This window comes from Paucibacter sp. B2R-40, assembly GCF_025717555.1.
Taxonomy (GTDB): Bacteria; Pseudomonadota; Gammaproteobacteria; order Burkholderiales; family Burkholderiaceae_C; genus Paucibacter_A.
This window is the reverse complement of record NZ_JAJIRP010000003.1, coordinates 1-113,213: the sequence shown is the minus strand read 5'-3', so window position 1 is coordinate 113,213 and position 113,213 is coordinate 1. Positions and strand designations below refer to the sequence as shown.

Sequence of the window (113,213 nt, the reverse complement as noted above, 5' to 3'; positions counted from 1 at the left end):
GTTCAATCCGCTGGTCGAGCATCGCCAGCAGCGCGTTTTGCGCCGGCATCTTGCCTGGCTGGATTTTGTCTTGCGCGCAGCCGCCGGCATGCAGCGCTGGCTGCCGCAGCCGGAGCGGCGCGCCTGGCATGAGGAGATGGCTTTGAATCGGTGGTACCGGGGGCGGACGCTTCAGGGAACTGCAGGAGCCCAAGCGTGAGTGCTGATGGGTTGATCGGTCAACCGGTGTGGGTCTTGCTGCGAGGTTTGGCGCGCGAGGTGGGCCATTGGGGGGCGTTTCCAGCTGTCTTGCAGCAAGAGATACAGCGCCAACAGCCCGCAGCCCGCTTGCTGATGCTGGATCTGCCCGGCAATGGCGCATTGCACCGCGAATCAAGCCCGACCCAGGTGGCGACCATGGTGGAAAGCTGTCGGGCTCAGTTGCAGCAACATGGTGTTACGGGGCCGGTGCATGTGTTGGCAATGTCCTTGGGCGCGATGGTGGCCAGTGATTGGGCGGCGCGCTACCCTCAAGAGCTCAGTGCGGGCGTTTTGATCAACACCAGTTTGCAGCCCTTCAGTCCCTTTTATCATCGGCTGCGGCCACTCAACTACTTGGCATTTCTGCTCTTGAGTCTGTCCAGCATGGGGCATCGTCGGCGTGAGGCCAAGGTGCTGGCCATGACGTCCAACCTACATGGCAAGCCCGATCAGATTTTGGATCATTGGGTTGAGTTGCAGCGCCTCCATCCGGTTGGCGTGCGCAATAGTCTGCGCCAACTATTGGCTGCGAGTCGCTACCGCGCCAGTCAATTCAGGCCGGCCGTGCCCATGCTTTTGCTTTGCAGCAGTGCAGATCGTTTGGTTGATTGGCGCTGCTCGCAGGCCATCAGCCGGGCTTGGGGGGCGCCGTTGCGCATGCATGTGCGTGCGGGTCACGATCTGCCCTTGGATGATCCACTTTGGGTGGCACAGGCGGTCGGGGAATGGCTGCGTGTGCGCCGCATGCAAGGCTTGCAGGAAGGGCAATGGCATTGACGGGTCAGCATTGGCTTGCCCACGAAAAATGCCCGCCAAGACTTTCATCCATGCGGGCATTTGAGTTCGTTCAAGCCGATTCGCTGTCAAGCAAACAGGCCGGCAATTCAGGGACTTGCTTACAAAATAGAAAAGGCCCGCTTTTCAGCGGGCCTTCAATCTTTGCACCAGAACCGGTTTTTATGCGGCCAAGGCCTTGATTTTTGCCGACAGACGGCTCTTGTGACGAGCTGCCTTGTTCTTGTGAAAGATGCCCTTGTCAGCGACGGAGTCGATGACAGTTTCAGCGATCTTGAACAGCTCTGCCGACTTGACCTTATCGCCGGTCAGGACAGCTTTTTGTACGTTCTTGATGACCGTACGGAATTTGGAACGCAGCGCCGTGTTGGCGGCGTTGAGCTTAGAGTCCTGGCGAACGCGCTTGAGGCCCGACGCCAAACGGACTGTTTTCTTCTTAGCTTTGGAAGAGGTTGCCATGCTGTGATTCTACCCAGTTGGTGCAAAGACCGCGAGTGTAGCACTGAAATGGCTTTGTGACAAAGGCTTGAAAGCAAATGCAGCCGAAAGTTGCGTGATCTGCGGATGATAATGCGCCGCTCATGCTACTTGGGGTTGCTTCGACCCTGGGCTCAAACGGTTTCCAATCCTCAATGAATTTGCTCCGTGCTGCCTCTTTTATTTCGATTCTGACCCTGGTGTCGCGGATTACCGGTCTTGTCCGTGAGCAGATGGTGGCGGCGCTGTTCGGCGCCAGCAGCCTGACCGACGCGTTTCAGGTCGCCTTCCGTATCCCCAATCTCTTGCGACGCTTGTTCGCCGAAGGGGCGTTTTCGCAAGCCTTTGTGCCGGTGTTGGCGGGCACCCGGGCACGCGAAGGCGACGAGGCCACCCATGCCTTGATCAATGCAGTGGCCACCGTTTTGCTGTGGGCCTTGTTGCTCACTTGCGTGGTCGGTGTGATCGGAGCGCCGATCTTGGTCTGGGTCTTGGGCTCGGGCCTGCCGGCGTCCGCGCACGACGCTGCCGTGGTGATGACGCGTTGGATGTTTCCCTATATTGGCTGTATGTCCTTGGTGGCCTTGTCGGCCGGGATTCTGAACACCTGGAAGCGCTTTTTGGTGCCGGCGGCCACACCGGTATTGCTGAATTTGTCCGTCATTGCCGCTGGGTTTTTGTTGGTGCCGCGCTTGGCGGCTTGGGGTTGGCAGCCGATCTACGGCTTGGCCACTGGTGTGATGCTGGGCGGTCTATTGCAACTCGCGGTGCAGGTGCCGGCCTTGCTGCGCATCGGCGCTTTGCCGCGCATGGGTTTGAGTTTTGGGGCCTTGCGTCAGTCCTGGCGGCATGCTGGGGTGCAGCGGGTGCTCGGGCAGATGGCGCCCGCCTTGGTCGGCGTCGGCGTGGCGCAGCTGTCCCTGGTGATCAATTTGCAGATTGCTTTGATGGTGGGTGCTGGCGCCGCCTCTTGGCTGACCTACGCCGATCGGCTGATGGAGTTTCCGACCGCATTGCTCGGTGTGGCCTTGAGCGCGATTTTGACGCCGCAACTGTCGGCCGCGCTGGGCAAGGGCGAACCTCAGGCCTATTCCTCGTTGCTGGACTGGGGCTTGCGGCTGGTGTTTTTGTTGGCGCTGCCATGTTCGGTGGCCTTGTTGGTGTTTGCCGGGCCTATGGTGGCGGTGCTCTATCACCGCGGGGCTTTCCAGGCCAGTGATGTGCTGCACACCACCAGCGCCGTGATGGGCTACGGCGTCGGTCTGATCGGCCTGGTGGCCATCAAGGTGCTGGCACCGGGCTTTTATGCGCAGCAAGACACCCGCACGCCGGTGCGCATCGCGGTGACGGTGTTGGTGCTGACGCAGGTGATGAATCTGGTGTTTGTGCCATGGCTGGGGGTCGCCGGCTTGGCCATGTCGATCGGCTTGGGCGCCTTGATCAATGCCACATGGTTGTTCGTCGGGTTGTGCCGCAAGGGCAGTTACCGGCCCGCGCCGGGTTGGTTGGGTTTTGCCCTCCGAGTCGGCATTGCCAGTGCGGCGATGGGTGGCTTGCAGTTCTACTTGGCGAACAAATTGGATTGGATCGCACTGGGCGCCACCGAATTCACGCGCGCACTGGCGATGGCGGGCAGTTTGGCGGCTTCGGCGCTGCTTTTCTTTGCGGTGTTGCTCATGCTGGGCGTCAATTTGCGGCAGTTTGTACGCCGCGTCTGATGATCATTAAACTCGGGCCATGAGCGATTTTTTGCGTTTGAAGGTGCCCACACCCTTGGAGTATTTTGCAAGCTTGGTGGCCGAGGATGGCGGCTTGAACTTGCTGGAGGCTGCTGCGTCGATTGCTCAGGATGAGTTCCCGGCGCTGGATGTTGAAGCAGTGGTGTCCGAGGTCGAGGCGCTGGCGCAGCGCCTGCGTCAGCGCATGCCTGCCGACGCGAGTGCCAGGCACAAATTGCAAGCACTGACCCGCTATTTCCACGAAGAACTGGGTTTCGCCGGCAATGTCAATAACTATTACGAGAGCGGTAATAGCTTTGTTCACCATGTGATGGTGACGCGGCGGGGCATCCCCATCACACTGGCGGTGATCTTTTTGGAGTTGGCGACGCATTTGGGACTGCGCGCTCAGGGCCTCGCGTTTCCGGGGCATTTCCTGATCAAGGTCAGCATGGGTAATGGGGAGGTCGTGTTGGATCCATTTACCGGGCAGTCCTTGTCGCGCGAGCGCTTGGATGAGTATTTGCAGATATTTCGCCAAGGGGCGAGCTTCAATGGGGCCGTGGAGTTGCCGGTGGAGTTGTTCATGCAAGCCGCCCCGCCGCGCGATATCCTGGCCCGCATGCTGCGCAACTTGAAGGAGATTTACCGCTCGTCGCAGGACTGGACCAGGCTGCTGGCGGTTCAAGAGCGTTTGGTGGTCTTGCTGCCGCGCGACGCGGCGGAACGGCGTGACCGTGGCCTTGTCCTGGAAGCCTTGGGTCAGTGGCGGGCAGCCAGCGAGGACTTGGCCTTCTATGTCGAGCGCTCGCCGCAGGCCGCCGATGGGCAGGACTTGCGCCAGCGCATCGCGCAAATGCGCAAGCACGGCACTCCGCCCTTGCATTGAGGCGCGCATTGTCTCGCCAACTAGAATGCCGGCGGCCCGTGAAGACCCGAGGGATTCCTTTGGCGGACTTGTGAATGTCTTGGATTGTTGGATTTTGAAGCAAATACCGCTCGCGATCGGCCCTGCGCCCATCTTCACCTTTGAGAACTTTCTGCCCGGCGCCAACAGCGCTGCCTTGGCACATTTGCAAGCCTTGCGGTCGGCGGGGGTAGGGGCGCCGCCAGTGTTTTTGTGGGGTGCAGGCGGCAGCGGCAAGACCCATGTCTTGCGCGCATTGGCCGAAGATTGGCAGGCCGCCGGTGCACAAGTCGCTTGGTACGACGCCGATACTCGGCTGCCTTGGGACTTGCCGAGTCAGCCCAGCTTGTTGCTGCTGGATGATTGTGATCGCTTCGACGCTGGCCAGCAGCATGCCGCCTTCGCGCTTTTTGTCGAAGCTGCCACACATGGTTTGGCGGTGGTGGCCAGCGGGCATGCGCCGCCGGTTGACTTGGATCTGCGGGAAGATTTGCGTACCCGACTGGGCTGGGGCCCCACCTTTGCCTTGCAACCTTTGTCCGAAGCGGAAACAAGGGCGGCTTTGCGGATCGAGGCCGACAGACGGGGCATCTTTCTGGCTGACGAGGTGATTGACTATTTGCTCAATCGCTTCGCCCGCGACTTGAAAAACTTGATGCGCCTATTGGACCGTTTGGATCAATTTGCGCTCGCAGCGAAACGTGCGGTGACTGTGCCGCTATTGCGCCAGATGTTGGCAGACGAAGGATTTGTTGGATGAATTTGACGCTTTTCGATCTCGACGGAACGCTGATTCCGAGTGATTCGGACCATGCATTTGGCGCCTTTATGGTGGACATCGGCTGGGCGAATGGCGAGCAATGGCGGGAGCGCAATGATGTGTTCTACGCGCAATATCAAGCTGGCTGTTTGAATTTGGCTGAGTACATTGACTTTGCCACATCGGTTTGGCGCAGCCGGCCGTTGCATGAAGCGCATGCAGCACGGGAGCGCTTCATGGCCGAGGTGATGGCGCCGATGCTGCAACCCCAGGCCCACGCTCTGGTGCGCCAGCATGCCGATGCGGGTGATTTGGTTGCCATCGTGACGGCCACGAACGATTTCGTGACAACGCCGATTGCCGCAGCTTTTGGCGTCGACCACTTGATCGCGGTGCAGTTGCAGCGTGATGCTGCGGGCGCCTACACCGGGGTGATTGAGGGCATTCCTTCCTACCAAGCCGGCAAGATCGACCGCGTGCAATCCTGGTTGGCGGGCTTGGGGCGACAATGGCAGGATTTCGAGCGAATCACCTTCTACAGTGACTCGGTGAATGATTTGCCTCTTCTGGAATTGGTAAGCCATCCGGTGGCCACCAATCCCACCCCGGCGCTGGCGGATATTGCAACTGCCCGCGCTTGGCCCATTCTGAATCTGTTCGCATGATCAAAAAATTCATAGACAAGCTATTGGGCAAGCCCTCGCTGGCCAAAGTGGCCAAGGCCGCCAAAGCGGTGGCACCAGCCAAATCGACCAAGCACGGCCAAAGCCCGCTGGGCAAGCGGGTGGAAGTGCCGGTTGCCGAGCATGGCATCGACCCCAGCTTGCTGGATGAGCGCGCGGTGCGCGTTGTGCAGACCCTGACGGAGGCGGGCTTTGAGGCCTATATCGTCGGCGGTGCGGTGCGCGATCTGCTCTTGGGTATGCGCCCGAAGGATTTTGATGTGGCCACGGACGCCACGCCCGAGGAGGTGAAGGGCTTGTTTCGGCGCGCCTTCATCATCGGACGGCGCTTTCGCATCGTCCATGTCGTGTACGGCCGCGGCCGTGAGCATGAAGTGATCGAGGTCTCGACCTTCCGGGCCTTGTTGGTCAATGAAGGTGCCGAGCAGGTGGCTGGTAACGAAAAGACATCCAAGGCGGAGCTGGCCGGCAAGTCCCATGTGGTTGACGCTGCCGGACGCGTCTTGCGCGACAACGTCTGGGGTCCGCAGATCGAAGACGCGGCGCGCCGCGATTTCACCGTCAATGCGCTGTATTACGACCCGCAGCGCCAGTTGGTGGTGGACTACCACGGTGGTTTGGCGGACGCAAAAAAGCGCGTGCTGCGCATGATCGGGGACCCCGAGACGCGTTACCGTGAAGACCCGGTGCGCATCGTGCGTGCTGTGCGCTTTGCCGCCAAGCTTGGCTTCGAGTTGGAGCCCAAGACGCGCGCGCCGGTCAGGGCGATGGCGGAGTTGTTGGCCAATGTGCCGGCCTCGCGTTTGTTTGACGAGATGATCAAACTCTTGCAGACCGGTCATTCCTTGGCCAGTCTGGAGGAGTTGCGCAAGCAGGGTCTGGCGCGCGGCGTCTTCCCGGTGCTGGATGCGATGCTGGACGAGCACGGCGAAATGGCGGAGGCCGACGGCGTGCGTGGCAAGTTCTTGCGCATGGCGTTTGAGGATACCGATCTGCGCGTGGCCGAAGGGCGCGGCGTGTCAGCTAACTTCATGCTTGCATGCATGTTGTGGTTCGAGGTGCGTGGCCGTTGGGCGGCCAACCGTGAGGCCGGCGAGCCGGTGATTCCTGCCCTGCAGCAAGCCATCGACACGGTCTTTGATGCCCGCATCGGCGACATTTCCGGGCGCGGCAAGTTGGCGACCGAGATGCGCGAGATCTGGATGATGCAGCCGCGCTTTGAGAGGCGTACCGGCAGCGGTGTTTACACCTTGATCGATCAGCCACGCTACCGCGCAGGTTTTGACTTTCTGCGCCTGCGGGCCGATGCCGGCGAGATCGACGCGTCCTTGGCCGACTGGTGGGAAGACTTTGCCCTGGGCACTGACGACGAGCGCGAGGCCTTGCTGGAGGAGGCCCGCGAGGCCGACAAGCAGCAGCGCCGTGGCAGTGGTAGCGGCAGCGGCAAGGTGCATCAGCTGCCGCGCAAAGCCGGCGGCGAAGTGCAAGCCGTTCAGCCAGCCTTGGCTGATGTGGACTTGGAGGCAGCCCCGGCCAAGAAGCGTAGGCGCCGCCGCAAGCCGGGCGGCAAGCCCGCTGACGGCGCGGCCTCCAGCAGTTGATACCGGCAGAGCCCAGGTTGGCCTATATCGGCCTGGGTGCCAACTTGGGCGACCTGGCGCAGACGCTGAGTCTGGCCTTGGCCGCCTTGGCGTCCACGGCGCAAGTCCGCTTGTTGGCGGTTTCAAACGCCTACCGCAGTGCGCCGGTCGAGGCCGGCGGCCCGGACTATTTGAACGCAGTGGCCTGCGTTGAATCGACACTGGCCCCGCAAGATTTGCTTGAGCGCTTGCTGGCCATCGAGCTTGAACATGGACGGCTGCGCCCCTTCGTCAATGCGCCGCGCACCTTGGATCTTGATTTGCTGCTCTATGGCGATCGTCAAATCACCAGCGCGCGATTGACGCTGCCGCACCCGCGCCTGCATCAGCGCGCCTTTGTCTTGCTGCCCTTGCTTGAATTGAATCCGGCGCTGACGGCGCCCGGCCTGGGTGATCTGTCGGCTTATTTGCCCTCAGTGGCGGGGCAGGTCTTGGTGCGGGCGGAGTCGGCTCTGAAGCTGTAGCGTGGCATTGCTGTTGAAGTAGCACCGCATTTGCGACGGATGGGTATGTGCTCTGTTCGATAGCTTGATCACGCCCTTACACTCCTGCCCGTATGGAAGATGACACTTTGATGTCAATTCGGTGACTTTGCGCGGCTTTGCGATATTTCGCGGCCCGCGCCTCAGGAGAATTCATGTTTTTTGGCAAGTTGCTGCCCCGGGAGGGCAATTTTTTCGAGCTTTTCAACGAGCATGGTCACCAGATCTCAGAAGGGGCGCGCTCCTTCATGTTGATGCTGCAGAACTATGACGATGTGGCCTTGCGTGAAAAGTACGCTGCCGAGGTTGATAAAGCTGAGCATCAAGCCGACCGGATCACCGCGGAGGTCAACCGGGCTCTGCATCTGACCTTCATCACGCCGATCGACCGCGAGCAAATTCACGGTTTGATCAATGCGATGGACGATGTGCTTGATCTGCTGCAGGACTCCACCGAAACCCTGTCTTTGTACGATGTGCGCCGCATTCCGGAGGACGTCTTGCGGCTGGGTGACTTGAGCGTGCGCTGTTGTGAGCGGGTTCAGCATGCGGTGTCTTTGTTGCCCAAGCTGAGCGAGCCGAAAACGGCCGAAGCGGCCATCAAGGCCTGCGAGGAGATCGACAAGTTGGAGTCGGATGCTGATCGGGTGATGCGCTCGGCGATGTCAAAGCTGTTTCGTGAAGAGGAAGACGTGCGCGAGTTGATCAAATTGAAGGCGATCTACGAGCAACTGGAGTCGATCTCCGACCGCTGCGAAGACGTGGCCAATTTGATCGAGGGCATCGTCCTCGAGAACTCCTGAGTCGCGCGCAATGCAGTCGGTACAGCTCGCCTTTTGGGTGGTTGCCTTGCTGGTGATCTTGGCCCTGTTGTTCGATTTCATGAACGGCTTTCATGACGCGGCCAATTCGATTGCGACGGTGGTGTCCACCGGCGTCTTGAAACCGCAGCAGGCTGTCCTGTTTGCGGCCTTTTTCAATGTGTTGGCCATCTCGATCTTCCAGTTGAAGGTGGCCAGCACGATTGGCCGGGGCATCGTGGATCCCGGCGCGGTCGACCATCATGTGATCTTCGGCGCCTTGATAGGTGCCATCGCCTGGAACGTCATCACCTGGTGGTACGGCATTCCGTCGAGTTCGTCACATGCCTTGATCGGCGGCATCACCGGCGCGGTGATCTCCAAGGCCGGGCCGGGTGCATTGATAGCGTCAGGCTTGACCAAGACGATTTTGTTCATCTTTGTGTCGCCCTTGCTGGGGTTCTTGTTGGGCTCGATGATGATGGTGATCGTGGCTTGGTTGTTCAGGCGCAGCTCACCGTTGCGCGCCGATGGGTGGTTTCGGCGCTTGCAGCTGGTTTCTGCGGGCCTCTATAGCCTGGGTCACGGCGGCAATGATGCGCAGAAGACGATCGGCTTGATCTGGCTGCTCTTGGTGGCTTCGGGCTATATGTCCGCGCAGGACGAGAGTCCGCCGACCTGGGTGATCGCGAGTTGCTATATTGCCATCGGCATGGGCACGATGTTCGGCGGCTGGCGGATTGTGCGGACCATGGGGCAGAAGATCACCAAACTCAAGCCGGTTGGAGGCTTTTGCGCCGAAACCGGTGGCGCCATCACCCTGTTCTTGGCGACAACGCTGGGCATTCCGGTCTCGACCACACACACCATCACCGGCGCCATCGTCGGTGTTGGTTCGGTGCAGCGTGCATCCGGTGTGCGCTGGGGTGTGGCCGGCTCCATCATCTGGGCCTGGATCTTCACGATTCCTGCGTCGGCCCTGGTAGCGGGGCTGTTTTATTGGGTCAGCTTTGTCTTGTTCTGAGTTGTGGATGCGGGAGCAAGTGGTATCAAAAGGGCCTGCATTTTTCAATGTCCAGGCCTTTTGATTATTCGCCGAGCGGCTTGATCGGCTCCGCTTCGACTTGGCTTTCGAAATAGCGCTGGGCACTGAAGGCAATCGTGGCCATCAAGCAGGTGCCGCCTATCAGCAAACTGGCGATCACCGCCAGGATGGCGCCCCAGCCGTTCGGGCGGCCGGCTTGACCGGGATTGTGTTGCGCGTCCCATTTTTCATCGGGCTTGAGGCCGTAGATGATGGCGCACAGTGTCGCGTTCACCAACATCAAGCCTAATAACGGTATCAGCAGCCAGCTGAGTCTGTCGTCCTGGCCCAATAGCTCCATGCGCTGTACGCCGTAGAGGCCCGCCAGCGTGGGCATAGGGTGCAGCCAAGCCAGGCGGTCGCGCCAACCGTATAGATACAGCCTGTGCAGGCCAAAACTGCCCAGCAACAAGGCCACCCAGGCGGCGATGGTTTTTGATTTGTAGTGCGACTTCGTGGCGCCGCTCATGCTGGGTTGCCTTCTGGGTTGCCTTCTGGGTTGCATTGGGCTCCTTGCCCGAGTTCGCGCTGCATCATCACCACATCCAGCCAGCGGCCAAACTTCCAGCCGGCGCTTTTCAGCACGCCCGTATGCGCGAAGCCCAGCGAGCGGTGGATGCCAATCGAGCCCTGGTTGTCGGCGTCACCAATCACGGCCAGCATCTGTCGCGCACCTTGCTGTTCGCAGCGAGCAATCAGCTCGGCCAACAGCAGCTTGCCCAGACCTTTGCCCTGCGATTGCGGGTGCAGATAGATCGAATCCTCCAGGCAAAAACGGTAGGCCAGGCGAGGGCGGAAGTAGTTGGCATAGGCATAGCCCAGAACTTGGCCGCCGGCCTCGGCCACCAACCAGGGCAAGTTGCGACCCAGCACTTCGGCGCGCCTGCGGGCCATCTCATCGAGCGATGGAGCCTCGGTTTCGAAGGTGCCGGTGCCTTGTTGAACGGCGATCGCATAGATCGCCTGGATGGCGCCGAGGTCGGCCTCCTCGCTGGGTCTGATCGTCAAGGAATCGATGAATTTGAGCTTTTCTGAGTTCATATGTGTCTGAGTTGATTGCGTGAGTTTATAATGCTGGGTTTTGGCGCTGGTTGAATCTTCAGAGACTTACATTCAAAGTAAGCTCAAAGAAGGTTTGGCGTATCTACAGGGCCAACCACGGCGGCTGTGCGGGACGGGACTTGCTTTTTTGCGATTCAATCTTGCGCATCGTCACTCCGATCTACTCGCCCTGAGTGTCTCCTGGTGCGATGGATGCAATAGATTCATAGGAAACATCATGGTTGTAATTCGATTGGCTCGCGGCGGCTCCAAGAAGCGCCCCTTCTATAACATCGTTGTGGCAAACAGCCAGCAGCGCCGTGACGGCCGCTTCATCGAGCGCGTGGGTTTTTACAACCCCGTGGCTTCCGGTGCTGCCGAGCCACTGCGTGTCGCACTTGACCGCGTCAACTACTGGATCGGCGTTGGCGCCCAGTTGTCGCCTACCGTTGAGCGTCTGGTGACCCAGTCCAAGAAGGCTGCAGTCTAAGCTGCCCGCCAAATGACAAGAGCACCTACCGAACTCCAGACTTCTGCTGTTGGCTCCACGGAGCAGGCTTGGCCAGAAGATGCGATCGAGGTCGGGTGCATTCTTGATGCCTGGGGTGTCAAGGGCTGGATCAGGGTGCAAGCCTATTCCAGCGATGCCCAGGCGCTTTTTTCTTCGCGGCGTTGGTTTTTAAGACCGAACGAGACGAGCGAGGGGAAGGGCCCAGCCGTGGTGCGCAGCAAGCCGCTGCCACGACTGTTAAAAATTCTTTCGATTCGCGAGCATGGCGAGGGCATTGTTGCCAGCGTCCAAGATGTCGCGGATCGCAACGCGGCTGAAGCACTGCGCGGAGCGCGCATCTTCATTTCGCGCTCGGCTTTTCCGAGTACCAACCCGGATGAGTATTACTGGGTTGATCTGATTGGCTTGAACGTCGTCAATCGGCAGGGCGAAGCCTTGGGGGAAGTCATCGGTTTGATTGACGCAGGGCCGCACAGTGTGCTGCGCATCATGCCGCCGGGTTTTACTGCGCCCATCAAGCCGGATCAGGAACGCCTGGTGCCGTTTGTGGCGGCCTTTGTTGACGACGTCGATCTTGAGCAGCGCCAGATCACGGTTGACTGGGGCTTGGACTTCTGAGTCCGGGTCGGCGCAATATGCGCTTTGACGTCATCACCTTATTCCCCGAGCTATTCGGGCCGCACCTCAGTCATGGCGTCACCCGACGCGCCTTCGAGAGCGCGCAGGTCGATGTGCGGCTTTGGCAATTGCGCGACTTTGCCGAAGACAACTACCGCCGTGTCGATGACCGGCCTTTCGGCGGCGGCCCCGGCATGGTGATGCTGGCCGAGCCGCTGGAGCGCGCTTTGGCGGCAGTCAAGCTTGAGCGCCAAGTGGCAGCCCAAGACATCACTGGCCCCGCCATCATTCATTTCAGCCCAACCGGCCTGCCTATCACGCAAAGCCTGGTGCGCGACTTGGCCAAAGGGCCGGGTGGCGTCTTGCTTTGCGGTCGCTACGAGGGCATGGATCAGCGTTTTCTAGATCGTCATGTGACGTTGGAATTGAGCTTGGGTGACTTTGTCTTGTCGGGCGGTGAGTTACCTGCCTTGGCGCTGTTGGACGCGATTGCGCGCTTGCAAGACGGTGTTTTGAATGACGCCCAATCGCATCAGCAGGATAGTTTTTCGGATGGCTTGCTGGATTGCCCTCATTACAGCCGGCCCGAGGTCTTGACCGGTCTAGATGGGTCCGACGAGGTCTTGTCAGTGCCGACGATCTTGATGTCGGGGCACCATGCCAATATCGCCAAATGGCGGCGCGAGCGCTCGCTTGAGATCACCCAAAATCGAAGGCCGGAATTGATTGAGCAGGCGCGGCAGGCGGGAGCATTGAGCAAGAACGATGAGCGATTCTTGCGGGAACTCGCAAAAATAGCTTCCAAGGATATGAAAGACTGCTAGCCCGAGAAATCTGGGCTATAATCATCGGCTGTTCGATCCTCTGGTGGGTCGATTTGAGTCTGCGTTGAACTGCTTGCAGTGCTGCGGTGAACTTGAATCAGTAAATTGGCGGCCATGTTGGTCCGTTTAGCTTGATGCCACCATGATCATTAGGAGAACTCTGTGGACTTGATCCAAACCCTTGAGCACGAAGAAGTTGCTCGTCTGAACAAGGCATTCCCTGACTATTGCCCCGGCGATACAGTGATTGTCAGCGTCAACGTCGTTGAAGGTACACGCAAGCGTGTGCAGGCATTCGAAGGCGTCGTGATTGCCAAGCGCAATCGTGGCCTGAACTCCAGCTTCATCGTTCGTAAGATTTCGAATGGCGAAGGCGTCGAGCGTACGTTCCAGCTGTACAGCCCGCTGATCGCTTCGATCGTGGTCAAACGTCGCGGCGCTGTGCGTCGTGCCAAGCTGTACTATTTGCGTGATCGTTCGGGCAAGTCGGCTCGAATCAAGGAAAAATTGGGCTGATTGAATTTCGACGCAAGTCGAGATTCGGGAAACCGGTTGCGGTAATTTTTGCCGCCGCCGCCCAACGACAAAGCCGCCTCAGGGCGGCTTTGTCGTTTCCAGAGCGTGAGCTTCAACACTTCCCCTATGCTCTGAACATGGCTCGCCCTCCTATCTTGAATCCCCAAGCCGTGCCGTACAGCTCGGTCGATCAACATTTGCCGGCTGTCGCCGCGGCTCAAATGACGCCCGCGGCCTTGCGCGAGCGCTTTGCCAATCCACCCAGTTGGCTGCCTGAGCTGGCTGGGGATGGCGGGCTATTGCCCGGCCGTGCGCCGGCCCATGCGGCCGTGCTGCTGCCCTTGGTGGCCTATGCCGACGGCTTGCGCTTGCTACTGACGCGACGCACCGAGCATCTGCGTGATCATGCCGGGCAGATCAGCCTGCCGGGTGGTCGTGTGGAGCCACAAGATGCCTCACTTGAAGCGACCGCTTTGCGCGAAGCCGAAGAGGAGATTGGCCTGCCCAGCACTTTTGTCGAAGTGCTTGGGCGTTTGCCCATCTACACCACGGTCACGGCCTATCAAGTGACGCCGGTGGTGGCCTTGGTCCAGCCCGGCTTTGAATTGAAACTGCATGAAGGTGAAGTGGCCGAGGCCTTCGAGGTGCCTTTGCAGTTTTTGATGACACCGGCACATCATCGCCACCATGTGTTTGAGTTCGCCGGCGACCGGCGGCAGTTCTTGTCGATGCCCTGGCGCAACACAGCGGTGAGCCCGGACTCACCGGAATACTTTATTTGGGGGGCAACCGCTGCAATGCTACGTAACTTCTACCGTTTCCTCAGCGCGTGAGCCCGCGCGCCCGCTATCATCCCCGCCCATGAACTTCTTTGCGGTCCTGCTTGCTTTGCTGTGTGAACAGCTGAAACCTTTGCGCCATGGCAATGGCATCCATCAAGGCGTGATTGGCTGGGTGCGCTGGACGGGGCGGAATTTTGACGCCGGCCGTGAGCATCATGCGACCGTGGTCTGGTGTATTACCGTGCTTGGTCCGGCGCTGTTGACGGTGCTGATCTATTTGACCGTTAGCCACTTCAGCTTGCTGCTGGCTCTGGGTCTGGACATGCTGGTGCTGTATCTGACCTTGGGGTTCAGGCAGTTCAGTCACTACTTCACCGATATCCGCGACGCCTTGGAGCGCGGTGATGATTTGGAGGCTCGCCGCCTGCTGTCGGAGTGGCGACATCTGGATGCCAGCGAATTGCCGCGGACCGAGCTGGTGCGGCATGCGATCGAGCATTCCCTATTGGCCGCACATCGCCATGTGTTCGGCGTGTTCTTCTGGTTCGTCTTGTTGTCAACGCTAGGGCTTGGCCCAGCGGGTGCGGTGCTTTACCGGATGGCCGAGTTTGTCAGCCGCTACTGGGCTTTCAAGAGCCGCACTTTGGATGCGCCGACGAATCTGCGTTTGATGCAGTTGTCGCGGCGCTTGTTTGGCTTGATCGACTATCTGCCGGCCCGCTTCACAGCCGTGGGTTTCACCATTGTCGGCAATTTTGAAGAAGCGGTGAACGGATGGCGGCGCGACGCCGGGCTTTGGCTGCACCCCAACGAGGGCATTATTTTGGCCTCCGCTGCGGGAGCTTTGGGCCTGCAACTGGGCGGTGTGGCCGCACCCGGCATCACGCCGGATCGCAGCAAGACCTTTGATGCGGGCGTGGACGCTGATTCGACCTTGGCCGATGGGTCTACGCCCGGGCAATTGCCGCAGTTGGGTCATTTGCAGAGTGTGGTCGGCTTGATCTGGCGATCGGTCGTGCTGTGGATGCTCTTGCTGGCCTTGTTGACCTTGGCTAATTTGGTCGGCTAAACGGGCTACTCTGTTGCATATAGAGGCTCTACAAGGCCGTTTAGCGCCATTGATGGGTCTTTTTACAGTTAAACAGTGGCGACATCAGCGCACCGCGATTAAAGTCTGTGGTGTGGATGTCGAAATAATGCACATGATCTGCGTCGAGTCGACTTGCTTGCTCTCAAGCGAGCCGTCGAAGCAGCCCAGCAAAGTCTCTCTTGTGGAGGTTTGCCATGATTAATGCTGTATCCGGTGCCGCCGAAAAAATTCCGGCTCCGACCCGTCCGAGTGGCGAAGAGTCACTGAAGCGCCGTGACGCGCCTCAGCCGAGTGCGATTGCTGTGGCCGACAAGGATTCGGTCGTGGTGGAGATCTCGAGCGAAGGTGCGCGGCGTGCGCAATCCAAGGTGCAGCCGCAAGATGGCTCGGCCCCGCAGTCGCAGAATGCCGCCAACGCTGCCAATGCTGCCAATGCCGAGAAGACTGCCGGCACGTCCACCCCGGTGACGCAGCAAGCAACTGCTGCGCCGACTCAACAGGTTGCGGCAGGTGCCGAGCAAGCCAGTGCCCTTGCGAAACAGGGGAGCGCAAACCTTGCCAATGAGTTCGACGAGGCAGATGCGAATCAGGACGGCACGGTGAACGTACTGGAGCGTCGCGCGTTTGACTTCATGCACCCAACCCTGGCGCGCTATCCGGGTTCAGCGGATGAGCAATCCTCTCGCACGGTGGCGGCGGAGCTGAAGGCTTATGAGGCAGTGGCCCGCAGTGGTCGCAATCTGTAGCTTTGCGTGATCGCCATAGAAAAAGGCCCGTGCAAACGGGCCTTTTTTGTTTCATCGACGCAGACGGATCAAGCGCTGGCCTGGATGCCGGCGATCGCCCATTCTTGGCTCTCGTCAACAGGCCGGACCAAATGCCAGATTTCGTCGAAGTTTTCCGCCGCAGCATCGTTTTGTTCGCGAATCAAGCCCCAAAAGCGCACGCTGACGATCTGCTGGCCATGCTCTTGCACGCGTTCAATCACACGGGCATCCAGTTGCAGCACCTCGGTACGCTGGGCGGCTCCCTTGCGGTCCAATAATTCTTGCTGCACGACGCCATACATTTCTGGCGTGGTGAAGCGGCGCAGGTCGGCTTGATCGCCGGCATCATTGGCTGCTTGCAAACGAATAAACACGCGCTTGGCGAGTTGCTCAAAGCCGGCACTGTCAAATCCGTCACTCGCGGCAACCGCCGCAGGCACGACCGCAGCTGCGGCCAATGCAGCCGGCGCAGCAGCGCTGCCACTGGGCAGTACGTCCACTGGTGCAACGGCCTGTGGCTGGGTCTGAAACGGGGCCCCGGCCCCCGCGAACTGCATGCCCTGTGTGCTGGGTTCCTTGCCTGCGCGCATGCGGCGCATCACAAAGCCGATCACAAACATCACAGCCACACCGATCAGCAGCATGGTCATCACATTGGCCAGAGCGCCACCCATGCCGAAATGGCTGGCCAAGGCGGCAATCCCCAAGCCCGCAGCCAGACCGGCCAGTGGGCCCATCCAATTGCGTTTTGGTGCCGCCGCTGCGGCCGGCGCGGCAGGGACGGCGGGTGCCGCTTGCTGAGGCGCTGGGCTGGCTTGCTGGGCGGGCGTGCCCTTGCTGGCGTCATGCGTTTGCTGCGGGACCGCGCGCTTCATGCCGGACGAGCCGCCGCCGCCCAGGCGCTTGGCTTCGGCGTCGAACGACGACAAGCCCAGGGCCAACACCGCGACCACCGCTGAGATCAAAATTCGTTTCACAAAAAATTCCTCCAGGCCTCTATTGGCCATCGCCGCTAGGTGGGGATGGCTTGGCGACTTTCAAGAGCCTTAGCTCGCCTCGAGTTCTCGCACATCGGCCAAAACCGTGCCGCCAAAGTTGGCCCTGGCAAGGTAGCTCAACACCCTGCTGGCTGCATCGCCAGGGCTTAGCAGTTGGCCGCTGGCTTTGAAATTGGCAAAAACAGCTTGGTCGGGAAATTTGCTCGGGTCACCGCCGCGCAGCTGCGCCTGCATCTCGGTATCAATGATGCCGGGAGCCAGCGAGACGATGGTTGCGCCGTTTGCCTTGGAGGCTTCGTCGAGCGCCATGGCGCTCGACAAATTGTCCATGCCGGCTTTCGCCGCGCAATAGGCGGCGCTGCCGGCCATGGCGCGGCGGCCCAGGCCAGACGAGATATTCAGAATCCGCCGCTGATGACCCAGCTCGCTCGTGGCACGCAAGAACGCGCTGCTCAAAAGCAAACACGCTTCCAAGCCAACCCGAATAGCCGCCGAGAGCTCCTCCAAGGATGCGCATTCGACCGGGCCAGGCGTGGGCACCAGGCCGGCGTTGTTGATCAGGGTGGCTCGGCTGAAGCGTCCGCTGGGTTGAGCCTGCAGCCAGTTCTGCAGTGCTTGCGCAGCCTCCAGCGGCTGGCTCAAGTCATATTGCCATTGTTCCAAGGGCGCGCCCAGCGCCGAGGCGGCCGCAGTCAGCGCCGCGCTTTGCCCGCGCGAGATGCCGATGAGCACATGAGAGGGATGGAGCAATTGCTGGGCGATGGCTTCGCCCATGCCGCGTGAGGCACCACTGACGATGTAGAGCTCTTGCTGTTTCATAGGGGATCTTTCACAGGATTGGAGGCGCTTGCATGGCTTGTTTGTTCAAACACCAACAGCAGATTATTGGCGGGCATTTTGATCGCATCACGCAATTGCAGCTGGCAGGCCAAGGCTTGGGCTGCGACATCGTCCAAATGGCGTAAACCCCAGGCCGGGTTGCGTCGGCGCAGGTCGGCGTCAAATGCCTGGTTGCTGGGCGCGGTATCCACCGCGGCCTGGATAAAGGGGCCATAGACCAGCAACAGTCCAGCCGCGTCGAGGTGGTGCGCGGCGCCGCGCATCAATGCCGCGCAAGTCTGCCAGGGCGAGATATGCAGCATATTGGCGCAGTACAGCGCGTCCAAGCTTCGATGGCTGGTCGGCAAGGCCCAGTCGGTTTGCAGCACATCAAGCTGCACGCCAGGAGCGCCAAGTGGGTGCCAGGCGGCGATGGAGGCCAAGGCCTCGGGCGCTGGGTCCGAGGCCAGCCAGTTCCAACCCGGCATATGGGCCGAGAAATGCGCTATATGTTGGCCGCTCCCGCTGGCGATTTCCAGCCCGATACCTTGCTCGGGCAATAGTTGCAACAAGGCCTCCAGAATGACTTCTTTATTGCGCTCGGCGGCGGGTGAGTGCAGGGCGGCCGGGGCTAATTCCATTTTTTCAAAACTCCGCTGAAGATTCAAAACTCAGACCCCAATCGGGCAGTTCGAGCGAGCAGGCGTGCAGGTACAAACGCGCCGCGGCCTGCCCTCCATACAGGGCGTCGCCGATGATGGGGTGGCCAAGCGCCAACATATGCACGCGCAGTTGATGGGTGCGGCCGGTCACCGGCTCCAACTCAAGCCGGGTCTGGCCTGCGCTGCGCGACTGTACGCGGTAGCGCGTCAACGAGGCTTTGCCGATTGCATGGTCAATTTTTTGGCGCGGCCGGTTCGGCCAGTCGGTGATCAAAGGCAAGTCGACTTCGCCCTCATCTGGGCCGGCCAGTTCGCCCGCCAAAATGGCCACATAGCGTTTATGCACACGCCTGGCCTCAAACGCCATACTCAAGGCGCGCTGCATGGCCGCGCCGCGCGCCAGTATCAGCAAGCCCGAGGTGGCCATGTCCAGGCGGTGCACGATCAAAGCGTCCGGGTACAGCTGCTGCACGCGGCGGATCGCGCAATCTTGCTTGTCCTCGCCACGGCCCGGTACAGACAGCAAGCCACTCGGCTTGTTGATGAGCAGCAGCTCATCGTTGGCGAACAGCAATTCGATGGAAGCCGGCGCCTGGTTCAAAACTGATCAATCCAGCCCGATTGCACGGCGGATTGCGGGTTAGAGCCCGCTGCCCGGACATGCGCCAGCGCGGCGTCCCGGCTCAGGCCGGCCTGTTTGAGCACGCAAGCGGCGACTGTGCCGGTGCGGCCCAGGCCGGCGGCGCAATGCAAGAACACTTGCTCGCCGAGTTGCAGACTGTGGGTCAGTTGCTCGACACCAAGTTTGAGCGCAGCCGGATCGGCGCCCAGACCAAAGTCACGCATGGGCAAATGCTGCCAACGAAACGGCAGGCGCCCTTCGGCAATCGCCTTGTGATAGGCGGGCGACAGGCCGGCGATTTCTTCGAGCGGATTCAGGCAGACCACCAAATTGAGATCGCGCAGGCGGGCTTCGTCCAGAAATGCGGGCCAGGACTCGAGGCGGCCGGGCATCGAGCTTAGCCAGAGGCGACCGCTTAAGTTGGTGGGCAGGGTGAGGGGGCGAAATGGCATGACGCTATTTTCGGTCAGCTTTCAAGTCGCCGCCAGCGGCGCAAGCCATAGGCCAGAGCGAAAACGAGCAGCAGGCCAAACAAGCCCAGCCAAAGCCAGTCCCGCCGGCCGGTTTGCTGCAAGGCGAGCAGGATGCGGTCCATGAAGAAGGCCATCGCCAAGGTGCTGGGCGTCATGCCAATCGCGGTGCCCACCAACATATCGCGCAAGCGGATATGGGTGGCACCAGCGACCATATTGACCACCGCAAACGGCGCCAGAGGCAGCAGGCGCAGCGTGATCACGGCCCAGACACCACGGTCGCCAATTTGCTCACTGACTTGGCGCACGCGCGGCCCGGCCAGCCCTTGCAACGCTTGATGGCCCAGGCCGCGGCCGATGGCGTGGCTGGCGGCAGAGGACAACAGTGCCGCGCCCATGCTGCAGGCAAAACCCTGCCAAGGCCCAAGTGCTGCGATCAGCAGCAGGCTGATCGCCGATAGCGGCACCGCCAATGTCAGCCCCAGCGCCGCAGCCAGCATTGCCAAGCCGGGGCCGAGGGCTGCGCCGCTGCTGCGCAACTGAGCGAGCAAGGCGTTGAGGTCGAGCTTGCCGGCACTCCAAAACAGGGCCAGTCCGAGCAAACCCGCAAGCAGCAGCGCCAGCAGCGCCAGTCGGCGCCTGAGTCTGAGTCGGCGCTGTGTGTCGGCGGTAAACGCTGCGCTGTCAGAATTGTTCATGTGTCCTCATGTCCGATTTGGGCCGATGCCAGGAACTGCCGCACGGCCTCGGCCAACTCGTCCACATGCTGAGTCTCGAAGATGGAACCATGCAGACCGCTGACCAATTGAGTCTGTATGCGCTGGGGCATCAAGCGGTGCCAACCCTGAAACAGCAGTCGATTCCAGCTCGCCAAGCCGGTTGATTTGACCAGCAGCACCGGGCCGTCAAAAGCATGGCAGCGATGGCCTCGCAAAGCCAACACCTGGCTGATCAGGCCGGGGTCGCTGAACATGGCGCTCAGACGCCGGCCGTTCATGCTGAGGTCCTGCACATGCAGCTTGCGCACCAACCAGCCCAGCGTGCGCCAAGAAGCGGTGCCGCCAAACACCGCATCCGGGTGGATGGTGTCGAGCAGCATCAAACCCAGCGGCTTGCGGCCGCGCCTTTGCAATTCCAGCGCCGTCTCCAGCGCGGTCACGCCGCCGACCGAAAAGCCCGCCAGCCAAATGGGCCGCTCGCCATGCTGGCCCTGCGATTCGATGCTATCGGCGTACAAGGAGGCAAATTCCTGCATCGTGGTCGGTGCAGGCGTCAGTGGTGCTTGCAGCATGAAGAGCCCTGCGTCGCCCTGAAGCGCTTGCGCCAGGTTCTGCAGCCGCAGCACATCGCCATGGCCCGAGGCTGCCAAATAGATGGCCGGCACTTTGCTATTCGTGTTGCCAGGGCCGGCGCCCACCGGGTCACTGAGGGATCGCAATACATCGGACCTGGTTATTGGCAAGCTCAATGCCCGCGCCAAACGAGCGATGCTTGGATGCTCGCTGATCAGTTGCAAGGGCAAGGGGCGACCCAAGCGATCTTCCATCGCAGCCAGGATGCTCAGCGCGGCCAGAGAGTCCCCACCCAATTCAAAAAAATCATCGTCCATGCCAATGCTGGCCGCGCGCGGACTCAGTGCTTGTTGCCAGAGCGTGAGCAGCGCTTGCTCCATCGCCGTAGCCGGCGGGCGCCGGCTGCTGCTGCGGGCGGCTTGGCCGCTCGGCAGCGGCAGGGCCGCCAAGTCGATCTTGCCGGTGCTTGTCAGGGGTAACTCTTCCAGCCAAGTGAAGCCGCTGGGCCGCATATAGTCGGGCAGCCTCAGGCGCAGCCCGGCTTGCAGTTCCTGCGAATCGGTGCTGCCATTGCCGACCAACCAGGCATGCAGCAGCGCTTGGCCGCCGAGTTCAATTTTTTGCACGATCGCTTGCTCGACACCCGCCAGCGTGCAGCAAGCGGCCTCGATATCGCCGGGTTCGATCCGGTAACCACGCAGCTTGATTTGGCGATCGATGCGGCCGCTGAAGTGCAGTCGTCCCAGAACGTCCAACCAGCCTCGATCGCCGGTGCGATACATGCGCGGAAAAGCGACCACCGACCCGGCCAATGCCGGGGCAGCCAGGAACGGATCGGGACAAAACGCATCTTGATCGAGATCGGGCCGCCCCAGATAGCCGCGAGCCAGCGCACCACCGCCGATATAGATGTCACCAATGGCGCCGAATGGCAGCACCTGTTGTTGCGGCCCTAGGACATAGATGCGGCTGTCATCTATTGGCCGACCCAGTGGCAAGTCGGCGCAGGGCACGCTCGTTGGCCGGTCCGGTGCCTCGGCATGCGAGGGCGTCGATGAAGCGGCCGAGCAGTCCCAGGCTGTGGCAAAGATGGTGGCCTCGGTCGGGCCGTAGACATTGAACAGCTGGGCACCGGTTTCGCGCACAAAGCGCGCCGCCAATTCGGGCGCCAAGACCTCGCCGCCGCAACAGGCTACGCGCAGCTTCAGCCCCGGCTTGCCACGCCAGCCCGCCAAAAGACCGGGGAGGATGGAGGGCACCAAGGCGCTGAAGGTGGCGCCATGCTTGAGGATGAACTCGGCCAAGCGCTGTGGGTGCAGTCGCCCGGGCGGCGGCAAGGCAATGCTGGCACCCTGCGTCAGCGGCAACAAGAGCTCGATCAGCGAAGGGTCAAAGCCAAGTTGAGTGCCTTGGGCGGAGCGATCCTTGGCATCGATCGCCCAGACGCGGGAAAGCCAAGCCAGACGGCGCGACAAGGCGCCATGTTCGACCATCACCCCCTTGGGCCGGCCGCTCGAGCCCGAGGTGAACAGCACATACGCCAAATCATCGGCGCTTGCCCTGGCCCAGGACCAAAGTGCTTGCGGGGGCGGAACTGCAGAGTCAAGGGTCTCATGCTCATTCAGACGAACGTGTAGGCAGCGGCTGTGCAGTGCCGCCAATCCAGCGACAGCGGCGTCATCAACCAGCAAGGCTACCGCGCCACTGTCGGCCAAGATACCGGCCAGGCGAGCGTTGGGGGCTTGCGGGTCCAGTGGTAAAAATGCGGCACCAGCGCGCGAAATGGCCAGCAAGGCGATGACCATGTTTGCCGAGCGTTCGATCGCCATCGCGACGACCTTGTTGCGCGCGGCGCCCAGTGCGCGCAGGCGCTTGGCCAGCCATTCAACCCTTTGCGCCAATTCGCCATAACTGAGGCTGCCGCTGTCCCAGACCAAGGCGCAGCGTTGCGGCCAGAGCGCCGCTTGATGCTCGAACAAATCGATATAGGCTTGCGGTGCATCGAGTTGCGCGAGGTCTTTGTGCAGACCTTCCAGCAAGGCCCAACGCTCCTCGGGTGGCACGATGTCTAACTGCTCAAGCGGGCGGTCTGGCTGCTCGGTCAGGGCCTGAGCCAAGTGCCAAAGCCTGTGGGCTAAGAGTTCCGGCTCTCCTGTTGCGAAGCAGGCTTGGCTGGCTTCGACAATCATCTCGGGGTCGGCATGGGCATCAAACTCGCACACAGTGACAGCCAGTGGATAGCGCGCGACACCATTAAACAATTGGCGAGATTCCACAAACTGAGCTGAGCCGAAATTGACGCCGAAGTCTTGCACCTCAAAAGACAAGAGGACATCGAGCACACTGTCGCGACCTTCGCGCATCAAATGGGCGGATTGACTCAAGGCGCTCAAGGGGTAGCGCGCATGGCGCAATGCGCCTTGCATTTGAAGCCCCGCATGTTGCAGCAGCTTTGCGCCGGTAGTGCCTGGCTTGAGTTCTAGCTGCACCGCCAAGACGCCAACAAACATACCTAGAGTCGAGCGAAATCTTCGGCCCGAGCGATTCAGGCTGGGCACACCGATCAATACCGAGCTTCGCCCGAGCAGCCGCGAAAAATACAAACCTAGTGCAGCCAAAAGGCAACGGAAGATGCTACTGCCCAAGGCCTCGGCCGAGCGTGCTAGAGCATCGTATTCAGACCTGCTCAGCCGATTTTTGAATATATCGGCTGCTGGCAAGTCTTTGCTCTTGGTTTGCTTGTGGCGGGACTCAATCATCGGCGCCGCTAGCCGTTCACTTTGGTGCCCTATCTGATCGCGCCAGTAAATGGCGTCTCGCTCGAACTGCGCCGAACTTCTGTAAGCCAGCGACTCTGCGATGAAATCCTGGTAGCTCGGCGCAGCGATCGTTTCGCAGCCTTTGGCTCGGGCCAGCTGCTGGTAAATCTCGCTCCAAGTCCGTATGACTTGTGTCGTGCCCCAGCCGTCCATCACCAGATGGTGGAACTGAAGCGTCACCCCGTGCCATTGACTGCTGGAACGCAGTAGCGTGAAGCGCCAGGGCGGACTGGCGCCGAGCTCGAACGGATTGCTGATGCTGTGTTGCCAGTAGTCGCACACCGCCTGCTTCGGATCGAGTACGTCGCCCAGTTCAATCAGCGCCAAACATGGTTCGAAACTGGGCAGTAAGTACTGTGTGCCGTCGACGCAGGGCACCAAGCGCAGGGCGTCTGAGCGCTCAGTGAGGATGTGCAAGGCCTTCCTGAGGCGATCCAAGTCGAGCGGGCCTACAAAAAAACCGATTCCACCAATATTCAGGTGCGCGCTGCCCGGCCAAGCCCGCTGATCCAGCCAAACCTCGCGTTGGCTCAGCGACAGGGCCAGCCTCAAGGTGGGTTCATCGCCTACCGCTTGTGGAAGTCCCATTGGCCAATTTTCTCCATCGCGTGGCGGTAGCCGATTTCAGCAATATCGGCACCGCGCCCATAGGCCATGAGAGCAAATTCGCCGACCGGAGGTTCCAGATAGTGGTCGGCCTGTGAGATGGTGCGAAGGCGCTGGTTCATGCCGCCTACATGGCCGGCGCTGTAGAGAATGTCGGCGATGCCTGGCGACGCCGGCGCATGTGCAAATAGCTTGGACTTGAGCGTGCTCCAAACGCTCAGCCTTGTGAGTCCCTGGTCGGCACGCAAATTTGCGCGGACATCGACATCAATCGCAATGATCATGCCGTTGCCGCGCCGCCTTTCTAACTTGGTTCCCAAGCGCATACGCATCGGCTGCACCGGCACATTCTCCAGAATTGCGCCATCCACCAAGAGTGCGCCTTGATGCAAAACGGGCGGAAACAGGCCGGCCGGCGAGTTGCTGGCCAATACCGCCTTCCATATTGGCCCGGTTTCCAAGACCTGCGTGTGGCCCAAGCTCAGATTGCAAGCGGCGGCGAAGTAGGGGCGCCAGAGTTGCTCGATCTGGCGTTCACCGAACATGCGCTTCAAGTCACGCTCGACCCGCCGCCCCCCGACCAGTGACACCAAGGGCAGGGTCAGTCGTTCACCCCCGCAGGCAAAGGCTTGAGTCCGTTGAAGGATGTCAGCCAAATCATGGCCCAAGGCATATTGGGCACCGATCAAGGCGCCCATGCTGTTGCCGCCGATCAGATCCACCGGCATGCCGCATTCTTCCAGTGCTCGCAGTACGCCCAAATGCGCAAAGCCGCGCGCGCCGCCTCCACCCAACACGACGCCGACGGCGCTGCCTGTCAGAAAGCGAACCAAGCGTGCCGAGTCATCGAGCTGGTCGTGGCGCAATGGGTAGATACGCTCGACATCTCGCCCGAGCAGCCATGGTGCCGGCGGAGCCGCTTCAAGACATCCTGGGGGGTGCTGCAGCACCAAGTGGCGGCGCTTCAATTGGAAGCCGGGTTCCTGGCATAGCGCCAATTCGATAGATGAGATGCCTGGGTTGGCATCGGCATTGGCGACAAGAATGACTTGATCGGCTTGGCGAAAGCTGTAGCGGGTCCAGGCGCAATCTTCGCCTGAGCTTTCGTAAAGAATGAACTCATGCTCAGCTTCGATTTGCGGCAAGGCTTCATGGGCTACGGCCTTGCCGTTGCATTGCAATTTCGACCCATCCGTGTCAGCCCGGAGGTGCGCCACCCGGCCATGCTTTGCAAAAGCCTGGGTCATGTCCTGCCCCAATGTTGCAGTTCTACCGGCTTGGCCCTGCGCGGGGCACTGAAGCGGCAGCAGAATGAAAGTCTGGGCTAAATGTTGGTCGGCCGGATCGGGCGCATTGCGCATGCGGTCATAGACGGCCCGCAGGAAGACCTGCGAAAGTTCAAGCGGGAAGCGTTGCAACAAGTGCTCGTAGGCTTCACGGCTCAGCACAGCCAAGCGTGAGTCGCGCACCGCAGTGACATCTTGGGCGCGAGTCTGACCAAGAATCATCCCCAACTCGCCAATGCTCTGGCCGGGTTGAATTTGGTTGTAGAGCAGCAGATGCCCGTCGGCCGCCTGACGCGAGACCCGCAGACCACCATGGATCACAAAGATGATGCCGTCGGACTCGGCGCCCTCGTGAATCACCGTGTCGCCGCCACGGACGCTGCTCAGCGTCATGGCGTCTGCCAAGGCCTCAATGATCTCCATGTGAAGCGAGCCAAACACCGCGCTGGAGCGCAGAACTTCGATCACGCGGGCGTGGCTGCTTGGGGAGGGCTGCATCAAAGCAGTCTAGCCTGTGGCAGCAGGCCAAAGGCACATCAGGCCGCTGCAAAGTGGTTTTCAAAAAACTACACCCGCTGCTTCGGTCGAAACAGCGGGTGAAATTTGTGGCTAGGCCTTGCCCGAACTTGCCGGCCGGTGGGCCGGCGAAAAACTCAGTTGGGCACTAAAGCCGAACCAAGCGCCTGCACGGCTTCGTCCAGCTTGGTCGATGCCAGGGCCTTGCACTGCTCCAGCGATGCGTTGGCTTGCGATCCAAAGGTGGTGGCGCTCTTGGCAGGCTTGAACAGCAGGTCCTTGCCCTTGACCGGCAGCATCAGTGTGCGGGCGGTGATCACGCAAGTTTTGGAAGCGTCAATGCCGCCTTCGACTTGGCTCAGAAAACCCCATTTGCTGGCCGGGTAGAGCTTGACGAATTTGGCCGTCGGTGCCTTCAACCAGATGGCTTCGGCGCTGGCTTGATCCATCCAAGGCGCGGTCGAGTGGTCGATGATGATGTACTTGGCTGGCGCGGCAAAGGCGACAGAGGCGCAAGGCAGCAACAGGGCGGCCATCAGCTTGGAGATTTTCATGGGTTTCTTTCGATTTGTCGGTGTGCAAATGGACAGGGCCGAGCTTGGCGGCCGTCTGCGCGGATTGTAGGGAGAGTTTTCAAGAAAATTCGGCGTTTGGCGTTTGCTGGCTATGAGCGTAAACCCGAGTGTCTGCCGCAGGCCGCGCAGCCCGTGCCGGTTTGCGCGATTGACGCAATCTGCTCGCTATCATCAGCTCATGGTGACATCAACTCAGCGCAAATCTGCCGCCGCTTCTCCCTCGGCTTCAAGTGATTCAAAAACACGATCAAAAGCAAGCGCGGCTCCTGCCGTCAAGACCGCAAAGCGGCAATTGGCGGCGAGCAAAGACGCGGCCGCATTGAGCGCTGAGGATCTGTCGGCGCAACCCTCATTGCGTTTCATGCACAGCCAGGCCTTGCGCAAGCAGACGCTGAAGGTGCTGACTGCGATGGAGCAGGCGGAGGCACCCGACGAGCACCGGGCTGCCTTGGCCGATGTAGTCGTGGTGTTGATGTCGGCCGGCATGGACTTCTATTTCTTGACCCCACTCAAACAAGCCAAGGCCGGCTTTGTGATTCAGCAATCTGCCAATCTCGGCATGGTCGGCGTGCAGCAACTGATGGGCGGGGTGATACGCAACATTATTGGGCGCATGGACCCACCTGCTTTGTTGAGCGTATGTGGCTCGATTCGTTCGATGATGCGCTGAGCTAATTCAACGCCACCGCTAGCTCAGCAACCAGGTACTGAGCCTGAAGGTGATCAAGGACGCCAGATAGGCCAAGCCGAAGAGGTAGCCGGCCATGATCAGCGGCATGCGCAAGCCCCCGGTCTCGCGCCTAACGGCCGCCAGGGTGGCCAGGCATTGCGGCGCGAACACAAACCAGGCCAGCAAAGACAGCGCCGTCGGCAGGCTCCAGCTCTGCGCGATCAATGGTGTCAAGGCTTGCGCCGCGTCCTCAGCTCCAGCCGACAAGGCATAGACGGTGCCCAAGGCACTGATGGCGATTTCGCGTGCGGCCAAGCCCGGCACCAAGGCCAGGCTGATTTGCCAGTTGAAGCCGATTGGCTCAAAGACATGAGCCAAGCCTCGCCCTAGCATGCCGGCCACGCTGTACTCAATCGGTGCGCCCAGGGCACCTTCGGGCTTGCCGGGAAAGCTTGACAGCGCCCACAGCACGAGGGTCAAGCACAAGATGATGCCGCCGACGCGTTTGATGAAAATGGCCGCCCGCTGCCACAGTCCAATCATCACATTGCGCGGATTGGGCCAGTGGTAATTGGGCAGCTCCATCATCAGTGGCCGCACTTGGCTGCCACTGGTGAAGCGTTTGAGCACCCAGGCAACGGCCAAGGCTCCGACGATGCCGGCAAGGTAGAGCCCCAGCAGTACCAAACCCTGCAGTTCGAAACCACCCCACACCAGGCGCTGCGGAATGAAGGCGCCGATCAACAAGGCATAGACCGGCAAACGTGCCGAGCAGGTCATCAGCGGCGCGATCATGATGGTGACCAAACGGTCGCGCGGGTTGGCGATGCTGCGTGTGGCCATGATGCCGGGAATGGCGCAGGCAAAGCTCGACAACAAGGGGATGAAGCTGCGCCCCGACAAGCCGACGCTGCCCATCAAACGGTCGAGCAAGAAGGCTGCGCGTGGCAAGTAGCCCGACTCTTCCAGCACCAGGATGAAAAAGAAAAGTATCAGAATCTGCGGCAAAAACACCAGCACGCCGCCGACACCAGCGATCAAGCCGTCGACGATCAGGCTGCGCAGCCAGCCCTCAGGCAGTTGGGTGCCCGCATGTTGACCCAGCCAAGCCATACCGGCTTCGATCTGGTCTTTGGGCCATTCGGCCCAGCTGAATACCGCTTGGAACAAGAGGAATAAAACCAGCATCAAGATCAGTGGGCCGGCCACTGGATGCAGCAAGACCCGGTCGATCCGGTCGCTCGGCAAATGCGGCAAGACTTGATCGAGGTCCAGCGCCTGCAAGATCTGCCGCACGGCGGCATGGTCGCTGGCTTGATTGGCGGCTTGCTGCTTGGCCGCGTTCAGTTCGGGCAAAGCATCGGCAGCGGGCAACCAAACTTCACGCTGATCGAGCAGCAACTTCAATTCGTCCACCCCGACGCCTTGCGTGGCGACCGTACGAATCACCGGCACACCGATCGCTGTGGCCAGTTTGTCGGCATCGATATGGATGCCGCGACGGTCGGCCAAGTCGGTCATATTGAGCGCCACCACGCAGGGTAGGCCCAGGCGTTTGACCGCCAACACCAATCTCAAGGTGCGGCGCAAATTGGTGGCGTCGAGTACGCAAATTACCAGGTCGGGTCGCTTCTCGCCCCGCGCGCGGCCGGCCAGCACATCGCAGGTCACACGCTCATCCGGCGAGCGAGGGTGCAGGCTGTAAGTGCCGGGCAGATCCAGCAGGCGCAGGCTTTTGCCCGCCGCGCTGCTCAAGCGGCCCTCCTTGCGCTCGACCGTCACGCCGGCATAGTTCGCCACCTTTTGCTGGCTGCCGGTCAGGCGGTTGAAGAGGGCGGTCTTGCCGCAATTCGGGTTGCCCACCAGCGCCAACAGCGGCCCACTGGGATGCACGTGAATGACGGCTTCACGCATCAAGCTTGCTCTGGCTCAGCACGGTGATGCAGGCCGCCTCGGCCCGCCGTAGCGCGAAAGTCGATTGGCCAATGCGCACCACCAGCGGGTCCGCGCCGGGCTGGCCGCGCGCCATCACGCGCACCGCTTCGCCCGGCAAAAAGCCCAACTCCTCCAGCCACTCGGCCCATTCGGGGGCGTAACCGGGTGAGCTGACGCCGACGACACTCAGGGCCGCGCCGATGGCGGCCATGGCCAGGCTGTTTGGGGCTTCGCTAGTCATGGATTTTGAATGGAAATGCGATGCAATCGAGAATTATTCGCATTGTAGCCCGTCCGGCAAGCGCTTAGGAGGCTTGCTGACTGAGCGTTTGATCAAGCGCAAGCTTGAGTTGCTCGAACCCGGCGACGAATTGATCGCTTTGATGCAGATCGGCATAACGCTCGAGCGCGTCACTCAAATCGTAGCTGCTGCCAATGGGTTCGATAAAGGCCAGGCACCCTTTGATGCCGTGCACGGTGGTGGCCGCAGCAGGCCAGTCGGCTTGGGCAATTGCGGCATCAATTTCCTGTAAGCGCAAAGGCAATTGTTCCTTGAAGGCGCTCAGCATCTGCCCCTTCAATTCACGCACCCGCTGCGCACGAATTTCCTTTTTGCTGATTGGGGCCGGTGCCAGCGCTGCGGGCTGCTCCAGCACGCTTTGCGGCTCACTGCGTGGCCCCAGCAGGCGGCCTAGCTTGCGGCGCTCCTCAATGACCTGACAAAGCACTTGGTGCAGCGCACGCTCGTCAATGGGTTTGCTTAAAAATCCCACCATGCCGCTGCTCAGAAACCGCGCCCGGTCCTGCTCCGAGGCATTGGCTGTCAAGGCGATGATGGGGATCTGAGGCTCAGGAAAAACCAGTTCGCGCCAGTGGCCGGCGCGAATATGACCGGTCGCTTCCAGGCCATCCATCACCGGCATGCGGCCATCCATCAAGATCAGGTCAAAGCGCTCCTGTGCCAGCGCGTGCAAGGCCTGCTCGCCGTTCTTGACCAGGGTCATGGTGTGCCCCATATCGTTGAGCAAGGCCTTGACGATCAGTTGATTGGTCTGCGCATCCTCGGCCACCAGCACATGCAATGAGTGCTCATGCGGCGGCAAGACTGGCTCAATTTCTTGTTGCGGCCGCTGGCCTATATCAAAGGGCACCTCAAAGTAGAAGGTGCTGCCCGCCCCCAAGCTGCTGTGCAAGCCGATGCCACCCCCCATCAACTCAACCAGTTGTTTGCAGATGGACAGGCCCAAACCGGTGCCGCCGAAGTTGCGTGTGGTCGACATATCGGCCTGTTCGAACTTCTGGAACAGGCGGCTTTGCGCCTCCTCGCTGATGCCCAGGCCGGAGTCTTGGACGGCGAAGTAGATCGATACTTGACCGGGCTGATGCGGGTTGGCTCCCAAGCTGGCGGCCACATGCACGCCGCCGCGCTCGGTGAATTTGATCGCGTTGCCGACCAGGTTCAAGAGCACTTGGCGCAGCCTTGTCGGGTCGCCTTTCACATAGTCTGGAATTTGTGGGTCCAGGTGCAATTCCAGCTGAATGCTCTTTTGCCCTGCTCGCTCGGTCAGCAGTTGCATGGCATCGTCCAGCAAGGGCCGCAAAGCGAAGTCCACTGTTTCCAGCTTGAGCTTGCCGGCCTCGATCTTGGAGACGTCGAGCAAGTCATTGACGATCTGCAACAGCGTTTGAGCGTTCTTGCTGGCCAGCTCGACCCGTTCGCGCGCAAGCGGCTCCATCTGCCCGCGCAGGCCGAGTTTGAGCATGCCCAAGATGCCTGCCATCGGCGTGCGCAGTTCATGACTCATCATCGCCAGGAAGGCACTCTTCAGAGTGGAGGCCTGTTCGGCCGCATCCTTCAAGGCCAGCAAACGGGTATTGCTTTCTTCCAGCTGGCTGTCGCGTTTGACGATCTGATCAAGCATGCGGTTGAACACCAGGCTGAGTGCACCAACCTCGTCATTCGCCACCACCTGCGCACGCACGGTGAACTTGTCGCGTTGCGAAACTTCGTCCATCACCTGCTTCAGATCGGTGATGGGCGCAAGCGCGCGGTGCAAAAAGCGTCGGGCGAACAGCAGCGCGGCGGCACCCGATAGTCCCAAGGTCAGCACCAAGGCCAGGGCGAATTGAAGAATCGACTGCCACATACGCGCCAGGTCAACTTTGGCAACCAGCGTGCCCACGCGCGCGTCGGACAACATCACCGGCGCGGCCAAGAGCAGCGAGTTTTCAAACAAACGAGATGGGCGTTGCAATTGCAAGTCCGCCGCGCTCAGGCCCAGCTGCGCGCTGGCCAGGTGGCTGGCGATGATGCTGCCGTTGACGCGCAAGATGTAGACCGACTGCAGGCCTGGGTAAATGCTGGCGGCGCGCAAAATCTCACCGGCCGCTTTCTCATCATCAAAAACCAGCGGTGACGCGGCCTGCACGGCCAAAGTGTTGAGCCAAGCTTGGCTGCCATCGATGACCGCAGCCCGCTGCATGACCGCCTCTTGCGCTGAAATGAGCAGCAGCGCAATTGCCAAGGCGGCGGCGAGCGCCGCAGCAAGAATGCGCTCAAGCTTCGTCACCAATGAGCGCTGCTGGGGCTGATTCAGGGCTGTGCTGGGCTGAGGACTTGTCACCGTGGGAGGAGGATTTGGACTGTGTTCAACGGGGCGTCAGTTGGTGCTTCTGGCCAATTGCAAGACTTTGGATGAAAGTGTGATGCCGACTTTTTTGGCCCGCTGGATATTGACATCAAACACCAGCCGTTTGCCGTCCAGTGACAACAAAATTGCAGCACCGGCGGCCACCGGCGTATCGGCCACGGTCAAAACCGGCGCATCGGCCAAGTATTTGAGGATGGACTGCATATTGGGTGCCTCTTGCTCGGTAATGAAAAGCAGTTGGCATTTCTTGATGCCCGCCATCCCGTTCATGCGAATGACAGACAGACGGCGACCATTGACGTTCTTGCCTTCCAAATTATTCAAGGCCTCGCCAAAATTGTCCTGACCCAGCACACAAAGCGTCAGCCCGTCTATTTGAGTTTGCGCATCGAGACCGGGCCAATCGGCAAAGATCATGAAGTTGTAGAGATAGCTGGCCTTCATTGCGTACTCGGGAACTGCCTGCGCCTGCACGGTCGAGCTCAGGCATGCACCCGCCAGCAGCGCCGGCAGGAGCAGTAGCTTCGGCAGATAAAGGCGCTTCATCCCTATCTCCAGAAGTCCCAGCTGACTTGCAGCCAAAAGGTCCGGCCATCCATCTGCATGGTGTCCAGCACAGCCCCTTCGTTTGCATGCAGCGCGATCGATGCCGGCACGGCATATCGGCGATTCAAGGCATTTTTGATGCTGAAAGAGGCGCCAAGGCCATACCAGCGTTGCGCCGAGGTCAGTGTCAGATTCACCAGGGTGGTGCCGCCCACCGGCCGGCCCGGACGCACCACGATGTCGTCGCCATCGCGCAATTCCTTGCTGATGCGAGAGCCCAGGTATTGGGCTTCGAGTCCTATGCGCAAGCTGTTGTCGAGTGCGGGCCAACTGAGATTGACTTTGCCCAGGCTGCGTGGCGAGTTGACCAGGCGCAGTCCTTCGACGTCGGTCGCGTCCTGCCAGGCGGCGCTGGCGCGCAATTGCACATCGCCCGCCCAGCTTTGGTCGATTTGCAGCTCCAAACCATGGGTTCTGCTTTGGCCGTCGAAGAACTTGGCCCCGGTCGTGGAGGAAAAATAGACTTGATCGGCCAAAACATAGTGGTAAATCGATCCGGTCAAGCGCAGCTTGGGGCTCACGTCATGCAGCAGCACCAATTCGGTCGCGGTCACCTGTTCGGGTTTGAACAAGTCCGAATGCTTGGAGGAGCTGATGTCATAAGGGTTGGGCAGGCGGAACGCCTGGCTATAGGAGGCCTTGACCGTGGTGTCGGGTTCCGCCTGCACGGTCAGGGCCAGCCTTGGGCTGATGGCGGCCTTGTGAGCGTAGCGTATGCAGGGGTCGACCGAGCAATCAATGGCATTGGGTTTGTCATAGCGCACGCCAATATTGGCGCTGACTTTGCTGCTGACAACAAACTCGTCGGTTGCGTAAAGGCTGTAAGTCTTGTTGGTATAGGGGAATCTATGGTAGCGAAACTTCTCCTGGCCTTTCGAATCAAGGGCGACCGGAGAGAACTCTTGCTTGAAATCATCCCGGTATTCCGCGCCGAATACCAAGGTGTGCCCGGTAAACCGAGTCCATGCAAATTTTTGGTCCAAACCCCACCATTGGCCTTGATGCTGGTTTTGTCGGAATTGTTCCTTGGGGTCTATCGGTCCGTATTCACGCAGTGTCTTGTCTTCATAAAGGCCGTAGTAAAGGCGTGAAACGGATTGCAAATTCTGACTGATATTGAAATCGTATTTGGCGCTGGCGTGACTGGTTTCATCGGTCAGGTGGTAAATGCGGTTGAACGCGTCTTCGCGTTTGGGCAGTGGCGACGCCTTGGTCCGGGTAACACTGGCGACCTGCATACTCAAACCATTGAATTCAATCTTGCCGAATAGGCGTCGATTCTCTTCAAAATCCTGGTTGACGGCCCAGCCATTATTTTGTTTGGGTGTATCAAAATAGGGGAAGTAGAGGTCTTGCCCATCGCTCTTGAGCCAAGACGCCGAGAACAAGACGTCGACGCCGTTGTCCAACTTCTTGCCGACGCTCAGGCGCTGTTTTTGTCCGCCATGGCTGAAGACATCGGCGGCAATTTGCGCTGAATTGAAATCACTGCCCTTTTTGGTGATGACATTGATAATGCCTAGCAAGGCATTATTGCCGTAGGTGACGGAGCCGGTGCCGGGGACATATTCAACCCGGTCGATCAACTCAAGGTCTATCAAGCCTGAGTTGTCAATATATGCCTGGTTGTAGAGATTGTCCTGGGTGGCATTGCCGTCGATCAATACCATGATGCGGCCGACATAATCCCCTGGCGCGCCGAAGCCGCGCCCGCCCAAATATTCATAGCGGCGATCAAAGGTGGTGTAAAGACCACGCATGCTGTTGATGACGTCGGCCAGCGTGCGATATCCAAAGGTTCGAATATCGGCAGCGGTCACGATGGACACCGCTGAAGGCGAGTCGCTGACTTGTTTGGCCAACTTGGAGGCGGTGATCACGTCCGTTTGAGTGAGTTTCTCAAACGGCAAGGTGGTCAAATCCAATGGCTTGTCCTGCGCCCAGGCTTTGGCTGTGCAGGCGAGGGCGAAGCAAAATATCGTAGTAATTCGCATGCGTTGATCGATAGTCAGGGGGACCTGAACGGGCAAGGGGGCTCGCCTCATAGAGCGAACTGTACTTGAGCGAGGCGGCTGCTTGAGCTATGCAAACCCCTTGTGTCCTTGCCAGGGTTAGGTCGAGCCAAAGCTCGTGAGCCACTCCTCTGGTCGGCGGACGGCGGTGCTTGCCTCGGATGGTTGGCCTTGAAAACCTGCATTTTTCTGCACGAAATCGAGGGCGCAAACGTTTAGCGTTTTCCTTTAGACGCCGATACACTCAAATTTCTTACAATGCAGGGTCCTTGTTCGGGTCTGCCTGAACATGCCTGTTCTGTCGATTTTTGTGCAGATGATTTTTAGCCAAAGCTCCAAGCCATGATTGCTTCTTCGAAGTTTGCTTCCACCGCTCGCGCAACCTTGCTGCTGGCAATGACCTGTTGGGCCCTGAGCGTGCAGGCACAGTCCAAGCCTGCGGTGATTTTCGACATGGGCGGCAAGTTCGACAAGTCCTTCAATGAGTCGGCCTATCGGGGCGTCGAGCGCTGGAAGGCCGAGACCGGCAAACCCTATCTCGAGTTCGAGATCAGCAACGATACCCAGCGCGTGCAGGCGATCCGCCGCATGGCCGAGCGTGGCGCCAGCCCCATCATCAGCGTTGGCTTTGCCCAAGCCTCGGCCTTGGAGCAGGTCGCCAAGGAATTCCCCAAGACGCAGTTCGCCATCATCGATGCGGAAGTGAAGCTGCCGAATGTGCAGTCGCTGCTGTTCAAGGAGCATGAGGGCAGCTATCTGGTCGGTGCGATGGCCGTGCTGGCCAGCAAGACCGGCAAGGTCGGCTTTGTCGGCGGCATGGACATCCCCCTGATTCGCAAGTTCCAGTGCGGCTACGAGCAGGGCGCCAAGGCGACCAACCCGAAAGCCGAGGTGTTTTCCAATATGACGGGCACGACGTCGAGCGCCTGGAATGACCCGACGCGCGGCGGCGAGCTGGCCAAAGCACAGTTCGCCAAGGGCTCGGACGTGGTCTTCGCCGCCGCCGGAGGCACCGGCTCGGGCGTTTATCAAGCCGCCAAGGACGCCGGCCGGCTGGCGATTGGTGTGGACAGCAATCAAAACCATCTGCAGCCCGGCACCATGCTGACCTCGATGGTCAAGAACGTCGATGTAGCGGTCTACAACGTGCTCAAGGGCTGGAAGCCCGGCACCACCACGCTGGGCCTGAAGGACGGTGGGGTTGAATATGCGCTGGACCAACACAATGCCAAGTTGGTGACGCCGGCGCTGAAGGCCAAGGTCGATGCCATCAAAGCCGACATCGTGGCGGGCAAGATTCGCGTTGCTGACTATATGGCGGACGGCGCCTGTAAATACTGATGGAGCGGTCAGCAAGCCAGGGCGCGTCGGCGCCCGCCGTGCGCCTGTGTGAGATCTCCAAGCGCTTTGGCGCGGTGCAGGCTAACCGCGAGGTCAGTCTGACGGTGGCCGCAGGCACGGTACATGGTCTGGTCGGCGAGAACGGCGCAGGCAAAAGCACTTTGATGGCCATTCTTTATGGCTATTACCAGGCCGATTCGGGTTCCATTGAAGTGGCCGGCCGGCCCGTGTTGATCGCCAATTCGCAACAGGCGATTGCGCTCGGCATCGGCATGGTGCACCAGCATTTCATGCTGGTGGATACCTTGAGCTGCCTGGACAATGTGATGTTGGGCGCTGAGCCAGGTTTCTTCTTGGCCAGTGGCGCGCGCAAAGTGCGGGCCAAGCTGCAGACCTTGATGGCCGAGACCGGCTTGCATGTGCGGCTGGACGCGCTGGTTGGCGAGTTGCCGGTCGGCGAGTTGCAGCGGCTGGAGATTTTGAAGGCGCTGTACCGGGGCGCGCGCGTTTTGATCCTGGACGAACCCACCGCCGTCTTGACGCCGCAGGAAACGCTGCAACTGTTCGATACGCTGCGTCGCTTGCGGGACGGCGGCGTGACGATTTTGCTGATTACCCACAAGCTCAAGGAAGTGATGGCGCTGTGCGACACGGTCACCGTGATGCGCGCCGGCCAGATCGTGCAGACCACGCCAATCGCCGACACCAGCGCCGAGGATTTGGCTCAGGCCATGGTCGGGCGCAAGGTCAATCTGGGCCGCAAGGAGGCACAACTCTGCATCGAGCAAAAAGCACTGCGCCTGCAAGCCAGCGGCCTGCAAGTTCGCGCAGCCAATGGTGTGCCGGCACTGGCCGGCGTGAGTCTGGACTTGTATGCGGGCGAGATCGTTGGCGTGGCCGGTGTGTCGGGCAATGGCCAGAGCGAGTTGCTGGAGGTGTTGTCTGGCATGTTGGCGCCCGAGGCGGGCCACTTGCAGCTCGACAACAGTCCCTTTGATGCGGCTGCCGGCACTTGGCTGACGCCGAGCAGAGCGCGTGAGTTGAAGCTCGCCCATGTACCCGAGGACAGGCATGCCTGCGCGATGGTGATGAACTTCCCGGCCTGGGAAACCGCCGTGCTCGGCTATCAGAATTTGCCAGCCTATCGCAGCGGCCCGGCCGGGCTTGGCATGAATGAAGGTCTGATGCGTGAGCAAACCGCCTTGATGCAAGAGCGCTTTGACGTCCGCCCGCGCGATGTGAATCTGGGTTCATCCAAGTTCTCCGGCGGCAATCAGCAAAAGCTGGTGCTGGCGCGTGAAATCGGCCAGGCTCCGACCGTCTTGCTGGTCGGCCAACCCACGCGCGGCGTCGACATCGGCGCGATCGAGTTCATCCACGGCCAGTTGCGCGCGATGCGCGATGCCGGTTGCGCCGTGCTCTTGGTCAGCAGCGAGCTGGATGAGATTTTGGCCTTGGCGGACCGCGTGATCGTGATGAATGCCGGCCGCATTACCGGGGAGTTGGCCATTGCTGACTGTGACGAGAAAAGCTTGGGATTGCTGATGGCAGCGCAAGTCGAGTTGAACGAAAAGGTCCCCGCATGAGCGCCCACCAAACCGCTGCGCTGCCGCGTTGGATCGACGTTGGCCTCTTGCCGCTTTGGAACCTGGCCATTGCTATGGCCGTCGCCGGTCTGGTCGTGTTAGCGATTGGTCAAAGCCCCTTGCAAGCGCTGACGGTGCTCCTGCAGGGCGCTCTGGGCAATGCGCGCGGCATCGGCTACACGCTCTACTACACGACCAGCTTCATCTTTACCGGCCTGGCCGTTGCCGTGGCCTTTCACGGCGGCCTGTTCAATATCGGCGGCGAGGGCCAGGCGACGCTGGGCGGTGTGGGGCTTGGCCTGTTGGCCCTGAGTCTTGGCCCCGTGCTGCCGGCCGTGTTGCTGCTGCCGCTCTTGGTCTTGGCCGCTGCGCTGTTCGGCATGGCCTGGGCCCTGGTGCCGGCCGCCTTGCAGGCCTGGCGCGGCAGCCATGTGGTGATCACCACCATCATGTTCAACTTCATGGCCAGCAGTCTGAATGTCTATTTGTTGGTCAACTGGCTGCGGCCCAAGGGCAGCATGTCGGTCGAGAGTGTCGCCTTTGCCGACTCGGCCCGCATGCCGGCGCTGCATGAAATGGCTGCCAAGTTTGGCCTTGAGCTGCCCTCGTCACCGCTGAACCTGAGTGTGCTGCTGGCGCTGCTGGCCTGTATTTTTGTGCATTGGTTTTTGTGGAAGAGCGCGGCCGGCTACGCCTTGCGCGCTGTCGGCAGCTCGCCGCGCGCAGCGCATTACGCCGGCATCAAACCGCGCTGGCAGATCATGATTGCGATGGGTTTGTCGGGCGCTTTGGCCGGCCTGGTGGCCGTCAATGAAATCTCCGGTGTGCAGGGCAAGCTGACGCTGGACTTTGTCGCCGGCGCTGGCTTCACCGGCATTGCGGTCGCCCTGATGGGTCGCAACCATCCGGTCGGCATCGTGCTGGCTTCGCTGCTGTTTGGCGTGCTCTATCAAGGGGGCGTCGAAGTCTCGTTCGAGCTGCCCGGCTTCAGCCGCGAAATGGTGGTGACGGCGCAGGGTCTGATCGTCTTGTTTGCCGGTGCGATGGCGACCGTCAGCGCGCCGATGTTTGGCCGCATTTATGCCGCCCTTAGGCATAAGGAGCCAGCTCATGGATGAGATCTTGATCGGCTCCGTGCTGGCGTCGACGCTGCGGGTCAGCACTCCGCTCTTGTTGTGCGCCTTGGCCGGCCTGGTGAGTGAGCGTTCCGGCGTGGTGGACATCGGCCTGGAAGGCAAGATGCTGTTCGCGGCTTTTGCTGCAGCGGCCGCCGCCAGCGTCAGCCATTCAACGGGTTGGGGCATGTTGGCCGCGATTGCCGTGGCTTGTTCAATGTCATTGATCCACGGTTTTGCCTGTGTCACGCATCGCGGCGATCAGGTGGTGTCGGGCGTGGCGCTGAATATGGTGGCGGCCGGCTTGACCGTGGTGCTGGGTATCGCCTGGTTCCAGCAGGGCGGGCAGACCCCGCCGGTGGCGGCGGACGTACGCCTGACCGGCCTGATCCCGGCCTGGAGCGAGCTGGACGGCGCGGTGGCGGATTTGGGCCCCTGGCTGGGCGCGGTGATCGGCCATGGCCTCTTGAGCCACAACATCCTGGTCTATCTGGCCTTTGCCCTGGTGGCCGGCGTCTGGTTCTTTCTGGAGCGTACCAAGCCGGGCCTGCGCCTGCGCGCGGTGGGAGAGAACCCGGCCATGGTGGACGCTGCCGGCGTGTCCGTGCCGCGTCTGCGTTATGCCGCTTTGATGATCAACGGCCTGCTGTGCGGCCTGGCCGGCAGTTACTTGGTGCTGGCGCAGAACGCCGCCTTCTCGCCGAATATGACGGCGGGGCGCGGCTATATCGCGCTGGCGGCGATGATCTTTGGCAAGTGGCGTCCGCTGCCGACGATGTTCGCTTGCCTGCTGTTCGGCTTTCTGGACGCGGTCGCGATTCGCATGCAAGGCGCTCATTTGCCTGCTGGCTTGGGCGGTGCCGAGATTCCGGTGCAGCTGATCCAGGCCTTGCCTTATTTGCTGACCGTTGTTTTGTTGGCCGGCTTTATCGGCCAGGCCCTGGCGCCCAAGGCGCTGGGCCGGCCGTATGTGAAAGAACGTTGAAGTGAAGGAGCGTTGAAGAAATGAAGCTCACGCAAGAAGTACAAGCGCAGCTGCTGCAAGCCTCTTTGGGCGCTCGGGAACATTCCCATTCGCCGTATTCAGGCTATGCGGTAGGGGCTGCGCTGCTGGACGAGCAGGGCCGCATCCATGTCGGCAGCAATATCGAGAATGCGGCTTATCCGCAAGGTTGGTGCGCCGAGGCCTCGGCCCTGACCGCGATGGTGATGGCTGGCGGCAAGCGTGCCACCGCCGTGCTGGTGACCGGCCCTGGCCCGGACGTGATCACGCCTTGCGGCGGCTGCCGGCAAAAGCTGCGTGAATTCGCCGGTCAAGATCTTGTCATCATTGCCGGCGACCCTAGCGGCATCAAACAGCAGTGGACCTTGGGTGAGTTGCTGCCCTACAGTTTTGGTCCCGAACATCTCAGCGCCAGTGGAGTGAAAGAATTAAAAAATGATTGATAACAAAACCCTCAATATCGCCATCGACGCAAGCGTCGCCAAGCTGAACGAATTGTTTGGCGCTGCACCCGCCGTGGCCGTGGTGCTGGGCTCGGGCTGGGCCGGTGCGGTCAGCCTGGTGCACGATGCCAAGCACCTGTCTTATGCCGAGCTGGCCGCTTTCCCGCAGCCCAAGGTTGAAGGCCATGTCAACGAGATCGTCGTCGGCAGCATAGGCGCGCAGCGCGTCGTGATGTTGCGTGGCCGCGCTCACACCTATGAGAGCGGCGAATGCACCGGCATGGCCGGCGCCTTGCGCAGCTTGAAGCGCTGGGGCGTGCAAGTGCTCTTGCAGACCAATGCCTCGGGCTCTTTGCGCACGAATATGGGCCCCGGCAGCCTGATGCTGATCAGCGACCATATCAATGCGCCGCAGCGCTCGCCGCTGGTGGGCGAGCAGGGCAGCGAGCGCTTTGTCGACATGAGCCATGCCTATGACGCCGAGCTGCGAGCGCACGCCAAGAAGGTCGCACAAGCGCAAAACCTGATGCTGGGTGAGGGCGTGTATTGCTGGGCGTTGGGCCCGCAGTTCGAAACCCCGGCCGAGATCCGCATGTTCGCCGCCTGGGGCGCGGACGCCGTCGGCATGAGCACCGTGCCCGAGACCATCCTGGCCCGCCACGCCGGCCTGCGCGTGATGGGTCTGGCCTTGATGACCAATATGGCCGCCGGCCTGTCGGCCGAGGCGCTCACGCACGCTTTGACGCTGCAGCAAGCCAGCCTGTCGGGCGAGCGCGCCGCCAACTTCCTGGGCGCTGTGGTGGCCGGCTTGGCCGAGTTGCCTTCCTTGCAAGCGGCGGCCGTGTGATGGACGAGAGTCTGATGAAAAAGGCGGCCCAGCAGGCCTTGCAATGCCTGGACCTGACGAGCCTGAATGACGGCGACACGCCGGCCGATATCGATGCACTTTGCGCCCGTGCCCAGACCCCCTTCGGCCCGGTCGCTGCCGTCTGTGTCTGGCCGCGCTTTGTGGCCCAGGCACGTGCCTTGCTGCCCGCCAATATTCGTGTCGCGGCGGTGGCCAACTTTCCCGCCGGTGATTTGGATTTGGCGCGCACCTTGGCCGATGTGCAAGAGATTGCCACGGCCGGCGGCGATGAGGTCGATGTGGTTTTGCCTTACCGGGCCTTGATCAAGGGCCAGACGGTCGAATGTGCGGAGTTCTTGGCCGAAGTGCGTCATGCGACGCGGCCCTTGACGCTGAAAGTCATCATCGAAAGCGGCGAGCTGCTGACGAATGATTTGATCGCACAGGGCGCGCGCCTCGCCTTGATGGCCGGGGCCGATTTCGTCAAGACCAGCACCGGCAAGACCAAAGTGTCGGCGACGCCCAAAGCGGCCGGCGTGATTCTTAAAGAAATCAAGCTCAGCGGCCTGGGCTCGGCCGGCTTCAAGGCCTCGGGCGGTATCCGTTCGGTGGCCGATGCGCAGGTCTATTTGCAGCTGGTCGAGACTCATCTGGGGGCGGCAGCAATAGTCCCGCAGCGCCTGCGTTTCGGTGCCAGCGCCTTGCTAGGCGACATCGAGGCGGTTTTGGCGGGTGCTGCGGTGGCCGCCACCAGCGGCGCTTACTAGGCGCACGGACAAAACACATAGCGATGCTGGCTCAAGAAATCATTCGCGCCAAGCGTGACGGCGCGGCCTTGTCCGAGGCGCAAATTCAGCACTTTGTGCGTGGCTTGGTTGACGGCAGCTGGAGCGAGGGTCAGGTCGCCGCTCTGGGCATGGCAGTTTTCTTGCGCGGCATGGGCAAAGCCGAATGCGTGGCGCTGACCACTGCGATGATGCGCTCCGGCCGTGTGATGAGCTGGCCCGATATGTCGGGGCCGGTTCTGGACAAGCATTCCAGCGGCGGCGTCGGCGACAAGGTTTCGCTGATGCTGGCGCCGCTGGTGGCGGCCTGCGGCGGCTATGTACCGATGATCTCGGGCCGCGGCCTGGGCCACACCGGCGGCACGCGCGACAAGTTCGATGCGATCCCTGGCTACAGCTGCACACCCTCAGCCGCCTTGTTCGACCGGGTGGTGCGCGAGGTCGGCTGCGCGGTGATCGGCCAAACGGCCGATCTGGCACCGGCCGATGGGCGTTTCTATGCCACCCGCGATGTCACGGCCACGGTCGAAAGCGTGCCGCTGATCACCGCCAGCATTCTGTCCAAAAAGCTTGCTGCCGGCTTGCAGGGTTTGGCGATGGATGTGAAGTGCGGCAACGGTGCTTTTGCCGACACGCCCCAAATGGCCCAAGAACTGGCGCAAAGCATCGTCGAAGTAGCGAATGGTGCCGGCCTGCCGACGCGGGCGCTGATCACCGATATGAACCAGGTGCTGGGCAGCGAGGTCGGCAATGCGCTGGAGATGGCCGAGGCCATCCGCTATCTGAAAGGCGAGGGCGTGCGCGATGCGCGTCTGCATGAGGTGACGCTGGCCCTGGGCGCCGAGATGCTGCTGCTGGGCGGCCTGGCCGGCAACCAGGCAGAGGCGAAGCTGAAGTTGCAACAAGCGCTGGACAGCGGCGCCGCTGCCGAACGCTTTGCCCGCATGGTGGCCGGCCTGGGTGGCCCGGCTGATTTGCTGGAGAGGCCGACTGCTTACCTCGCCGCAGCACCCGTCATCGTGCCGGCACCGGCGCTGAGTAGCGGCCGCCTGAGCTCTATGCAGACCCGCGACATCGGCATCGCCATCGTTGAGTTGGGCGGGGGGCGTCGCAAAGCAGGCGACAGCATCGACTTCCGCGTGGGCTTGAGCGCCACGCGGCAATTGGGCGATGAAGTTCGAGCTGGCGAGCCATTGGCTTTTGTGCATGCAGCAGATTTGTCTGCCGCCGAACGTGCGGTGGCGCAGCTGCAGGCTGCCTGCCATTTGAGCGAAGACGCCGGCGACTGGCAGCCGGCCTCGCCCATCTTGGCGCGGGTCGGCTAGACTTCCGACCCCGCTTCGCGTCTTTATCAACTTCAACGGCATGTCTGACACCACCCCCGCACCCGCTCCCGAGAACACGCCAGAGAACACTCCAGAGAGCGCGCCAGAAAAGCCGCTAGACCCGGCCCAGCATCGCCCGATCAAGAGCTTTGTCGTACGCGCCGGCCGCATGGGCTCGGGCCAGGTCAAGGCCTTGGCCGAGTTGGGTCCGAAGTTCGTGCTGCCCTTCAAGGCCGAGCGATTGAATCCGGCCGAGGTGTTTGGCCGCGAGGCGCCGCTGGTGTTCGAAATCGGCTTCGGCATGGGCGACGCCACCGCCAAGATCGCGCAGACACTCGCTGATACCGACTTCATCGGCTGCGAAGTCCACGCGCCCGGCGTCGGCGCGCTGCTCAAACATATCGACGAGCGGGGTTTGAACAATATCCGCATCGTTCAGCACGACGCGGTCGATGTGCTGGAGCAGATGATTGCGCCCGATTCGCTGGCTGGTGTGCACATCTTCTTCCCCGACCCTTGGCACAAGGTGCGCCACAACAAGCGCCGGCTGATCCAGTCGCCTTTTGTCGCTCAGTTGGTCAAGCACATTCGCCCGGGTGGCTACCTGCATTGCGCGACAGATTGGGAGCCCTATGCGCAGCAAATGCTGGAAGTTTTGGGGGCCGAGCCGCTGCTCGAGAACACGGCTGAAGGTTTTGCCCAGACGCCTTCTTATCGCCCGCTGACCAAGTTCGAGAACCGCGGCATCAAGCTCGGCCATGGTGTCTGGGACGTGGTGTTCCGCCGCAAGGCTTGAGTACAAAGGCCTGCCATGTCTGACTCCCATGCCCTTGCTGGCAAGCACATCTTGCTCGGCCTGTCCGGCGGCATCGCCTGCTACAAGTCCGCTGAGTTGGCGCGTTTGCTGATCAAGGCCGGTGCGACGGTGCAGGTCGTGATGAGCGAAGCGGCCGAACAGTTCATCACTGCGGTGACGATGCAAGCCTTGTCTAATCGCCCCGTAGCAAGCAGCCAATGGGATGCCCGCGAGCCCAACAATATGGCGCATATCAATCTCAGTCGCGAGGCCGATTTGATGCTGGTGGCGCCGGCGAGTGCGGATTTCATTGCCAAGCTGGCGCAGGGCCGGGCCGATGATTTGCTCAGCCTGACCGCGCTGGCGCGGCCGCTTGAGCGCTGCCCGCTGGCGGTGGCGCCGGCGATGAACCGCGAGATGTGGGCGCACCCGGCCACGCAGCGCAATATGGCTCAGATCCAAGTCGACGGTGCCAGCCTGTTTGGCCCCGGCAGTGGCGAGCAGGCCTGCGGCGAGGTGGGCGACGGCCGCATGTTGGAAGCGGCCGAGTTGCTGGACGAGGTGATTGCCTTCTTTCAGCCCAAGCTACTGGCGGGTCGCCGTGTGCTGATCAGCGCCGGCCCGACCTTTGAGCCGATTGACCCGGTCCGTGGCATCACGAATCATTCCAGCGGCAAGATGGGCTTTGCGATTGCCCGCGCTGCGCGCGACGCCGGCGCCGAGGTGACTTTGGTGGCCGGCCCGGTCCATCTGGCCACGCCGCGCGGCGTCAAACGTATCGACGTGCAGACGGCGCAGCAGATGTTTGACGCGGTGCTGCCCTTGGCGACGCAGCATGAGATCTTTGTTGCGACCGCTGCGGTGGCCGATTGGCGGCCGGCGGCAGTGCAGTTGCACAAGATCAAAAAGGACGGCAGTGCCAGCCCGCCGAGCTTGAGCATGACGGAGAACCCGGATATCTTGGCCGCAGTCGCCAAATTGGCTGATAGTCCTTTCTGTGTCGGCTTTGCGGCCGAAAGCGAAGATCTGCTCAAGCATGGCCGCGCCAAGCTGCTGCGCAAAGGTGTGCCGCTGATCGTCGGCAATATCGGGCCGGCCACCTTTGGTCTCGACCACAACGCGCTGCTGCTGATCGATGCGGCCGGTGAGCGCGAAATTCCCCACAACGACAAGCTCAGCCTAGCGCGCGAACTGGTGCGCGAGATCGCCGAGCGTTTTGAGAAGAACTCACAAGAAAAATGACCACCGTTGACCTGAAAGTGCTCGATGCCCGCATGGCTGAGCAATTGCCTGCCTATGCCACCCCCGGCAGCGCCGGCTTGGACTTGCGCGCCTGCCTGGACGCGGCTATCACCTTGGCCCCCGGCCAAACCACTTTGATCCCGACCGGCTTGGCCATCCACATCGGCGACCCCGGATTGGCCGCCATCATCCTGCCACGCTCGGGTCTGGGCCACAAACACGGCATCGTGCTGGGCAATTTGGTCGGTCTGATCGACTCGGACTACCAGGGCCAGCTGATGGTCAGCTGCTGGAACCGGGGGCAAACCGCCTTCGTGATCGAGCCGATGGAGCGCATTGCGCAGCTGGTCTTGGTGCCGGTGGTGCAGGCGGCATTTCGCATCGTCGATGATTTTTCCGACGCGTCGCAGCGGGGCGAGGCCGGGTTCGGTTCAACCGGCAAGGCCTAGACGTCTGCGGGCTTCGCCCGCAGGCTTTTTGCTCAAGCGATCAGGCCTGCCGCCATGCAGGGGCTCAACGCCCCGGCGTGTAGATCTGATCGAAATAGCCACCGTCGGCGAAATGAGTCTTCTGGGCCGCACGCCAACCGCCGAACGCCTCGTCGACCGTGATCAACTTGGTCTGGGTGAACTGTTTGGCATATTTGGCCGCCACTTTGGGGTCACGCGGCCGGTAGTAATGCTTGGCGGCAATCTCTTGCCCCTCGGTGGTGTACAAGTATTCAAGGTAGGCCTGTGCCTGCTTGCGCGTGCCGCGCTTGTCGACCACCTTGTCCACCACCGCTACCGGTGGCTCGGCCAAGATGGACAGCGACGGCGTCACGATCTCGAACTTGTCCGGGCCCAGTTCCTTGACGGCCAGATAGGCTTCGTTCTCCCAGGAGATCAAAACGTCGCCGATGCCGCGTTCGGTGAAGGTGGTCAGCGAGCCGCGTGCGCCCGAGTCCAACACCTTGGTGTTCGCGTAGATGCGTTTGACGAAGGCTTTGGCGCTGTCGTCATTGGCGCCGGGCTGCTGCAAGGCGAAGCCCCATGCGGCAAGATAGTTCCAGCGTGCGCCACCCGAGGTCTTGGGGTTGGGTGTGATGACGTCGATACCTGAGCGGGCCAAATCCGGCCAGTTCGTGATCTTCTTCGGATTGCCCTTGCGCACCAGGAACACTATGGTCGAGGTGTAGGGCGAAGCGTTGTTGGGTAGACGTTTTTGCCAGTCTGCGGGCAGCAGTTTGGCGTTGTCATGCAGCGCGTCAATGTCATAGGCCAGGGCCAGCGTCACCACGTCGGCCTCCAGGCCGTCAATCACCGAGCGGGCTTGCTTGCCCGAGCCGCCATGCGATTGTTTGACCGTCAAGATCTCGCCGGTCTTGGCCTTCCAATGCTTGGCGAAGGCGGTGTTGAAATCTTGATACAGCTCACGCGTCGGGTCATAGGAGACATTGAGCAAAGAGACCTGGGCCTGAGCCTGGCTCAGGCCGGCGGCACCCAGCAGCAGTGCGGCCGTTGCCAGGTTGAAGGTGCGTCGAATAGCGTTCATGAAATCCTATGTGATCCGTTGGCCAGAAGATGATGTTTGCGCGTCTGAGACCTGCGGCAATTTGAGCGCCGGGCAGGTCAGCAATAGATGCAGCAGTTGCAACAACAAGGCCCCACTGTAGGCAGGCCGTCAGCTGCCGTGAACCAAGTAGTTCTTCTATGCTTATGAGAAAAATGCAGGGCGGGCGCGAAATACTGCGGTTTCCCGCATGTCCTTCCTCTCGCGCCCGCGCTGCTTCAGGCCAGTTGTGCCCTTGTGGATTTAGGAACCGAACACGTGGTTGAACTCAATCCAGCCCTGGCGACCATGCGGCAGGTAGTAGCCGACCGGGTAGTAAGGCCAGGCCGCAGTCGGGTCCTTGCGGATGTCGCCCAACAAGTTGTTGACGATCAGGCTAACGCTGCTGGTCTTGCTGAACTGGTAGCGCGTGCTGGCGTTGAAGTTCCAGTAAGGGCCAATCCAGGACTTTTTGTCTTCGCTGGAGATCTTGCCGTTGCGCTGGCCCGTCAAGGTGGCGGCCCAGTCGCCCAGGTTCCAGCCCAGCGTGGCGATCAGCTTGTTGGGCCAGTCGCTGTGGTCGTGGGTGCCGACGCGGTTGGTGTCGGCGTCACCTGCGAATTGCTGGTAGACAAAACTCTGAACCTGGGTGTACTTGCCCGTCAAGGTGTACTCACCCACATTGCTGGTCTTGAGTGTGTAGCGAGCCGAGATGTCAAAGCCATAAGTGCTTTGGCTGGCGGCATTGATCGGGTTGACCAAAATCAGATTGACTTCACCCGGTTTGACCACCGCATCGGCCGGGTTGCGCCGCACGCGCCTGATCGCGTCCGCGCAGGTGGGCGAGCTGATGTCTTGTACGCCGGTGCGGCATTCGGCCTCGTCGCGCAGGATCTTGTCCGAGTCCAGATCGGTCACCAAATCATTGATGGCGATCTTCCAAAAATCGAGCGACGCATCGAATGTCTTGCTGGGTGACCACACCACGCCCAGCCCCGAGGACTTGCCCTTTTCCGACTTCAGATCCTTGGAGCCGTTCTTCAGGTAATTGAAGCCGGACACGATGTCGACGAACTCGCATTTGTTGAGCGGCTGCCCGGTCTGGGCGCAGCGGTAATAGTCGGTCGATGAGGGGTAATAGCCTCGGCTCTCGGCGGTGAAGATATAGCTCATGTCCGGCGCGCGGAAGCTGGTTGCATGGTTGGCGCGCAACAGCACTTCGCTGACCGGGCGGAACTCCAAGCCCGCGTTATAGGTAAAGCTGCCATCCTTGCGGCCAGCGAAGCGGTATTGGTCGTAGCGCGTCGCCAGCGTGCCGATCAAGATTTTGGTGATCGGCGCATTCAGCTCGGCACCCAGCGCCCAGCGATTGCGGTCGCCGCTGACCTTGGCCGCCTCGGTGGTGGCGTAAAAAACACCCTGACCCAAGCGCGGATCGGCATTGTTCTCGAAGCCTTGAGCGCCGGCCTCGGCCAAGACGGCCGCACGCAGCGGCCCCGCCGGCAGCTGCAGCAACTCACCGCTGGCGTTGACGTTCAAATTGTGGGTCCAGGCCTTGTCGTTGGCGTAGCTGCTGGAGGTAATGCTGTCGTATTCGGCGGGGGTCAGCGGCTTGAAGAGTCGATTGACGTCGGGCGCATAGATGGGCTCTCCCTTCGCTGTCTCGCCCTTCTTGGCGCCGAGGAAGAACTCGTCCACGGTGGCCAGCAGGCGTGGGCGGTGCAACTTGCTGGTGTAGGCCGAGGTGTTGAGGGCGGCCTCATAGACCCAGCTGCTGCCTTCGATGTCACCGCGCGCACCCAGCACCAGGTTGTGCCATTCATCGTTCCAACGGCGATTGAACTTCTCTGCTCCGCCCATTTCTTCCGGCGCAAAGCGGCGGCTCCAGGCTTCAAGCTTGCCGGTGTTGGCGTTTTGGAAGTAGCTGATCGAGCCTCCGAGCGAGGTCCAGCTCGGACCGCGGGTATTGGTTTCGGTCTCGGTGAAACCCAGCAACACTTCGCTGAACAGCTCGGTGTGCGGACTCAAGGCGTAGTTCAAGACACCGGCGAAATTGCTGCTTTGGTTGCCGGTCTGGGTGGTCCAGAAGGTCGGCGAGGCTTGACCGGTGCCGCAATACTGACCGCTCTTGATGGTGACAGTTTGGGTCGAGCCGTTGAACAATTGCCCGGCCGTATCGCAGGCGCCGGCCTCCGGCGTGATGTACTTATTGGTCTTGGCATCCTTGCGCCCGAACACCACGCCGGGGTTGGCGCCCTTGAGTGTTGTGTCGGCCATGAAGTCGCGCTGCAAGCTCCAGATTGGATCGCGCTTGCTGAACTCCAGGCCATAAACCCCGCTGAGTGCGCCGGCGTCAAAGCCGCCGCTCACCTGCGCGCGCGCATTGGCGCCGCCGCCGAGTTGGGTGCCGCCAGCCTTGAGGTTGAGCGTCACGCCCTCGGCATGTTTCTTCAAAATGATGTTGACCACGCCGGCAATCGCGTCCGAGCCGTAAATGGCCGAGGCGCCGCCGTTCAGAATTTCAATCCGGTCGATCAAGGCCGAGGGGATATTGGCCGTGTTGGTGAAGTTGACGGCGCCGTCATAGGCGCTCGGATAGTCGGCGATGCGCCGGCCGTTGATCAGCGTCAGCGTGTGGTTAGGGCCCAGGCCGCGCAGGCTGATCGCGTTGGCGGCCGGCGTGAAGGTGTTGCCGAAGTCTTCGCCCTGGGTAAAGCCGGTGTTTTCTGTCAAGGCATTGAGCGCATCACCGACGCTCTTGAAACCCAAACGACCAATGTCCTCGGATTTCAACACGGTCATGGAGCTGGGGCCCTCGCTGAGGGCGCGCGAGATGCGCGAGCCTGTCACCTGCACTTGCGGCAAGCTTTGTGGCTCGGTGGCCTTGGCTGTGGCCGCAGTTTGAGCGTGTGCGGCAGATGGCGCATAGGCACAAGCGAGTGCGAGCGCCAAAGGGGCCAAAGGGGCCAAAGAGGCCAGGGGAGCCAGCTTTGCGAGCCGGCGATAGTTTGGGTACTGCATGGAAATCCTCCGTTAGCTTCATATTCCCCGGGGGTGTCCCGAGAATCTCGCGGCTGTACAAGCGTTTGGCTTGGGCCGTCTTGAGGGCTGCACTTTAGGGATAACCCTGTTGCGCGCGAAGCGAGGATTTCTTATTTGCTTGCTAGGAAAACGAACTTGGCCACGCCAGCTTTATGTTTTGCCCCTGGGCGGCTTCGTTGAATGTCTGCAGGAATGCAGCGCGGCGTTCAACCCATGCGTCTCACTTGGACGCCGGCCCGACCGTGATCCAGCGCCACTCCAGCCAGTTGTCCGGCCGGTGCACGACCGTGACATTGCTGCGCGCCGCCCAGGGGATGTATTGGCGATGCAGCGGGATGTAATGCACCTGCTCGGCCATGCGCTTAAGCGCTTGCTTGATCAGTTGCTGACGCTTGGTTTCATCGGGCTCGCGGCTGGAGGCAGCAACGAGGGCATCGAGCTCATCGTCCTTGAAGTTGCCACGGTTGTATTCGCCGATGCCTTTCTCGCCACGGTTGCGGAAGTGGCTGGTGAAGATGCTTTCCGGATCGGTGATGGCGCCGCCCCAGCCGAACAGATAGGCCGAGGTGTCGAGTTTTTCGATTTTGTTGAAGAACAGCGCTTTGGGTTGGGCATTGACCTTGACCTTGAGCCCCAGCTTGGCCCATTGCGAGGCCAGCGTCATACAGATGCGCTCATCATTGACGTAGCGATTGTTCGGGCAGTCGAGCGTGAACTCGAAGCCGCTGGCGTAGCCTGCCTCGCTCAACAGTTTCTTGGCGGCCGCAAGATCGAAGGGCAGGCGGGCCTCCAACAGCGGGTCATTGAAACTGCCCAGCGGCGAAGGCACCAGCGCGCCGGTTGGTGCGGCCTGGCCGTCCATCAAGCGGGTTTTGATGGTTTCGATGTCGATGGCCTGGTAGAGCGCGCGACGCACGCGTACATCTTTGAACGGGTTCTTGCCCTTGGGGCTGCCTGACTGCAACTCGTCGCGGGCCTGGTCCAGGCCGATGAAGATGATGCGGTTCTCGGGCCCGCTGATGATCTTCAGGCCGCTGGTTTGCGCAAGCCGAGCCAGGTCGCGCGGCGCCGGGTCAAGCACAAAGTCGATCTCGCCCGAGATCAGCGCCGCCGTGCGCGTGGCCTCGCTCTTGATCGGGGTGTAGATCACCTCTTGCAGATTGCCTTCGATCTGCCCCCAGTAGTTGGGGTTGCGCTTGAAGACGGTCTTGCTGTCGGGTGATCGGCTGACTAGGATGAACGGGCCGGTGCCATTGGTATGGAAGGCGGCATAGCTTTCTTCCTTGTTGGCAAAGTCCTGCGTCTTGGTGGCCTTATTGGCCTCGGCCCAGCCTCGGCTCATGATGTAAATCGTGCTGAGGTGCTGCAGAAAGATCGGGTTCACCTGGGGCAGGCTGAACTCGACCGTCAAGTCGTCGACTCGGCGCGGTTCGCCCACCGCATTGGCATACATGGCGATCTGCGAGCTGGGCTGGCGGGCCCGTTGAACGGAGAACACGACATCGTCGGCCGTGAACGGCCGGCCGTCGTGGAACTTCACGCCTGGGCGCAGCTTGAGCAGCCATTTTTGCGGCCCAGTCTGCTTCCATTCGGTCGCCAGCTGAGGCACCAGTTTGAGCTGTTTGTCGCGCGTGACCAAGAACTCGTAGACCTGGCCATTGATGGTATTGGTGAGAGTTTCGTTCTGGGCGTAAGGGTCTAGCGTAAGCGGATCACCAGCGCTGGCCCAGCGCAGGGTTTGGGCCGAGGCCTGGCCACCGGTAAAGCCGAGGGCCAGGGCCAAGCTGGCGGCCAGCAGGGTTATTTTCACGATTTTGGCAGGGCTTTTTTTATTCATGAGGAACTCCGGGAGGCAGCGCATTGGTGGACAGAGCTCAGGTTAACCGGCTTGCGCGGTGCTGCAGGGGATGAGAACAGGCGGCTGAGTTTGTAGCCTGCCGCCCGGCTCGGTATTGCTGTGGCGTGATTCGCGCTGCTCGCAGCCTCAGAAATAGCGCTGGAGCTCAGGCCGGGCGTGTTCAAACAGCGAACCACCATTTCTGAAAGTCGCGTGCTGCGGGCGCCGCCCACGCGCGGCGCGTGCCCAGTCCGCATCGACCCAGCGTTTGGCCAATGGGTTGGGCCCGAAGCCGGACTCGGTGTTGACCTGGCCTGCAGCACTCAGATTGGTGAAGCTCGCACCGCGCCGCCTGGCTGCACTCATCCAGGGGGCGTTCTGGCTAGCAATCAAGGTGCTTTGCAGAGGCAGTCTTTGGTGCGGCAGCAACTCGGCCCGGCCGGAGACGACCGGCAGGCGCGTGGCATGTCGCAGGGCCTTGATCACGAATCCTGTGCAGCAAGCTCAAAGGGTCGCGATGGAGACTTCAGTGGATTTCACCAAGGCCACGACCTCGCGCCCCACTACCAGACCCAAATCCTTGAGTGAGCGGGTCGTGATCACCGAGGTCACCAAGCTGCCCGAGGGGGTAATCACGTCGACCTCGGAGACCACCGGGCCTTCGATGATTTCCTTGATGGTGCCGCGAAACTGGTTGCGAACATTGATCGCTCTGATGCTCATGACGGATATCCCTGTGTCGACCCTGGCGGTCGAATTTGAATGCTGTGCTGGCAAAGTTAGTTGCCGGGCTGCGGGCAAGGAAGGAATGGAAACGCAGGATTAAATGCGCTCGCCGAATATCGCAGGCCCGGCGCTGCGGCGCATCGCACCCGTCACTGCATCGCGCGCCGTTCCCGCCCCTCACTTGCCTCGCGCTCCAGCACGAAGCGTCCGAACTGCTCGGCCGGCATCGGCTTGGCAAACAAGTAACCCTGGACTTCATTGCAGCCTTGCGCACGCAGAAATTCCAGTTGGCCCTGTGTCTCCACGCCCTCGGCGATCGTCTGCAGGCCTAGGCTCTTGGCCATGCTGATGATGGCGCTGACGATGGCCCGGTCTTCGGGGTCGTCGCTGAGATCGCGCACAAACTGCTGATCAATCTTGAGTTTGTAAACCCGGAACTTTTTCAGGTAGCTCAGTGAGGAATAGCCGGTGCCGAAGTCGTCAATCGACATGCGGATGCCGCGGTCATGCAAAGCGTTCATCACCGCGATGGCGCCCAGCGGGTTGTTCATCGCCACACCCTCGGTCAACTCCAGCTCCAGCAGCTCCGGCGCCAACTCGCATTCGTCCAGAATCCGGCTGATCAGGGCCGGCAGGTCCGCATGGCGGAATTGCACCGAAGACAGATTGACGGCCATGATGATCTGGTTCAAACCCAAAGCATGCCAGGCCTTGAGCTGGCAGCTGGCAGTGCGCATGACCCATTCGCCGATCTGCAGTATCAGGCCGCTCGCCTCGGCAATCGGGATGAACTCGGCCGGGCTGACCGCGCCCAAATCCGGGTGCTGCCAGCGCAGCAAGGCCTCGGCACCAATCACCCGGCCGCTGGCCAAGCAAATTTGCGGCTGGTAATGCAGACTCAGCTGCCCGCGCTCCAGCGCTCGCCGCAGGGCGTTCTCCAGCAGCAGGATGCGGGCCGACTCGGCCTGCATCTGGGCGGTAAAGAATCGAAACGTGTTGCGCCCGTCCTGCTTGGCGCGGTACATGGCCACATCGGCGCAGCGGCACAATGCGTCAAAGTCCAGCCCGTCCAGTGGATACAGGGCCACGCCGACCGAGGGCGTCACCGTGATCTCATGCTGTTCGATCTGAAAGACCTGCGTGGCCAACTCCATCACCTTGGCGGCCACATGCGCGGCGCCCGCCGCGTCGGCACCCGGCAGCACCAAGATGAATTCGTCGCCGCCCAGGCGCGAGACCGTGTCTTGCTCGCGCACAGCCGTCTTGAGCCGGCGCGCCAACTCCTTGAGTAACTCGTCACCAAAGCGGTGGCCGAGCGAGTCGTTGACGTTCTTGAAGTGGTCCAGATCGAGGAACAGCAGTGCCAGCGTGCCGGCGTGGCGTTTGGCGATGTCGATGGCCTGGTTGCTGCGATCATTCAGCAGCGCCCGGTTGGGCAGGCCGGTCAGCGTGTCAAAGTGTGCGAGTTGCTGGATGCGAGCTTCGGAGGCCTGCTGCTCAAGCACTTTTTGCTCCAGCGCCTTGACCGAGGCCTTGAGCTCCTGGGTGCGCTGGGCCACCATCTGTTCGAGTTGCAGCTTGGCTTGCACCAAGGCAGCCTCGGCGTCCTTGCGGGCGCTGATGTCCATGGTGATCCAGATCGAACCCAGGGCCAGATTGTTGCCGTCAACGGCCTTGGAGCGCACCTCACAAAAGATCGGTGATCCATCTTTTTTGCGCAGCATCATTTCGCCCTGAAAGGCTTGGCCGGCTGCAAACGGCGCATAGCAGCGCTGGCCCGCGGCTTCCCAGTCGGCGTCACTCAAATACCACTGGCGCGAGGAGCCGCCGTCGAGTTCTCCCGGCGCATAGCCGAGCAGTTCCTCGAAGCTGCGGTTGCACTGGGTCACCTGGCGATCGCGCAGAAAGACAATGCCGACCATCGCGTGGTCCAGAATCAAGCGCTGGCCAGACGTGATTGACAACAGTTCGGCCTCGGCGGCTTTTTGTTCGCTGATGTCGTCGACGATCCAGATCGATCCTGCGCTGGCGTCAGCCGGGTTGATCAAACGCCCGGTCAGACTGCACCAAAACAGCGCGCCTCCGAGACGCTTCATCAAGCGCTCGGTCTTGAAGCGCTGGCCGGTCGCCAGCACGGGATAGGCCTCGGCGCCGAGTTGCTTGAAGGCCGCCTCGTCGGGGTAGAGCTCGATGCTGCTGAAGCCTTGCATATCCTGCGCCCGGGCCTGCCCGAAGATTTCGGCGTAGCGCTGATTGCACCTCAACACCAGCCTTTGTTTGACAAACACAATGCCAACGCCGGCGGTCTCAAGAATAACGTCGCGCTCACGCAGCGCCTGTTCGAGTTGCTGATAGACGCTGGCGACCGAGAACGATTTGGGCTCAGTCATGCTGTGGTCAAGCGCCGGTCAATGCAATTGGGCGTCAGGCGGAGCGCCCGAACCCAGATTGGCGACCTGAAATACCGCTTCGCCCAAGCTGCCGGCTTCGATTTCATCTTCGCTGGCTTCGCGCACATCCAGCACCTTCAAATGCATGCGCAGCCCCACACCGGCCAGCGGGTGGTTGCCGTCCAGCACCACATGCTCGGGGTAGACGTCGGTGACGGTGTAGATGCCGGGTGCCATGCCCTCGGTCACCGCTCCCTCGGGCAGACCTTCGATCTGCATGCCCGCGTCGACGCCGTCGGGAAACAGGCTGCGCGCCTCGAAGCAAACCAGGGCGGAGTCATACTCGCCAAACGCGTGCTCGGGCTCGAGTGCAATGCTGGCCTCGAAGCCGGCTTCTTGGCCGGCCAGCCCTTCTTCGACCTTGGCGAACAGGTCGTCGCCGCCATAGAAAAACTCCAAAGGCTCTTCCAATTCGTCGATCAACTGACCTTGGGCGTCTTCAAGTCTCCAGCGCAGGGAAACGATACAGGGGGCAGAAATTTTCATGCCGGTATTGTTTCACAGGGCTGCAGGTGTCAGCAGACCTTGCGTGCTGGCGGGGAAACGCAGCACCGCCACCGCTCCCGGCCCATCCCGGCGCGACTCCAGGTTCAAACTGCCTTGATGGGCCTCGGCAATCTGCCTGGAAAGCACCAGGCCGATGCCGGCGCCCTCGGGTTTGGTGGTGTAGAAGGGCACAAATAGATTGGCCGGATTGGCGATGCCGGGGCCGCAGTCCAACACGCTCAACTGCAGAGGCTGGACTTGGCAGCGCAGCTCCAGTGGTGCGCCGCCGGCCTCGACGCCGTTCTTGAGCAGATTGATCAAGAGCTGCTCGATCTGCACCGGATCGCCAAAGAAGGGCAGTTTGAAGTCGCTTGGCATCGGCGCGTGCGGGTCGCCCGCGATCGTCAAGCTCAGCCCCGCCTCGGGCAGCATGGTGGGCAAGCGCCGCAGCAAGGCAGCCAGATCGAACAGCTGCTTTTGCGGCTCGGGCAGGCGTGCGAGCCTGGCGTAACGGCGCACGAACTCGGCCAGATGTTGCGCGCGCTCGTGAATGATGGCCAGGCCTTCATCCAGATCGGCTTGCTTGGACTTGCCGTCCCAGCCCCCGTTCACTTCCCCCGCGCTGACTCGGCGCAGCGTGGCACTCAGGCTGGAGATCGGCAGCAGCGAGTTGTTGACCTCATGGCTCAAGACCCGCAGCAGGCGCCGCCAGGCTTGCAGTTCCTCGCTGCGCAGCACCTGCTTGAGGTCGGTGACGAAGAGCAAGGTCTGCTCGCGCCCATCAACCGAATAGGGCAGGCGTCGCAGCCGCCACAGGCCGGCGGCGCCGGCAAACACATGCTCACTCAAGACGGCGGTGTCGGCCGTCAGCAGCGCGGCCAGGCCCAGCTCGGTGGCGCTGCAGCCCAGCACCGCGTCCTTGTCGCGCAGCAGTAGCGCCAATGCGGCGGGGTTGGCGAGGCGTAAATGAGCCTGCTCATCAAAAGCAAAGATCGCCACGTCAATGCCTTGCAAGACGCTGTCGACCAGGCCGTAAGCCTCTTCGGCGCGCAGGCGCTGGCGATGCAGGGCGTCGACCAAGGCATTGATCTGCTCGCCTAACTGGTCATTTGCACTGGCCCGGCGCAGGCGCTGGCTGTAGTCACCCGAGGCGATGCCCTCGACCACATTGCCGATGGTCTGGAGCTGAAACTCGGCCCGCCTCGCCAGGCCCCAAGCGGCCCCCAGCCAAGCGCCGCTGCACAGCAGCCAGAGCAGGATCTTGGGGTAGATCAGCCACGCTTGCTGCCAGATAAAATAGCTCGCCAGGCCCCAGGCCGGCGCGCCACCGGCCAAGGCCCAGAGCCAGAGCTGCTTGGCAAAGCCGGGGTATGACTTCACAAGCGGTACTTTTCGAGCCGGCGATAAAAGGCCGAGCGGCTCAGGCCTAGCGCTTGCGCCGCCTGCGGCGCATGGCCGCCGGCACGCTTGAGCGCCGTGCGTATCAAGATCACCTCGGCCTCCTCCAGCGTCAACTCGCCCGCATCAAGTGCTGCCGTGGCAACCGGCGCTGTTGTGCCATTTAAACCCAGATCGGCGGGCTGCAGCAGCTGATGCTGGACCAACAAGCTAACGCGTTCCATGCAGTGCGCCAGTTCGCGCACATTGCCCGGCCAGTGATGCTGCAGCAGCGCCTCGCGGGCGGCGGGGCCGAGCGTCTTGGCCGGGCATTGATAACGCCGCGCATGGCTGGCCAGGTAATGCTCGGCCAGGCTCACAATGTCGGCGCCGCGCTCGCGCAGCGGCGGCAGATGCAGTTGCACGCTATTGAGCCGGTAAAGCAGGTCGCGCCTGAAACTGCCAAGCTCAACCATCTGCGCCAGATCCGCGTTGCTGGCCGCGATCAGGCGCACATCGGCCCGGCGCGGCTTGGCCGAACCGAGCCGCTCGAACTGCCCGCCCTCCAGCACTTGCAAGAGCTTGGCCTGCTGATTCAGAGGGATGTTGCCGACCTCGTCGAGGAAGAGGCTGCCGCCATCGGCCAACTCGAAGCGGCCGATGCGGGTCTGGCGGGCATCGGTGAACGCACCTTTCTCATGGCCGAACATCTCGCTCTCGAACAAGGTGTCGGGGATGGCGCCCATATTGACGCTGATGAAGGGCGCTTGGGCGCGCACCGAAGCGCGGTGGATGGCCTGCGCGAGCTGGCTTTTGCCGGTGCCGTTTTCGCCGGTGATCAGCAGATTGACACCGGCATCCTTGAGCCGCTCCACCTGCGCCATCAAGGCTTGCATCGCCGGCGAAGCCGCTATCCAGGGCCGCTCGCTCTGGCCCTCGGCGCTCAGCAATTGATTCCTTGCCGCCAGCCGCTGATTGGCTTGGCGCGTTTGGCGCAGCGCCAGCAAATTGCGCAGCATGCTGGCCAGGCGGTTGTTGTCCCAGGGCTTCTCGATGAAGTCACTGGCCCCGCCCCGCATCGCCTCGACTGCCAGCGCGACCGTGCCCCAGGCGGTCATCGCGATGATGGGCAACTGCGGGTCGACGGCATTGGCTTGGGCGATCAGGCTCAGGCCTTCCGCGCCTGAGGTGGTGTCGCGGCTGTAGTTCATATCGGCCAGCAAGACGCCAAACTCGCGCCGCGCCAGCGCCGCCAAGGCCTCGGCCGGCGACGCCACCAGCTCGCAGTTCAGCCCCTCGCTATTGAGGAAAATCCTCAAGGTGCTGCGCACGGCGGCATCGTCATCGGCCACCAAGATGGGCAGGGCAGAGGGGCTGGCGCTCATTGATGTGGAGGGTCCTTGTGGTGTTGATGGCCGAGCAGAACTTGCGGCGCATTCTCGCCCAGGCCAGTGCCCAGGACCGTGGCGCCCAAGTTCATTCGCAATGCAAGGCCATATTCGGCGGCATTGCGATCGCGCGCCGAGCCGGCAACCAGGTCGCCAACATCACCACCGCGCTGATCACGAGCCCGACGCCCAACACGCCGAGCAGCAAGGCCGGCCCGACCTCATCCATCTGCGTGATCGCCAACCAACCCAAGAGCAGGCCCAGCGGCATGCCCAGCGCCAGGGCCCAAAGCCCTTGGCGCAGCAGCAGGCGCAAGACCTGCGCATCGCTGGCGCCGACGGCGCGGCGCACGCCGATTTCCTGCGTGCGCTGTGCCACCGCCCGGCTGGTCACGCCGTAGATGCCGCTAACGCCTAAGGCCAGCGTCATCAAACCCAGGATCAGGCACAGTGCCGCCATCACCTCGGAGCCGCCGTAGGCAATCTTTTGCCGCTCCTCGGCGCTGTAGACATGCTCGAGCGCCAACGCGGGGTCGGCGCGGGCGATGGCCTTGGCCAGCAACTCGCGGTTGGTGGCCGTATCGTCCCAGCCAACCATGGCAATGCCCAGCTGATCGGGGACCGACTGGCTGATAGGCAGATAAATGTTGTGACTGCGTATGCCGCTGTCGCCGCCCGTGCCTTGAACCAGATGGCCATTGACGCCGACCACGGTGTACCAGTCGCGCACCTTCGTCCCGGTCTTGTCGACCTTGGGGTTCAAGGCAAAACGTTTACCCAACACGGCTTGCGGGTCAAGGCCCGGCCAATACTGTGCCGCGAAGTTGCGATTGACGATGGCCACATGCAAGCTGTCCGCGCGGTCATGGCTGCTGAACTCGCGCCCGGCCAGCAGGGCTACCTCGAGGGTCTTGAAGAAGCCGGCATTGACGCTGTAGGTGCCGGCCTCGGGGTAGCGCTCATCTTCTACGGTCATGCCTTCGGGCAAGACCTCTTCGGTCGACGACATGCCGCCGCCGGGCAGGCTCAGACTCAAGGCGACGCCGGCATTTGATGCTGCCGCACTCTCGCGCAGACTAGTTTCGACCCGGGCCCAGAGTTGGGCGCGGGCGGGCTCGTCTTGGGTGTAGGCGGCCTGGCGCGGCCGCAGTGTGGCCGTCAAGACGCCCTCGGTGCGCGCGCCGGTGCCGGCGTTCAGGCGTTGATGGACCGAATAGGCCTGCGCGGCCGACACCAGCAGCAACAAGCTCGACAACATGATTTGCAAGAACACCAGCACGCGGCTGAAACGCCCGGCCGCCCGGCCGCTGGCGCCGCGGCCATCGCGCAGCACCGCCGCGGCATCGACAGCCGAGGCGCGCCAGGCCGATAGCAAGCCGGTGGCCAGCGCGGTGACAAAGGTCAGGCCCAGGCCAAAGGCCGCCGCCGCACCGCTCATCTGGATTCGAATCCAGAAGGGCATGCGGCCGTCCGAGGTCTCGAAGACCGCTTGCTGTGTCGCCTCCAAGGCCCAGGCGCTGAAGAATAGGCCGATCAGCGCGGCGGCCAGGCTCAGGATCAAGGCTTCAGCGAGCATTTGCTGAATCAGGCGGCCACGCGGCGCGCCCAGCGCGGCCCGCACCGCCAACTCTTGGCGCCGCTCGTTGGCGCGCGCAAGCAGCAAGTTGGCGGTGTTGATGCAGACCAGGCTCAGCAGCAACACCGCCGCACCGGCCAGACCGAGATAGATCGCGTCGGTGTCCGGCATGGCCCACTTGGCATAGGGCAATGCCACGGCGCCGACCTTGGCATTGCTTTTGGGGAAGCTGGCGGCCAAACGCTGCGCCGTCAGATCCAACTCCTGCTGAGCTTGGGAGCGGCTAGCGCCGGCCTTGAGTCGCCCGAGCACAAACACATGCTTGGCCGTGCCCATCTCCATAGCCTGCGCGCGGACCATGCCGGCGCCGGGCATATTGAAGGGCAGCCAGAGCTGTTGTGTCATCGGGAAGCGCAGCGCAGCCGGCGCCACGCCGACGATTTCGGTGCTGACGCCGTTGATGCTGATGTGGCTGCCGATGACTTGCTTGCTGCCGCCCAAAAAGTTGCGCCAGATATCCGCGCCGATGACGACCACCGGCGGTGCGCCGGGTAACTCGTCGCTGGCTTGCAAAAGGCGCCCGGCCTCGGGCTTGGCCGCGTCGCCCAACCAGGGCCAGATGGCGGCCGGCACATAAGCGGCCTGGAAGTTCTGTGGGTATTGCTGCGTGCCGCCGAGCGTGACGGTGGCGGTATCCAGCGCCTGCAGCCCTTCCAGGCTGGGTGTTGCGCGGGCGTATTCAAGAAAATCCAGGTAGTGAACGCTCTTGCCCTGTGTGCGCTCGTCGTGGCGGGTGGCTTCGACGGCGAGCAGCCGTTCGGGCTCGGGGAAGGGGATGTTGCCGGCGGTGAAGCTGAAGTAGATGGCCGCGCTATAGATTGCAAAGCCCAGGCCGCAACTCAGCGTCAACAGGCTCAGCAGCGCGAAGCCGGGGGCGCGGCGCAGCGAGTTCAGGGTTTGGCTCAGGTCGTCCCACATCACAGCTGCTCCGCAGTTTGACGCGCGACCAGAGCTAGCGCAGGCGTTGGTGCAAGCGTTGGCATCAAGGTGGGCATGTCGGCCACCACGCGGCCGTCAAACAGCGAGATCGTGCGCTGCGCGGCCGCTGCGTAGCGCGGGTCGTGCGTGACCATGCACAGCGTGGCGCCGCCGGCATGCACATCGCTGAGCAACTGCATCACCAGATCGGCGTTGCGTGAATCGAGATTACCGGTCGGCTCGTCAGCCAGGATCAGACTGGGCTTGCCGACCAGCGCGCGCGCGATGGCCACGCGCTGCTGCTGGCCGCCGGACAGCTGGGCCGGGTAATGGCGTGCGCGGTGACCCATGTCGACCTGCGCCAGCACCTCTGCCACGCGGGCGCGGCGCTCGGCGCGGCTGATCTCGCTGCGGTAGTTCAGCGGCAGTGCGACGTTGTCTTCCACGCTCAGGTCGCCGATCAGGTTGAAGGCTTGAAAGACAAAGCCGATCTGGCGGTTGCGCAGCAGCGCGCGGGCGCGGTTGTCCAGCGCTTCTACGGGCTGCCCGGCCAAGGCGTAGCTGCCGGCGCTGGGGCTGTCGAGCAGGCCCAGGATGGCCAGCAGGCTGGACTTGCCGCAGCCGGACGGGCCGCTGACCGCCAGGAACTCGCCGCTGTGGATTTGCAGATCAACATCGTCCAGCGCGCGGGTCTCCAACTCATCGGTGAGGAAACTTTTTTGGATGCCTTGCAGCTTGATCAGAGGCGGGGTGGAACTCATAGGGGGATCTCCTGGGTTAACTATTTGAACTTGAATTCAGCGGATGCTGACGCGGGTGGCCTGGCTCCAGGCGCTGGTGTCGGAGACGACGATGCGGTCCCCTTGGCTCAGGCCCGAAAGAATGGCAATCCGGCCGACCGAGGCTGCACCGAATTGCACCGGCACGCGTTCGGCCACGCCGTCCGTGCCGATGCGGAACACGCTGGCCGTCGACTGCGCTTGACTGAAAACCGGCCGCTGCACTTGCAATGTGTCGGTCAGGCGTGTGATGGCGATCGTGCCGTCCACGCTCAGATCTGGCCGGGCACCGCGCGGCAGTGGGCCTTGCAGGCTGATGTCGACCTGGACCGAGCCCTTGCTGACTCTGGGCGCAACGCGCGAGACAAGGCCGGCAATTTGGCCGTCGCTGCCGCCGGTGCGCAGATCAAGCCGCACGGTTTGGCCGACGGCGATATCGCGGGCCATCGCCTCTTGCACCTGCAGTTCGGCGTAAAGAGCGTCGGCCCTGGCCATCTTGGCCAGATTGGCGCCGGTGGCCACGCTTTGGCCGGGCTGCAAGTTCAGCTCCTGCAGGATGCCGCTCATCGGTGCGCGCACCGTCAAGGCGGCCACTTGGTCAAGGTCTCGCTGCAGGCTCTTGCTCAATTTGGCGAGCGTCGCCTGCTTGGCACTCAGCTGTGCTTGTTGGTTGGCTTGGGCCTGCTGCAAGAGTTGGCGCTCCAGGCTCAAGCCTTGTGTGCTTTGTTTGAGGTTGAATTCGCTGCGCTGATAGGCCAGCTTGGACACCATGCCGTCTTTCAATAAATCCTGATCGGCAGCCCACTGCAGTTGCGCGCTTTGCAGCGCCAGTTCGGCCCGCTGAACGGCGGCCGTGGCGCTCATTTGCTGGCTCTCCAAGCTGAAGCGCAGCGCGCGCGCCTCGGCCTGTGCCTGCTCCAGGGTCCAGCGGCTTTCTTCTGCGCGCTGTTGCAATTGCGGATTGCTCATGACCAGCAAGACCTGACCCTGCGCCAGTTCGTCCCCAGCCTGCACGGCGATGCGCTCGACCCTGCCTTCGCTCTGCGCGGCGATCCAGCGGACCTCGCTGGGCAGCAAGATGCCGCTGGCACGCAGGTCCAAGTCCAATGCGCCGCGCTCGACCGTGGCCAGACTGACGGTCTTGGCGCTCACGCTCATCGAGGCCGGGCGTGCGTTCAGGCCAAAACTCAGGGCGCCGCCCAACAGCGCCAGTGCGATGGCGGTGAGGCCGCTCCATTTGATGATGGGGCGACGTAAAAAAGCGAGTCGGTGAGGGCTGCGGTGGATGTCCATGACTTATCTAACGCAGGACTCGTGCCAAGCGCCTCTCGCTGGCCAAGTGTCTGATTTACAAGCCCCTGGGCCGCCAGCATGGACTTGAGTTGGCGCAAGCGGTCTCGAAATTGGGACGGGCTTGCTGTCGTTTTTCCCGATACTGGGACGCCAAGGGGACGCGTTCGTCCGCGCCAGCAAGCACAATGTCGCCCATGAACATTGAATCTCCATTGCCGCTGCTCGCCGGCCTCTCGCCCGAACAATTCATGCGCCTGCATTGGCAGAAAAAGCCTTTGCTGGTCCGCCAAGCCTTGCCCGGCATCAAACCGCCGGCCACCCGTACCGAGTTGGCGCGCATGGCTGCCAGCGAGGATGTCGAGTCGCGCTTGGCCAGCTCATTCGAGGGCCGTTGGGCGCTTTATCCGGGCCCGGTGGCCAAGTTGCCGCCTTTTTCAAAACCGGGCTGGACCTTGTTGATTCAAGGCCTGGAGCAACATCTGCCGGCTGCGGCCGACTTATTGAACCAGTTCCGCTTTGTGCCCGAGGCGCGGCTTGATGACTTGATGATTTCCTACGCTACCGATGGCGGCGGGGTCGGCCCGCATTTCGATTCCTACGATGTGTTTTTGATTCAGGTGCAGGGCCAGCGGCGCTGGCGCATCGGCCGGCAGCCGAATGCCGAGCTGCGCGATGACGTGCCCTTGAAGATCATCAAGAACTTCGAGTACGAGGAGGAGTTTGTGCTCGACGCCGGCGACATGCTCTATCTGCCGCCCGGCTGGGCGCATGACGGCGTGGCGGTGGGCGAGTGCATGACCTGTTCGGTCGGCTTCCGTACGCCTTGGCGGGCCGAGTTGGCCAAGGATCTGCTCAGCCGCTTGATGGACGATGAAGATCAGGGTTACGCCAACAAAATGTATGCCGACCCCAAGCAGCAAGCGACTGCCACGCCGGGCTTGGTGCCCGAGCAGCTGATCGAGTTTGCCCGCGACGCCGCCGAGCGCGCGCTGCGTGAACCGCGTGCCTTGGAGCGCGCTCTGGGTGAGGCCTTGACCGAACCCAAGCCGCGCGTTTGGTTCGAGGCGGGTGCCGAGTTTGCGCCGGATCAGGGCGTTAGCCTGGACGGGCGTAGCCGCATGATGTACGACAAATCCCATGTCTTCATCAACGGCGAGTCCTTCCGCGCCGCCGGCCGCGATGCGACGCTGATGCGTGCGTTTGCAGACAGCAAGCTGCTGACACGCAAGCAGGTCGCTCAATTGTCCGAGGGCGCGCGCGACTTGCTGGCGCAGTGGGTCGAAGACGGCTGGGTGCAACAAGAGGCGGAGCAGGGCTGATGGACGCGCTGGCGCCGGGCAAGTTCGAGGGCAGGACGGCTTTTGTGGCCAACTTGCGCCAAGCGCTGATGCAGGCCTGTGCGGCAGACGCACGGGACATGTATTGCTTCGATGAAAGCCTGGTCGATTGGCCCTGGTCGGACGCAGAACTGCTGGCGGCCTTGACCACTTGGGCGAAGCCCAATCGGCGCTTGCATCTGCTGGCCGCTCAATTCGAGGACTTGCGCCAGCGTCACCCGCGTTTCGTTCGCTGGCGAGGCAACTGGGGGCATTGTGTGCGGGCCCTGGCCTATACACCGGATGCTTTGGCGGCGACGGGCTCCTGTGGGGGCGCGCTATCCTTCTTCACCGCCGCTGGCATGGAGCAGGCGCCGAGTCTGAGCCTGTTCGACAAGAAGCTCTGGCGATCCACAATTTCTACCGAAACCAACGATGCTTTGCAAAAAAGCCAGTGGTTTGATGCATTGGCGCAACGATCAAGCGAATCGTTTGCTGTTACGACACTGGGCCTCTAAGGCCTTACAAATGAGCAAGCTATAATTTGTGGCTAGGCGGTGGAAGCGCTCGAGGTTTCCTCGTCTTGTCATGCCGAAGTTTTACAACAACAGCCACCGCGAGGATTGGTTAACGTTGTTGGACTTCAAAAAATTACCGGTAATTGCAATTTCGTTTAACGATTTTTGAGGATAAGTATGAACAAGTCGATCCTGTTGGCTGCTGTGCTGGCTGCTGTTGCTCTGACCGCTTGCGGCAAAAAAGAAGAAGCTCCTGCTGTTGTGGCTCCTGCCGTTGCTGAGGCCGCTTCGGCTGTCGCAGTTGCTGCTGACGCAACTGCCTCGGCAGCTGTGACCGCTGTTGACGCTGGCGCTTCGGCTGCCGCGACCGGCGTTGCTGACGCTGCTTCCGCAGTGGGCGGCATGGCTGCTGACGCCGTCAACAAGGCTGCTGATGCAGCTAAGGACGCTGTCAAGAAGTAATCGGCTCACCCCGATTAGCGCAAAAGCCGCCCGGTGCGAACCAGGCGGCTTTTTTGCGTCCATTGGTTTTGTCCGGCTTACTCAGCCGAGCTGTGTCCAGTCGCAGCCCAGAGCCTGACTCGCAACGGCAATGGCTTCGGGGCGGCAGCCCATGACAGCGGCCAAGCTCGCGGCGGCCAGCGCCGGCGTGTTGTTGCTTTCACTCAGATGGGCGGCCACCACATGGGCCAGTCCCGCGTGCAAACAACTTCGCAGCAATTCGGCGGCACTGGCGTTGGAGAGATGGCCGTGGCTGCCCAGAATGCGGCGCTTCAGGCTGAAGGGATAGTTGGACGCTTGCAACATGGCTTCGTCGTGATTGCATTCCAGCAAGAGCGCTTGGCAGCCTTGCAAGGCCAGTGCCACGGAAGCACAGGGGTGGCCCAGATCGGTGATCAGACCGAGCGATTTGGCGCCGTCGCTGCAGCGTAAATGCAGCGGCTCGTTGGCATCATGGGGCACGGCAAATGGCTGTATCTGGATGTCGCCCAGCTCGGCGCTTTCGCCGTCCTTGATCAGATGCAGCAGTTTGGAGTCGAAGTCAGGCAGGCCGCCCATGGCGCGCCAAGTGCCCCGGCTGGTCCACAGTGGGATGCGATAGCGCTGCGCGAGATTCAGGGCGCAGCCGACATGGTCGCCATGTTCGTGGGTGATGAAGATGGCGTCCAATTCAGCCGGGCTGCTGCCAGCGCGGGCCAGGCGGCGTGTCAATTCACGCAGGCTGAAGCCGCAATCGACCAAGAGCTGTGTGCGGGTAATGCCTTGGCTGGCTTCGATCAGGCTGGCATTGCCGCCACTGCCGCTGCCTAGGCTGCAAAAACGCATGGAAAGAGTACCTTCTGGGCGAGAACAATGAAAAACGCCGCAGACCTTGCGGCAGCGGCGTTAGCTTGGTCGGGTCGGGCCCGGTTCAGCGCAAGTCGTCCATCAGCAAGTTGAGGATGCGCTTGGCATTCTCGTTGGTTTGCTGTTGGCCCTTGTCGTCCAGCACCATCACGGTGCTGCGCTCGCCTTCGGACTTGACCGAAACGCGGTAGCGCGTCGCCACTTGGGCGCTGTCGGACGTGAAGAGCTTCTGGAAAAAGTTCGGCTCTTCCTTGCCAGCCTGGGTCGGGTCGGCATAGCGCAAGAAGAACAGACCCTGCTTGCGGTCGCGGTCTTCGATCGTGAAGCCGTGGCGGTCCAGTGACTGCCCGACCCGGCGCCAAGCGCGCTCGAAACCTTCGTTGACTTGCAAAGAATCTGGTACTTCGGCCAAAGAGCGGGTGTTGGCAGCCCCGATCACAGCGGCTGTTGCCGTGGCCGTGCCGGCTGCGGCCGTCGGCATCGCTTGTGACTTGGCGGCTGCCAGTGCGGCCTTGGCTTGCTCGTCACTGGCGCCCAACTTGAGCATCAGGCGTGACAGCATTTCGGCTTCCAACTGCGGGTCGCTCGGGCGCGGTTGCCAGGCGGTGCTGTCTTTTTGCGCGCCTGTGTAAACCTCTTGCATGCCGCGGTGGCTGATGAAGACCTCGGTGCCGACGCCGTTGGCGCCGCGCTCTAGCCGGGTGCGGAACATGTCTTTCTCGCCGGTCGAGTAGAAGCCGTCAAACACCTTGCCGATGGTCGAGCGGATGATGTCTTGCGGCAATTTGGCGCGGTTTTCGTTCCAGTTGGTTTCCATCACGCCAACATCGGCCGAATCTTTGAGCACTTCGAAACCGCGTTCTTGCCAAAAATCACGCACCAGAGGCCAAATCTGCTCGGGTGTCAAGCTGCTCACCAGCCAACGCTGCGAGCCATTGCGCTCGATGCGCATATCGGCCACAGCGTTCAAAGCCACCAGATTGCCAGGCTGGCTGGCGACGGCAGCTTTTTGTTCCTTGCCCTTTTGCTGGAAGCTCGCCGCACTGACCGTTTCGCCTTGCGGCTGGTTGCGATTCTCGCGTGCCAACTGCTTCAGATCGGGCGGAATGTCCAGCCCGGCGGTTTGCCGCGCACCGCTGCGGTAATCAACCTTCTCAGACGAGAAGGTGTTGTCCAGAGTGCTGCAAGCAGCCAATGATCCCAGCAAAGATGCAACTGCCAAGCGGCAAGCCAGGCGCACCGGAGTGGCCGTGGAGGGAAAAAATGAGGAACGAGTCACGCTAGACATCTCCGAGGGAATCAGGGCGGCTGGAGCCGCTGAGGCTGGTTTAAGGCAGCCAGTATTTCAAAAAAAGCGAATGGGGGGATTAGAGCAGACTGCGACTGACTTCTCGATCAGAGCAAACCAGCCTCTTGCATCGCCCGCTCAACCTTGACCTGACCCTCTGCCGTCAACGTGGTGATGGGCAGGCGCAGCACGTTCTTGCAGCGGCCGAGTTTGGCCACCGCCCATTTGGTCGGAGCAGGACTGGGCTCGCAGAACAGTTGTTTATGCAGGTCGAGCAGTTGGAAGTGAATCCGGCGCGCCTCTGCCGCTTGACCGGCCAGCGCGGCGCGGCACAGCTCGCTCATCAGACGCGGCGCCACATTGGCGGTGACGCTGACGTTGCCGTGGCCGCCCAGCAGCATCAAAGCGATCGCGGTACCGTCATCGCCCGAGTAAATCGAAAAACCCTTGGGTGCGAGTTTGATCAACTGAGCCGCACGTTCGATATTGCCGCTGGCCTCCTTGACGCCGAACACGCCCGGCAGTCCGGCGCAGCGCAGCGTCGTTTCAGGCTGCATATCGGCGACGGTGCGGCCGGGCACGTTGTAGAGCATCATCGGCAAGTCGACGGCCTCGGCAATCGCCTTGTAATGCTGGTAGATGCCTTCTTGCGAGGGCTTGTTGTAGTAGGGCACGACCGACAAGCTGCAGTCGGCGCCGACCTTTTTGGCGAAGCGGCTGAGATTGATGGCCTCGGCGGTCGAGTTGGCGCCGGTGCCGGCCATGATGGGCACGCGGCCGGCCGCATGCTCCACCGCGACCCGGATCACCTCACAGTGCTCTTCCACGTCGACGGTAGGCGACTCGCCGGTGGTGCCGACCACGCAGACGCAGCTGGTCCCCTCGGCGATATGCCAGTCGATCAAATTGCGCAGTGTTGCGTAATCCACGCTGCCGTCTTCTTGCATCGGTGTCACGAGTGCCACGATGCTGCCAACTAATCCGTTCATTGCAATTCCCAGTTATCTGTCAATTCTACTCAGCAGCGCTGTCCGCTTTTTATTGGTCCAGGGCGTAGCGCTGAAAAACCCCGTCATGCAGATCGCGCACCGCAGCAACGCGCTGCACAAAGCGTGGGTTGACGGCCATCACCTCGAAGCCGTCTTCAAAAGCTACCACGCTAAGGCCCTTGCAGGCCTCCAGCAACTCGCCCGGCTGCAGCAAGAACTCCGGCCTGGCGGGCCTGCCTATGCTTTGCTGACCCTGGGAAAAGGTTTCGTAAATCAGCCAGCCGCCCGGCGCGACCGCGGCGGTGATCAAGGGGATCAAGGGGCGCCAGAGGTAATTGGTGACCAGCACCAGATCGAACTGCCGATCCGCCAGGGGCCAAGGGCCGGTTTCGATGTCGGCGTTGATGATTTCGGCATGGCTCTCTAATCCGGCGGTGGCCGCCGCGTCAATGTCGACGCCGGTGACCGTCATCCCCATCGCAGCCAAATGCCGGATATGGCGGCCGCTGCCGCAGGCCAGATCAAGTGCCGTGCCGCCGGCTCGCATCGCTTGCGGCCAGCGCAGCAGCCATTTGGAGGGCAAGGAGGATGTCACGGTGGAAGTGGAAGAAGCCATCAGAAACAAGCCCAGATTTGTTCGGAGAGCTGGACCATCAAGTCAGCTCGAAAATAGCTCAAAAATACGGCGCCCAGCAACAGCAAGGCGGCCAGTCGCAGGCCCCAGCGGGCAGGCGCGCTCATGTGGCGACCGGCCTTGCCTGCGGCCGCGCGATCGGGCTCTCACGCACCGGCAGATTGACCAAGGCAGCCATCACGCCCAAGGCCACGGCGAGCCACCAGACGACGTCATAGCTGCCAGTTTGGTCGTACAAGCGCCCGCCCAGCCAGACGCCCAAGAAGCTGCCGATCTGGTGGCTCAGGAAGACAAAGCCGCTCAGCATCGACATATGCTGGATGCCGAACATCTGCGCCAGCACCGCGTTGGTCGGCGGGACGGTCGACAGCCACAACACACCCATCACGGCCGAGAACAGGTAGACCGAAGTCGGTGTCAGCGGCGCGGTCAAGAAGGCCACGATGGCAACAGAACGCAGGGCGTAAATGGCGGACAAGATGAAGCGCTTGGGGAAGCGCTGGCCAAGCGAACCGGCCGCATAAGTGCCGAACACATTGAACAGGCCGATCAAGGCCAAGGCATAGGTCGCGACTTGCGGGCTCAGGCCCTGGTCCTTGAGGTAACTGGGCATGTGCACGCCAATGAAGACGACTTGGAAGCCGCAGACGAAATAGCCGGCCATCAGCAGCTGGAAGCTGCGGTAGCCAAACGCCTCGCGCAAGGCCTGCACAATGCTTTGCGAATGCGCATGCGGGCTGTGTCCTGCCGTCTTGGGTTCCCGCAAACCAAAGGCCAGCGGAATGATGATCAAGGACAGGCAGGCCAGGATAAAGAGCGCGTCTTGCCAGCCGTTTGAGCTGATCAGCCAATTTGACACCGGCACCATCAAGAACTGGCCAAAGGAGCCAGCCGCCGCGGCCACGCCCATCGCCCAGCTGCGTTTGGATGGATCGACGTTGCGTCCGATCACGCCGTAAATCACCGCATAGGTGGTGCCGGATTGGGCAATGCCGAGCAGCAGGCCGGCGCTGCCGGTGAAGGCCAGACCCGAGGTCGACAAGGCCATCAGGACAAGGCCCAGCGCGTACAGCAGGCCGCCAATCATCAAGACACGAAACGGCCCGAAACGATCGGCCAGCATGCCTGTGAAGGGGCCGGCGATGCCCCAGGCGATGTTTTGAATTGCCAGCGCGAAGGCGAAGGTTTCGCGCGTCCAGCCGCGGTCCATGGTGATGGGCTGTAAAAACAGGCCAAAGCCATGACGTATGCCCATGGACAGGGTCACGATCAAAGCACCGCACAGCAGCACTTGTTTCATCGACAGGCGGGCGGGTGCGTTTGGCAGAGGCGTGGAATTCATGCCCAGCAATGTAGCGAGTTTTGCTCAGCCCTGTCTGTCACGGAGATTGCAGTCCTGACTGCGGCCCTGATTGGGGCCCGATCACCCGGCCTTGTTTGACGCGCAGCTGAATATGCCCCAACGCGGCCAGGTCATTGAGCGGATTGGCCGCGAGCAGCAAAAAGCTCGCCTCGCAGCCGGCCTCGAAGCAGCCCAGCCGCCGTTTTGGGTAGAGCGCTTGCGGCGTGGTGATGCTGGCCATGCGCAGAAGTGCCCCCCGGTCCAGCACACCCAAGCCGTCCAGATGTTGCAACTCGGTCAGCGCCCCGCCGTTGAAGACGTCCGAGCCCAGCAGCAATTTGACGCCGGCGCCCTTGAGCGTTTGCAGGTTGTCGATCTGCAGACGGCGCACCGCCGCTTGCGTCTCTGGCGTGGCGCGGAACAGCGTCGCCGCTGCGGTGCCGGTGATAACGGCCACATGCTTCTTGGCCGCTTCGGCCGCGAGTTCGGGGCTGATGCGGTAGGCCTCGGTGCTCAAGCCGTCATGGAAAAAGTAGCCCGGCAGATGGTCTATCCAGTCCACGCCAGCCTGCAGGGCCAGCGCAAAGTCGCCGGCCGTCTCCACATGGGCGATCACACGCAGCCCGTCCTGATGCGCGCGTTTGACGATGGCCGGCACGACTTCGGGTTTCAGGCCCAAGCGGCCCTGTTGCTTGGCGTCACCGCGCAGCTCGGGGCTTTCGCTGCGGCTCAACATCAATTTCACCAGGTCGGTCTTGCGCGGGCCCACCAGAGCCCACTTCTGCGCCACCTGCTCGGGCGAGTCCATGATCAGCAGCTGTTTGTCCGCCACGTCCTCCAGCTTGAGCTTGGCCGCCGTGCCGGCCTCACTCCCAATCAGTTGCGCCAGCGGCTGGCCGTCTGAAGACGTGATGCAGGCACTGACGAACAAGATGTCCGGCGCGGCCGGCTGATTCGCCAGCCCGCGCGCTAGCGCCACGCCCTGGGGCTCACCGCAATGCATGGCGGCGTAGAACACACCAAGTTGCAAATAGCTGTTCGCATAGCGCGCATAGCCCCAGCCATTTTGCAGATTGTGGTTGTGCGCCTCGGCCAGCGGGGGGATCAGGAACTGCCCGGCCAAGTCCAGGCTGCGTTGCGGTTTTTTAATTTTCTGATTGCTGAATTTGCCGTCTTTGACATACAGCGTGCCGCGCTTGACGAATCCCTTGCCGTCAAACCACTGGGCGTTTTTGAGCTCCATGCTGATGGACGGCCCGGCCGTCAGTGCAGGGGCATCGGGCTCGGCAATGGCCGGGCCGCTCAAGGTCAAGGCCCAGCAGGCAAGCAGGCGAAAAAATGGGAATCTGAGGTGCATAGGGCCGACATGCTAGCCGGGAACTTGGCAGCGTTTGCGCACTTGGCCGCGGGCCGCCGCCTAGAATCTGCCCCATGGCGACCAGCAAAGCATCAACTTCTTCCAGCAATTCTCCGGCCCTCGGCAGCTACGGCGAGGGCTCGATCCGCGTACTCAAGGGCCTGGAGCCTGTCAAACAGCGGCCGGGCATGTACACGCGTACCGACAACCCGCTGCACACGATCCAGGAGGTCATCGACAACGCGGCCGACGAAGCGTTGGCCGGTTTCGGCAAGCGCATCGACCTGATCCAGTACAGCGATGGCTCGGTCTCGATTGCCGACGACGGCCGCGGCATCCCCTTCGGCCTGCACCCCGAAGAGGGCGTGCCGGTGGTCGAGATCGTCTTTACCCGCCTGCACGCCGGCGGCAAGTTCGACAAGGGCTCAGGCGGCGCCTATAGTTTCTCGGGCGGCCTGCACGGGGTCGGCGTCAGCGTCACCAATGCCTTGGCCAAGCGCCTGGAGGTGACGGTCTGGCGCGGCGGCGAGGTGGCAACGCTGGCGTTTGAGAATGGCGATGTGGTCGAGCCGGTGGCGGCGCGCAAGGCCGAACGTGGTGACCGTAAACAGGGCACGATGGTGCGCGTCTGGCCCGATGCCAAATATTTCGAGAGCGCCGAGCTGCCCAAGAACGAGCTGATCCACCTCTTGCGCAGCAAGGCGGTCTTGATGCCGGGCGTGATCGTCACGCTGACGAATGAAAAGACCGGTGATGTGCAAACCTGGTCCTACCAGGGCGGGCTGCGCGACTATCTGATGCAGACGCTCAATGCCGAACCGTTGATCCCGCTGTACGAGGGCGAGCAATACGCGGGCCGGGCCGAGACCGAGAACTTCGCCGAAGGCGAGGGCGCCGCCTGGTGCGTGGCCTTCACCGAAGAAGGCGCGGCGATGCGCGAGAGCTATGTCAATCTGATCCCGACCGTCGCCGGGGGTACGCATGAATCCGGCCTCAAGGACGGCCTGTTCGGCGCGGTCAAGGGCTTTATCGAGATGCACAGCCTCTTGCCCAAGGGCGTCAAGCTGATGCCGGACGATGTGTTTTCGCGCGCTTCGTTCGTGCTGTCGGCCAAGGTCTTGGACCCGCAGTTTCAGGGTCAGACCAAGGAGCGTTTGAACAGCCGTGACGCGCTGCGCCTGGTCTCCACCTATGTGAAGCCGGGCCTGGAGTTGTGGTTGAACCAGCATGTGGAGTTCGGCAAAAAGCTGGCCGAACTGGTCATCAAGCAGGCGCAGACGCGTCAGCGTGCTTCGCAAAAAGTCGAGAAGCGCAAGGGCTCGGGTGTGGCCGTGCTGCCAGGCAAGCTGACCGATTGCGAGAGCCGCGATCTGCTTCACAACGAAATCTTTCTGGTCGAGGGCGACTCGGCCGGCGGCAGCGCCAAGATGGGCCGCAACAAGGAGACGCAGGCGATTTTGCCGCTGCGCGGCAAGGTCTTGAATACCTGGGAGGTTGAGCGTGACCGGCTGTTTGCCAACAATGAAATCCACGACATCTCGGTCGCGCTGGGTGTCGACCCTCATGGCAAGAACGACTCGCCGGATCTCTCCGGCCTGCGCTACGGCAAGGTCTGCATCCTGTCGGACGCGGACGTGGACGGCTCGCACATCCAGGTCTTGCTGTTGACACTGTTTTTCCGCCATTTCCCCAAGCTGGTCGAGACCGGCCATATCTATGTCGCCCGCCCGCCGCTGTACCGGGTCGATGCGCTGGCGCGTGGCAAGAAGCCGGCCGCCAAAATTTATGCGCTGGATGAGGGCGAGTTGACCGCTACGCTAGACAAGCTGCGCAAAGAAGGCGCGCGCGAAGGCTCGTGGAGCATCAGCCGCTTCAAAGGCCTGGGCGAAATGAGCGCGGTGCAGTTGTGGGACACGACGCTGAACCCCGAGACCCGGCGGCTGAGCGTGATCGCGCTCGGTCAGCTCAATCTCACGGAAACGGAAACCTCGATCAACAAGCTGATGGGCAAGGGTGAGGCCTCGTCTCGGCGCGAGTTGATGGAGATCCACGGCGATTCGGTTGAGGTCGACATATGAGTCGAGGCGCATCAAGGCCCGCTGCGCCGGGCCGCCCCAAGCAAGGGCCTACGCTCTCGGAGGGTGGGCGCCTGTATTCAGGCGACCGGGTGTGGCAGATCCAACGGCGCGAGTTGATGGAGATCCACGGCGACTCGGTCGAAGTGGACATCTGAGATGACTACGCCGCGGGTCAGCCTGCGCCCGACCATGTTGTCGGACCTGGATTTTGTGGTCTCGGTCGAGCAGGATGCCGCCAACCGGCCCTTCATCACGCCCTGGGAGCGTACGCAGCACGAGGGCGCGGTGCGGTTCCCCGATTTCCGCCACTTCATCATCGAGGTCGGGCCGGAATCCAAACGGTCCGGTTTCGTGATTTTTCAGGGCTGCCGCAATCCGCACGGCTCGGTCGAGCTCAAACGCATCGTCTTGGCGCCCAAGGGCCAAGGCTTGGGGCGCGCCTGTGCGCGCCTGCTCAAGAAGCTGGCGTTCACGCAGTTGCACGCGCATCGTTTCTGGCTGGATGTGAAGGCGCTCAATACCCGTGCACTGAATCTCTATGCCAGCGAGGGTTTCGTCGAAGAGGGCCGACTGCGCGAGAGTGTGCGGGTCAATATCGAAGGTGCAGACGGCTACGACAGCCTGATCGTGATGTCCATGTTGGATCGCGAATACCAGGCCCGCGTGGCGCTCGGTGAGGAGCAGGGCGGATGAGGATTTGGCTCGTCTTCTTGTTGGCGTCGCTCGCTTGGCCTGCCCATGCTGAGCTATGGGCTTATGTTGACGGTGCCGGCACCGCCCACCTGGCCGATCGGCAACTCAGTGGCGCCTACAACTTGGTGCTGGGCGCGCCGGACTCAAGCAAGGGCCGCGTGCCGGGCAAGCAAGACGGGAGCCGGCATCTGCTGACTTGGCTGGAGATCGCGCCCGAGGTCAAAGCGGTGCAGCCCTATTTGCGCGAGGCGGCAGCCAAGTCCGGCGTGGACATGGCCTTGCTGAAGGCGGTCATTGCGGTGGAGTCGGGCTACAAATCGGCCGCGGTGTCGCCGCGCGGCGCGATCGGCCTGATGCAGATCACCCCGGACGCGGCGGCCCGCTATGCCACGCTGTTGGAGCGCCTGCAGCCGGCCGAAAAGCGCTTGTTAGATCCCCGAACCAATGTCCTGACCGGCGCTCGCATGCTGGCCGACCTGATCAAACGCTTTGGCCGCATTGATGCGGCGCTGGCGGCCTGGAACGCCGGCGAGGGCGCCGTGCGCCGCGCCGGTGGTGTCGTGCCGCCGATTGACGAAACTCAAGCCCATGTTCATTTGGTGCTGGAGCTGTACTGGACCTTGCTGCAGAACGGCATGCACGCCACAGCTCAACACCTGACGATTCACTCTGACAAACCATGACCCAAACTTCGATTTTCGACGCACCCCCGCCGCAGGATGACCCTGACGCGCTGACCCTGGGCCATTACGCCGAGCGCGCTTACCTTGAATACGCGCTGAGCGTCGTCAAGGGCCGCGCCTTGCCCGATGTTTGCGACGGCCAAAAGCCGGTGCAGAGGCGCATTCTGTATTCGATGGAGCGCATGGGTCTGGCCTTCACCGGCACGGCCGGCGCCAAGCCGGTCAAGGGCGCACGCGTGGTCGGCGATGTCTTGGGTCGCTTTCACCCGCATGGTGACCAGTCGGTCTACGACGCGCTGGTGCGCATGGCGCAAGACTTTTCACAGCGCTATCCGCTGATCGACGGTCAGGGTAATTTCGGTAGCCGCGACGGCGACGGCGCTGCGGCGATGCGATACACCGAGGCGCGCTTGGCGCCGATAGCCCGCCTGCTGCTGGACGAAATCGACGAAGGCACGGTCGACTTTCAGCCCAATTACGACGGCTCCACGCAAGAGCCGCGCCAATTGCCGGCGCGCTTGCCTTTTGTGCTCTTGAACGGCGCCAGCGGCATTGCCGTGGGCATGGCCACCGAGGTGCCCAGCCACAATCTACGCGAAGTGGCCGCCGCCGCAGTAGCGCTGCTGAGAGACGACAAGCTCAGCGACGAGGCCTTGTTCACCATCCTGCCCGGCCCCGACTATCCGGGTGGCGGCCAGTTGATCAGCTCGGCCGACGATATCCGCTCGGCCTATCAGACCGGGCGCGGCAGCATGAAGCTGCGCGCGCGCTGGAAGATCGAAGACCTAGCGCGCGGGCAATGGCAATTGGTCGTGACCGAATTGCCGCATGGCTGCAGCAGCCAGCGCGTCTTGGAAGAGGTCGAGGAGTTGTCCAACCCCAAGATCAAGGCGGGCAAAAAGGCCTTGAGCGCCGAGCAGTTGCAGCTCAAGGCCAGCCTGCTGGCAGTGTTGGACTGCGTGCGTGACGAGTCGAGCAAGGACGCGGCGGTGCGCCTGGTGTTCGAGCCCAAGAGCCGCACGGTTGAGCAGCAGGACTTGATCTCGACCTTGTTGGCACACACCAGCCTGGAGACCTCGGCCTCAATCAATCTGACCATGATTGGCGCCGATGGCCGTCCGACCTTGAAGAGCGTGCGCCAGATCCTCAGCGAATGGCTGGGCTACCGCCAGCAGACCGTGCAGCGCCGCACCCAGCACCGCTTGACCAAGGTGTTAGATCGCATCCATGTGTTGGAAGGGCGCCAGCTGGTGCTCTTGAACATCGATGAGGTGATCCGCATCATCCGCAATGCCGATGAGCCCAAGCCGGCGCTGATTGCTCGCTTCAACTTGAGTGATCGTCAGGCCGAGGACATTCTTGAAATCCGTTTGCGCCAGTTGGCGCGCCTGGAGGCGATCAAGATCGAGCAGGAGCTCAAAGGCTTGCGCGAAGAGCAAAGCAAGCTGGAGGACATCCTGGGCAACCCCGGTAGCCTAAAGCGCACGGTCATCCGCGAGATCGAGGCCGATGCCAAGCAGTTTGGCGACGAGCGCCGCACGCTGATCCAAGAGGAAAAGAAGGCCTCGGCCGAGGTCCGCATCGTTGACGAGGCGGTCACCGTGGTGGTCAGCGGCAAGGGCTGGGTGCGGGCGCTTAAGGGTCACGATATCGAGGCCGGTGCGCTGGCTTTCAAGTCGGGCGACCAGCTTTACGGCACCTTCCAATGCCGCAGTGTGGACCCGCTGATCGTGTTCGGCAGCAATGGCCGGGTTTATTCGGTGCCGATCTCCTTGCTGCCGGGCGGGCGTGGCGACGGTCAGCCGATCACTTCCTTGATCGAGCTGGAAAGCGGCAGTCAAATCGCGCATTACTTTGCTGCCAATGCCGAAACCCGCCTGGTGCTGGCTGGCACCGGCGGCTTCGGCCTGATCGCCAAGGTGGGCGATCTGGTCGGCCGCCAAAAGGCCGGCAAGACCTTCCTGAGCCTGGAAGGCGAAGAGAAGATCTTGCCGCCGGCGCCGGTGCCCGCTGGCGAGGTTGTCGGCGTTCAAATGGCTTGCCTGACGCTGAACGGCCGGCTGCTGACCTACGCGCTGGATGAGTTGAAGCATCAGCCCAAGGGCGGCCGTGGCCTGACCCTGATCGACCTGGAAGCTAAAGACGCCTTGATCAGCGTGGCCGCCTTCACGCAGGCGCTGCAGGTCTTGGGCACCGGTCGTGGCGCCAAGCCCAAGGAAGAGATTCTGAAGGGCGTGGGCCTGGCGAGTTATGCAGGCAAGCGCGCGCGCAAAGGCAAGCAGGTCGAGGCCTTCCAGAAAGTTCTGCGAGTGCTGACACCTTGATGATGAAGAAGATTCAGCGGCGTTTGATTCTGCTGGCGGGCTTGCCTTTGCCCTTGTCGAGTTTGGCGACGCCTGAAGCTGAAGCCTCTTTGCAAGCGCGCTGCGCGGCGCTGCAAACCCAGATCGGCGGGCAGATCGGCGTGTTCGCCTTGCACACCGGTAGCCGTGCTCAGTTTGCCTTTCAGGCCGAGCAGCGCTTTGCGATGTGTTCGACCTTCAAGCTGCTCTTGGCTGCGGCCGTGTTGGCCAAGGTGGACAGCGGCCGTTTGGATTTGAATCAGCGCGTGCGTTTTGGCCCCCGCGATATGGTGGACCACGCGCCGGTGACAGGGAGCTTGCTGCAAGCCGGTTCGGTCTCGGCCTCGCTCAATGTCGGCGAGTTGTGCTCGGCCATGCTGGAAGTCAGCGACAACCCGGCGGCCAATTTGCTCTTGCCCTTGGTCGGCGGCCCGGCCGGCTTGACCCGCTTCATGCGCGAGCTGGGCGATATGGTCACGCGACTGGACCGCATCGAGCCCGCACTCAACAGCAATCTGCCGAATGACCCACGCGACAGCAGCACGGCGGCGAGTTTTGTCGGCCTGATGGAGCGCTTGCTTTGCAGTGACTTTTTCTCGGGCGAGTTGCGCCAGCAATTGCTGGTCTGGATGAACGCTTCCGAGACCGGTTTGCAGCGTTTGCGCGCCGGCGCGCCGAAAGACTGGCCGGCCGGTGACAAAACCGGCAGCGGAGCCAATGGCGCCGTCAACGATGTCGCGATTTTCTTTCCACCCAAGCAGGCACCCATCCTGCTGGCCGTGTTCATGACCGGCTCCAATCAGCCTGTGGCGGCTTTGAATGTCGTACACGCTGAATTGGCGACGCTGGTGTTGAACCATTTCCGGACCCTGGACGGCGGCCTGCCCTCATAAATTCAATGTCCAGGGGTGGGTTCGCGAGGGGGCTCGCCGGTGGCGTCTTGCCTACAATGCGGCCCATGCGAATACTGATAGCCAACGACGACGGATACCTGGCACCGGGCCTGATGGCCCTGGTCAAAGCCTGCGAGGGTTTGGGTCAAATTGATGTGATTGCCCCTGAGCAAAACGCCAGCGGTACGTCGAACTCCTTGACCCTGGGGCGGCCGCTGTCGGTCTACACGGCCAGCAACGGTTTTCGCTATGTCAACGGCACACCGTCGGATTGTGTGCACGTGGCGCTGACCGGGCTGCTGGACTACAAACCCGACCTGGTGCTGTCGGGCATCAATAACGGCGCCAATATGGGCGATGACACCCTGTATTCCGGCACGGTGGCTGCAGCCACCGAGGGCTTTTTGTTCGGCATCCCTTCGATCGCGTTCTCGCAGGTGGACAAGGGCTGGGGTCAGCTGGACGCCGCAGCCGCCCTGGCTCGCAGCCTGGTTGAACAGGTGATCGCGGCGGGCCTGAATGAGGCCTTTTTGCTCAACGTCAATATTCCCAATCAGGCCGATGCGGCCCAACTGCCTCGGCGCATCACGCGCTTGGGCCGTCGTCACGCCAGCGAAGCGGTGATTCGCCAGCAAAGCCCGCGTGGCGAAACAATCTACTGGATTGGCCCGGCCGGCGATGCGCGTGAGGCGGGTCAGGGCACCGATTTTTTTGCCACCGCCAACAATATGGTGTCCGTCACCCCCTTGCAGGTTGATTTGACCCACCATGCGGCCCTGCCAGTGTGGGCTGGTCGATTGGGCCTGCCCTTATGAGCGAGTTGCCGGCGCGGTCTGGGCGTTTTCCTCTGCCGCTGGCCGATATCGGCGCTAAGAAGCCGAGTCAATCCGGTGGTGCGTCCCCCGCCGCGCCGACCCGCGAGGTTTTGATGCCGCAACGCCACTTACGCGAGGCGGCGCAGGATGCGGCGCGCAAGTCGGCGCCCAGTGGCCTGGGGCTGGACTCGGCCATGGTGCGCCAGCGCATGGTGCGCCGCTTGCAGCAGGATGGCTTGCGTGACGAGCGGGTGCTGCAGGCGCTGGCAGGCGTTTATCGGCACGAGTTTGTCGACAGTGCCTTGGCCATTCAGGCCTACGAAGACACCAGTTTGCCGATCGGTCATGGTCAGACGATCTCGAAGCCGTCGGTGGTGGGGCGCATGATCGCGATGCTGTTTGGCGGCGCCACGGCGGCTCAGCAAGCCGGACTTGGACGAGTGCTGGAGATTGGCACCGGGTGCGGCTATCAAGCTGCCGTGCTGGCGCTGGTGGCCAAGCAGGTGGTCTCGATCGAGCGCCTCAAACCCTTGCACGACAAGGCTCGCCTCAACTTGGCGACCGCTGCACGGCCCAATATTCGGCTGGTCTATGGTGACGGCCGGCTTGGGTTTGCGGCGGCTGCACCATTCGACAGCATCATCGCCGCAGCGGGTGGGGAGGATCTGCCGCAAGCCTGGCTGGATCAGCTAGCGCCGGGTGGCCGTTTGGTGGCACCGATGGCGGTGCCCGGTGGGCGCGGGCAGGTCCTGGTGGTGGTCGATCACCTGCTCGAAGCGGGCGTTAGCCGTTTTGTTCGCAGCGAGTTTGAGGCGGTGCTGTTCGTGCCTCTAAAATCAGGTGTGATGTAAGCGCCCGACAGAATTTGCGGGCGCAATTTTTTGCACATCAGGTCTGATTGCAGGCTTGATCCCAGCTCGTCAAAGTCTCCATAGCGCCGCATGCAAAAGAATACCTTCCGTTTTACAAATATTGTCTTGTCCGCAAGTCTCGCCGTCTTGGCCGTCTTGGCGGGCTGTAGCTCAACGCCCAATAAAGCACCGATCGAGGCGCGGGACATCAAGGGCGGTACGGGCAAGCCGGCAACACCCGTGCCAGCTCCGGCCACGCCAACACCTGAGGTCAAGCCCTTGCCGGGTGCCGAAAATGCCGGCAAGGCGGGTTATTACACCGTCAAGCCGGGCGACAACTTGATCCGCATCGCCATCGACAATGGCCAGAGCACCAAGGATCTGATCAAGTGGAATGCACTCGAGAACCCCAACCGGATCGAAGTGGGTCAGGTCTTGCGCGTGGTGGCGCCCGGCGTGGATGCCGCTGCGGTGACGACCAAGTCCGTGCCTTCAGCCAAGGTCGATAGCCGGCCACTCGATGCCAAATCAACAGCCACTGCTGCGGCAGCTTCCGCCGCAGCCTCGGCTGCAACAGCGCCGGCGGCAGTCGTTGCGGCGCGCGATAGCGACGAGGATCCGGTCTGGGGCTGGCCGGCCGCTGGTGCGGTCAATGTCGGTTTCGATGAGCAGCGCAACAAAGGCTTGGCTTTTTACGGCAAGGCCGGTGATGCGGTGCTGGCCGCCGCCGATGGACGAGTGGTTTATGCAGGTTCGGGCTTGCGCGGTTACGGCAATCTGGTCATCATCAAGCACAACTCGACCTATCTGACGGCCTACGCGCACAACCAGACCTTGCTGGTGAAAGAGGATCAAGCAGTGCGCAAAGGTCAGAAAATCGCCGAGATGGGCTCGAGTGACTCTGATCAGGTCAAGCTGCACTTCGAGGTGCGCAAGCAAGGCAAGCCGATCGACCCCGCCAAGTTGCTCCCAGGTCGCTGAAGCCTTTCCGGCGCAGCGAAATTGATGCCATGAAACATCCTGCGCCAAATCGTTCCTCTGTCCGTAGCAATGGCCACCTCAGTGCCGAGAACGAGTTCGCTCCCTTGCTGGGAGAGGACGAAGCCTCGGATGCGATCGGTGTGGCGGGCGCCCCAGGCATTGCTGTAGCGCTGTTGTCCAGCGGCGATGTTGAACTTGGCAATGCGCTGCAAGCTTACTTAAGAGATATTCGCCGCACGCCCTTGCTGACCCCGCAAGAGGAATACGACACGGCGGTGCAGGCCAGGGCGGGCAGTTTTGAGGCGCGCCAATCGATGATCGAGCACAACCTGCGCCTGGTCGTCAGCGTGGCCAAGAATTATCTGGGCCGCGGCTTGCCGATGAGTGATCTGATCGAGGAAGGCAATCTTGGTTTGATGCATGCGATTGGCAAGTTCGAGCCCGAACGGGGTTTTCGGTTTTCAACCTACGCCAGTTGGTGGATTCGGCAAAGTATCGAAAGCGCCTTGATGCATCAGGCGCGTTTGGTGCGCTTGCCCGTGCACATCGTGCGGGAAGTCAATCATGTGCTGAAGGCCCGGCGTATTTTGGAGGCGCAACAGGCGCAAAACGGCGGCAACGGCAAGGTCAAGGCCGAGGACATCGCCGCAGCAGTGGGCCGTCCAATGGCCGAGGTGGCCGAGTTGCTGACCTTTTCGGAGTTGCCCAGCTCACTCGATTCGCCGGCCGAGCGCGGGGTTGATGGCGGCGACACGGTGATGGATATGGTGGCCGACGAGCAGGCCGTGGATCCGCTCGGATTGCGGCTTAGCCATGAGATGGATGCCTTGCTTGGCGCAGGCTTGGCGGCCTTGAATGAGCGTGAGCGCGAGGTCTTGGCCGGCCGCTATGGGCTGGCGGACCGGGAGCCTGAGACCTTGGATGTGCTGGCGGTGCGTCTGCACCTGACGCGCGAGCGGATTCGGCAAATCCAGATCGAAGCTTTGGCCAAGCTCAAGCGCAATATGGCGCGGCACGGCATCGACCGCGATTCGGTTTTTTAGCGCGCGAAATTTGAGGTGAGGCGAATCTGCCCGTTCGGGCTGGGATAATCCCGCCCATGACTCAACAATCAGAATGGCTCAAGGTCGAATCCATGGACCTGGACGCCCAGGGCGTGGCCCATAACGAAGAAGGCAAAGTGGTGTTCATCGAGGGTGCTTTGCCCGGTGAAGAGGTGCAAGTCACCGTCGGCCGCAAGAAGAGCAGTTGGGAGCAGGGCACGCTGGTGGCGATGCGGCGTGAAAGCTCGCAACGCGTGACGCCGGGCTGCCCGCACGCCGGCTTGCATGCTGGCTCCTGCGGCGGCTGCAAGATGCAGCATTTGCACGCCGGCGCGCAAGTGGCCGTCAAGCAGCGCGTGATGGAGGACAACCTCTGGCACCTCGGCAAGGTCAAGCCCGAGATGGTCTTGCGACCGATCGAAGGGCCGACCTGGGGCTATCGCTACCGGGCGCGCTTCTCGGTCCGCTATGTGATCAAGAAGAGCATGGTCTTGATCGGTTTTCACGAGCGCAAGAGCCGCTATGTGGCCGATATGCAGGTCTGCAAAGTGGTGCCGCAGCGCGTCAGCGATCTGTTGATGCCGCTGCGCGAAATGATCGCCAGCATGGCCCAGCGCGACAACCTGCCGCAAATTGAATTGGCAATGGGCGACGACGTGATCGCCCTGGTGCTGCGCAATTTGAATCCCTTGCCGGACTCGGACAAGACCATCTTGCGTGAGTTCGCGGCCCGGCATGCGGGCGTGCAATGGTGGTTGCAGCCCAAGGGGCCCGACACGGTGGCTTTGCTGGACGAGGGCGGCCCCGCTCTGTCGTATAGCCTGCCCGAGTTTGGCGTGGTGATGCCCTTCAAGCCGACCGACTTCACCCAGGTCAATCCGCATATCAACACCGTGCTGGTAGGGCGGGCGCTGCGTCTGCTGGATGTGCAGCGCGATGAGCGCGTGATCGATTGGTTCTGCGGCTTGGGCAATTTCACCTTGCCTTTGGCGACCAAGGCGCGCGAGGTCTTGGGCATTGAAGGCAGCGAGGCATTGGTGCAGCGTTCGCGCGAGAACGCTAAGCTCAATGGCTTGGATGCCAATACATCCTTTGTTGCGCGCAATCTGTTCGAGATGACGCCGGCTCTATTGGTTGCCGATGGTTCAGCCGACAAATGGCTGGTAGATCCACCGCGTGACGGTGCCCATGCCTTGTCGCAGGCCTTGGCTGACATTCATTCGGACCCGAGCTTGGCGCCGGGCTGGCAAGCGCCCAAGCGAATTGTGTATGTCAGCTGCAACCCAGCAACCTTGGCCCGAGATGCGGGCATCCTGGTTAATCAGGCCGGCTACCGCTGCACGAAGGCCAGCGCGGTCAATATGTTCCCGCACACGTCCCATGTGGAAAGCATCGCGGTCTTTGAGCGCGATGCTCTAGCTTAGGAACGAGGCCACAGTAGCGGCCAATCGCCCAAAAAGAAAAAAGGCCCGAAAGGGCCTTTTTTTATGCGCCGCATCGCCGGCGCTCCTTCCAGTAGAGCCCGTGGAACCGGCTTCGCCGGGGCACTGGGCTTGCCCCCTTGAGGGGGTGGCGCGTAGCGCTTACGGGGGTGGTCAATCAGTCGCGTTCGCCGCCGAAGATGCCGAGCAGGGATAGCAGGCTCTGGAACACGTTGTAGATGTCCAGATAGATCGCCAAGGTGGCCGAGATGTAGTTGGTCTCGCCGCCGTCAAGTACGCGCTTGATGTCATACAGCATGAAGGCCGAGAACACCGCCATCGACAGCGCCAGCATCGTCAGCATCAGTGCCGAAGACTGGATGAAGATATTGGCCAGGCCGACCACCAGCAAGATGATGGCGCCGACATACAAGAACTTGCCCATATTGGACAGATCGCGCTTGATGACGGTAGCCAACGAGGCCATCGCGAAGAAGATGGCACCGGTGCCGCCGAAGGCCATCATGATCAGGCTGCTGCCGTTGCGAAAGCCCAGAATCTGAGCCAGCATGCGCGACAGCATCAAACCCATGAAGAAGGTGAAGGCCAACAACACATAGACGCCGGTGCTGGAGTTCTTGGTCTTTTCGACCGCATACATCAGACCGAAGGCGCCGATCATGAACACCATCATGCTCATGCCCATGCCCATCGTGGCCATGATGCCGGTAGTGACGCCGATCCAGGCGCCCAGCACGGTCGGCACCATCGACAAGGCCAGCAGCCAGTAGGTGTTGCGCAACACGCGTTGACGGTCGACGGACAAGCCGCCGTTCAAGGCGCCGCCGTATTGGTTTTGCAGGGTTTCGTTCATAAATCCTCCAGACAAAAAATGGGTGCGGATACTTAGGTCCGCGAGCAAATCTCAGCTGCCACTGTAGCTTGAGTTGGCAATCAACGCGTTGGGGTTGGCCTCTAGGCTTCGAGCGAGCTGCTTCGTGGGCGTGCGCCAATTGGCTCAGCCGATTAAAGTGCGGGCTTTAGCGAGGAATTCAACAGCATGAAGCAAAAACCATTTATCGGACTGGATGAAGTCAAGCGCATTGCCGCAGCGGCAGAAGCCGAGGCCGTGGCGAACCAATGGGCTGTGTCCATCGCCATCGTTGATGATGGCGGGCATCTCTTGTGGTTGCAGCGCTTGGACGGCGCGGCAGCCATTTCTGCGCAGATTGCACCCGCCAAAGCCAATACAGCGGCCTTGGGGCGACGCGAATCCAAAGTCTACGAAGACATCGTCAATCAAGGGCGGGTGTCATTCTTGAGCGCGCCGGGGCTGAGTGGTTTACTTGAGGGCGGCGTGCCCATCATGGTGGAAGGTTTCTGCCTTGGCGCGGTCGGCGTCAGTGGCGTCAAATCGAGTGAAGATGCGCAGATTGCACGGGCGGGAATTGCGGCGCTGGCTTGACTGTCGAGTGTGCGTTTGGGTGGATGGGCGAGCGGACGGGCGAGTGGACGGGCGAGGGGTCGGCAAGAAGTTACATCAGCGTGTCAATTGCGCGTGTTAGGCATTGGTGAATACCCTGGTCGGGTATACTCAGCAGGTTTACCCGCAACAGTCTTACGCAACCCAACGTACGCCCCGCGAAACTCCACCAGTTTCCCATCACCGGATTCCGGCTCTTTGACTGTCCAGGTCTGAAAAAGAGTAGAGCAGGGCGCGCGCACTTACCGGAGTCCCCCCGTGCTGCCCGAATTGCTCTCATCCCCCAAAGCGATCCTCGCCCTGGCAGACGGTACGGTCTTCAAAGGCTCCTCGATCGGTGCCACCGGTCAGACGGTCGGCGAAGTGGTGTTCAACACCGCGATGACCGGCTATCAGGAAATTCTCACCGACCCGAGCTATTGCCGCCAGATCGTGACACTCACGTATCCGCACATTGGCAATTACGGCGTCAATGATGAGGACGTCGAGGCGCAGAAGATCCATGCCGCAGGCCTGATCATCAAGGAGCCGCCGATCCTTGATTCCAATTTTCGCAAGACCCGTAGCCTGGTGCAGTACCTGCAAGACGAGGGCACGGTGGCGATCGCCGACATCGATACCCGCCGCTTGACACGCGTTTTGCGCAGCACTGGCGCGCAAAACGGCTGCATCATGGGCTTGGCCGCTGGTCAAACCATCACCGATGACTTGATTGCGCAGGCGATTGCGCTGGCGCAGGGCGCGCCAAGCATGGCCGGCCTGGATCTGGCCAAGGTGGTCAGCACCGAAGCCAAGCACAGCTGGACCGAAACCGAGTGGACCTTGGGTAAGGGCTACGGCCAGCAGACCCAACCGCGCTTCCACGTGGTCGCCTATGACTTCGGCGTGAAGAGCAATATTCTGCGCATGCTGGCCTCGCGCGGCTGCAAGATCACCGTGGTGCCGGCCCAAACGCCCGCGTCGGCCGTATTTGATCTGGAGCCGGACGGTGTGTTCCTGTCCAACGGCCCCGGCGATCCGCAGCCTTGCGATTACGCGATCAAGGCCGCCGCACAACTGATCGAAGCCGGCATTCCGACCTTCGGCATTTGCCTGGGTCACCAGATCATGGCCCTGGCCTCGGGCGCCAAGACCTTCAAGATGAAGTTTGGCCATCACGGCGCGAATCACCCGGTTAAGGATCTGGACAGCGGCCGCGTCAGCATCACCAGCCAGAACCATGGCTTCGCGGTCGATGCCGACAGCCTGCCGGCCAATTTGCGTGCCACTCATATCAGCCTGTTCGACGGCACGCTGCAAGGCCTGGCCCGCACCGACAAGCCGGCGTTCTGCTTCCAGGGTCACCCAGAAGCCAGCCCTGGCCCCCACGATATCGCCTACCTGTTCGACCGCTTCATCGGCCTGATGGCCAAGTCCTGAGCACGGAACAGACGGAGTAAAGACATGCCAAAACGTACAGACATCAAAAGCATTTTGATCATCGGGGCCGGCCCCATCATCATTGGCCAGGCCTGCGAATTCGACTATTCGGGCGCCCAGGCCTGCAAGGCGCTGCGCGAGGAGGGCTACAAGGTCATCCTGGTGAACAGCAATCCGGCCACCATCATGACGGACCCGGATACGGCCGACGTCACATATATCGAACCGATCACCTGGCAGGTGGTTGAGAAGATCATCGCCAAGGAGCGGCCCGACGCGGTGCTGCCGACCATGGGTGGCCAGACCGCCTTGAACTGCGCGCTCGATCTGCACAAGCACGGCGTGCTGGAGAAGTACAAGGTCGAGATGATCGGTGCCAACGAAAAGGCGATCGAAAAGGCCGAAGACCGCCTGAAGTTCAAGGACGCGATGACCAAGATCGGCCTGGACTCGGCCCGCTCCGGCATTGCGCACAGCATGGAAGAGGCGCTGCAGGTGCAAAAGCGCATCGCGTCGGAAGTCGGCAGCAATGGCTTCCCGATGGTGATTCGCCCCAGCTTCACGCTCGGCGGCAGCGGCGGCGGGATTGCCTACAACCCGGAAGAATTCGAGGAAATCTGCAAGCGCGGCCTCGATCTGTCGCCGACCAGCGAGTTGCTGATCGAAGAATCCTTGATCGGCTGGAAAGAGTACGAGATGGAGGTCGTGCGTGACAGCAAGGACAACTGCATCATCGTCTGCTCGATCGAGAACCTGGACCCGATGGGCGTGCACACCGGTGACTCGATCACCGTGGCCCCTGCACAAACCTTGACCGACAAAGAGTACCAACTGCTGCGCAATGCTTCGATCGCGATCTTGCGCGAAATCGGCGTTGACACCGGCGGCTCGAATGTGCAATTCTCGATCAACCCCGAGAACGGCCGCATGACGGTCATCGAGATGAATCCGCGCGTGTCGCGCTCATCCGCGCTGGCTTCCAAGGCCACCGGCTTCCCGATTGCCAAGATCGCCGCCAAGCTGGCGGTGGGCTACACGTTGGACGAGTTGCGCAACGACATCACCGGCGGCGCCACGCCGGCGGCGTTCGAGCCCAGCATCGATTACGTGGTCACCAAGATTCCGCGTTTCGCGTTTGAAAAATTCCCGATGGCCGATTCGCGTTTGACGACGCAGATGAAGTCGGTCGGCGAGGTGATGGCGATGGGCCGCACCTTCCAGGAGAGTTTCCAGAAGGCTCTGCGCGGCTTGGAGACCGGCATTGACGGTCTGACCGAGCGCAGCAGCGACCGTGAAGAAATCATTCAAGAGATTGGTGAGCCTGGGCCCGAGCGCGTGCTCTATGTGGCGGATGCCTTCCGCATCGGCATGAGCATGCAAGAGGTGTTCGAAGAGACCGCCATCGACCCCTGGTTCCTGGCGCAGATCGAGCAACTCGTGAAGATCGAGTTGTCGCTGGCCGGCCGCTCTTTGGCCTCGCTCAGCACCGACGACTTGCGCCTGCTGAAGAAAAAGGGCTTCTCGGACAAGCGCCTGGGCAAGCTCTTGGCCAGCAATCAGCATGATGTGCGCCGTGCTCGCCATGCGCAGGGTGTGCGCCCGGTCTACAAGCGGGTGGATACCTGCGCGGCCGAGTTCGGCACCGAGACTGCCTATCTGTATTCGACCTACGAGGAAGAATGCGAGGCCGAGCCGACCAACAAGAAAAAGATCATGGTCTTGGGCGGCGGGCCTAACCGCATCGGCCAGGGCATCGAGTTTGATTACTGCTGCGTGCACGCGGCAATGGCGCTGCGCGAAGACGGCTACGAGACCATCATGGTCAACTGCAATCCCGAGACCGTGTCGACCGACTACGACACCTCGGATCGCCTGTACTTCGAGCCGGTGACGCTGGAAGACGTGCTGGAAATCGTGGAAAAGGAAAAACCGGTCGGCGTGATCGTCCAGTACGGCGGCCAAACGCCGCTGAAGTTGGCGCTAGATCTCGAAGCCAATGGCGTGCCCATCATTGGCACCACGCCCGAGAGCATCGACATCGCCGAGGACCGCGAGCGTTTCCAAAAACTTCTGCACGAGTTGGGTCTGAAGCAGCCACCGAACCGCACCGCACGTACTGAAGAGCAGGCCGTGGCCTTGGCCAACGAGATCGGCTATCCGCTGGTCGTGCGTCCAAGCTATGTCTTGGGCGGCCGCGCGATGGAAATCGTCCATGGTGACAAGGACCTCGAGCGCTATATGCGCGAAGCGGTGCGGGTGTCCGACAAGTCGCCGGTCTTGCTGGACCGGTTCCTGCAGGACGCCGTCGAGGTCGATGTGGACTGCATCAGCGACGGTGTCGATGTGATGATTGGCGGCATCATGGAGCACGTTGAGGCGGCCGGTATCCACTCCGGTGACTCGGCTTGTTCTTTGCCACCCTACACCTTGTCCAAGGCCTTGCAAGACGAGTTGCGCAAGCAAACAGCGGCGATGGCGCGCGGCCTGAATGTGGTCGGCCTGATGAATGTGCAGTTCGCGATTCAAGGCGACGTCACTGGTGGCCTCGATGCTGCAACGGTCTATGTGTTGGAAGTCAATCCGCGCGCCTCGCGCACGGTGCCTTTTGTGTCCAAGGCAACGGGTCAGCAATTGGCCAAGATTGCCGCGCGCTGCATGGCCGGGCAAAAGCTGAAGGATCAAAAAGATCGCAATGGTCGCGTGCCCGCCGAGGTCATACCGCCTTACTTCAGCGTCAAAGAGGCGGTCTTCCCTTTCAACAAGTTCCCCGGCGTTGATCCGATCCTGAGTCCTGAAATGCGCTCGACCGGCGAGGTGATGGGTGCTGCGCGGACCTTCGGCGAAGCGATGTTGAAGAGCCAGTTGGGCGCGGGCTCACGGCTGCCGCGCCAGGGCAATGTCTTGATCACGGTGAAAAATGGCGACAAGGCACGCGCCTTGGTCGTGGCGCGCGACCTGCATGCTCTGGGCTTCGGTGTCGTGGCCACCAAGGGCACGGCAGCGGCGATTGCCGAGATCGGCGTGCCTGTCCGCGTGGTCAACAAGATCAAGGACGGCCGCCCGCATATCGTCGACATGGTCAAGGGCGGCGAGATTCAGCTGGTCTTCACGACCGTCGATGAAACTCGCACCGCGATTGCCGACAGCCGCTATATCCGCCAGGCCGCTTTGGCCGCTCGTGTTACCTACTACACGACGATGGCTGGCTGCGAGGCTGCGGTTGAGGGCATGAAGCATCAAGACGGTTTGTTGGTGCAATCCCTGCAAGAACTGCACGCCGAACTGAACTAAACTCTGCACTATCGAAATCCGCCGCAGCGCCTCGGGAATCCCGAGCCGCAGCGGCGGTTTCTTTTTGTATTTCCAGCTTAGCGATAAATCATGGCCACTATTCCACTCACCACTTACGGTGCTGAAAAGCTCAAAGAAGAACTGTATCGCCTCAAGGGTGTCGAGCGGCATGCCGTGATTGCAGCCATCTCTGAGGCTCGCGCCCAGGGTGACTTGTCCGAGAACGCCGAATACGAAGCGGCCAAGGACAAGCAAGGCTTTATCGAGGGGCGCATCCTCGATATCGAAGGCAAGTTGGCGGCGGCTTTGATCATCAACCCGGCTGAAGTCGATGCGGGTGGTCGGATTGTGTTTGGCACCACGGTTGATCTGGAGGAAGAGTCCACAGGTGCAGCCGTAACTTACCAAATCGTCGGTGACGATGAAGCCGATTTGAAGTTGGGCAAGGTGTCGATCAGTTCTCCGATTGCGCGAGCCTTGATCGGCAAAGAGGAAGGCGACGTGGCCAGCGTACAGGCGCCTGGGGGCGTCAAGAATTACGAAGTGGTCAAGGTCCGCTACGTCTAAGTTCAAGCTTCAGCAAGCAGTGTTGCTGCGTCGATCACGCGCTGTATTGGCCGCTCTCTGGGGCGGCTTCTTGCTTTGTATCGCGGGTGTAGCTGCGCCGGCAGCGTTCGCGGTTTTGGAGCGAGCTCAAGCGGGCTTGATGGTCGGTCGGCTTTTTGCACTAGAGGCGCAGATCGCCATGGCGGCAGCATTGCTGCTGATCTTGATGGAGCGGCGCTTGGCGCGAGACACCGGTTCTAAGAACCTGTCCGCAGAATTCTTTTTGCCGGCCGGGGCGCTGTTTTGCACAGTGGCGGGCTATTACGCGCTGCATCCGATGATGGAGGCCGCTAAAGCCGGGCAAGGGCCATGGAGTTTCATGACCCTGCACGCTTTTTCCTTCGCATTTTTTGGTTTGAAGACCTTGGCTGTGCTGGCTTTGGCTTGGCGCACCAGCAGCCACATCAAGGTCTGAGTCCAAACAGTTTTACTTACTGATCCTGGGCGTTCTTTTTGACGCTGGTCAGGCGCTTCTTGGCGCGCTTGATCTCGCCACCTTGAGCGACCCGTTCGTTGCCAAGAACGCGCAACTTCTTGACTTGCGGTCGGTGGTTGCCACTCTTGGAGAATTTCACAATCTTGACCACGCGAGGACCGGCTTTACCGTCGGCGCGTTCGGCCTCTTCCAAGTCCGGCAGCGGCCGCCACAGCACCAGCAATTTGCCGATGTGCTGAATCGGCGCGGCATTGAGTTCCCCGCATAGGGACGCAAAAATGCTTTCGCGGTTGGCGCGGTCGTCCGAGAAGATGCGCACCTTGATCAGCCCATGGGCATTCAAGGCGGCGTCGGTCTCTTTGACGACAGCAGGGGTGAGTCCATCCGCGCCTATCATGACAACTGGGTCAAGATGATGGGCTTCGGAGCGTTTTTCCTTGCGCTGGGCAGGAGTCAATTGAATCGCAGGCATACGCGTATTATCCGTGCAACATGAAGATCAAGACTAAAAGCAAGAAACTTAATAAGACATGGTTGCATGAGCACATCAATGACCCCTACGTCAAGATGGCTCATCGCGATGGTTTTCGGGCGCGAGCAGCCTATAAGCTGAAGGAAATCGACGAAACCTTGAAACTGGTGCGCCCGGGTCAGGTGGTGGTCGATCTGGGCGCAGCGCCCGGCGCCTGGAGCCAATATTTGCGCCGCTGTTTTGCACCCAAGGAGGCCGGCATCGGCGGCGCCGCGGTAGGCAAGCTCAATGGCACCATCATTGCGCTCGACCTGACTGAGTGTGAGCCAATTGAAGGTGTGCAGTTCATACAAGGTGATTTTCAGGAGCAGGCCATTCTGGATCAACTGGAGGCTGCCTTGGCAGGCCGCGCGGTGGATTTGGTTGTGTCCGATATGGCGCCCAATTTGTCCGGCATTGAGAGTTCGGACGCGGCCCGGGTGGCGGGATTGGTGGAGCTGGCGATTGATTTCGCCCAGCAGCACCTGAAGCCAGAGGGCGCTTTGGTCGCCAAGGTCTTTCACGGCAGCGGCTACACCCAACTGGTTGAGCAATTCAAGGCGACCTTCAAAAAGGTCAAGCCAATCAAGCCAAAAGCGTCCAAGGACAGGTCCACCGAGACTTTTCTGATCGGCATCGGATTGAAACAGCCAAAGCGGTAATCCCTGGCTTTTGTAGCGGTCTATCAAAAGCAGAGTTGGCTCTTGACTGCAATAGAATCAACCCCATATGGCCGATAGCGATCGCAGAATTGCGGTCAGGTCTGAGTGAATTAAGGAGTCTCGGTGAACAATCAGTGGTTCTCGAAAGTAGCTGTTTGGGTAGTGATCGCACTGGTGCTGTTCACCGTTTTCAAGCAATTCGATCGGGGTGCAGCTCAGGGGGGCCAGATTGGCTACTCAGAATTCTTGGATGAAATCCAGGCGCACCGGATCAAGCAAGTGACCCTGCAAGAAGGTGGTGCCGGGACCGACATCCTGGCCGAGACCACCGACGGCAAGAAGCTGCGCGTGGCCGCCACCTATCTTGACCGAGGTTTGATCGGTGATCTGCGCAATAACGGCGTGAAGTTTGACGTCAAGCCGCGCGAGGAGCCATCCTTCCTGATCAGCATGTTGATCAGCTGGGGTCCGATGCTTTTGTTGATCGGTGTTTGGGTCTACTTCATGCGCCAGATGCAGGGTGGCGGCAAGGGCGGTGCGTTCAGCTTCGGCAAGTCAAAAGCCAAGTTGCTCGACGAAGCCCAAAACACCACCACGTTTGCCGACGTGGCGGGTTGCGATGAAGCCAAGGAAGAAGTCAAAGAGCTGGTCGACTTCCTGAAAGATCCGTCCAAGTTCCAAAAACTGGGTGGCCGTATTCCTCGCGGCGTGCTGCTGGTTGGCCCTCCGGGAACCGGCAAGACCTTGCTGGCCAAGGCAATTGCAGGTGAGGCCAAGGTGCCGTTCTTCGCAATCTCGGGCTCTGACTTCGTCGAAATGTTCGTCGGCGTCGGCGCGGCACGTGTGCGCGATATGTTCGAGCAAGCCAAGAAAAGTTCACCTTGCATCATTTTTATCGATGAAATCGACGCCGTTGGCCGCCACCGCGGTGCCGGCGTGGGTGGTGGTAATGATGAGCGCGAACAGACCTTGAATCAGATGCTGGTCGAGATGGACGGCTTTGAGACCAATATGGGCGTGATCGTGATGGCGGCGACCAATCGTCCCGACATTCTGGACCCTGCCTTGCTGCGCCCAGGCCGCTTTGACCGCCAGGTCTATGTGACGCTGCCCGATGTGCGTGGTCGCGAGCAGATTCTGAATGTTCATATGCGCAAGGTGCCGGTCGGTCAAGACATCCGTGCTGACATCCTGGCTCGCGGCACACCTGGTTTCTCGGGTGCTGATTTGGCCAATTTGGTCAACGAGGCCGCCTTGTTTGCAGCACGGCGCAATGGGCGCGTGGTCGAAATGGTCGACTTCGAGAAGGCCAAAGACAAGATCATGATGGGCCCAGAGCGCAAGTCCATGATCATGCCGGAAGAAGAGCGCCGCAACACCGCGTACCACGAAGCCGGTCATGCACTGGTGGCACGTCTGATGCCCAAGACCGACCCGGTGCACAAGGTCACCGTGATCCCGCGCGGCCGTGCCTTGGGTGTGACCATGCAGCTTCCAGAAGGGGATCGCTACAGCTTGGACAAGGAGCGCATGCTCTCGACCATCTCGGTGCTTTTTGGCGGTCGGATTGCCGAAGAAGTGTTCATGAACCAGATGACGACCGGTGCATCGAATGACTTTGAGCGAGCCACCGCGATTGCGCGTGACATGGTGACCCGTTACGGGATGACCGATGAACTCGGACCTATGGTGTATTCGGACAACGAAGGCGAAGTCTTTTTGGGCCGCTCGGTCACCAAGACCACCAATATGTCCGAAGAAACGATGCGCAAGGTGGATCTGGTGATCCGCCGCATCATCGATGAGCAATACGGTATTGCGCGTCGCCTGATCGAAGAAAATCAGGACAAGATGCACGCGATGGCCAAGGCCTTGTTGGAATTCGAAACCATAGACGCCGACCAGATCGAGGACATCATGACGGGCAAGGCTGCCCGGTTGCCCAAGGACTGGACACCTCCGAGTGGCGGCAAGTCCGACAGCGCCCCTCCTGCGGTGAGTACCGATACGCCGGCTGCAGCGGTCTGATTCGAAAAGGCTGAATTGTCAGCTTGAGCAGATGAATAGCTTCGGGGTCCGTCTTCACAGACGGACCCCGTTTTTCTAGGCAGTGCTACTTTGTTTTTTGTTGTCTATGCATTGGCAAACCACTCGTTTTCAAATTGATCTGAGTCGCCCCCGTGTGATGGGCATCGTCAACGTGACACCCGACTCCTTTTCCGACGGTGGTCAACATGCATCACCGGCATTGGCGATTGAATGCTGCGAACGCTTGGTGCTGGAAGGTGCTGACATACTCGACATTGGCGGCGAGTCCAGTCGGCCGGGAGCAGCCAGTTTGTCGATCGACGAGGAGTGGGTACGTATCGCGCCCGTGCTCGCGGCCGCTCTGACCCTGGGTGTGGCCGTTTCCGTGGATACCTGCAAGGCTGAAGTGATGTCACGCGCCTTGGACCTCGGTGTCGATGTCATCAACGATATTCATGCCTTGCAAGATCCGCAGGCCCTGAGCGTCGTTCAGGGGCATCCCAGCAGCGGAGTCTGCTTGATGCATATGCGCGGCACGCCCGCCACCATGCAGACCCTCACAGCCTATGACGATTTATTGGGCAATGTTGCGGGGTTTTTGGCTAACCGGGCGGCAGCCTTGCAGTTAGCTCAAATTGCGCCACAACGAATCGTTTTGGACCCGGGCTACGGCTTTGCCAAGACCACGGCGCAAAACTTCGAATTGCTGGCGCGCCAAGCGGAACTGCTGGATCTGGGTTATCCGCTCTTGGTGGGCTGGTCACGCAAGCGCGCCTTGGGCGATGTGACCGGCCGAGCGGTAGATCAACGTTTGGCGGGCAGCTTGGCGGCCGGCCTTGCTGCGATTGCGCAAGGCGCAAAGATTCTGCGTGTGCACGATGTCGCAGCAACTGTGGATGCGATCAAGGTTTGGTCGGCTGCATCGGCTCAAATGACGTCGCGTCATTTTGCTGAACGACAATAGTGCAATATCTTTCTAAAAGGGAAGCTCACAATGAGCCGTAAGTATTTTGGTACCGATGGTATTCGTGGCACGGTTGGTCAAGGCGCGATCACACCTGATTTCATGTTGCGTCTTGGTCATGCGGTTGGGCAAGTTTTGCGCAAAAACGGTGGGCGCCCCAGCGTCTTGATCGGCAAAGATACGCGTATCTCCGGCTACATGATCGAGTCGGCTCTTGAGGCAGGCTTTGCTTCGGCCGGCGTTGATGTCCTGCTGACCGGCCCCTTGCCGACACCCGGCGTGGCCTATATGACCCGCGCGCTGCGCCAGGATCTGGGCGTGGTGATCAGTGCCTCGCACAACCCGTTTGCCGACAACGGCATCAAATTCTTCTCTGCCAAAGGCGAGAAGCTCTCCGACGCTTGGGAGCAGGCGGTTGAATTGGCGCTGGAAGATCCGCCCACCTGGATTGATTCGGCCAACCTGGGCCGCGCGCGCCGGATTGCCGAAGCGCGTGGCCGCTATATCGAGTTTTGCAAGAACAGCTTTGGCCAAGATCTCAGCCTCAAAGGCCTGAAGATCGTCATCGATGCAGCCAATGGCGCGGCCTATCACGTGGCACCCGACGTGTTCCATGAGTTGGGCGCAGAAGTGATCTCGATTGGCTGCAGCCCCAATGGCTTCAATATCAATGACGGCTGTGGCGCGACGTCACCGGCGGCCTTGGTTGCTGCCGTCAAAGAGCATGGTGCGCACTACGGTGTGGCGCTGGACGGTGACGCCGATCGCTTGCAACTCGTTGACGCGCAAGGGCGTTTGTACAACGGCGATGAGCTGCTGTATTTGATGGTTGCAGACCGCTTGGCGCAAGGAGGCTCTGTGCCCGGCGCTGTCGGCACCTTGATGACGAATATGGCGGTCGAGCTGGCGATCAAGGCGCTGGATGTGGAATTTGTGCGTGCCAAGGTGGGCGACCGTTATGTGCTGGAAGAACTCAGCGCACGCGGTTGGCAGTTGGGCGGTGAAGGCTCGGGCCACCTCTTGGCTTTGGACAAACACACCACCGGTGACGGCATCGTCAGCGCGCTGCTGATTCTTCAGGCCGTGATGCGCACCGGCAAGAGCATGTCCGAGCTATTGGCGCCGGTCACATTGTTTCCGCAAGTCTTGATCAATGTTCGCCTGCAGCCCGGCCAAGACTGGAAGAGCAATGCCCAACTGGCTCGCGTACAAGCCGAAGTCACGGCCGAGTTGGCGGACCGCGGCCGGGTGCTGATTCGCGCCTCGGGAACCGAGCCTTTGTTGCGTTTGATGGTTGAGGCCAGCGACGGCGCGATGGCACAGCGCTGCGCTGAACGGCTGGCCGAAGCGGTCAAGGGCTGAGCGCCAGGGCTGGTTCAGCCGAAGGCATGAGCCAGCTGTGTCTGACCGAGTTGCCCGAGCGGGAGTTTGCTCAATGGCCGGTCAGAAGTCCAATCCATTCGTAGATCGCGTAGCGCACTCGCAAGAAGCCGTCGCCCGACGGTGCCCAATCAAGCAGCTCGGACATCCCGTCGCGCAGCAGTCCGACCGGGGCGGCTTGGATTTCCATGTCGTCCTGGGCCACTGCCTTGAACGCTCTCAATGAGCGCGGCATATGCTGCTCATGGGTCACCAAGATGATTTTCTTGATGCCATCGGCGCGTAGCATTTGCAGGCTGAGCGCGGCGTTTTCGCGTGTGTCGCGCGAGCCTCCTTCGACCCAGCGCAAGGTGATGCCAAACTCAGTTTGAGCGCTCGCCTTGGCAATCGAGGCCTCACTGTCCGCCAAGTGCTTGGCCGTCCAGCCAATGCCGCCGGAAAAGCCCAGCGGTGCCTGGATCTTCCTTGCCAGCCACACGCCCAGGCGCAGTCGCTCCAGGCTGATGGCGTTCAAGCTCGGACCGCCGTATTCGGGCACATATTGGCGCGCCCCTCCGCCCAGTACCAGCACGGCCACGTCAGCCTGGGTTTGGCTGCGAAGGGCAAGAGACGCAATCTCTTGTTCGCTGAGCGCGCCCGGAGCATGTAGCAGTTGCCGCGAGAGCAACTGCCCAACTGCCTCGCTGGCGCTGAACCAGATGCCCAGTACCCCTAGACCTATCGCCAGTTGCGCGCCAATTTTGTGTTTACTCGAGCGACGCAGCAGCAGCGTGCCGAGCAGGATCATCAATAGAAATGGCACCGGTGGCAGCGCCAAGGTCAAGGCAAATGGCTTGATTTGGTGAAGGAGCGAGACAAGATTCAAAATTGGTCCAATAACGACGGCAAATCAGGCTGTGAAAACTAACTACTAACGGCCCATCAAAGCAGTGCCATGGGTCGATTACATTCAATAATTGTGCCTTGCTGACGATGGATGGACAGGATGACAAGCCCGAACAATTCGAATACGCCCTTGGCCGCTAGCTCATGGCAGACTTGGCGGCGATGGCTTGCCGGCATTTTGGGTCTTGTGGGCTTGGTGTTCTTGCTTGCTTGGCTCGTCTTGCCGCGCTGGCTTCAGTCCACGGGGGTGGAATTGGCGAGCAAGGCGCTGGGCCGCAGCGTCAGCGTTCGGGCGGTGAGCTTTCAGCCCTGGACCTTGGCCTTGACGCTGGAGGGCTTGACCGTTGCGGGCACGGCCCAACAAAAAGATGCGCTGCTGGAGCTGGAAAGGCTAACGCTCAACCTGTCCGTCAGTTCGCTATGGTTTGGCAGCCCGGTGGTGGAATCTTTGACCCTCGTGCGACCAATTCTGCGTTTGACTCGGGTGGCGGCCGGCCATTACGACATTGATGATTTGATCGAGCGTTTCACCAAGCCCGCCGCGCAGCCCAAGCCTGATACCAAGCCCTTGGCGCTCGCGCTCTACAACATTGACTTGCAGCAAGGGGCGGTGCTGCTGGATGACAAGCCCACAGCAAGTCGCCACCAAATAGACCACTTGTTGCTGGACCTGCCCTTTGTTTCGACCCTGGCGGCCGATGTCAAGGTCAATGTTGAGCCACAAGTGTCCGGTCGATTGAACGGCGTTGCCTTCGGCGCCAAGGGCAGCGCCTTGCCATTTGCGCAGCAGCGTGTGGCAACACTTGATTTCAAATTGGATGGCCTGGATTTGGCTCCTTACGCCCCTTATGTGCCTGCTGCCTTGCCGCTGCGCTTGAAGCAGGGACGGGTGGATGCAGACTTGCATCTGAAATTTCAGCAGTCGCTTGGCAAGGTGCCCGAAGTTGCTCTGGCGGGACAAGTTAAATTGGCCCAGTTTGAACTGCAGGCCCCAACTGCGGCACCCGGCCTGTCCTGGCGCGAGTTGGAGCTGCAGTTGCTGGATGTCCAGCCTTTGAATCGGGTCGTCAAGCTCGGGGCGGTCAAATGGGTGGCCCCAAAAATGTCCATTTCAAAAGACGGCCGGGGCAGCATGCAACTGGCCGGAGTGGCGCTTGAGTCGGGTCAAGCCAAGGAACAGGACAAGGGACAAGATCAGCCTGCTGGCAATAGCAAGGCTGCGCCTTGGTTGCTGGCCATCGAGCGGTTCGATCTGAGCGCCGGAGGGCTGGATTGGCAAGATGCGTCCACCAAACCTGCTCTTGGCTTGACTGTGCAAGACATTGAACTTAAGTTGGGTGCCTTGGCCTGGCCATTGAATGCCACGACGCCGATCAATCTCGCAATGCGATTGCGTCCCCAAGGCGCTCCCGCATCGATGAAGTCTGCCAGCCTGGACGGGGCGGGCAAACTGGGTGCAGACGGTTTGAGTTTTGACTGGCAATGGCAAGACTTGGATTTGCAATGGCTAACGCCCTATCTGCAGGCTCAATTGCCGGGGCGAGTGCCGCTGCGGCTGGCCGGTATTTTGGCCGGCAAGGGGGGGCTGGCTGTGCAGCAGCCGTTGCTGCCCAAGCCAGAGCAAAGAGCGCAAGCGACGCTGGCTGACTTGCAATTGACTGGGTTTTCTTTGGGTGGCAAGACGGCGCGCGAACCTTTGCTGCGTCTTGCGGCCATGGATATCGATAGCCTCAATGTCGATCTAGCGGCTCGCAAGATCATCGTGGGTGATTTGAAGTTCAGCCGGCCGGCACTGGAGCTGGCGCGTAGCAAAGGCGGGCAGTGGAATTTTCAGGACTTGCTGCTGCCCCCTGTCAAAGAGCAGTCTGCGGGTCGCCCTTCAGACGGTGCGGCCGGCTCGCCCTGGGCGCTTCAACTAAAAGGGCTGAAGCTTGAGCAAGGCATGCTGCGTTTGCTGGACGCAGGCACCCATTTGGCGCCGAGTGCAGTGAGTGCTGAACAGATCAACTTGGATGTTCGCAATCTTGCGTGGCCGAATCCGGCCAAGGCGATGCCGGTCAATTTGAGTTTGAAGTTGGCTGCGATCAAGCGCGGCTCAGCCCCCATGGGGCAACTGCAATGGCAGGGTATGGCGAGTTTGTCGCCGCTGTCGGCGGGCGGCAGTTTGCGTCTCGAGCGCATGCCTTTGCATCTTTTGGATCCATACCTGGACCCCGCTTGGGGCCTGCATCTGCAAAAGGGCGAGTTGGGTCTGCGCGCTCAGTTCAATGCGAGTCAAACCCCGGCCGGCCTCAATGCGCAGGCGACGGCCAAGATGTTGGTGGCAGATTTGCTTTTGCATCAAGCGCGTGAGGTCGACGGGCAGGATGTGCTTGGCGAGGAGCTGCTGAGCTGGCAGGCCTTGAATTTGGACGGCATCAAGCTGCAACTCAAGGCCGGCAGCCCGCCACAGATTTCGGTCGCCGACGTGTTCCTGAACGACTTCTTTGCCCGGGTCATCATCAATGAGCAGGGTAAAGTCAATTTGCGCGATGTCGGCCAGGTCGAGCGCAAAGTTGCAATTCCTGCCGCGGCCGTGGCCGAGGCTGCCGCGACTGCGCAAGACTCAGCGGCCAGCGCAGCACCGCACATGCCGATTTCTATCGCGCAGGTTCGTGTCGCCAAAGGCCGGGTCGATTTCAACGACCGTTTCGTGCGGCCTAACTACAGCGCCCAACTGAGCGAGCTTCAAGGCAGCATGGGTGCGTTCAGCTCGGAGCGAGCCGAGCTGGCACCCTTGAGCTTGCAGGGACGTGTGGCCGGCACCGGTTTGCTGGACGTGGTCGGCAATGTCAATCCGCTCGGCAAGCCCCTGCTCTTGGATATCCGGGCTTCCGCCTCCGACATCGAGTTGGCCCCGTTGTCACCCTATGCCGCAAAATATGTGGGTTATGCGATCGAGCGAGGCAAGTTCTCGACCAAGGTGCAGTACAAGGTCGACGCGGGTGGCGCTTTGCAGGCCAACAACCAGATCATCTTGAACCAGCTGACCTTTGGCGAGCGCGTCGAAAGCCCGGATGCGACCAAGTTGCCGGTCTTGTTCGCGGTCGCCTTGTTGAAGGACAAGCATGGCGTCATCGACGTCGAAGTGCCCATCAAAGGCTCGATCAATGAGCCCGAGTTCAGTGTCGGCGGGGTGATCTGGAAGGTCATTGCCAACCTGCTGGGCAAGGCCTTGTCGGCGCCGTTTTCGCTTTTCAGCGGCAGCGCTGAGGCCGACCTCAGCCGGTTCGAGTTCGCCCCCGGCAGCGCCGAGGCACTGGCGCCCGCCAATCTCGATAGCGTCGCCAAAATGATGGAGGAGCGGCCCGGTTTGTCACTGACGATCAAGGCCTGGGCCGACCCTGCGGCAGAACGCGGCGCGCTGCAAGAGCGCCAGTTGGAGGCAGCCCTGTTGGCCGAGCGTAAACGTGAACTGCAGCGCGAGTTGCAGCGCCAAGCAAACGCGAGCTCGCCTCAGCAGTCCGAAGCAGCGCTGAGCCCGAATTTGAACGATGCCGACCGGGCGCGTTTGTTGAAATCGGTTTATGACTCGGCGAAGTTACCCAACAAGCCCAAGAACATGATCGGCTTTAGCAAGGATATTCCAGCGTCCGAGATGCGGACATTGTTGCTGTCGAGTTATGAGGTCAGCGAAGCGAGCGTGCGGGCGCTGGCCTTGGAGCGCGGTGTGATGGTGCGCGATGCCCTGATCAACAAGGGTCTGCCCAATAGCCGCATTTTCCTCGGCGCACCCAGTTTGCATGAGAGCAGTGCGCCGGCGGAAGCGGTCTGGCAACCTCATGCCGATTTGCAACTCAGTGCCCATTGACGGGCCTAAACGCCAGCCTCGGCTATGCTTTGCGCACTGCGATGCAATCACCACAAAGAAAGCCAAGCCAGACCATGAGCGAATTGCCTAAGAACCTGTCTCGAATTACCCTGGGCGGCGGCTGCTTTTGGTGCACCGAGGCGGTTTTCGAGCGCGTCAAGGGCGTGCACAAGGTCGAGTCCGGCTATTGCAACGGCCATGTGCAGCAGCCTACGTATGAACAAATTTGCGGCGGCAATACCGGCCATGTTGAAGTGGTGAGGCTTGATTTTGATGCTGCGCAAGTCAGCCTAACCGAATTGCTGGAAGTATTCTTTGCCATCCATGACCCCACCACCTTGAACCGCCAGGGCGCCGATGTCGGCACGCAGTACCGTTCTGGCATCTATACCCACAACAGCGAGCAAGAAAGCGTAGCGCGCGAGGTGCTGGCCGAAGCCCAGGTCGTGCACCAGGGACGGGTCGTGACCGAGTTGCTGCCCGAGCGCAATTACTGGCCCGCTGAAACTTATCACCAGCACTATTACGCCCGCAATCCCGAGCAGGGTTACTGTGCCTTTGTGGTGGCCGCCAAGGTCGATAAGTTTCTTGCCACCTTCGCGCGTTTGGTGCGTCCCGCTTGATTTGTCCGCTTGAGTCAGGCTTGGTGACTGCTGCCGTCTCTTGGGCCGATTTACGCTACGCCTACAGGCAGGGTGCGCTGCTGCAGTTCGAGGATTTCTCGCTGCCTATTGGTCAGCATTTGCTGCTGCGGGGCGGCTCGGGCACGGGTAAATCGACCTTGCTGGCTTTGTTGGCCGGTTTGCTGACGCCCTCCGCCGGTGCCTTGCTGCTGGCCGGGACTGCCTTGCAGACGCTCTCGCCGCGCCGGCTGGACGCTTGGCGCGGTGCCAACCTCGGGTTCGTGCCGCAACGCTTGCACTTGAGCGCCGCGCTCAGCGTGGCAGAGAATTTAAGCCTGCCCTATATCGCTGCCGGGCTGAGTCCGCAGCCGGGCAGGGCGGCCGAGTTGCTGGAGCGCTTGGGCCTGAGCGGCTTGGATAAACGCTTGCCGCATCGCCTCAGTGTCGGGCAGGCACAGCGCGTGGCATTGGCGCGCGCCTTGATGCGGCGGCCGCGTTTCTTGCTGGTTGATGAGCCAACTGCCAACCTCGACGATGACAGCGCCGCGCAGGTGATTGACTTGTTGACGCAAAGCGCCGCCGAACAGTCGGCCACCCTGATCTTGGCGACACATGACAGCCGCATCTCCGAGCGCTTTCTGGCCAGCGAAAATCAAATTTGGCGGGAATTGCACCTGCCTAAATCTGCCTCCAGCGCGTCAGTCCTATGAGTTTGATGCGACTGGCCTGGCGCTATCTATGGGCTCAACCCTTGACGGCGGCGCTGAATCTGCTTTTGCTGAGTCTAGGCTTGGGGGCGATTTGCTTTGTGCTCCTGGTCAGCGAGCAGATCGAGCAGGGCATGCGACGTGATCTGGCCGGCATCGACCTGATCGTCGGCGCCAAAGGCAGCCCGATGCAGATCATGTTGGCGGGCGCTTTTCATCTGGATGTGCCGACCGGCAATATCCCTTTCAACACGCTGCAGACCCTGCGTGCTCAGCCCTTGGTGGCGCAAGCCATCCCGCAGTCTTTGGGCGATAGCGTGCAGGGCTTTCGCATCGTCGGCAGCACGGCGCAGTATCTGGATCACTTCCAAGCGCGTTTTTCCAGCGGCCAGGCCTGGAGCGGCCCCATGCAGGCCGTGCTGGGCGCCGAGGTGGCTGCCAGCACCGGCCTCAAACTCGGCCAGACCTTTTCCGCCAGTCATGGCTTGGGCCTGCAAGGCAGCGCGCATGAGGAGCAGCTCTACACGGTGGTGGGGGTGCTGGCGGCCAGCGCCAGCGTGCTGGATCGCTTGGTGATTACCGACCTGTCTTCGGTGTGGCAGCAACATGAAAGCCATCACGACTCTGGCCATGAGCTCAGCGATGAGGAGCGCGAAATCACCCTGATTTTGCTGCGCTACCGCAGCCCCTTGGCGGCGGTTTCTATGCCGCGTTGGGTCAATGCGCAGCCGGGCCTGCAGGCTGCAGCGCCGGCACTCGAAACCGCCCGCTTGCTGCGCATGGTGGGTGCGGGGACCGATGTCTTGCGGGGCTTTGCGCTGGTCTTGCTGCTGGCGGCTGCTGCTTCGGTGTTTGTGGCCTTGCTGCATGCGGTGCGGGCACGGCAAAGCGATCTGGCCATGCTGCGTATGTTGGGCGCGCCGCCTTGGCGGGTCGCCCTGCTGGTGAGCCTGGAGGCGCTTGGCCTGGCTGCTATGGCGACCCTGTTGGGGCTGGCCCTGGGCCATGGTTTGACTGCGGTCTTGGGCGTGTTGCTGGCCGGGCAGCAGTCGTTGCACATCAGCGGTGCCTGGCTATCACCCTGGGAGGCCTTGATTCCCTTGCTTGCGCTGGGCTTGGCGCTGTTGGCCGCTGCTTGGCCGGCCCGGGCTGCCTTCAAGCTCGATGTCACCGATTTGCTGCAGGCTCCGAGATAACACCGGCGGGGCACAATCAGGCACTATGGAAACGACCTATGAGTAAATTGTTGCGAGTCGCGGCTCGCGCCTGCCTTGTGCTGGGCTCGTTGTTGGGTGCACCGCTGTGCCACGCTCAGCCTGCCCCGACGGTCGGCACAGGCCCGGGCTATCACGACCCCCGCAGCCCTATCAAGCCCTTGCAAGAGCGCGAGGGCGTGCTGGCCTGGGCTCTCTTGTCCTCAGTGTCAACCAAGGTCGAAAAGAACAGGCTGATTCCCGTCTTCCCGACCCGAGTGCTCGCGCTGGACAAACAAAAAGTCCGCGTGCAGGGTTTCATGATGCCGCTCGAACCGGGCGATAAACAGCAGCATTTTTTGCTCTCCGCCGTGCCCACTTCCTGTGCATTTTGCGTGCCCGCAGGTCCCGAGGGCTTGATCGAGGTGCACAGCAAGCAACCGGTGCGCTACAGCCTGGAGGCCATCACCATCGAGGGCCAGTTGTCGGTCTTGAGCGACGACCCTTACGGCATGTTTTACCGATTGTTGGATGGGCAGGCACTCAAGCCTTGAAGGTTTTTTGCCGCCTCTTGAAGCCTTTCGTCAGGCTGACTTGATCGCGCGGCGATAATCGCTCCCCAATGATTCAGCCGCATCACGCCCCAACACCCGCCCGCCAATTTTGGCTGGCCTGTTGGCTTGCGCTGGTCTTGTTGAGCTTTCAAACCCTCGGCCATCTGCACCGCCATGCACACGCGCATGGCGGGACCGTTGGCGTGGTCAAAGGCGTCTCGGCATTGGATGGCTGGGGCCATCAAAGTGGCGATCTGAGTTGCCAGCTGTTCGATCAACTCAGCCAGGACCACGCGACCGGCGGGCAGTTCTCGCTCGACGCTACGGCGCCAATGCATGTGCTGCCGGCGGCCACGCCTTGGGTCAATGGCGCGCCCGCCAGCTATTGGAAGCGCGGCGCCCGCGGCCCGCCTCTCTGGGCCTGAACTTCAGCGATGTTTCGGGCTGCTGGCCCGAATGAGTTCATGCCTGCGCCGCCCGCATCCAATCCAGCCGGGCGCGCATCTGGAGAGATAGATGTATTCCCATATTTTTTCGCGACGGGCTTTGGCCCTGGGCGCTAGCCTGCTTTGCCTGTCAATGTCGACTTGGGCGCAACAACAAGACGCTGTCGCCGCCTCGGTGAGCGAGCCAGGCCAAAGTGAAAAACTCGGCAAGGTCGTGTTGACCGGCAACCCTTTGCGCAGCCAAGAGCTGGCCCAGCCCAGCAATGTGCTGGAGGGGGACGCGCTGATTCTGCGCCGTGGCTCGACCTTGGGTGAAACGCTGGAAGGGTTGCCGGGTCTGTCCTCCAGCTATTTCGGCCCGAACAGCAATCGCCCGACGATTCGCGGCCTGGACGGTGACCGGGTCCGCATGCTGAGCAATTCGGGCGCCTCGGTGGACGCGTCGAGTCTGAGTTTCGATCACGCCGTGCCGCTGGATCCCTTGGTGATCGACCGCATCGAGGTCTTGCGCGGTGCGGCGGCGCTGCTGTATGGCGGCAATGCAATTGGCGGCGTGGTCAACACCATTGACAACCGGATTCCGCGGCAGGCGCAAGTTGGCCTGAGCGGTGCGTCCGAGTTACGTTTGGGCGGCGCGGCCGCCGAGCGCAATGGCGCGATCGTCCTCGAAGGTGGTGACAAGCGCTTGGTCTGGCATGCCGATGCGTCGGCCAGGCGCGCCGATGATCTGCGCGTGCCCAGCTTCACGGCCGATGGCGTCACGGCCCAATCGGTGCGCAATTCGGCCTCCGACAGCCACGGCGGGGCCTTAGGCGCCTCGCTGCTGTTTGCCAACGGCTATGCCGGGCTGTCGGTGGATGACTCGCGCAATAACTACGGCGTCACTGTAGAACCCGACGTGACGGTGCAAATGCAGCGCCAGCGTTTATCGGCCGCCGGTGAGTGGCGAGTCGATGCGCAGGGCTCACCGCAAGCATCAGGAGCACTGCTGCAGCGCTTGACCTGGAGCATGGGCAGCACGCGTTATGAACACCGCGAGGTCGAGGGCACGGGCGCGGTCGGCACTGTCTTCAAGAGTACCGGCAAGGACTTGCGGATCGAGTTGGCCCATGCCCCATTGGGGTCCTTGCAAGGCGTCGTCGGCCTGCAGTGGGAGGATTCGGATTTCTCGGCCCTGGGTGCCGAGGCCCTGGTGCCCAGCACCAGCACCCGCAATGGCGCCGTGTTTGTGCTGGAGCAGTTCAGCAGCGGGCCTCTGGCCCTGTCCGCCGGCGCCAGGCTGGAATCGGTGCGGGTGGACTCGCGTGGTGATGAGGCCTCGACCGGGGAGGAGGCGCGCTTCGGGGCGGCCACTCGGCACAGCTTCAGCCCGCATAGCCTGTCCTTGGGTGGCAGCTATAAATTGCTGGGCGAAGCGGGCGGCAGCAAGTCCGCCACGAGCAAGGGCCTGAATCTGACGGCCAATTTGAACAGTACCGAGCGCGCGCCGATGTTCTATGAGCTGCATGCCAACGGTGTGCATGTGGCCAGTGGCGCGTTTGAACGAGGTGACGCCCATCTGCGCACGGAGAGCGCACTCGGCCTTGACCTGGGTCTGGTCTGGCAGGGCAGCCAACAAATGCTGAGGCTCAATGTCTTTCGGACCAAGTTCTCGCGCTATATCGCCTTGGATGCGACCGGCGTGCAAATCGAGACGGACGGCCAGTCGCTGCCCGAATACGCCTTCAAGTCGGTGCCGGCCTTGATGCAGGGCTTTGAGTTGGAGGGGCGCTTCGACCTGCCCGAATTGCTGGCCGGCGTCCAGCTGAGCCTGACGGCGCAGCTGGACGGGGTGCGGGGCGAGAACCGCGAAACCGGCGAGGCCTTGCCGCGCTTGGCGCCGCTGCGCGCCAGCCTTGGCCTGGACGCTCAGCAAGGCCTGTGGTCAGGCCGCTTCGAGCTGAGAATGGCCGCGCGTCAGGACCGGGTGCCGGCGCTTGACAGCCCGACCGCGGGCTACGGCCTCGTCAAACTGAGTCTGGCGCGGCAGTTCCGGCTCGCCGATGTCGACGGGCTTTGGTATCTGAAACTGGACAACCTGGGCAACAAACTCGCCTATAGCGCCAGCTCGGTGGCCACCATCCGCGACTTGAGCCCCTTGCCGGGGCGCTCCGTGCATACGGGTGTGCAAGTGCGGTTTTGAGCTTTTTTCAGGGTGCCAGTCTCTGTTTGATCCACTTGCCGTCTTGCAATCGGTAACTGAGCCTGTCGTGCAGGCGGGACTTGCGTCCCTGCCAGAATTCCCAGGCTTGGGGCTGCAGCCGGTAGCCGCCCCAATGCGGGGGGCGCTGCGGGTGCAGACCATGCTGGAGTGCGGCCTTGGCTGCATTCGCCACCAGCACGCCGCGCGAACTGATGACTTGGCTCTGCGGCGAGGCCCAGGCCCCCAAGCGTGAGTCCAAAGGGCGCGACTGATAGTAAGCATCGGATTCGGCCGCATCAATGCGCGAGACCTGACCCTCGATCCGCACCACCCGCTCCAACTCCACCCAATGGAATTGCAGTGCGGCATGCGGGTTGAGTGCCAGCTCTTGCCCTTTGCGGCTCTCATAGTTGGTGAACCATACGATGCCGCGCTCGTCAAAGCCTTTGATCAAGACGATGCGGGTCGACGGCCGTCCATCCGCGCCGACCGTGGCCACCGTCATCGCGTTAGGTTCGGGTACGCTGCTGACCAACGCATGGTCCAGCCATTGTTTGAATTGGATCAGCGGCTCATGAGCGGCCAGATCCTCGTCGAGTTCACCTTGCTCGTAACTCTTTCGCAGGTCGGATAGCTTGTTCATGCCCCGAGTATCCAATGAAGTTGCCAAAGCTTGGTAGTCAAGGCGGGTAGAACACCTTAGGTAAAGGTACCACTGGCAGCTGCAATGTTCGTACGGCATGCTATGCGCACAAGCGGTAAAGCTCGGCGCAATGATCGGGCGGCGCTGAGGGTGTCCAAAGGAAAATTGAGAATGGCGAAACGACGACCGGCGGTGATTGTGCTGGCGGCAGGACGAGGCATGCGGTTCTTGGGGCAAGGGCATAAGCTTGAGCAGCACTTGGGCGGCGAGCTTGATCCAGCCAGCGCTTCGGCGACGGACACCGTGCTGGCCCAGACCCTGGCCCATGTCATTGAGACCGGCATGCGGGTGGTCGTTGTGACCACCCAAAAGCTGGTTCCCTTGGTTCAGCCCTTGATCGCGGCTCGTGATGTCGTGGCGATTCCGGAATTCGACAGTCAAGGCCGCGCCACGCCGATCGGCATGGGTTATTCGATTGCGGCCGGTGTCGAGGCAAGCGGCGACGCTGACGGCTGGTTGATCGTGCCGGCCGATATGCCTTTGCTGCGTCCCGCCAGCATGCTGGCCGTGGCGGCCGCGCTGGAGCATTACCCGGTCGCTTACGCGCAGCATCATGGGCGGCGCGGGCACCCGGTGGGTTTCAGTGCCGAACTCTATTCTGAATTGATCGATCTGCAGGGGGACGAAGGCGCGCGGCGCATCGTCGCGCGCTACCCTTCGCAGGCGGTGGAGGTGGACGATCCCGGCGTGCTGATCGACGTCGATACGGTAGAGGATTTGGTCCGGCTACAGAGTCAAATCGGGCTGACTGAACTAACGGGACCGAGTGGGCCGAAGGGGTTGAAGGGGCTCGGTGATCAGGGGCGCACAAAGACCGTGCAGGGCAGCTAGGCGCCACTGGCGTTCAAGCTCCGCATCGCGCAAGCCATGCTGGCGCAGTCCCTCGACGGTACGCAGCAGGTAGTCCAGGGTCGTGCCGTAGCGGCCCTGTGCATGTTCGAAGATGTGCAACAAGTCGGCGTCGCTCAGCGCGCCCACATAGCCCGGACTTTGGCGCGCCAGCGTGAAGCTCAGCGCCAATTGCGGCCCGTGCGGGGTTTGGCAGTTGAGCCAGCGCGGCTCGTAGGAGCCAATCACCATCTCGCGTGCCCACAACTCATTCAACAAGGCCGCGCTCTGCGCCGGCTCCACACGGTAAATCAAACCCCGGCAACTGCCGCCTGACAGCAGCGCCAGCACCAGGCCCGGCTGAGCCGCATTGCCCCGGTTTACCAGCGAGCGCAGGCGCAGTGCGCGGTGGTAACCATGCACTTGAGCGGGCAAGGTGTTGGCCGGCGTGAAACCGGGTTTCCAAATCAAGGAGCCATAGGCAAACAGCAGCAAACCTTGTTTGCGATCCCATTGCGTCTGGGCAATTCTCAGCAGCTCTTGGCTGCGCAGAGGAAGCGGGGGCGCCAAAGTGCCGGCAAGTTTGCTGCTTGAATTGTTCATCTTGTAGCTCATGCTGCCACAAACTTTGAGCCTTCTGCCCGGTTTTTGCTTGGGGCTTACACGCTTGCGGCGGTTTCAGGGGCGGGGACAATGCAAGGATTGTTTGAACCCGTCGCGCGACGCCACCTCCGAGCCCGCACTTGATATTGCCATTGAACTTTCTGTGCCGGGCCATGCTTTGCTTGCTTGTTGGCTTGCTGACGCGACCGGTGCAAGGTGAGACGCTTGACTCCAGCACGCTGCGCAAGATCCGCGATACCGGCGTGATCGTGCTCGGCTACCGGGTTGATTCGGCGCCGTTTTCCTATCTTGACGAGAAGTTGCGGCCGATCGGCTATTCGCTGGATATTTGCGGGCACATCATTCGGGCCATCAAGACGCGCTTGGAGAATCCCGACTTGGAGCTCAAGCTGGTGGCCGTATCTTCGGCCACACGCATGCCCTTGGTGGCCAATGGCTCGGTGGACTTGGAGTGCGGCGTCACCACCCATACCGTGGAGCGCCAAAAGACGCAGGCCTTTTCGTTGACCACCTTTGTGGCCGAGACCCGGCTGCTGTCCAAGCGCAGCGCGGGCGTGCGCGTTTTGGCGGACCTGCGCGGCAAGCCGGTCGCCTCGACGATCGCCACGACCAGCATTCAATTGCTGCACCAGGCCAATTTGAATCAGCAACTCGGTCTGAAGATTCTGGTCGGCCAGGATGACCGGGATGCCTTTCGCCTGCTGCAAAGCGGGCGCGCGGCGGCCTATGCAATGGATGATGTGCTGCTGCGCATGTTGCTGCTCAGCGTTGCCAATCCGGGCGACTATGAGATTTCTGTCGAGGCTTTTTCGCTCGAACCCTATGCCATCGGCTTACCGCGTGGCGATGCCGGCTTCAAGGCTTTGGTGGACGCATCGATTGCTGGCCTCTACCAGCGCGGCGAGATACAGGCCATCTATCGCAAATGGTTTGAGTCCCCAATTGCGTCGCGCGGCCTGAATCTGCAAATGCCAATGAGCGAGGCGTTCAAACGCGTGATCGACAAGCCGACGGATGCCGTCGACCCGCAGCATTACCGGTAAAAAAATCAGCGAAATCGGTCCAGCTCAATCGCATGCCGATGCAGCTTGTCGTAGAGCGTCTTCTTGGCGCAACCCAGCAGCTCCATGGCCGCCGGCACCCGGCCCTGGCAGCGCCGCAGTGCTTGTTCGATCAAGGTTTTCTCAACCTGGTCCATTTGCTGAGCCAAGCTGACACCGGCCGGCGCCAGTGCCGCTTCGATGTTGGCCCCTTCGCTGCTGGCAATGTCCAGCACAAAGCGGTCGGCGGCGTTGCGCACCTCGCGTACATTGCCGGGCCAGTCATGCGCCATCAGCTCGCGCAGACGCTGCGGGCTCAACTCCGGGGCTTGGCGCTCGTAGCGGCTGCTGGCGAGTGCGACGAAATGCTCGAACAAGAGTGCGATGTCTTCGCGCCGCTCGCGCAGTGGCGGCAGCTGCAAGGTGGCAACATTGAGCCGGTAATACAGGTCACCGCGGAATTTTTGCTGCTCGCTTAAAGACCGCAAATCGGCCTTGGTGGCGGCAATCACGCGCACATTGACCGGCAACTCATCGTTCGAGCCCAGGCGCTCAACGCGGCGCTCCTGCAAGACCCGCAGCATCTTGATCTGCAGCACCATCGGCATGGTCTCGATCTCATCCAGCAGCAGCGTGCCGCCGTTGGCATGCTCGATCTTGCCGATGCGCCGCTTGGCCGAGCTGGTGAAGGCGCCCGGCTCATGGCCGAACAACTCGCTCTCGAACAAGGCCTCGGGGAAGCCGCCGCAGTTGATGGCGACAAAGTTGCGGTCGCGCCGCGCACTTTGGTCGTGCAAGCAGCGTGCCACCAGTTCCTTGCCGGTGCCGGTTTCGCCCAGAATCATCACGTCGGCCGAGGTGTCCGCCAGATTCAAGACCTGGCGCCGCACGTTTTGCATCGCCGCCGAGTTGCCCAGCAGCACTGCTTCCATGCCACTGCGCCGCTGCAGCTGGCCGCGCAACTCGTCCACCGCCACGCGCAGCACGCGTTTGTCCAGGGCGCGGGTCAAGGCGTCGACAAAGCGCTCGGGGGCAAAGGGCTTTTCGATGAAGTCATAGGCGCCGGTACGCATCGCCCGCACCGCCATCGCCACATCGCCATGCGCCGTCACCAGCACGACCGGAATGCTGGCGTCGGTGGCCATCACATGATCTAACAAAGCCAGCCCGTCCATGCCGGGCAGGCGCACATCGGTCGCCACCACCAGCTGCGCGCCCGGCTGGATATGCGGCAGCGCCTCTTCTGCCGAGCCACAGGCCAGCACTTCCAAGCCGGCCAACTCCAGCGTTTGGGCCAGACTGGCGCGCACCGGCGGGTCGTCCTCGACAAACAAGACCTTGAATCCCTCAAACATGCGCGCCATCCCTTCTGCTGACTTCCAGGTCGAATTCGAACGTCATACCGCCACCGGCCTGTGTCGTATTGGCCCAGGCCCGTAGGCTGCCGCCGAATTCATGAATTATTTTCGATGAAATCACCAGGCCCAGGCCGAGGCCTTGGCCGGCCGGTTTGGTGGTGAAGAACGGCTCAAACAAGCGCGGCAACAGCTCGGCCGCTAGGCCGGCGCCGGAGTCCGAGATTTGCACCAAAACCCGCCTGCCCGCGCTGTTGTCGAGGGGCGCTGCGCCGATGTGGAGTCGTTTGACGGCGGCGTCCTTCATCGCATCCATCGCATTGCCCAGCAGGTTGACCAGAACCTGCTCCAGCCGGTTGGCCTCGCAGCGCAGTAGCAATTCTGCGTTGACATCGACGCTGAATTCAATTCCTTCGGTCTTGATGCGATGCTCCAGCAGCAAGCGCGCTCCGCTGACTGCGCGGCTCAAGGATACCGGCGCATGCGCTGCCTCGGCCTTGCGCGCAAAGCTCTTGAGCTGGCGGGTGATGCCCGTCATGCGCTCCACCATCGCGTCGATGCTGGTCAGGTTCTCGGCCACGCTGTCACTGCGGCCCTTTTCCAGCAACAGCAAGCCATTGCGTGACAGTGCGCGCATCGCGGTCAAAGGCTGATTGATCTCATGCGCAATGCCGGCCGACATCTGCCCCAGCACCGCCAGCTTGGCCGACTGCATCAACTCATCTTCGGCCTGCAGGCGCTGCGCGATTTGGCGCTTGAGCTCTTGGTTGGTCTGGCTCAGCTCTTGGGTACGGGCGTCCACCTGACGCTCCAGCTGCGCGTGTGCCAGTTGCAATTCGCTGCTGGCCGCAAACAGCTGGGCGTGCGCCCGCCGCCGTGAGGCCAGGTAGAGTGCCAGCATGCCGATCGACGCGCCAACCGCTGCGCCGCCCCAAGCCGCATAACGCGCCTGACGCAAGACTTCGGTGGGGTCCGAGAGCGTCACCAGGCGCAGCGCGAGCGCGAGCACGGAGCGTTCTTGTGCCAGCAACTGCGTGGGGGCGGCGCCGCCAAGCAAGCCGGTTTGGGCCAAACTCGACAGGGCGACCAAGACCGGTGCTTGCTGCAAATCCTCGTGGACAAACACTCCCAGCGGCCCCCCGATTGGGCCGATATAGCGCGGCGACGCTTGCATCTCAATCAATTGTTCGGCGCTGCGGGGGTTCAGCAAATGGTTTCGCCACTGCGGCACCGATGACATGATGACCACCTCCTTGTCATCGACGACCAGGATTTTTTCACCCTGCGAGCGCAGGCCTTGATCTACCCAGGTGGCCTCCAGTGGCGCCAGGTTCTGCATCACCACCGCTTGACCGAGTGGGCGGCCGCTGCGCCTGAGGGTGTGCATTAAGAAGTAATTGCTGCTGCCATTGGCCTCATCGGCGGCGAAAAAATGAGCGCTGGTTTGTTCCGCTCCGATAGCCAAATAGCGTGCAAATCGCTGCGCTGCCGCGAAGGATGCACTGTCAGCCGCGCCGCCGTCGCTGGCGGACAAGACTTGACCCTCGCGGCCGAGCACGAAGCTCAGGCTCAAGCCGGCCCGTACTTTGATGCCGGCCAGCTTGCGGTTTGCGCGGCGGCGCAAGTCGGCGTCGTCGGGCGCGTTCAGCAAGGCCTGGATGTCGGTGTCGATGGCTATCAGGCTGGGCAAATAGGCGTGACGCGCCAACTCGGCCTCCAAGCTGGCAGCGTACAACTCCAGGCGCTCGGCCCCTACGGCCGCCAATTGCGCCATGCCTGCCCGTTCGCTCCAGCGCTGGCCGAGCAGCAACCCCAGTCCGACCATGGCGATCAGCGCCAGCGTCAGATAGCTCATCAAGCCGGGGCTGTGCATGCCAAGGCCGAAGCGGCACATCAGGCGGCTCGGCCACCTTGCCCTGGCGGGCGGAGAAAAGGAATCGAAGGGCGGTTTCATGCTGCGAAGGTCGAGGGCTGCGTAGTGTGCCTAATGCGCGCGCATCTGTCCCCATTGATCGTGGGAAGAATTTTGTGCGCGCGCCTGCGAGAGTCAGTGAAAGTCTGCGGTTTGTGTCGATGTCCGCACTGCACCTGGGTTCGCAGTGTCGATTTCCGCCCGCTGCTTGATTTCGCGCACTGGCAAAGCTTGTCGGCCCCATGGAGGGGCCTCGGTGAATACCCGCGCACCCTGACTTTTGGCATGTGGCTTGCAAGCTAGCAGCGCAGTTCGACAATAGATTCGCACATAAAGGAAGACAGCAATGGAAACTTTTTTGCAACAGATCATCAATGGTCTGGTGCTGGGCAGCATGTATGCCTTGGTGGCCTTGGGCTACACCATGGTTTACGGCATCATCAACCTGATCAATTTCGCCCATGGCGAGATCTTGATGGTGGGCGCGCTGGTCAGCTGGACCGTGGTGGGGGCGCTGGCCGACACCGGCATGCCGGGTTGGCTGATGATGCTGATCGCGCTCGCCTGCGCCGTCGTCATCTGCACCACGCTGAACTTCCTGGTCGAGAAGATTGCTTACCGGCCGCTGCGCAATGCACCGCGCTTGGCTCCTCTGATCACCGCGATGGGCATGTCGCTACTGCTGCAAACGCTCGCGATGATCATCTGGAAGCCGAAC

105 protein-coding genes (1 of these 105 running past the window's edge) are annotated in these 113,213 nt (G+C 61.5%); 62 read left to right on the top strand and 43 right to left on the bottom strand.

Annotated elements, in window-relative coordinates; all coding sequences use genetic code 11:
• Positions 1-199, top strand: the end of a protein-coding gene (locus tag LNV09_RS07075; RefSeq protein WP_263556391.1) for a M14 family zinc carboxypeptidase. It extends 863 nt beyond the left edge of the window; only the last 199 of its 1,062 coding nucleotides appear in the window; its start codon lies beyond the left edge, outside the window; it ends in the stop codon at positions 197-199.
• The gene (locus LNV09_RS07070; protein WP_263556390.1) at positions 196-1,017 is read left to right on the top strand and encodes an alpha/beta fold hydrolase; all 822 of its coding nucleotides are present in this window, start codon (positions 196-198) and stop codon (positions 1,015-1,017) included. Before LNV09_RS07075 ends, LNV09_RS07070 begins: the two co-directional genes overlap by 4 nt.
• 180 nt (positions 1,018-1,197) lie before the next feature.
• On the opposite strand, the gene rpsT is transcribed toward LNV09_RS07070, so the two are convergent.
• Entirely contained in the window at positions 1,198-1,494 is a 297-nt protein-coding gene (rpsT, locus tag LNV09_RS07065; protein ID WP_263556389.1) for a 30S ribosomal protein S20, read from the bottom strand.
• Between the two features lie 173 nt (positions 1,495-1,667).
• Here rpsT and murJ point away from each other — a divergent pair, with 173 nt between their 5' ends.
• The 8 genes from murJ (at position 1,668) to LNV09_RS07025 (ending at position 9,526) form a co-directional block, all read left to right on the top strand.
• Complete coding sequence (murJ, locus tag LNV09_RS07060) at positions 1,668-3,230, top strand: murein biosynthesis integral membrane protein MurJ (protein ID WP_263556388.1); 1,563 nt, start codon at positions 1,668-1,670, stop codon at positions 3,228-3,230.
• 19 nt (positions 3,231-3,249) lie between these two features.
• Positions 3,250-4,119, top strand: coding sequence for a SirB1 family protein (locus LNV09_RS07055; RefSeq protein ID WP_263556387.1), 870 nt, complete (start codon positions 3,250-3,252; stop codon positions 4,117-4,119).
• 94 nt (positions 4,120-4,213) lie between these two features.
• Positions 4,214-4,897 (top strand): DnaA regulatory inactivator Hda, encoded by a 684-nt coding sequence (gene hda / locus LNV09_RS07050; RefSeq protein WP_263556386.1) that lies wholly within the window; start codon positions 4,214-4,216, stop codon positions 4,895-4,897.
• Positions 4,894-5,562: a histidinol-phosphatase gene (locus tag LNV09_RS07045; protein ID WP_263556385.1), complete on the top strand. Its 669-nt coding sequence runs from the start codon at positions 4,894-4,896 to the stop codon at positions 5,560-5,562. The genes hda and LNV09_RS07045 overlap by 4 nt, the downstream gene beginning before the upstream one ends.
• Entirely contained in the window at positions 5,559-7,181 is a 1,623-nt protein-coding gene (gene pcnB, locus LNV09_RS07040; RefSeq protein WP_263556384.1) for a polynucleotide adenylyltransferase PcnB, read from the top strand. The genes LNV09_RS07045 and pcnB overlap by 4 nt, the downstream gene beginning before the upstream one ends.
• A 17-nt stretch (positions 7,182-7,198) precedes the next feature.
• Positions 7,199-7,684, top strand: a complete 486-nt coding sequence (gene folK / locus LNV09_RS07035; protein ID WP_263556383.1) for a 2-amino-4-hydroxy-6-hydroxymethyldihydropteridine diphosphokinase — start codon at positions 7,199-7,201, stop codon at positions 7,682-7,684.
• Positions 7,685-7,857: 173 nt separating this feature from the next.
• Positions 7,858-8,505: a DUF47 domain-containing protein gene (locus tag LNV09_RS07030; RefSeq protein WP_263556382.1), complete on the top strand. Its 648-nt coding sequence runs from the start codon at positions 7,858-7,860 to the stop codon at positions 8,503-8,505.
• Positions 8,506-8,515: 10 nt separating this feature from the next.
• A complete protein-coding gene (locus LNV09_RS07025; RefSeq protein WP_263556381.1) occupies positions 8,516-9,526 on the top strand; it encodes an inorganic phosphate transporter in 1,011 nt (336 codons plus the stop codon).
• A 64-nt stretch (positions 9,527-9,590) separates the two neighbouring features.
• Here LNV09_RS07025 and LNV09_RS07020 read toward each other — a convergent pair whose 3' ends face one another.
• Both LNV09_RS07020 and LNV09_RS07015 read right to left on the bottom strand, forming a co-directional pair.
• Positions 9,591-10,055 (bottom strand): TM2 domain-containing protein, encoded by a 465-nt coding sequence (locus tag LNV09_RS07020; RefSeq protein ID WP_263556380.1) that lies wholly within the window; start codon positions 10,053-10,055, stop codon positions 9,591-9,593.
• Entirely contained in the window at positions 10,052-10,627 is a 576-nt protein-coding gene (locus LNV09_RS07015) for a GNAT family N-acetyltransferase (protein WP_263556379.1), read from the bottom strand. Before LNV09_RS07015 ends, LNV09_RS07020 begins: the two co-directional genes overlap by 4 nt.
• Before the next feature lie 238 nt (positions 10,628-10,865).
• Here LNV09_RS07015 and rpsP point away from each other — a divergent pair, with 238 nt between their 5' ends.
• The 7 genes from rpsP to LNV09_RS06980 all read left to right on the top strand — a co-directional run bounded on the left by rpsP (position 10,866) and on the right by LNV09_RS06980 (position 15,714).
• Positions 10,866-11,117, top strand: a complete 252-nt coding sequence (gene rpsP, locus LNV09_RS07010; RefSeq protein ID WP_263533062.1) for a 30S ribosomal protein S16 — start codon at positions 10,866-10,868, stop codon at positions 11,115-11,117.
• Between the two features lie 12 nt (positions 11,118-11,129).
• Complete coding sequence (gene rimM, locus LNV09_RS07005) at positions 11,130-11,756, top strand: ribosome maturation factor RimM (protein ID WP_263556378.1); 627 nt, start codon at positions 11,130-11,132, stop codon at positions 11,754-11,756.
• Between the two features lie 17 nt (positions 11,757-11,773).
• On the top strand, positions 11,774-12,580 hold the full coding sequence (trmD, locus tag LNV09_RS07000) for a tRNA (guanosine(37)-N1)-methyltransferase TrmD (protein ID WP_263556377.1): 807 nt from the start codon (positions 11,774-11,776) through the stop codon (positions 12,578-12,580).
• Between the two features lie 162 nt (positions 12,581-12,742).
• Positions 12,743-13,096 (top strand): 50S ribosomal protein L19, encoded by a 354-nt coding sequence (rplS, locus tag LNV09_RS06995; protein ID WP_263556376.1) that lies wholly within the window; start codon positions 12,743-12,745, stop codon positions 13,094-13,096.
• A gap of 137 nt (positions 13,097-13,233) precedes the next feature.
• Positions 13,234-13,929 (top strand): CoA pyrophosphatase, encoded by a 696-nt coding sequence (locus tag LNV09_RS06990; protein ID WP_263556375.1) that lies wholly within the window; start codon positions 13,234-13,236, stop codon positions 13,927-13,929.
• Positions 13,930-13,957: 28 nt separating this feature from the next.
• Complete coding sequence (locus LNV09_RS06985; protein WP_263556374.1) at positions 13,958-14,947, top strand: CobD/CbiB family protein; 990 nt, start codon at positions 13,958-13,960, stop codon at positions 14,945-14,947.
• Positions 14,948-15,162: 215 nt separating this feature from the next.
• A complete protein-coding gene (locus LNV09_RS06980; protein ID WP_263556373.1) occupies positions 15,163-15,714 on the top strand; it encodes a hypothetical protein in 552 nt (183 codons plus the stop codon).
• A 68-nt stretch (positions 15,715-15,782) separates the two neighbouring features.
• On the opposite strand, the gene LNV09_RS06975 is transcribed toward LNV09_RS06980, so the two are convergent.
• The 9 genes from LNV09_RS06975 to LNV09_RS06935 all read right to left on the bottom strand — a co-directional run bounded on the left by LNV09_RS06975 (position 15,783) and on the right by LNV09_RS06935 (position 26,382).
• The gene (locus LNV09_RS06975) at positions 15,783-16,712 is read right to left on the bottom strand and encodes a Tim44 domain-containing protein (protein ID WP_263556372.1); all 930 of its coding nucleotides are present in this window, start codon (positions 16,710-16,712) and stop codon (positions 15,783-15,785) included.
• A gap of 69 nt (positions 16,713-16,781) precedes the next feature.
• Entirely contained in the window at positions 16,782-17,552 is a 771-nt protein-coding gene (locus LNV09_RS06970) for an SDR family NAD(P)-dependent oxidoreductase (protein WP_263556371.1), read from the bottom strand.
• Positions 17,549-18,193: a DUF938 domain-containing protein gene (locus tag LNV09_RS06965; protein ID WP_263556370.1), complete on the bottom strand. Its 645-nt coding sequence runs from the start codon at positions 18,191-18,193 to the stop codon at positions 17,549-17,551. The genes LNV09_RS06970 and LNV09_RS06965 overlap by 4 nt, the downstream gene beginning before the upstream one ends.
• A 4-nt stretch (positions 18,194-18,197) precedes the next feature.
• Complete coding sequence (locus tag LNV09_RS06960) at positions 18,198-18,815, bottom strand: RluA family pseudouridine synthase (protein WP_263556369.1); 618 nt, start codon at positions 18,813-18,815, stop codon at positions 18,198-18,200.
• Positions 18,812-19,228, bottom strand: a complete 417-nt coding sequence (locus LNV09_RS06955; protein WP_263556368.1) for a protein-tyrosine phosphatase family protein — start codon at positions 19,226-19,228, stop codon at positions 18,812-18,814. The genes LNV09_RS06960 and LNV09_RS06955 overlap by 4 nt, the downstream gene beginning before the upstream one ends.
• 74 nt (positions 19,229-19,302) lie before the next feature.
• Complete coding sequence (locus LNV09_RS06950) at positions 19,303-20,007, bottom strand: TVP38/TMEM64 family protein (RefSeq protein ID WP_263556367.1); 705 nt, start codon at positions 20,005-20,007, stop codon at positions 19,303-19,305.
• Positions 20,004-24,008, bottom strand: a complete 4,005-nt coding sequence (locus LNV09_RS06945; protein WP_263556366.1) for a non-ribosomal peptide synthetase — start codon at positions 24,006-24,008, stop codon at positions 20,004-20,006. The genes LNV09_RS06950 and LNV09_RS06945 overlap by 4 nt, the downstream gene beginning before the upstream one ends.
• Positions 23,987-25,810, bottom strand: a complete 1,824-nt coding sequence (locus LNV09_RS06940) for a patatin-like phospholipase family protein (protein WP_263556365.1) — start codon at positions 25,808-25,810, stop codon at positions 23,987-23,989. Before LNV09_RS06940 ends, LNV09_RS06945 begins: the two co-directional genes overlap by 22 nt.
• Before the next feature lie 155 nt (positions 25,811-25,965).
• Positions 25,966-26,382 (bottom strand): hypothetical protein, encoded by a 417-nt coding sequence (locus LNV09_RS06935; RefSeq protein ID WP_263556364.1) that lies wholly within the window; start codon positions 26,380-26,382, stop codon positions 25,966-25,968.
• Positions 26,383-26,695: 313 nt separating this feature from the next.
• Here LNV09_RS06935 and LNV09_RS06930 point away from each other — a divergent pair, with 313 nt between their 5' ends.
• Positions 26,696-27,073: a hypothetical protein gene (locus LNV09_RS06930; protein ID WP_263556363.1), complete on the top strand. Its 378-nt coding sequence runs from the start codon at positions 26,696-26,698 to the stop codon at positions 27,071-27,073.
• Positions 27,074-27,091: 18 nt separating this feature from the next.
• Here the strand turns inward: LNV09_RS06930 and feoB are convergent, their stop codons facing one another.
• From feoB to LNV09_RS06905, 5 genes are all read right to left on the bottom strand, one after another.
• Entirely contained in the window at positions 27,092-28,987 is a 1,896-nt protein-coding gene (gene feoB, locus LNV09_RS06925) for a ferrous iron transporter B (RefSeq protein ID WP_263556362.1), read from the bottom strand.
• On the bottom strand, positions 28,980-29,249 hold the full coding sequence (locus LNV09_RS06920; protein WP_263556361.1) for a FeoA family protein: 270 nt from the start codon (positions 29,247-29,249) through the stop codon (positions 28,980-28,982). The genes feoB and LNV09_RS06920 overlap by 8 nt, the downstream gene beginning before the upstream one ends.
• A gap of 64 nt (positions 29,250-29,313) precedes the next feature.
• Entirely contained in the window at positions 29,314-31,578 is a 2,265-nt protein-coding gene (locus tag LNV09_RS06915; protein WP_263556360.1) for an ATP-binding protein, read from the bottom strand.
• 90 nt (positions 31,579-31,668) lie between these two features.
• A complete protein-coding gene (locus LNV09_RS06910; protein ID WP_263556359.1) occupies positions 31,669-32,205 on the bottom strand; it encodes a YfiR family protein in 537 nt (178 codons plus the stop codon).
• 2 nt (positions 32,206-32,207) lie between these two features.
• Entirely contained in the window at positions 32,208-34,190 is a 1,983-nt protein-coding gene (locus tag LNV09_RS06905) for a TonB-dependent receptor (protein ID WP_263556358.1), read from the bottom strand.
• A 429-nt stretch (positions 34,191-34,619) separates the two neighbouring features.
• Here LNV09_RS06905 and LNV09_RS06900 point away from each other — a divergent pair, with 429 nt between their 5' ends.
• Genes LNV09_RS06900 through dut form a run of 11 tightly spaced genes read left to right on the top strand, consistent with a single transcriptional unit; the run spans position 34,620 to position 45,209 of the window.
• Positions 34,620-35,618: a BMP family lipoprotein gene (locus LNV09_RS06900; protein ID WP_263556357.1), complete on the top strand. Its 999-nt coding sequence runs from the start codon at positions 34,620-34,622 to the stop codon at positions 35,616-35,618.
• On the top strand, positions 35,618-37,204 hold the full coding sequence (locus LNV09_RS06895) for an ABC transporter ATP-binding protein (protein ID WP_263556356.1): 1,587 nt from the start codon (positions 35,618-35,620) through the stop codon (positions 37,202-37,204). Before LNV09_RS06900 ends, LNV09_RS06895 begins: the two co-directional genes overlap by 1 nt.
• The gene (locus LNV09_RS06890; protein ID WP_263556355.1) at positions 37,201-38,322 is read left to right on the top strand and encodes an ABC transporter permease; all 1,122 of its coding nucleotides are present in this window, start codon (positions 37,201-37,203) and stop codon (positions 38,320-38,322) included. The genes LNV09_RS06895 and LNV09_RS06890 overlap by 4 nt, the downstream gene beginning before the upstream one ends.
• Positions 38,315-39,304 carry an ABC transporter permease gene (locus LNV09_RS06885; RefSeq protein WP_263556354.1) on the top strand — a complete coding sequence of 330 codons (990 nt, stop codon included), beginning with the start codon at positions 38,315-38,317 and terminating at the stop codon, positions 39,302-39,304. The genes LNV09_RS06890 and LNV09_RS06885 overlap by 8 nt, the downstream gene beginning before the upstream one ends.
• 20 nt (positions 39,305-39,324) lie before the next feature.
• Positions 39,325-39,765, top strand: a complete 441-nt coding sequence (gene cdd, locus LNV09_RS06880; protein ID WP_263556353.1) for a cytidine deaminase — start codon at positions 39,325-39,327, stop codon at positions 39,763-39,765.
• Entirely contained in the window at positions 39,758-40,612 is an 855-nt protein-coding gene (locus tag LNV09_RS06875) for a purine-nucleoside phosphorylase (protein ID WP_263556352.1), read from the top strand. The genes cdd and LNV09_RS06875 overlap by 8 nt, the downstream gene beginning before the upstream one ends.
• Positions 40,613-40,626: 14 nt before the next feature.
• Positions 40,627-41,379 carry a deoxyribose-phosphate aldolase gene (deoC, locus tag LNV09_RS06870; protein ID WP_263556351.1) on the top strand — a complete coding sequence of 251 codons (753 nt, stop codon included), beginning with the start codon at positions 40,627-40,629 and terminating at the stop codon, positions 41,377-41,379.
• 23 nt (positions 41,380-41,402) lie between these two features.
• Positions 41,403-42,722: a thymidine phosphorylase gene (gene deoA, locus LNV09_RS06865; RefSeq protein ID WP_263556350.1), complete on the top strand. Its 1,320-nt coding sequence runs from the start codon at positions 41,403-41,405 to the stop codon at positions 42,720-42,722.
• A gap of 40 nt (positions 42,723-42,762) precedes the next feature.
• A complete protein-coding gene (gene trmB, locus LNV09_RS06860; RefSeq protein ID WP_263556349.1) occupies positions 42,763-43,518 on the top strand; it encodes a tRNA (guanosine(46)-N7)-methyltransferase TrmB in 756 nt (251 codons plus the stop codon).
• Between the two features lie 15 nt (positions 43,519-43,533).
• A complete protein-coding gene (coaBC, locus tag LNV09_RS06855) occupies positions 43,534-44,760 on the top strand; it encodes a bifunctional phosphopantothenoylcysteine decarboxylase/phosphopantothenate--cysteine ligase CoaBC (protein WP_263556348.1) in 1,227 nt (408 codons plus the stop codon).
• The gene (dut, locus tag LNV09_RS06850; protein ID WP_263556347.1) at positions 44,757-45,209 is read left to right on the top strand and encodes a dUTP diphosphatase; all 453 of its coding nucleotides are present in this window, start codon (positions 44,757-44,759) and stop codon (positions 45,207-45,209) included. Before coaBC ends, dut begins: the two co-directional genes overlap by 4 nt.
• 64 nt (positions 45,210-45,273) lie before the next feature.
• Here dut and LNV09_RS06845 read toward each other — a convergent pair whose 3' ends face one another.
• From LNV09_RS06845 to LNV09_RS06790, 12 genes are all read right to left on the bottom strand, one after another.
• The gene (locus tag LNV09_RS06845) at positions 45,274-46,293 is read right to left on the bottom strand and encodes a sulfate ABC transporter substrate-binding protein (protein ID WP_263556346.1); all 1,020 of its coding nucleotides are present in this window, start codon (positions 46,291-46,293) and stop codon (positions 45,274-45,276) included.
• A 261-nt stretch (positions 46,294-46,554) separates the two neighbouring features.
• Positions 46,555-49,311 (bottom strand): TonB-dependent receptor domain-containing protein, encoded by a 2,757-nt coding sequence (locus tag LNV09_RS06840; protein WP_263556345.1) that lies wholly within the window; start codon positions 49,309-49,311, stop codon positions 46,555-46,557.
• A gap of 241 nt (positions 49,312-49,552) precedes the next feature.
• Positions 49,553-51,169, bottom strand: coding sequence for an ABC transporter substrate-binding protein (locus LNV09_RS06835; protein WP_263556344.1), 1,617 nt, complete (start codon positions 51,167-51,169; stop codon positions 49,553-49,555).
• Positions 51,170-51,316: 147 nt separating this feature from the next.
• On the bottom strand, positions 51,317-51,655 hold the full coding sequence (locus tag LNV09_RS06830; protein WP_263556343.1) for an alpha/beta hydrolase: 339 nt from the start codon (positions 51,653-51,655) through the stop codon (positions 51,317-51,319).
• An 18-nt stretch (positions 51,656-51,673) separates the two neighbouring features.
• On the bottom strand, positions 51,674-51,892 hold the full coding sequence (locus LNV09_RS06825; protein WP_263556342.1) for a TOBE domain-containing protein: 219 nt from the start codon (positions 51,890-51,892) through the stop codon (positions 51,674-51,676).
• A 152-nt stretch (positions 51,893-52,044) separates the two neighbouring features.
• Complete coding sequence (locus LNV09_RS06820; protein WP_263556341.1) at positions 52,045-54,285, bottom strand: sensor domain-containing protein; 2,241 nt, start codon at positions 54,283-54,285, stop codon at positions 52,045-52,047.
• Positions 54,286-54,303: 18 nt separating this feature from the next.
• Positions 54,304-54,831, bottom strand: coding sequence for an FKBP-type peptidyl-prolyl cis-trans isomerase (locus tag LNV09_RS06815; RefSeq protein WP_263556340.1), 528 nt, complete (start codon positions 54,829-54,831; stop codon positions 54,304-54,306).
• A 12-nt stretch (positions 54,832-54,843) separates the two neighbouring features.
• Positions 54,844-56,211 (bottom strand): sensor histidine kinase, encoded by a 1,368-nt coding sequence (locus LNV09_RS06810; protein ID WP_263556339.1) that lies wholly within the window; start codon positions 56,209-56,211, stop codon positions 54,844-54,846.
• Complete coding sequence (locus LNV09_RS06805; protein WP_263556338.1) at positions 56,208-57,593, bottom strand: sigma-54-dependent transcriptional regulator; 1,386 nt, start codon at positions 57,591-57,593, stop codon at positions 56,208-56,210. Before LNV09_RS06805 ends, LNV09_RS06810 begins: the two co-directional genes overlap by 4 nt.
• Positions 57,594-57,684: 91 nt before the next feature.
• Positions 57,685-60,150 (bottom strand): FtsX-like permease family protein, encoded by a 2,466-nt coding sequence (locus LNV09_RS06800; protein WP_263556337.1) that lies wholly within the window; start codon positions 60,148-60,150, stop codon positions 57,685-57,687.
• Positions 60,150-60,911 (bottom strand): ABC transporter ATP-binding protein, encoded by a 762-nt coding sequence (locus LNV09_RS06795; RefSeq protein WP_411969232.1) that lies wholly within the window; start codon positions 60,909-60,911, stop codon positions 60,150-60,152. Before LNV09_RS06795 ends, LNV09_RS06800 begins: the two co-directional genes overlap by 1 nt.
• Positions 60,912-60,947: 36 nt before the next feature.
• Positions 60,948-62,222 (bottom strand): efflux RND transporter periplasmic adaptor subunit, encoded by a 1,275-nt coding sequence (locus tag LNV09_RS06790; RefSeq protein ID WP_263556336.1) that lies wholly within the window; start codon positions 62,220-62,222, stop codon positions 60,948-60,950.
• 194 nt (positions 62,223-62,416) lie between these two features.
• On the opposite strand from LNV09_RS06790, the gene LNV09_RS06785 reads away from it, so the two are divergent.
• The 3 genes from LNV09_RS06785 (at position 62,417) to LNV09_RS06775 (ending at position 64,518) form a co-directional block, all read left to right on the top strand.
• Positions 62,417-63,541 (top strand): JmjC domain-containing protein, encoded by a 1,125-nt coding sequence (locus LNV09_RS06785; protein WP_263556335.1) that lies wholly within the window; start codon positions 62,417-62,419, stop codon positions 63,539-63,541.
• A complete protein-coding gene (locus LNV09_RS06780) occupies positions 63,541-64,056 on the top strand; it encodes a hypothetical protein (RefSeq protein ID WP_263556334.1) in 516 nt (171 codons plus the stop codon). Before LNV09_RS06785 ends, LNV09_RS06780 begins: the two co-directional genes overlap by 1 nt.
• Positions 64,057-64,233: 177 nt before the next feature.
• On the top strand, positions 64,234-64,518 hold the full coding sequence (locus tag LNV09_RS06775) for a hypothetical protein (protein ID WP_263556333.1): 285 nt from the start codon (positions 64,234-64,236) through the stop codon (positions 64,516-64,518).
• Positions 64,519-64,599: 81 nt separating this feature from the next.
• On the opposite strand, the gene LNV09_RS06770 is transcribed toward LNV09_RS06775, so the two are convergent.
• The 7 genes from LNV09_RS06770 to LNV09_RS06740 all read right to left on the bottom strand — a co-directional run bounded on the left by LNV09_RS06770 (position 64,600) and on the right by LNV09_RS06740 (position 71,013).
• A complete protein-coding gene (locus LNV09_RS06770) occupies positions 64,600-65,382 on the bottom strand; it encodes an MBL fold metallo-hydrolase (protein ID WP_263556332.1) in 783 nt (260 codons plus the stop codon).
• Positions 65,383-65,467: 85 nt separating this feature from the next.
• Entirely contained in the window at positions 65,468-66,691 is a 1,224-nt protein-coding gene (bamC, locus tag LNV09_RS06765; protein ID WP_263556331.1) for an NlpB/DapX family lipoprotein, read from the bottom strand.
• A gap of 107 nt (positions 66,692-66,798) precedes the next feature.
• Positions 66,799-67,680: a 4-hydroxy-tetrahydrodipicolinate synthase gene (gene dapA / locus LNV09_RS06760; RefSeq protein WP_263556330.1), complete on the bottom strand. Its 882-nt coding sequence runs from the start codon at positions 67,678-67,680 to the stop codon at positions 66,799-66,801.
• A 49-nt stretch (positions 67,681-67,729) separates the two neighbouring features.
• On the bottom strand, positions 67,730-68,296 hold the full coding sequence (locus tag LNV09_RS06755) for a class I SAM-dependent methyltransferase (protein WP_263556329.1): 567 nt from the start codon (positions 68,294-68,296) through the stop codon (positions 67,730-67,732).
• A complete protein-coding gene (locus LNV09_RS06750) occupies positions 68,296-68,421 on the bottom strand; it encodes a hypothetical protein (protein WP_263556328.1) in 126 nt (41 codons plus the stop codon). The genes LNV09_RS06755 and LNV09_RS06750 overlap by 1 nt, the downstream gene beginning before the upstream one ends.
• Complete coding sequence (locus tag LNV09_RS06745) at positions 68,418-69,656, bottom strand: MFS transporter (RefSeq protein ID WP_263556327.1); 1,239 nt, start codon at positions 69,654-69,656, stop codon at positions 68,418-68,420. The genes LNV09_RS06750 and LNV09_RS06745 overlap by 4 nt, the downstream gene beginning before the upstream one ends.
• Positions 69,657-69,693: 37 nt before the next feature.
• Positions 69,694-71,013: an amidohydrolase family protein gene (locus LNV09_RS06740; RefSeq protein ID WP_263556326.1), complete on the bottom strand. Its 1,320-nt coding sequence runs from the start codon at positions 71,011-71,013 to the stop codon at positions 69,694-69,696.
• A gap of 74 nt (positions 71,014-71,087) precedes the next feature.
• On the opposite strand from LNV09_RS06740, the gene LNV09_RS06735 reads away from it, so the two are divergent.
• The 11 genes from LNV09_RS06735 to rlmD all read left to right on the top strand — a co-directional run bounded on the left by LNV09_RS06735 (position 71,088) and on the right by rlmD (position 82,816).
• Complete coding sequence (locus LNV09_RS06735; RefSeq protein WP_263556325.1) at positions 71,088-73,091, top strand: DNA topoisomerase IV subunit B; 2,004 nt, start codon at positions 71,088-71,090, stop codon at positions 73,089-73,091.
• Positions 73,088-73,246: a hypothetical protein gene (locus LNV09_RS06730; protein ID WP_263556324.1), complete on the top strand. Its 159-nt coding sequence runs from the start codon at positions 73,088-73,090 to the stop codon at positions 73,244-73,246. The genes LNV09_RS06735 and LNV09_RS06730 overlap by 4 nt, the downstream gene beginning before the upstream one ends.
• 1 nt (position 73,247) lies before the next feature.
• Complete coding sequence (locus LNV09_RS06725) at positions 73,248-73,784, top strand: GNAT family N-acetyltransferase (protein WP_263556323.1); 537 nt, start codon at positions 73,248-73,250, stop codon at positions 73,782-73,784.
• Positions 73,781-74,467, top strand: a complete 687-nt coding sequence (locus LNV09_RS06720; protein ID WP_263556322.1) for a lytic transglycosylase domain-containing protein — start codon at positions 73,781-73,783, stop codon at positions 74,465-74,467. The genes LNV09_RS06725 and LNV09_RS06720 overlap by 4 nt, the downstream gene beginning before the upstream one ends.
• Positions 74,464-76,791, top strand: a complete 2,328-nt coding sequence (parC, locus tag LNV09_RS06715) for a DNA topoisomerase IV subunit A (protein WP_263556321.1) — start codon at positions 74,464-74,466, stop codon at positions 76,789-76,791. The genes LNV09_RS06720 and parC overlap by 4 nt, the downstream gene beginning before the upstream one ends.
• A complete protein-coding gene (bla, locus tag LNV09_RS06710) occupies positions 76,791-77,702 on the top strand; it encodes a class A beta-lactamase (RefSeq protein WP_263556320.1) in 912 nt (303 codons plus the stop codon). The genes parC and bla overlap by 1 nt, the downstream gene beginning before the upstream one ends.
• 65 nt (positions 77,703-77,767) lie before the next feature.
• A complete protein-coding gene (gene surE, locus LNV09_RS06705) occupies positions 77,768-78,517 on the top strand; it encodes a 5'/3'-nucleotidase SurE (protein ID WP_263556319.1) in 750 nt (249 codons plus the stop codon).
• Entirely contained in the window at positions 78,514-79,368 is an 855-nt protein-coding gene (locus LNV09_RS06700) for a protein-L-isoaspartate(D-aspartate) O-methyltransferase (RefSeq protein ID WP_411969231.1), read from the top strand. Before surE ends, LNV09_RS06700 begins: the two co-directional genes overlap by 4 nt.
• Positions 79,369-79,488: 120 nt before the next feature.
• Positions 79,489-80,349, top strand: a complete 861-nt coding sequence (locus tag LNV09_RS06695) for a peptidoglycan DD-metalloendopeptidase family protein (protein ID WP_263556770.1) — start codon at positions 79,489-79,491, stop codon at positions 80,347-80,349.
• 29 nt (positions 80,350-80,378) lie between these two features.
• Entirely contained in the window at positions 80,379-81,392 is a 1,014-nt protein-coding gene (locus LNV09_RS06690) for a sigma-70 family RNA polymerase sigma factor (protein WP_263556318.1), read from the top strand.
• Positions 81,393-81,448: 56 nt separating this feature from the next.
• Positions 81,449-82,816 carry a 23S rRNA (uracil(1939)-C(5))-methyltransferase RlmD gene (rlmD, locus tag LNV09_RS06685; RefSeq protein WP_263556317.1) on the top strand — a complete coding sequence of 456 codons (1,368 nt, stop codon included), beginning with the start codon at positions 81,449-81,451 and terminating at the stop codon, positions 82,814-82,816.
• 175 nt (positions 82,817-82,991) lie between these two features.
• On the opposite strand, the gene LNV09_RS06680 is transcribed toward rlmD, so the two are convergent.
• A complete protein-coding gene (locus tag LNV09_RS06680; protein ID WP_263556316.1) occupies positions 82,992-83,687 on the bottom strand; it encodes a Bax inhibitor-1/YccA family protein in 696 nt (231 codons plus the stop codon).
• A gap of 186 nt (positions 83,688-83,873) precedes the next feature.
• Between LNV09_RS06680 and LNV09_RS06675 the strand changes: the two genes are divergently transcribed.
• The 5 genes from LNV09_RS06675 to LNV09_RS06655 all read left to right on the top strand — a co-directional run bounded on the left by LNV09_RS06675 (position 83,874) and on the right by LNV09_RS06655 (position 90,027).
• Positions 83,874-84,278, top strand: coding sequence for a GlcG/HbpS family heme-binding protein (locus LNV09_RS06675; protein WP_263556315.1), 405 nt, complete (start codon positions 83,874-83,876; stop codon positions 84,276-84,278).
• A gap of 276 nt (positions 84,279-84,554) precedes the next feature.
• Positions 84,555-85,715 carry a glutamine-hydrolyzing carbamoyl-phosphate synthase small subunit gene (carA, locus tag LNV09_RS06670; protein ID WP_263556314.1) on the top strand — a complete coding sequence of 387 codons (1,161 nt, stop codon included), beginning with the start codon at positions 84,555-84,557 and terminating at the stop codon, positions 85,713-85,715.
• Positions 85,716-85,739: 24 nt separating this feature from the next.
• The gene (carB, locus tag LNV09_RS06665; RefSeq protein ID WP_263556313.1) at positions 85,740-89,006 is read left to right on the top strand and encodes a carbamoyl-phosphate synthase large subunit; all 3,267 of its coding nucleotides are present in this window, start codon (positions 85,740-85,742) and stop codon (positions 89,004-89,006) included.
• Positions 89,007-89,096: 90 nt separating this feature from the next.
• Entirely contained in the window at positions 89,097-89,573 is a 477-nt protein-coding gene (gene greA, locus LNV09_RS06660) for a transcription elongation factor GreA (RefSeq protein ID WP_263556312.1), read from the top strand.
• 19 nt (positions 89,574-89,592) lie between these two features.
• Positions 89,593-90,027: a DUF4149 domain-containing protein gene (locus tag LNV09_RS06655; RefSeq protein WP_263556311.1), complete on the top strand. Its 435-nt coding sequence runs from the start codon at positions 89,593-89,595 to the stop codon at positions 90,025-90,027.
• A gap of 16 nt (positions 90,028-90,043) precedes the next feature.
• Here the strand turns inward: LNV09_RS06655 and LNV09_RS06650 are convergent, their stop codons facing one another.
• Positions 90,044-90,520, bottom strand: coding sequence for a YhbY family RNA-binding protein (locus tag LNV09_RS06650; protein ID WP_263556310.1), 477 nt, complete (start codon positions 90,518-90,520; stop codon positions 90,044-90,046).
• A gap of 20 nt (positions 90,521-90,540) precedes the next feature.
• Between LNV09_RS06650 and LNV09_RS06645 the strand changes: the two genes are divergently transcribed.
• The 4 genes from LNV09_RS06645 to glmM all read left to right on the top strand — a co-directional run bounded on the left by LNV09_RS06645 (position 90,541) and on the right by glmM (position 95,575).
• Positions 90,541-91,221: an RlmE family RNA methyltransferase gene (locus tag LNV09_RS06645; RefSeq protein ID WP_263556309.1), complete on the top strand. Its 681-nt coding sequence runs from the start codon at positions 90,541-90,543 to the stop codon at positions 91,219-91,221.
• A 123-nt stretch (positions 91,222-91,344) separates the two neighbouring features.
• Positions 91,345-93,249 carry an ATP-dependent zinc metalloprotease FtsH gene (ftsH, locus tag LNV09_RS06640; protein WP_263556308.1) on the top strand — a complete coding sequence of 635 codons (1,905 nt, stop codon included), beginning with the start codon at positions 91,345-91,347 and terminating at the stop codon, positions 93,247-93,249.
• A 106-nt stretch (positions 93,250-93,355) separates the two neighbouring features.
• Complete coding sequence (folP, locus tag LNV09_RS06635; RefSeq protein WP_263556307.1) at positions 93,356-94,213, top strand: dihydropteroate synthase; 858 nt, start codon at positions 93,356-93,358, stop codon at positions 94,211-94,213.
• Between the two features lie 30 nt (positions 94,214-94,243).
• Entirely contained in the window at positions 94,244-95,575 is a 1,332-nt protein-coding gene (gene glmM / locus LNV09_RS06630) for a phosphoglucosamine mutase (protein WP_263556306.1), read from the top strand.
• Positions 95,576-95,645: 70 nt separating this feature from the next.
• Here the strand turns inward: glmM and LNV09_RS06625 are convergent, their stop codons facing one another.
• On the bottom strand, positions 95,646-96,458 hold the full coding sequence (locus tag LNV09_RS06625; RefSeq protein ID WP_263556305.1) for a YdcF family protein: 813 nt from the start codon (positions 96,456-96,458) through the stop codon (positions 95,646-95,648).
• A 111-nt stretch (positions 96,459-96,569) separates the two neighbouring features.
• On the opposite strand from LNV09_RS06625, the gene LNV09_RS06620 reads away from it, so the two are divergent.
• From LNV09_RS06620 to LNV09_RS06590, 7 genes are all read left to right on the top strand, one after another.
• Positions 96,570-100,328, top strand: a complete 3,759-nt coding sequence (locus tag LNV09_RS06620; RefSeq protein ID WP_318023273.1) for a DUF748 domain-containing protein — start codon at positions 96,570-96,572, stop codon at positions 100,326-100,328.
• Between the two features lie 74 nt (positions 100,329-100,402).
• A complete protein-coding gene (gene msrA / locus LNV09_RS06615; RefSeq protein ID WP_263556303.1) occupies positions 100,403-100,951 on the top strand; it encodes a peptide-methionine (S)-S-oxide reductase MsrA in 549 nt (182 codons plus the stop codon).
• 23 nt (positions 100,952-100,974) lie between these two features.
• Complete coding sequence (locus tag LNV09_RS06610) at positions 100,975-101,661, top strand: ABC transporter ATP-binding protein (RefSeq protein ID WP_263556302.1); 687 nt, start codon at positions 100,975-100,977, stop codon at positions 101,659-101,661.
• Entirely contained in the window at positions 101,658-102,854 is a 1,197-nt protein-coding gene (locus tag LNV09_RS06605) for an FtsX-like permease family protein (RefSeq protein ID WP_263556301.1), read from the top strand. Before LNV09_RS06610 ends, LNV09_RS06605 begins: the two co-directional genes overlap by 4 nt.
• 38 nt (positions 102,855-102,892) lie before the next feature.
• Complete coding sequence (locus tag LNV09_RS06600; RefSeq protein WP_263556300.1) at positions 102,893-103,405, top strand: DUF3299 domain-containing protein; 513 nt, start codon at positions 102,893-102,895, stop codon at positions 103,403-103,405.
• Positions 103,406-103,473: 68 nt separating this feature from the next.
• Positions 103,474-103,830 carry a hypothetical protein gene (locus tag LNV09_RS06595; RefSeq protein ID WP_263556299.1) on the top strand — a complete coding sequence of 119 codons (357 nt, stop codon included), beginning with the start codon at positions 103,474-103,476 and terminating at the stop codon, positions 103,828-103,830.
• Positions 103,831-103,921: 91 nt separating this feature from the next.
• Positions 103,922-106,033, top strand: a complete 2,112-nt coding sequence (locus LNV09_RS06590) for a TonB-dependent receptor (protein WP_263556298.1) — start codon at positions 103,922-103,924, stop codon at positions 106,031-106,033.
• Between the two features lie 7 nt (positions 106,034-106,040).
• Here the strand turns inward: LNV09_RS06590 and pdxH are convergent, their stop codons facing one another.
• Positions 106,041-106,676 (bottom strand): pyridoxamine 5'-phosphate oxidase, encoded by a 636-nt coding sequence (gene pdxH / locus LNV09_RS06585; RefSeq protein WP_263556297.1) that lies wholly within the window; start codon positions 106,674-106,676, stop codon positions 106,041-106,043.
• A 171-nt stretch (positions 106,677-106,847) separates the two neighbouring features.
• Between pdxH and LNV09_RS06580 the strand changes: the two genes are divergently transcribed.
• Positions 106,848-107,567 (top strand): nucleotidyltransferase family protein, encoded by a 720-nt coding sequence (locus tag LNV09_RS06580; protein ID WP_263556296.1) that lies wholly within the window; start codon positions 106,848-106,850, stop codon positions 107,565-107,567.
• Here the strand turns inward: LNV09_RS06580 and LNV09_RS06575 are convergent.
• Positions 107,490-108,167 carry a gamma-glutamylcyclotransferase gene (locus LNV09_RS06575; RefSeq protein ID WP_263556295.1) on the bottom strand — a complete coding sequence of 226 codons (678 nt, stop codon included), beginning with the start codon at positions 108,165-108,167 and terminating at the stop codon, positions 107,490-107,492. The two genes, LNV09_RS06580 and LNV09_RS06575, sit on opposite strands and share 78 nt — an antisense overlap.
• A 173-nt stretch (positions 108,168-108,340) precedes the next feature.
• On the opposite strand from LNV09_RS06575, the gene LNV09_RS06570 reads away from it, so the two are divergent.
• Entirely contained in the window at positions 108,341-109,231 is an 891-nt protein-coding gene (locus LNV09_RS06570; protein ID WP_263556294.1) for an amino acid ABC transporter substrate-binding protein, read from the top strand.
• Positions 109,232-109,236: 5 nt separating this feature from the next.
• Here the strand turns inward: LNV09_RS06570 and LNV09_RS06565 are convergent, their stop codons facing one another.
• Positions 109,237-110,583, bottom strand: a complete 1,347-nt coding sequence (locus LNV09_RS06565; protein ID WP_263556293.1) for a sigma-54-dependent transcriptional regulator — start codon at positions 110,581-110,583, stop codon at positions 109,237-109,239.
• Entirely contained in the window at positions 110,576-112,537 is a 1,962-nt protein-coding gene (locus LNV09_RS06560) for a sensor histidine kinase (protein ID WP_263556292.1), read from the bottom strand. Before LNV09_RS06560 ends, LNV09_RS06565 begins: the two co-directional genes overlap by 8 nt.
• Positions 112,538-112,841: 304 nt before the next feature.
• Between LNV09_RS06560 and LNV09_RS06555 the strand changes: the two genes are divergently transcribed.
• A partial coding sequence (locus LNV09_RS06555; RefSeq protein WP_411969230.1) for a branched-chain amino acid ABC transporter permease occupies positions 112,842-113,213 on the top strand: 372 nt, incomplete at its 3' end.

Bases quoted from the DNA above. Each gene is read 5' to 3' on its own strand.
- LNV09_RS06575 (WP_263556295.1), bottom strand. From the start codon at position 108,167: ATGAACAATTCAAGCAGCAAACTTGCCGGCACTTTGGCGCCCCCGCTT.
- LNV09_RS06800 (WP_263556337.1), bottom strand. From the start codon at position 60,150: ATGTGGGACGACCTGAGCCAAACCCTGAACTCGCTGCGCCGCGCCCCC.
- LNV09_RS07055 (WP_263556387.1), top strand. From the start codon at position 3,250: ATGAGCGATTTTTTGCGTTTGAAGGTGCCCACACCCTTGGAGTATTTT.
- LNV09_RS06650 (WP_263556310.1), bottom strand. From the start codon at position 90,520: ATGCCTGCGATTCAATTGACTCCTGCCCAGCGCAAGGAAAAACGCTCC.
- LNV09_RS06600 (WP_263556300.1), top strand. From the start codon at position 102,893: ATGAGTAAATTGTTGCGAGTCGCGGCTCGCGCCTGCCTTGTGCTGGGC.
- LNV09_RS07015 (WP_263556379.1), bottom strand. From the start codon at position 10,627: ATGAACTCAGAAAAGCTCAAATTCATCGATTCCTTGACGATCAGACCC.
- LNV09_RS06595 (WP_263556299.1), top strand. From the start codon at position 103,474: ATGATTCAGCCGCATCACGCCCCAACACCCGCCCGCCAATTTTGGCTG.
- LNV09_RS06965 (WP_263556370.1), bottom strand. From the start codon at position 18,193: ATGGAATTAGCCCCGGCCGCCCTGCACTCACCCGCCGCCGAGCGCAAT.
- LNV09_RS06990 (WP_263556375.1), top strand. From the start codon at position 13,234: ATGGCTCGCCCTCCTATCTTGAATCCCCAAGCCGTGCCGTACAGCTCG.
- LNV09_RS06690 (WP_263556318.1), top strand. From the start codon at position 80,379: ATGAAACATCCTGCGCCAAATCGTTCCTCTGTCCGTAGCAATGGCCAC.
- LNV09_RS06725 (WP_263556323.1), top strand. From the start codon at position 73,248: ATGACTACGCCGCGGGTCAGCCTGCGCCCGACCATGTTGTCGGACCTG.
- trmB (WP_263556349.1), top strand. From the start codon at position 42,763: ATGTCTGACACCACCCCCGCACCCGCTCCCGAGAACACGCCAGAGAAC.
- LNV09_RS06825 (WP_263556342.1), bottom strand. From the start codon at position 51,892: ATGAGCATCAGAGCGATCAATGTTCGCAACCAGTTTCGCGGCACCATC.
- LNV09_RS06680 (WP_263556316.1), bottom strand. From the start codon at position 83,687: ATGAACGAAACCCTGCAAAACCAATACGGCGGCGCCTTGAACGGCGGC.
- LNV09_RS06900 (WP_263556357.1), top strand. From the start codon at position 34,620: ATGATTGCTTCTTCGAAGTTTGCTTCCACCGCTCGCGCAACCTTGCTG.
- deoC (WP_263556351.1), top strand. From the start codon at position 40,627: ATGAAAAAGGCGGCCCAGCAGGCCTTGCAATGCCTGGACCTGACGAGC.
- LNV09_RS06565 (WP_263556293.1), bottom strand. From the start codon at position 110,583: ATGTTTGAGGGATTCAAGGTCTTGTTTGTCGAGGACGACCCGCCGGTG.
- LNV09_RS06835 (WP_263556344.1), bottom strand. From the start codon at position 51,169: ATGAATAAAAAAAGCCCTGCCAAAATCGTGAAAATAACCCTGCTGGCC.
- LNV09_RS06885 (WP_263556354.1), top strand. From the start codon at position 38,315: ATGGATGAGATCTTGATCGGCTCCGTGCTGGCGTCGACGCTGCGGGTC.
- msrA (WP_263556303.1), top strand. From the start codon at position 100,403: ATGAGCGAATTGCCTAAGAACCTGTCTCGAATTACCCTGGGCGGCGGC.
- LNV09_RS06720 (WP_263556322.1), top strand. From the start codon at position 73,781: ATGAGGATTTGGCTCGTCTTCTTGTTGGCGTCGCTCGCTTGGCCTGCC.
- LNV09_RS06890 (WP_263556355.1), top strand. From the start codon at position 37,201: ATGAGCGCCCACCAAACCGCTGCGCTGCCGCGTTGGATCGACGTTGGC.
- deoA (WP_263556350.1), top strand. From the start codon at position 41,403: ATGCTGGCTCAAGAAATCATTCGCGCCAAGCGTGACGGCGCGGCCTTG.
- dapA (WP_263556330.1), bottom strand. From the start codon at position 67,680: ATGAACGGATTAGTTGGCAGCATCGTGGCACTCGTGACACCGATGCAA.
- LNV09_RS06875 (WP_263556352.1), top strand. From the start codon at position 39,758: ATGATTGATAACAAAACCCTCAATATCGCCATCGACGCAAGCGTCGCC.
- LNV09_RS06980 (WP_263556373.1), top strand. From the start codon at position 15,163: ATGATTAATGCTGTATCCGGTGCCGCCGAAAAAATTCCGGCTCCGACC.
- parC (WP_263556321.1), top strand. From the start codon at position 74,464: ATGACCCAAACTTCGATTTTCGACGCACCCCCGCCGCAGGATGACCCT.
- pcnB (WP_263556384.1), top strand. From the start codon at position 5,559: ATGATCAAAAAATTCATAGACAAGCTATTGGGCAAGCCCTCGCTGGCC.
- LNV09_RS06740 (WP_263556326.1), bottom strand. From the start codon at position 71,013: ATGCACCTCAGATTCCCATTTTTTCGCCTGCTTGCCTGCTGGGCCTTG.
- LNV09_RS06935 (WP_263556364.1), bottom strand. From the start codon at position 26,382: ATGAAAATCTCCAAGCTGATGGCCGCCCTGTTGCTGCCTTGCGCCTCT.
- LNV09_RS07045 (WP_263556385.1), top strand. From the start codon at position 4,894: ATGAATTTGACGCTTTTCGATCTCGACGGAACGCTGATTCCGAGTGAT.
- LNV09_RS06700 (WP_411969231.1), top strand. From the start codon at position 78,514: ATGAGCGAGTTGCCGGCGCGGTCTGGGCGTTTTCCTCTGCCGCTGGCC.
- murJ (WP_263556388.1), top strand. From the start codon at position 1,668: ATGAATTTGCTCCGTGCTGCCTCTTTTATTTCGATTCTGACCCTGGTG.
- LNV09_RS06940 (WP_263556365.1), bottom strand. From the start codon at position 25,810: ATGCAGCCCTCCCCAAGCAGCCACGCCCGCGTGATCGAAGTTCTGCGC.
- glmM (WP_263556306.1), top strand. From the start codon at position 94,244: ATGAGCCGTAAGTATTTTGGTACCGATGGTATTCGTGGCACGGTTGGT.
- LNV09_RS06755 (WP_263556329.1), bottom strand. From the start codon at position 68,296: ATGGCTTCTTCCACTTCCACCGTGACATCCTCCTTGCCCTCCAAATGG.
- cdd (WP_263556353.1), top strand. From the start codon at position 39,325: ATGAAGCTCACGCAAGAAGTACAAGCGCAGCTGCTGCAAGCCTCTTTG.
- rpsT (WP_263556389.1), bottom strand. From the start codon at position 1,494: ATGGCAACCTCTTCCAAAGCTAAGAAGAAAACAGTCCGTTTGGCGTCG.
- carB (WP_263556313.1), top strand. From the start codon at position 85,740: ATGCCAAAACGTACAGACATCAAAAGCATTTTGATCATCGGGGCCGGC.
- folP (WP_263556307.1), top strand. From the start codon at position 93,356: ATGCATTGGCAAACCACTCGTTTTCAAATTGATCTGAGTCGCCCCCGT.
- LNV09_RS06770 (WP_263556332.1), bottom strand. From the start codon at position 65,382: ATGCGTTTTTGCAGCCTAGGCAGCGGCAGTGGCGGCAATGCCAGCCTG.
- LNV09_RS06945 (WP_263556366.1), bottom strand. From the start codon at position 24,008: ATGGGACTTCCACAAGCGGTAGGCGATGAACCCACCTTGAGGCTGGCC.
- trmD (WP_263556377.1), top strand. From the start codon at position 11,774: ATGCGCTTTGACGTCATCACCTTATTCCCCGAGCTATTCGGGCCGCAC.
- LNV09_RS06955 (WP_263556368.1), bottom strand. From the start codon at position 19,228: ATGCCCGGCCGCCTCGAGTCCTGGCCCGCATTTCTGGACGAAGCCCGC.
- LNV09_RS06560 (WP_263556292.1), bottom strand. From the start codon at position 112,537: ATGAAACCGCCCTTCGATTCCTTTTCTCCGCCCGCCAGGGCAAGGTGG.
- LNV09_RS06820 (WP_263556341.1), bottom strand. From the start codon at position 54,285: ATGACTGAGCCCAAATCGTTCTCGGTCGCCAGCGTCTATCAGCAACTC.
- LNV09_RS06845 (WP_263556346.1), bottom strand. From the start codon at position 46,293: ATGAACGCTATTCGACGCACCTTCAACCTGGCAACGGCCGCACTGCTG.
- LNV09_RS06970 (WP_263556371.1), bottom strand. From the start codon at position 17,552: ATGAAACAGCAAGAGCTCTACATCGTCAGTGGTGCCTCACGCGGCATG.
- rimM (WP_263556378.1), top strand. From the start codon at position 11,130: ATGACAAGAGCACCTACCGAACTCCAGACTTCTGCTGTTGGCTCCACG.
- greA (WP_263556312.1), top strand. From the start codon at position 89,097: ATGGCCACTATTCCACTCACCACTTACGGTGCTGAAAAGCTCAAAGAA.
- bla (WP_263556320.1), top strand. From the start codon at position 76,791: ATGATGAAGAAGATTCAGCGGCGTTTGATTCTGCTGGCGGGCTTGCCT.
- LNV09_RS07030 (WP_263556382.1), top strand. From the start codon at position 7,858: ATGTTTTTTGGCAAGTTGCTGCCCCGGGAGGGCAATTTTTTCGAGCTT.
- LNV09_RS07025 (WP_263556381.1), top strand. From the start codon at position 8,516: ATGCAGTCGGTACAGCTCGCCTTTTGGGTGGTTGCCTTGCTGGTGATC.
- LNV09_RS06750 (WP_263556328.1), bottom strand. From the start codon at position 68,421: ATGAGCGCGCCTGCCCGCTGGGGCCTGCGACTGGCCGCCTTGCTGTTG.
- LNV09_RS06950 (WP_263556367.1), bottom strand. From the start codon at position 20,007: ATGAACAATTCTGACAGCGCAGCGTTTACCGCCGACACACAGCGCCGA.
- LNV09_RS06840 (WP_263556345.1), bottom strand. From the start codon at position 49,311: ATGCAGTACCCAAACTATCGCCGGCTCGCAAAGCTGGCTCCCCTGGCC.
- LNV09_RS06815 (WP_263556340.1), bottom strand. From the start codon at position 54,831: ATGAAAATTTCTGCCCCCTGTATCGTTTCCCTGCGCTGGAGACTTGAA.
- LNV09_RS06645 (WP_263556309.1), top strand. From the start codon at position 90,541: ATGAAGATCAAGACTAAAAGCAAGAAACTTAATAAGACATGGTTGCAT.
- LNV09_RS06895 (WP_263556356.1), top strand. From the start codon at position 35,618: ATGGAGCGGTCAGCAAGCCAGGGCGCGTCGGCGCCCGCCGTGCGCCTG.
- LNV09_RS06785 (WP_263556335.1), top strand. From the start codon at position 62,417: ATGAACATTGAATCTCCATTGCCGCTGCTCGCCGGCCTCTCGCCCGAA.
- LNV09_RS06590 (WP_263556298.1), top strand. From the start codon at position 103,922: ATGTATTCCCATATTTTTTCGCGACGGGCTTTGGCCCTGGGCGCTAGC.
- rpsP (WP_263533062.1), top strand. From the start codon at position 10,866: ATGGTTGTAATTCGATTGGCTCGCGGCGGCTCCAAGAAGCGCCCCTTC.
- dut (WP_263556347.1), top strand. From the start codon at position 44,757: ATGACCACCGTTGACCTGAAAGTGCTCGATGCCCGCATGGCTGAGCAA.
- bamC (WP_263556331.1), bottom strand. From the start codon at position 66,691: ATGTCTAGCGTGACTCGTTCCTCATTTTTTCCCTCCACGGCCACTCCG.
- LNV09_RS06775 (WP_263556333.1), top strand. From the start codon at position 64,234: ATGAACAAGTCGATCCTGTTGGCTGCTGTGCTGGCTGCTGTTGCTCTG.
- LNV09_RS06745 (WP_263556327.1), bottom strand. From the start codon at position 69,656: ATGAATTCCACGCCTCTGCCAAACGCACCCGCCCGCCTGTCGATGAAA.
- feoB (WP_263556362.1), bottom strand. From the start codon at position 28,987: ATGCGTGAAGCCGTCATTCACGTGCATCCCAGTGGGCCGCTGTTGGCG.
- coaBC (WP_263556348.1), top strand. From the start codon at position 43,534: ATGTCTGACTCCCATGCCCTTGCTGGCAAGCACATCTTGCTCGGCCTG.
- LNV09_RS06790 (WP_263556336.1), bottom strand. From the start codon at position 62,222: ATGGACATCCACCGCAGCCCTCACCGACTCGCTTTTTTACGTCGCCCC.
- surE (WP_263556319.1), top strand. From the start codon at position 77,768: ATGCGAATACTGATAGCCAACGACGACGGATACCTGGCACCGGGCCTG.
- rlmD (WP_263556317.1), top strand. From the start codon at position 81,449: ATGACTCAACAATCAGAATGGCTCAAGGTCGAATCCATGGACCTGGAC.
- LNV09_RS06730 (WP_263556324.1), top strand. From the start codon at position 73,088: ATGAGTCGAGGCGCATCAAGGCCCGCTGCGCCGGGCCGCCCCAAGCAA.
- LNV09_RS06580 (WP_263556296.1), top strand. From the start codon at position 106,848: ATGGCGAAACGACGACCGGCGGTGATTGTGCTGGCGGCAGGACGAGGC.
- LNV09_RS06985 (WP_263556374.1), top strand. From the start codon at position 13,958: ATGAACTTCTTTGCGGTCCTGCTTGCTTTGCTGTGTGAACAGCTGAAA.
- pdxH (WP_263556297.1), bottom strand. From the start codon at position 106,676: ATGAACAAGCTATCCGACCTGCGAAAGAGTTACGAGCAAGGTGAACTC.
- LNV09_RS07020 (WP_263556380.1), bottom strand. From the start codon at position 10,055: ATGAGCGGCGCCACGAAGTCGCACTACAAATCAAAAACCATCGCCGCC.
- LNV09_RS06735 (WP_263556325.1), top strand. From the start codon at position 71,088: ATGGCGACCAGCAAAGCATCAACTTCTTCCAGCAATTCTCCGGCCCTC.
- LNV09_RS06920 (WP_263556361.1), bottom strand. From the start codon at position 29,249: ATGACTAGCGAAGCCCCAAACAGCCTGGCCATGGCCGCCATCGGCGCG.
- LNV09_RS06620 (WP_318023273.1), top strand. From the start codon at position 96,570: ATGGACAGGATGACAAGCCCGAACAATTCGAATACGCCCTTGGCCGCT.
- LNV09_RS06795 (WP_411969232.1), bottom strand. From the start codon at position 60,911: ATGAGTTCCACCCCGCCTCTGATCAAGCTGCAAGGCATCCAAAAAAGT.
- LNV09_RS06675 (WP_263556315.1), top strand. From the start codon at position 83,874: ATGAAGCAAAAACCATTTATCGGACTGGATGAAGTCAAGCGCATTGCC.
- LNV09_RS06605 (WP_263556301.1), top strand. From the start codon at position 101,658: ATGAGTTTGATGCGACTGGCCTGGCGCTATCTATGGGCTCAACCCTTG.
- LNV09_RS06780 (WP_263556334.1), top strand. From the start codon at position 63,541: ATGGACGCGCTGGCGCCGGGCAAGTTCGAGGGCAGGACGGCTTTTGTG.
- LNV09_RS06910 (WP_263556359.1), bottom strand. From the start codon at position 32,205: ATGAAGCGCCTTTATCTGCCGAAGCTACTGCTCCTGCCGGCGCTGCTG.
- LNV09_RS06805 (WP_263556338.1), bottom strand. From the start codon at position 57,593: ATGAGCGCCAGCCCCTCTGCCCTGCCCATCTTGGTGGCCGATGACGAT.
- LNV09_RS06570 (WP_263556294.1), top strand. From the start codon at position 108,341: ATGCTTTGCTTGCTTGTTGGCTTGCTGACGCGACCGGTGCAAGGTGAG.